The following is a 115,343-nucleotide window of genomic DNA, read 5'->3' on the forward strand; positions in this document are numbered from 1 at the left end:
GCTTGCGCCATGTCTGGACGACCGCCACCGCCGCCACCGCAACGTGTCGCAACTTCTTTAATGAGTTTTCCGGCATGGAAGCCTCGGTCATTCAAGTCTTTCGTCACGCCCGCGACGAGGTTGACTTTGTCTCCGTTCGCAGACCCAAGGATGATCACGGCAGAACCGAGTTTTCCTTTCAAGTCGTCGACCATGCTACGAAGAGCATCCATATCTTGTCCATCGACACGTTTCGCGATCAATTGGACGTCACCGATTGTCTCGATTGCATCTGTTAAAGAAGACGCTTCGATGTTCGCAAGCTTCGCTTTGAGTGACTCTGAAGCGCGCTCTACTTCTTTGATTTCAGCCTGAAGTGCCTGAACACGTACCGGAACCTCGAGAGGTTTCGTCTTCAATAGTTTCGCTGCCGCTTCAAGCGTCTCGATTTGCAGGTTCATCACTTCGTATGCGCCAGCACCTGTGACCGCTTCGATTCGACGTGTCCCAGCGCCAATCCCTGACTCAGACAAGATTTTAAAGAGTCCGATTTCAGCCGTATTGGATACGTGGCAACCACCACAAAGTTCAACCGAGTAGTCACCTGCTGATACGACGCGAACGACATCGCCATATTTCTCACCAAAGAGTGCCATCGCTCCTTTTGCTTTCGCATCAGCGATGTTCATCTCTTCGATGTCGACACCGATCGATGCCCAAATCTTCTCGTTTACTTGACGCTCAATCGATTGAAGCTCGTCGGGTGTCACTTGACCGAAGTGAGAGAAGTCAAAACGAAGGCGATCTGGTGTCACGAGTGATCCAGCCTGGTTGACGTGCTCGCCGAGCGTGTCTTTTAGCGCGCGGTGAAGAAGATGCGTCGCCGTATGGTTTTTCACGATCGCTTGACGTGATGCTTGGTCGACCGTTGCCGTGACTGCCGCTTCCGCTTTTGCCACACCTGATTCGACCGTGACCGTGTGTAAGTTTTGACCGTTCGGTGCTTTTGACACATCTTTGACACGAAGAACGAAATCTTCTCCGACGATTTGTCCTTTGTCACCGATTTGACCACCGCTTTCTGCGTAGAATGGTGTCTGATCGAGCATCACTTGTGCTTCTTCCCCGGCAGCGACGACATCGACGAGTTCGCCATCGTGAATCAAGCTGACAATTTTTGCATTCGTCTCTAAATTGTTGTAGCCGAGGAACGTCGATGGCATCGTGATGTCCGCGAGCACACCTGACTGAATCTGCATCGATTCAACGTCGGTACGCGCTTGTCGTGCACGTTCACGTTGCTCATTCATCGCTTCTTTGAAGCCGTCTTCATCGACCGTCATCTGATGATCTTCTGCGTATTCGATTGTCAATTCAAGTGGGAAGCCGTATGTGTCATAAAGACGGAACGCATCTTCACCGCTGATCACGTTCGACCCTGCTGCCTTTTGTGCTTTTGCAACTTCGTTCAAGATCGCGAGTCCATCGTTCAATGTTTCATGGAAACGCTCTTCCTCGTTTTTAATGACTTTTTTAATGAAATCTTTCTTCTCAGTCACTTGTGGATAGAAGTCGATCATGATGTCTCCGACAACATCGACGAGTTCATACATGAACGGACGCTCGATGCCAAGCATCTTCGCATAACGCACGGCACGACGGAGGAGGCGACGAAGTACATATCCACGTCCTTCGTTCGACGGAAGTGCCCCATCACCAATCGCGAACGATACGGTACGAATATGGTCCGCGATGACTTTGAACGCGACATCTTTGCTGCTATCTTGGCGGTAAACGTCTCCGCTGATCTTTTCTGTTTCACGAATGATCGGCATGAAGAGATCGGTATCGAAGTTCGTCGGAACATCTTGAAGGACGCTCACCATCCGTTCGAGTCCCATCCCCGTATCAATGTTTTTACGTGGGAGTTCCGTATAATTCCCGTGCCCATCATGGTTATATTGACTGAATACGATGTTCCAGATTTCAAGGTAACGCTCGTTCTCCCCACCTGGATACAGTTCAGGGTCGGTCGGGTCGTCTCCAAACGCTGGTCCTCGGTCGAAGAAAATCTCTGTATTCGGACCAGACGGGCCTTCACCGATTTCCCAGAAGTTATCTTCAAGCGGGATGATGCGGTCAGCCGGCACACCGAGCTTCAACCAGATCTGTTTCGACTCTTCATCGTCCGGGTGAATCGTGACGGACAGGCGCTCCGTGTCGAGACCGTACCATTCGTCACTCGTCAATAGCTCCCAACCCCATGTGATTGCTTCTTCACGGAAGTATTCACCGACTGAGAAGTTTCCGAGCATTTCGAAGAATGTATGGTGACGAGCGGTCTTCCCAACGTTCTCGATATCGTTCGTCCGAATCGATTTTTGAGCGTTGACGATGCGTGGGTTCGCAGGGATGACACGACCATCAAAATATTTTTTGAGTGTCGCTACGCCTGAGTTGATCCACAAAAGAGTCGGGTCTTCGACCGGAACGAGCGAAGCACTCGGCTCAACGCTGTGACCTTTTGATTTAAAGAAATCTAAGTACATTTGGCGAATCTGTGCGCCAGTCAATGATTTGAGCGGTTTCATGAACAATTCCTCCTTAAATTCTGAACGAAACGAAAAAAAGCGATGCCTGCCCCTGTGGAAAGGGACGAAAGCATCGCTTCGTGGTACCACCCTCGTTCGCACGGTAACACCGTGCCTCGAAACATCCGTTAACGTGGATGAGGCGCCCAGGTTGAGTGGGAACTCCAGAATAGCTTCGGTCGGCCTGCCCCCATCTTCTCGCAGCCTAGGAAGATGTCTCTGTAGAGGTGGTGACGACGTACTCATTTCCTTCATCGTCTGTATCGTTTCAGTTGTCTATTCGTCATTATCACACGCGCTTATGAAGACGTCAAGACTTCCCACCTAAGCGCTCGACCAATTTCGTCCGTCGTACTGGTTCCTCTTCTCGCGTGGCCGCCTCGAGTGCCCGTACGTCCCCGAACAGCAGTAAACTTTTCTTCGCCCGGGTCACAGCTGTATAAATCAAGTTACGCGACGACCGGAATCCTCCGTTGAAGAAGACCGGCATGAGCACGATTGGGAACTCCGAACCTTGTGACTTATGAATCGTGATGGCGTAGGCGTGAGTAAACTGATCCCATTCACTACGGTTATATTCGACTTCCGTCTGGTCGAATCGAATATAAATCTTATCGACCTTGTCGACGTTCTCTTTGGCGAAGAAGATGTTCGTGATTTCACCGATGTCTCCGTTATATACGTTTTCTTCAGCATTATTGACGAGTTGTAGCACTTTATCGCCATTTCGGTAAATGCGTATCCCGTGTTTTACTTCACGAGCATTCGATTTAGGATTGAACACATTTTGGAGCGCCTCGTTCAACCCGTCAATCCCGCATACACCACGATACGTCGGAGCGAGTACTTGGATGTCAAACGGTGAATACCCTTTCCGAAGGGCAGCCCCTGCCATCTGACAGATCGCTTGAAGCGCCGTCTCCTGATTCGCCGTATAGAAACGACGGTCCGGGAGAGCCGCCAACAAATCGTCCGGCATTTTCTTGGCGTTCAAAGAATGCGCGAGCCGTAAAATACTCGACTCCGACGCTTGACGATGGACGACGTCAAGTCGAACGACCGGAATCCCGTCCGTCTGCATCAAATCCGCAAGTACTTGCCCCGGTCCGACAGACGGGAGCTGATCGCGGTCTCCGACGAACAAGATTTTCATGCCGTTCGGAACAGCCTTCAGTAAACTCCTAAACAAGAAGATGTCAATCATCGATGCCTCATCGACGATGAGGACTTTCCCGACAAGCGGATTCGTTTCATCCACTTGGAACGAACTTCCGTCGAACTTCAACAGACGGTGAATTGTCGAGGCCGGTAGCCCTGTCGACTCACTGAGGCGTTTCGCCGCTCGACCCGTCGGTGCGGCCAAGACGAATGGGAACGGTTGGTTCGGTACAGGCTCTAACTTCCAATCGAAGACGTCACTGAGTGCATGAATGATGCCTCGAACGACAGTCGTCTTCCCTGTACCCGGCCCTCCGGTGAGTACCATGAGCGGTGATTTAAGTGCGAGCTCAATGGCTTCTCGTTGCTGTGTCGCATATTCGATCGAGAACATCTCCTCAACACGTCCGACCGCATCAAAGATTGTCGTCATGTCCACGTCTTCTGTCGTCGACGTCGCCATGATTCGGGCTAACTCCTCTGCCGCCTTCCGTTCGGCACGGAAGACACGGGGATGATAGACGACCCCGTCTTCGATAACGACTCGTTCCTCTTTCGCAAGTGACTCCAAAGCCGTGACGAGGGCGTCACCTGGGTCCGCTCCGATGATGCGAGGCATCTCGGCCTCGAGTTGGTCTGCGGTTACATATAGATGACCGTTCCCTTGTTCGAGTTCTAATACGTAAAGTACTGCTGCCGCGATGCGTTCAGGATGGATTCCTTGAATCCCAAAATGCGCGGCGATGGCATCGGCCGTTTTGAAGCCGATACCTTGCACATCGTACATGAGCGCGTATGGATTCTTTTCAATCGTTTCCATCGCTCGGCCTTCATATTCTTTATGAATCTTTGAGGCGAGACGTGGCGTCACGTCGAATGGGGCGAGAAATAGTAACAGTTGGTCGACCCCGTATAAGACGTTCAGACGTTCCGTAATCACACGTGCCTGTTTCTCTTTCAACCCGTCGACCTCTGACAGGAGGCTCGGATGTTTCACGATTTGGTCGATACAATCGTCGCCGAGAGCATCCGCAATCTTCTGCGCCGTCTTTTGACCGATTCCAGGGAACGATCCGTTCGTCAAAAAGCGGACGGCTGCCCGTTTCGTCATCGGGACGACACGGCGAATCCAATCGGCCTTCATCTGTTTCCCAAATTTGGGGTGTTCGACGAGACGACCGTGCGCCTTATACGTCTCGCCTTTCTCGATGCCGACACCGACGCCCGCGATGACCATCTCGGTCTCGTCCGTCTCAAAATTCTTTTCTTTTATTCGTACGAGCGCGATCGTGTGCGCTTCTTCTTCTGATTGAAACAGGACTCGAATGACTTTTCCAGTCAACTCATAAGGTGCTGCCATCATATCCGACACCTCCAGCTATTTTTCCATCATCCATTATAGCCCGAGATGAATCGATTGAACAAATGACCTATCCGAACAGATTTAAGATTTGTTCAATCCGATCAAGGTCGACGACTTCTAAAATGCGTATCAACTGTTCGATATCGACCCGGTCCAAAATGCGCTCAACCTGATCAAGGTCCACTTCTTCAATCAGACGCTGAATCCGGTCTAAGTCCCCAGATGCCTGATATGCCTCGAGTTTTGTGAAAAGCTCGGTCTTCTCGATTCGAATCGAATCTTCCAGCATCCCCCTCGCCCCGAATAGGACGAGACCGATGACCGCCAACTGAATCAACCAGTTCGTCACGACTTTCCAAAACGGGACGGTCTGATGGATGAATGGGATGAGCGGAATGAACGTTACCTGAAGGAGTAAAATTCCAACCTGGACATATACGTTCGGAATGAGGAATCCGAGTACTGCAAGAATCAATGGAACGACCCACCCGACACCGACGTGTTCAGATGTATGCTGCCAAGACTTCCGTTCCGAGTACACATAGTGAACAACCCATCCGACAATGAGGAGCGCTACGAACAGCATGAGTAATAACGTCAAGAGCCCTCGTGGTTCAATGACCACTTGATACAAAATCGTATTCGTCCACTTCCCGTCTGCCAGTCGTTCATTCACCGATTCAAATAATTGTGTGAACCACACATACTCGACAATGAAAAACAAAATGACACTGACCATGCTGAATTTTCGCAAGCCACTCGACCTCCTTCTATAAGTTGTCATTCCCCCACTTCAAGACGGGTAGTCGCGTTTTTGATTCAAAGAAACGGGGAACTGTTCGAATGACACAGTGAAGGAGGAGTCATAAATGGGTAAACGAATTCCAGTCAGCGGATTATGCGAACTCGTGTTAGAAGTGACGGATATGGAAGAAGCGGTAGCATTTTGGCATGAAAAATTAGGTCTCCCTGTCGTCGAACAATGGGTCGGAGACGATGCCGAGCCGAGTAAGTCACAAGAACACGCGAACGAGCCGTGGGCAACATGGCTCTATATCGGAGGGAATACGCGACTCGGACTTTGGTTGAAGCGTAACTTCACAGAGGAAGAAAACGCGAACCGCAAACAAGATGTGACCGATTGGGACACACTTTATGACGAAGGTGGCGTCCACGTCCATTGCGCGTTCTTCGTTCCGATAGAGTCGTTTGAAAAAGCACTTGAGATTTTGAATGATACCGATGTCCCGGTCAAACTGCGAACGTGGGATGAAGACGAGACGAAAAATGGGAAAGAGCGGTCTGCTTACTTTAAGGATCCGAGCCATAACATTATCGAACTGTATACGAAAAATATGGACGAGGCTTACGGAGAATTTGCCGGAGAACCCGTCAAAATCACGACGAAACAACTCTAATCGCGTTAACGAAAAAAGTGCCATCGCTCCATTGCGATGGCACTTTCCTATTCAAGAAATCAGTTCCCAAGCAGTGCATCCATCTTCGCGATGGCGTCACGTGCAAGTTCATGATCCGGTTGCATCTCCAAGACGCGTTGAAGTTCGGCATAGGTTTTTTCTTGGTCTCCCAAGAAGGCATATGCGATTGCCAAGTTGTAGCGTGCATCCGTATGGCTCGCATCGAGGTCGAGCGTCTCTTCCAATGCGTCGACCGCTTCTTCCAACTGTTCACTTTGCGCAAGTGCAAGTCCGTATTGGAACGTGATTTCCACGTCTTCCGGCGATTGCTTCTTCGCCTCACGTAGACGTGGCATCGCGCGAACAAAATCACCCATCGCCTTGTACGTCAAGCCGAGCATGAAATGAAGATCGGCATCGTCCATCCCCGAAAGGAGTGCTTGGCGAAGCGAGGTCTCCGCAGACTCCAATTGTTCAAGTTCATAAGCGAGAGCGCCTTTCGCATAGTGCGCGGCACCGAATGAATCATCGAGTTCAATCGCTTTGTCATAGAAGATGGCGGCACGGTCGTAATCGTTGATCGCCTGAAGCAACGTTCCCATGTTGACGAAACCTGTTGGGTCCGTCGGGTTCTCTTCAATCGCCTCATTGAAATGTTTGGCTGCCTGTTCAAATTCACCTTGTTGCATCGCTTGGATGCCTTGTTCGTTTGCGTTCATATTCAATCACCTCATCCGATATAGTCGAGTCGTTTGCCGTTGCGGTATGCTTCGTCGATTGTCGCTCCACCGAGACAGACGTCGCCGTCATAGAAGACCACGGCCTGTCCTGGTGTGATGGCACGTTGCGGCTCATCGAACTTGACGAGGACTTCGCCATTTTCGAGCGGAGCGACCGTGACCGGCACGTCTTGTTGACGATAGCGGAACTTCGCCGTCGCCCGGAACTCATTTGTTGGAGCAACACCCGTCCAAGAGAGTTTTGAAGCAAGGAGCGCGTCCGAATAGAGCGCGTCATGATGGAAGCCTTGTCCGACGAACAAGACGTTGTTCTCCAAATCTTTTCCGACGACGAACCAAGGGTCCCCGTCGCCACCAATCCCGAGACCGTGACGTTGTCCGAGCGTATAATACATCAACCCGTCGTGACGTCCTTTGACGACACCGTCGAGCGTCCGCATCTCACCTGGTTGTGACGGAAGATATTCCGATAAGAACTCTTTGAAATTCCGTTCTCCGATAAAGCAGATCCCAGTCGAGTCTTTCTTCTTCGCTGTCGCGAGTCCTGCTTCTTCTGCGATCGCACGCACATCTTTCTTGTCCATATGACCAATCGGGAACATCGTCCGCGCGAGTTGGTCTTGAGACAATTGGTTCAAGAAATACGTTTGATCTTTGTTGTCGTCTTTTCCTCGTAGCAGACGGTGCTCGCCGTCAACGTAATTCACTTGGGCGTAATGCCCCGTCGCGACAAAATCGGCACCGAGTCGAAGAGCATGGTCAAGAAATGCTTTGAACTTGATTTCTTTGTTACACATGACGTCCGGGTTCGGCGTTCGACCGAGACGATATTCTGCTAAGAAATATTCAAAGACGCGGTCCCAATATTCTTTTTCAAAGTTGACCGCATAGTACGGGATCCCGATTTGGTTGGCCACGGCGATGACGTCTTCATAATCCTCTGTCGCCGTACACACACCGTTCTCATCCGTGTCGTCCCAGTTTTTCATAAAGATTCCGATGACATTGTACCCTTGTTCTTTCAATACGTGGGCCGTCACCGATGAATCGACGCCACCTGACATGCCGACGACGACCGTCGTCTCTTCAGGGGCTTTCGTGCGTAAATTCATCTATCTCACTCCGTTCATAAATGTCGAGACGACTTCTTGTAGTCGCTCCGCGAGCCGTTTCGCGTCCTCGACCGAGTTGCCGTGTCCAAAACTGATTCGAACAGACTGACGCGTCCGTTCTGAATCCCCGTACATCGCCGACAATACATGGGACGGTTCGACCGACCCTGCCGTGCAGGCACTCCCACTCGAAATCGCCATGCCTCGCATATCCATCATGATGAGGAAAGGTTCAAGGTCAATTCCAGGGAGGTATAGGTTCACGATGTGAGGTAAACGGTTTGACCCGTTCACTTCATAAGTTACGCCTAGTTCGTCAAGACGTTGACGCAGCGCCAGATCGAGCGACGCATAGAGTGTCACCCGGTCCTCACGCTCTGCCATGACGAGTTCAGCTGCTTTTTGGAATCCGACGGCACCCGGAACATTTTCCGTGCCGGCTCGACGTTTACGTTCTTGTTGTCCACCAAAAGAACGTGACGCTAATTTTACACCTGTTTTCATGAAAAGAAAACCGATACCTTTTGGCCCATTCACTTTATGCGCGGACGCCGACAATAAATCGACATGGATCTTTTTCACATCGATTTCTTCTGTACCGAGCGCCTGTACCGCGTCGGTATGGAAAATGGCTTGATGGTCTTGTAACAACTCGCCAATCGTTTGAATCGGTTGGCGCGTCCCGACCTCGTTGTTGCCGTACATGATCGACACGAGAATTGTGTCATCTCGTAACGCGGCCCGGAACACATCTACATCGACAGCTCCTGACGCGTCGACATCGAGATACGTGACATCAAACCCCTCTCGTTCGAGCTGTTCCATCGCATGAAGCACGGCATGATGTTCGACTTTCGTCGTGATGATATGTTTGCCTTTTCCTTTGTGGGCATAGACTGCACCGAACAAGGCATAATTATCCGACTCCGTCCCACCTGACGTGAACACGATTTCGTTCGGTGAAGCACCGATCCATTTCGCAAGGACACGACGTGACGAATCGAGCGCCGCTCGGGCATTACGACCAATCCCGTGAATGCTCGACGCGTTCCCATACGTCTCTAAAAAGTAAGGTGTCATCGCTTCGAGGACTTCCGGTCGCATCGGCGTCGTCGCAGCGTGATCAAAATAGTTCATAATAAGGTCACCTCGTTCTTAAATATAAAACATGTAGCCGTCTGACTCTTCTTCTGCGAGGTCAGCGAGTGTCGTCTCATCTAGGACGGTATCGATCGCCTCTTTGATTTTATCCCAAAGCTTTCGTTTCACCGCATCATCTGCTTCAGAGTCCTCGACAACGGCTAAAGGTCCTTCAAGTAAGCGTATAATTTCTCCTGCCGTCACTTCTTCTGCCGGTTTGACGAGTTGATAGCCACCGTATGCACCACGTACGCTCTTGACGAGGCCTCCGTTTCGGAGCGGACCGATCAGTTGCTCTAAATAATGCTCCGGCAACTCGTGACGTGCCGCGATTTTTTTTAAACTGAGCGGTTTGTTGTCTGTCTCTCGTGCCAACGCAATCATAATCGTTAAGCCATAACGGCCCTTTGTAGATATTTTCATCTTCAAGTCTCCTTCTGTTATACTAATCGAACAAACGTTTGTCGAAAGGAATGGTTACGTATGCCTGATTTGTTTCATCAATCGAATGGTGGACCGCTCGCCAACCGGATGCGCCCCGAAACGTTAGATGACGTGATCGGACAGCGACATATCGTCGGCGAGGGCAAGCTCCTTCGCCGTGCCATCGAAGCGGATCGACTCGGTACGATTATTTTATACGGTCCACCGGGTACCGGTAAGACGACACTCGCTCGTGTCATTTCGAATTACACGAAGGCGACGTTCGTCCAATTGAACGCCGTCACCGCCAAGCTCGATGAATTGCGAAGCGTCATTCGTGAAGCGGAGTCCCGGTTTGACTTCGACGATGAGCGAACGATTCTCTTTTTAGATGAGATCCATCGATTCAATAAACTTCAGCAAGACGCGCTTCTCCCTGCCCTTGAGTCCGGAAAGCTCGTCCTCATCGGAGCGACGACCGAAAACCCGAGCTTTGAAGTGAATGCCGCCCTGCTGTCTCGGGCGACGGTGTTCCGACTTGAGCAGCCGGGTGCCGAGGAGTTACGTGCCGTCCTTGAACGGGCGCTCCATGACTCCCGTGGTCTCGGGAACTACCCTGTGAAAATGGATGAAGCTGCTGCTGACCATTATATCAAAATGGCGGACGGTGACTACCGTGTCCTATTAAATGCACTTGAACTCGCCGTCTTAACAACGCCAGAAGTAGACGGGCAGATTCACATCACACTAGAGGTCGCAGAAGAGTCGATTCAACAAAAGTCGATCAAATATGATAAAACGGGCGACCGACACTACGATGTCATCTCGGCCTTCATCAAATCGATTCGTGGTTCGGACCCGGATGCCGCGCTCTACTGGCTCGCCGTCATGATCGAAGCTGGCGAGTCCCCGCGCTTCATCATGCGTCGTCTTTACGTGCATGCCGCAGAAGACATCGGGCTGAGCGATCCGAACGCGCTACTCGTCGTCGATGCGGCAGCACGAGCGAGCGAATACATCGGCTTTCCTGAAGCCCGTATACCGATTGCAGAAGCTGTTCTTTATCTCGCGACCGCCCCAAAATCGAATGCGGTCATCACTGCCATCGACAAGGCGCTCCATCATGTCCGAACAGTCGAAGGTGGACCTGTACCGGTGCATCTCCGCGACGCCCATAGTCCCGGGGCACGTGAACTTGGGAACGGGGTCGGATATAAATATCCTCATGATGAAAAAGACGGGTTCGTTCCTCAAAACTATTGGCCTGAGAATTTGGCCCGAAAACGACCGAACTACTATAAACCGACGCCTCGTGGATTCGAGCAACAAATCCAAAAACGGCTTGAGTATTGGGAAAAACGACGCTGACTCACAACGAGTCGCGTCGTTTTACTTTTGGATTCGATTGATCTCGACTCCTGCTTGTTCGAGCAAGTCGTTAATGACGTAACCGGCAGCTACAAGTCCTGCGACCGATGGGACGAACGCGTTCGAGCTCGGTGGCATCTTTGCTTTCCGGATTGGAGCGTCTTTCTTCCCGACGACCTCGTTCACGTCTTCACGCGTCACAATTGGAGATTCGTCCGAGAAGACGACTGGGACCCCTTTATAAATCTTTTCTTTACGGAGACGTGTCCGAACCATCTTCGCAATCGGGTCATACGATGTATCTTTGATGTCGACGACTTTGATGCGAGTCGGGTCCATCTTGTTTGCCATCCCCATACTCGAGATGACAGGGATACCACGGCGCTTACACTCCACGATTAAATGGATCTTATAAATGATCGTGTCTGAAGCATCAATGACATAGTCGATGTTTTGAGCGAAGAATTCTTCGTACGTCTCTTCTGTATAAAACATCTTCAGTTGGACGAGGTCTAAGTCCGGGTTGATGTCGAGGAGACGCTTGCCCATCGCTTCTACTTTCGGTTGACCGACTGTCGACAACAACGCGTGGATTTGACGATTGACGTTCGTGATGTCGATGTCATCTTTATCGACGAGGACGATGCGTCCGACGCCACTGCGCACAAGTGCCTCGGCTGCGAATGAGCCGACGCCACCGACACCTAAAATCGCGACCGTTTTATTTTTTAAAGCATCGAGGCCTTCTGAACCGATGGCCAATTCATTTCGTGAAAACTGGTGTAACATGTTTCTTCCTCCAACCAATTCTATTTTCTCATACTATTTTACTCGGAATTATATTCAAAAAAAAGACGTCTCTCGACGTGTTCTCAAAAAAATCGATGGGGCCCGGAGTGCCGTGACGATGCCTTGCTTTTGAACCTGCGTATGCAGGTGGGTGACCTAGCGTTTCCTTCACAAGTCCTCCTGCACGTGATGAGGCAGTTGATCCGGTTAGCAGTTCGGTCTCCCGTATTCAAAGTGTTGGCTCAAAATAACGAAGGCGGCTCTCGTACACCTCAGGTATCCCATCTGTTGATTTAACTATAGCGCTTCTATAAAAAGAAGTCAATGAGAAACACCGACTTCTCGTGACAGTTTCGTCACAACCATTTGTTACGAAACGCACGGTCAGGATCGTACGTGAACTGTTGACGCTCGATGTTAAAATGCCGATTTCGTGAGTCGTTTCCAACACCCGCTTGATAAGCCCAATTCGCCCAATTACTAGCGACATCATAATCGATCAGCTTCGATTCAAAGTAGGCTGCTCCGTATCGCCAATCCTGCATTAACTCCTTAGCGAAATAGTTGGCAACGATTTGCCGACCCCGGTTCGACATCCACCCTGTTGCATTTAGCTCGCGCATGAACGCATCGACAAACTCCACTCCGGTATTGCCTCGTCGCCATTTCTCGATGATGTCAGAATCGACCCGCCACTCCTTCGGCTTCGAACGAATCCCCTGCTCCCGAAACAATCGTTTCCCTTGTTCAAGTGCGACCCATTGAAAAAACTCGCGCCACAACAACTCAAGGTAGAGCCAGTACGTCGATTCGTTCACACTATGTGTCCGCTCGTGCGCTTCTAATTCAAAGAAGACTCGACGCGGGGACAACGAGCCATTCGCCAAATACGGGGACAACTTTGTCGAATCGTCGACCCCGAATCCATTCCGTGTCTCTTTATACGTTCGAATCGGCACGGACAAATAATCATTCAACCGACGTTTTGCAGCTAATTCGCCACCTTTGAAGGGGAATGCCGTCCTCGGGTCTTGCTCGACTTCTTGAACTGGGAATGGGAACGTCACTTCGCGTTTAGACGCTGTCGCCTTTCGGGAGATGAGTTCACGTGGTCGTACATCATATTCGACTGCTTTACGGAACTCTGTAAACAGGAACGGCATCTTTTCAAATGGGACATCAACTTCTTCAAATAACGTAAACCCTTCGAACGTTTCGTACTCCCCCTCCCACTCCCCGATTACTTCTTCTTCACGCTTTCGTTCATTGTATCCGATTGCCCTTTGAAACAAGAGACGGTCGGTCGGGTCTAGTGTGTCGAGCGGATGCCCGACATGGACATACAACGGAATCCCAAGAGCATTCAATGAACCTGCCACGTCTTCTAACGTTTCTTTCAAAAAATGAAACCGTTCGTTCCCGAGCGGAATGACACCATATCGATTCTCAACGAGCTGCTTTGGACTGATAAAATAATGCCCTTCTATCGGATCATCATGTCGCAGCGCCTCCTCGAGTGGCAAGTGATCATCGACGCGTAAATCATTTTGGTACCATATAATTGTTTTCATGAAGAGACCTCCTCCATTACTTAGTATGATGGATGACAGTTTAGTACAAAAAGATTAGGATGTGTTTGAAAAATGTTTTCAAAACCAATTTGTGTGGAATATATTCATCTAGAAGAGAAAGGGGTGCTACTATGGCTAAGAAAGGTAAGATGGGATCATTAATCAAAGTCGCGACGGCGGTCGCACCGTTCGTCTACAAATATTATAAAAAGAATAAAGCTAAAAAATCACCGAAGAAATAACAATCTCGTCTCAGCTTTCACGCTGAGACGTTTTTTTCATGTTTTCAAATCGAGTGTGCTAAGATAAATCAATCATTTTATTGAAACGAGGCGATGTTCGTGCACGCAAGGTCTATCCACTTTTTACGTATTCTCTTCAAATGGGGCCTCTTCATGACCGGATTGTTCTTACTCGCACTCGGCTCATCGATCATGATCACGGCAAATCTCGGTGTCTCCACGTGGGACGTCCTTCATATCGGAATCGCTCACCATCTTCCGATTTCAATCGGAACGGTGATTTTATGCGTCGGTCTTTTACTCGTCCTATTTAAATACATACTTGACCGCATTCGTCCTCAGTTCGGGACGCTCGTCAACGCGGTTTTCGTCGGGGTATTCATGAACTTGATTTTAAATGAGCAATGGCTTCCTGTTTTCGAAGGGATGATCATGAATATCGTTTGGCTCACATTCGGCATATTTGTGATGGGTATGGGAGCTGGTCTGTACGTCGCTGTCGGGTATGGTGCCGGTCCCCGCGATGGATTGACGCTTGCCTTAGCAGACCGTTTCCAAATGTCTGTCCGTGCCATGCGGACTTGGATGGAGTTGACTGCTTGTCTTATAGGCTGGGCGCTCGGCGGACCGCTCTTCTTCGGCACCGTCCTATCGATTTTCCTCATCGGTCCGTTCTTCCAGTTTTGGTTAGAACGGTTCCGCCTGTTCATCGCCTACGTCGATCGTCTCAAAGTAAAATTTGCATAAAAAGAGAGGGGGGGCCCTCTCTTTTTATATGTTCGGAATCAAGACAATCTTTCCGAACTTACCCGATTGTTTGAAGTACGTTTGCGCCTCTCGTGCCTCTTCAAGCGGGAACGTCCGATCAATGACCGGTTTTAGCTTCCCTTCAGCAATCGAACGCAACATTTCGGCAAACTCATGACGTGTCCCGAGGACAGACCCGTACATCGCAATATGCTTCAAGTACAGTGTCCGGAAGTCGAGATGGGTCGTCTGTCCGCCGGCAGAACCGGAAATGCAGAATTTCCCACCCTTCTTCAATACTTGAAGGGACATATCAAACAACGCATCCCCGACGACATCAAGCACGGCATCGATCGGACCGTCGTTCGCGGCAATGATATCATCGGCGAGCGTCTCAGAACGATAGGAAAAAACTTCAGTCGCCCCGAACGCTTTCAATTCTTGCTCGTTTTTCAAATCAACGACAATGGCGAACACTTTCGCACCGAAAACGTTCGCAGCAATCTGAACGTTGAGCGAACCGACACCACCGCTCGCACCTGTGACGACAATCGTCTCACCGGAACGAATGTGTAACTGCTCATTCATATGCCACGCTGTGAGTCCGCTCACGGAAAAAACCGCACTTTCGACAAAATCATCGAGTGGCATATCAAAACAAAGGTCGGCCGGCCAGGCAACGTATTCTGCATAACCTCCGTCATATTCTGAGCCAATAAAGGACATATCGTCTGACAAGTGTTCTTTCCGTTCAGGTCCGCTCGAGGTGAACGGAAACAAGACGACATGTCGGCCAATCATCGTTTGATCGACCTCGTCCCCAACCTCGACGACTTCTCCCGTGATGTCTGAACCGGGAATGCGGGGAAAATGGACGCCTTCCGGGCGCCAACCTGACTTTTCGCCAGTTCCATACGCCCCTTCTCGCATCCAAATCTCGGTATTGTTAATGGCACAGGCGCGCACCTTGATCAGTACTTCTCCCGCTTTCGGTGTCGGTTTTTGGATATCGACCACTTGAAGTTGATCGACATCCCCATATCCTACGACTTGCACAGCTTTCATGGTGTATCTGCCTCCTTCTCTTTCGTTCATCCATATGTATTTACCCACGAACCATTCATATCACGCCCAAAAGGTCACCATTCTCAGGTGACCCTCCGTTTAAAGCTGTTGGCGTTGTAATAGATTTGTGAAGACGCCACCTTTTTGGCTGAGCTCTTCATGTGTCCCGTCCTCGACGATTCCTTCGGCCGTCACGACGAGGATCCGATCGGCATTCTTCACCGTCGCCAAGCGGTGAGCGATGATGAGCGTCGTCCGATTCGCCGCCAGTTCATTGAGTGAATCTTGAATGATGGCCTCGGTTTCTGTGTCGAGCGCCGAAGTCGCCTCATCCAAAATCAAGATCGGCGGATTTTTCAAGAACATACGTGCGATAGCGATTCGTTGTTTCTGACCACCGGAGAGCTTGAGTCCTCGTTCCCCGATTTGTGTGTCGAGACCGTGTTCGAGCTCCTCGACAAGCGTCCCGAGATGCGCCTTCTCTACCGCATACATGATATCGGCATCGGTCGCATCAAGCTTCCCATAAGCGATATTCTCACGCAATGTACCCGCAAACAAGAAGACGTCCTGTTGAACGATTCCGATTTGACGACGTAAACTCTCTTTCGTCATATCACGGATGTCCATCCCGTCAATCGAGATAGCACCCTTTGTGACGTCATAAAAACGAGGGATGAGTGAACAGATTGTCGTCTTACCTGCCCCGCTCGTCCCGACCAAGGCCACGGTCGTCCCTTCCTTGATCGACAAGTCAATGTCCGTCAACACTTGGCGATAATCCGAGTATCCGAACGAGACGTCGTCGAAGACGATATCGCCTTTCAACGTCTCAACATCAACCGCTTCGTCGCGATTCTTAATATCCGGTTCTTCGTCTAAAAGTTGCGTGAAGCGTTTAAATCCTGCCATGCCTTTCGGATACATCTCTAAAAGTGCCGTGATCTTCTCGATCGGCTTGATGAGTAAGTTCATGTACAAGATGAATCCGACGAGCTGACCGTAAGACAACTGTCCTTCATACGTCAAATACGCTCCGTAAACGAGGACGAGTAACGTCATGAGACGCGTCGTGATGTAGATTCCGGCGAGTGACTTACTCATGACCCGATACGCTTCAATCTTCGAGCCGCGATAGAAGTTGTTGTCCTTTTGGAAACGTCCGATCTCAAACGTCTCATTCGTGAACGACTGCACGACACGTGCCCCTGACACACTGTCCTCAACGCGTGCGTTCACTTCCCCGATATTCGTGTACATCTTTTGCCATGCTTTGTTCATGTTTTTATTCGCATACGTGATCATGATGATGAGGAATGGTACCGCGACAACGGTGACGAGTGCGAGTTCTGGGTCAATCGAGAACATAATCCCGAACGCACCAAGTAACGTCATGATGGCGATAAAGAAGTCTTCCGGCCCGTGGTGCGCCACTTCCCCGATATCGAACAAGTCGTTCGTGACCCGGCTCATCAAATGCCCGGTCTTATGGTTGTCAAAGAAGCGGAACGACTGTTTATGGATATGCGTGAACAACTCTTCTCGCATGTCTGTCTCGATGTTGATTCCTAGCTTATGTCCCCAATAGTTGACGACATACTGCATCATCATGGCCAATATGTAAAGAATCAACAGACCGATGCTGACAATGATAATCCAGTTCCATTCCCCACCTGGCAACAAGTCATCGATGAACCATTGAACGGCGAGCGGAAACCCGAGTTCAAGCAGTCCGACGAGAATCGCGAATGAAAAGTCGAGGATGAATAACTTCTTATGTGGCCGATAATAACTAAAAAAACGTGCAAACATTCTCTTACCCCCTTCTAAACATTAAGTGTACGCTTTTTTCCGAAAGGTGGAAAACAGGATGCATCCCTTTTTCATTCTTTTTTCAATCGGCGTATAATGAAGGTAAGGAGTGATACACATGCATGTACACATTACAGAACGCGCGCTCGAACGAATCGAGTCGTTGAAAGGCGAACGCGAGGGACAGATGCACCTCTTTTACGAGACGGAAGGTTGCGGCTGTGGAAACAGTGGAATCTTCGAGATTCGATACGTCACAGAGAAGACACCGGAAGACGTCGAGATCGACTCGAACCTCGGTCCAATCTTAATAAAAAACTGGACGAAAGTGTTTTTAGACGAACAGATGAAAATTGATTTCCTTGAAGACCGTCGTACGCTCGTCTTGAAGAGTGACGGGCAAGTGTTCAATTCGAATCTACTCGTCACGGACGGCACCGGTTGTCAGTTGAACGTCCCGAGCCGATGAAACAGACACTGAAACAACATCCGAGACTGTTGGTGCTCTTCTTCTTGAGCTTCGGTCTCGGACTGTTCGGAATCTATCTGGCGTTTACCGACTCGGTTTACACGATGTCTGCTGTCATCGCCTCGCTGTTTGCGTTCGGTTTCGCGTTGCAGCGAACAGCGAAATATATGCAGCGAGAAGAGGATAAACGTTAACAAGAGTATGTGTTCCGATTAAATATCTACCATCTCGTGTTGAATCCAAAATCCGTTTCACACATACAAAAAACGAGGATTGCCATGGCAACCCTCGTTTTTTGTGCTTATTTTTTCTCTTTCACTGCCGTACGAATCGACAACTCTTCAAGTTGCGCGTCCACGACAGGACTCGGTGCTTGCGTGAGCAAGTCGCTTGCCGATGCCGTTTTCGGGAAGGCGATCGTGTCGCGAAGGTTTGAGCGGCCTGCAAGAATCATGACGAGACGGTCGAGACCGAGTGCGATTCCCGCGTGTGGTGGTGTACCGTATTCGAACGCTTCGAGTAAGAAGCCGAACTGTTCAACCGCTTCTTCTTGCGTGAAGCCGAGCAATTTGAACATGCGCTCCTGGATGTCACGCTCATAAATACGCTGTGAGCCGCCACCGAGCTCGTACCCGTTCAAGACAAGGTCATAGGCGATTGCGCGAACGCTTGCCGGATCTGTCTCGAGAAGGTGAAGGTCTTCACGGTTTGGCATCGTGAATGGGTGGTGGTTCGCGTAGAAGCGACCGTCTTCTTCTTCAAACGTCACGAGTGGGAAGTCCGTCACCCATAGGAAGTTGAACTTCGACTCGTCGATGAGACCGAGTTCGTGTCCGAGTTTGACGCGGAGTGCGCCAAGGCTGTCTGCGACGACAGTCGGTTTCGATGCGACAAAGAGAAGAAGGTCACCCGCTTCTGCATTCGTTGCTTCGATCAACTTTTGCGCATACGTTTCATCGAAGAACTTCGCAATTGGCCCGTTCAAGCCTTCCGTTGTCACTTTGAGCCATGCGAGACCTTTCGCACCGTATACCGCTGTGAACTCTTGGAGCTTGTCGATGTCTTTACGTGAGAAATTGTCCGCCTCACCTTTGACGTTGATCGCTTTGACTTGTCCGTTTGATTCGAGTGCCGCGTCGAACACTTTGAAGCCGGCACCTGTCACGGCGTCCGCCACGTCGATGAGTTCAAGACCGAAACGTGTGTCCGGCTTATCTGAACCGAAGCGACGCATCGCTTCAGCATGAGTCATGCGCTCGAACTTCGCCGGTGTGTCCGTACGACCGAGCGTCGATTCCATGACTTGTCCCATCATCGATTCCATCATCGCCATCAAGTCTTCGATGTCCATGAAGCTCGTCTCGATGTCGACTTGTGTGAATTCAGGCTGACGGTCTGCACGAAGGTCCTCGTCACGGAAACAGCGCGCGATTTGGAAGTAACGGTCAAACCCTGCGACCATGAGCAACTGTTTGAAGAGCTGCGGTGATTGTGGGAGTGCGTAAAACTCTCCACCGTGGACACGGCTCGGTACGAGGTAGTCACGTGCGCCTTCAGGTGTCGACTTCGTCAAAATCGGTGTTTCGACTTCAAGGAACTCCTCTTCTGTCAAGAAGTTACGGATCGTGTTCGACGTCTTCGAACGAAGGCGGAACGTCTCTTGAAGCGCCGGACGACGAAGGTCGAGGTAACGATATTTAAGACGAAGGTCTTCTGAAACGTTTTCCGCTTCGTCCCCGATTGGGATTGGTGTCATCTTCGCCGCGTTCAAGATGTTGATCTCAGACGCGATGACTTCGATGTTTCCTGTCGGCATGTTCGGGTTCTTGTTCTCACGCTCGAGCACTGTCCCTTTCACGTCGAGGACGAACTCGCTACGAATCGTCTCTGCGAGTTGGTGGACTGCTTCGTTTTCTGGGCGAACGACGACTTGGACGATCCCTGTGCGGTCACGAAGGTCGATGAATATGAGTCCTCCGAGGTCACGACGTTTTTGTACCCATCCTTTAAGTTGTACTTCTTGGCCGATGAGTGACTCTGTCACCCGGCCGTTCATATGTGTGCGTCCGATCATTGTGCTGCTCCTTCCGATAGTTCACGAATTTTGTCTGCGACGGCCGAGAGTGGCACGTCAACTTGTTCACCAGTCGTCATATCTTTCAAGGCGGCTGCCCCGCGTTCGACTTCATCATCTCCTAAGATGACTGTAAACTTGGCTTTCAGGCGGTCCGCCTGCTTGAACTGTCCTTTGAACTTGCGCCCTTGGTAATCTCGGTCTGCCTTGAACCCTTCCATGCGGAGTAGTTGCAAGAGGCGTGTCGCCGTCAATTCGACTTCTTTCTCACCTTGCGCGACGATGAAGACGTCAAGTCCTGTCTCGAGTTCAGGTAAGACCCCTTCATTCTCCAAGGCGAGGATGAGACGTTCCAACCCGATCCCAAAACCGATTCCCGGCATGTCTGGTCCACCGATGTCTTGCACGAGACCGTTGTAGCGTCCGCCGCCACAAAGTGTCGTGATGGCTCCGAAACCTTCTGCCTCGGACATGATTTCAAACGCCGTGTGCGTGTAGTAATCGAGCCCACGAACGAGCGTCGGGTCAATTTCATAGGTGACACCAAGTGCATCGAGTTGTGCGAGCACTTGGTCGAAATATGCTTTCGACTCTTCATTTAAATATTCAAGGATCGACGGTGCCGTCTTCATCGACGGGTGATCGCGGTCGACTTTACAATCCAAGATGCGAAGCGGATTCTTATACAAACGTGACTGACAGTCTTGGCAAAGTTCACCTGCCACCGGCTCGAAGTGACGGATAAGCGCATCGCGGTGGGCGTTGCGGCTTTCCGCGTCCCCAAGCGAATTGACGACGACTTTGATTTTCTGAAGCCCAAACGACTTGTAGATTGAGTAAGCGAGGCTGATGACCTCCGCGTCAACGGCCGGGTCGCTACTGCCGATCGCTTCGACACCGTATTGGTGAAGCTGACGGAAGCGGCCTTTTTGCGGACGCTCATAGCGGAACATCGGTCCCATGTAGTAGAGCTTCGTCGGTTGGTCCGGATTCCCGAACAATTTGTTCGTCACGAACGCACGCACGACAGAGGCCGTCCCTTCTGGGCGAAGCGTATACTCGTCTTTCCCTTTCTTCACGAGCGTGAACATCTCTTTTTGGACGATGTCCGTCGTCTCCCCGACACTACGTGTAAACAGGTTCGTCGTTTCAAAGATTGGTGTGCGGATCTCTTTATAGTTGTAACGGGCGCTCATGTCGCGAAGTTTTTCCTCGACATATTGCCACGTCTCGACCGTGCCCGGAAGCAGGTCTTGTGTACCGCGTGGTGCTTTCATCATCACATTTCCCTCCTTAAAAATACAAAAAAGGCCCTCGTCCGCAAAGGGACGAGAGCCTGTGTAAGTTTCCCGTGGTACCACCCTCGTTGCAGAGCCATCACTTGAAACTCTGCCACTCGAAATCGGTTAACGCCCGATGAGACGGCTCCCCCTACTCGCTTTCAAAGGAGCACCTCCAAAGTGTCGTTCGGGTCATCATCCAGTCGATGCTTTCAGCCAAGGCATCGCTCTCTTTGCTGGTGGGTTGACCGTACTCTTCTTTATCGTAGGTGTTTGACTATATGCTTCATGATGCCGAATCAAGCCGGTATCTGTCAAGCGTTTTTTTCGAGCATGAGTGTGACCGGTCCGTCATTGACAAGTGCGACGTCCATCATCTCACCGAAGCGTCCCGTCTCGACGACGAGTCCATTTGACCGAAGTCGCTCGTTGAACTTTTCATAGAGCGTCTCGGCCATGTCCGGTTTCGCTGCCTTTGTGAAAGCAGGTCGCCGCCCCTTCATCGTATCTCCATATAGTGTGAACTGGGAAACAGACAAAATTTGACCGGACACATCTTGAATCGATAAGTTCATCTTTTCTTGATCGTCTTCGAAGACGCGAAGTCCCGTCACCTTGTCGGCGAGCCAGTTGACTTCTTCTTCAGTATCTTCATGTGTCACGCCGATGAGAAGCAAGTACCCGGCATTGATTGCCCCGACGACTTCTTCCTCGACTGTGACCGATGCTTTTTTCACTCGTTGCAATAATACACGCACGTTTCTCTTCCTTTCGTCACGTCATCATGACTCGGCTGACCGAATACACGTCTGAGATTTGTTTGATGCGCTCGACGACTTTCTGCAGGTGATTCACGTTTGGAATCGAGATCGTCATCGAGATGCGGGCTTGTTTGTTTTGGTCGCCCCGACCGCTGACGGCAATGATATTCGTATTCGTCGCCGACACGGCCTGAAGGACATCGTTCAGGAGTCCTGAGCGGTCATATCCAGTGATTTCGATATCGACGTTATAGTTTTTCTCTTTCGCCTGACCAACTTCCCATTCGACATCAAGGAGACGCTCTGGGTGTTGCTCGTTGACGATGTTCAAGCAATCTTTCCGATGAATCGAGACCCCGCGTCCACGGGTGATATACCCGACGATTTCGTCGCCTGGGACCGGGTTACAGCAACGGCTCATCCGAACGAGCATGTTGTCGATCCCTTTGACCGTCACGCCTGCTTCCGTCGTCTTTTTCTTCGGTGACTGACTGACTTTTAACTCGCTGATGGCTTCTGATAGCTCGAGCTTCGGCTCTTTTCGCTGCTTCTCTGTCAACTTATGCGCGACTTGAGCGGCAGTGATCCCTTGATAACCGACAGCGGCATACATCTCTTCTTCATTCCCAAAGTTGAATTTCTCGACGACGATACTGAGTGCCGGCTCGTCGATTACTTCTTTCGGTTCGAATCCAAGCTTTTTGATTTCCGCCTCGACGAGATCTTTCCCTTTCTCGACATTCTCTTCACGCTGTTGGCGTTTGAACCATTGGCGAATCTTATTCTTCGCCTGACTCGAAACGGCGAGCTTCAACCAGTCCTTACTCGGACCGTAACTGTGCTTCGACGTGATGATTTCAATGATGTCGCCCGTCTCGAGCTTATAGTCGAGCGGGACCATCCGTCCGTTCACTTTTGCCCCCGTCATCCGGTGCCCGATCTCCGTATGGATTCGGTAAGCATAGTCAATCGGAACAGAGCCTTTTGGTAACTCGAACACGTCCCCTTTTGGCGTGAACACGTAAAGCATGTCACTAAAGAAGTCGACCTTGAGGGACTCCATGAATTCTTCTGCATCCGTCGTGTCTTTTTGAAGCTCAAGAATCTCACGAAGGTGCGCGATTTTCTCGTCGAATCCGTTCGTCGAGACATTCTTCCCTTCTTTATACGCCCAGTGTGCCGCAATCCCGAACTCGGCGATGAAATGCATATCCTTCGTTCGAATCTGGACTTCGAGCGGTTCACCCTTAGGACCGATCACCGTCGTATGGAGCGACTGGTACATGTTCGGTTTCGGCATGGCAATATAATCTTTGAATCGTCCTGGCATCGGTTTGTATTGCGTGTGGATGATTCCGAGCACCGCATAACAATCACGAATCGAGTCAACGATAATCCGGACCGCCATCAAATCATAAATTTCATTAAATTCTTTTTTGTGCTTGAACATTTTATTGTAGATGGAATAGATATGTTTCGGCCGACCGTTTACATCGGCATCGATGTGCACTTCTTCAAGAACTCCGTTCACTTCTGTGATGACAGAAGTGACGAGCGCTTCTCGTTCCGTCCGTTTTTGTTTCATCATCGAGACGATCTTGTAGTATTGCTGCGGGTTGATATATCGTAACGAAATATCTTCGAGCTCCCACTTGATCGTCGAGATCCCCATCCGGTGTGCGAGCGGTGCAAAGATTTCAAGCGTTTCTTCTGCCTTTTGGACTTGTTTCTCTTTCGGCATATGCTGAAGTGTACGCATGTTATGGAGACGGTCCGCAAGTTTGATCAAGATGACGCGCACATCTTCGGCCATCGCGATAATCATCTTCCGGTGGTTCTCTGCGAGTTCTTCTTTTTTCGATTTATATTTGATTTTACCAAGTTTCGTGACCCCATCTACAAGCATGGCCACATCCGGACCGAAATCATCCGTCAATTGCTGTAACGAAATATCCGTGTCTTCGACAACATCATGCAAGAGCGCTCCGATGATCGTCGTGGCATCTAAGCCGATATCAACGAGAATGCCGGCCACTTGGACCGGATGGAGGATATAGGGCTCGCCCGAACGTCGGAACTGACCGGTATGATGAAGTTTTGCGTATTCGTAAGCGCGTTTCACTTCGGCAATATCGTCGTCACCCATATACTCCCCGAGCGCGTCGAGAAGATCCTCAATACTTACGATTTGTTTTTTGGTCATAACATTCGACACCCTTTTTCTTACCGCTCCAATCGACTCAGATTCGTCGCAGCATGGTAGTAGTTTATGTTCAAGATTCTCTAATTTTTATAACCATTATCGAAAAAATCTGACGACCTGTCAAAGGTTGTCGGTTATTTTCCTCAAAAACTATTCAAAAACGGGAAGCATCTGCTTCCCGTTCAAAAAAAATCAGTCTTCGTATCGGATGAGTGAGAAGATGTCGTATCCTTCAAGACGCTCTCGTCCACCGAGTCCGTCGAGTTCGATCAAGAACCCGATTCCTGCCACAACTCCACCGAGCTGCTCAATCATTTTGATTGTCGCTTCAATCGTTCCACCTGTTGCGAGCAAATCATCAAGAATGACAACTTGTTGTCCAGGTTTGATTGAATCTTTGTGCATCGTTAAGATGTCCGTTCCGTACTCGAGACCGTATGATACACGAACTGTCTCACGCGGTAACTTTCCTTCTTTACGTACTGGTACAAACCCGAGTTCGAGCGCATAGGCTGCCGGGCAACCGACGACAAACCCGCGCGCTTCCGGTCCAGCAATCAACTCTGCTCCACGCTCACGTGCATAAGCGACGAGCTCATCTACTGATTTCTTGTAGACTTCGCCATCTTGCATGAGTGACGTGATATCTTTGAAGCTGATTCCTTCCTTCGGATAATCTGCTACTTCTTTAATATGCTGTTTGAAATCCATTTTATGTGTATGCCTCCTGCATCTTGTTCGATCGTAACGATTGTAACCGCTCTTTGAGCTCCGCCAATGACGCGTATACGAAACGCTCTTCGAGTTGTTGGCGTCCAATCCGGCGTTGATAGCACGGCGCCTCGGTCAAATCGCGTTTCGGTGCTTCTGGATTGACTCCAGGCAGTCCGTCTTCCATTGTAACAAGAAATTCGAGTTCAGAGAATACTTGATGCATAAATTGAATCGTATTTTTTGACCATTTTCGCTCTTTTGACAAACGAATCAGGTTTTCACGTAGATTTTTCCGTTCGCAAGTCGCCATATGCACATAATACGTTCGGAAATCCTCACGCGACGGAAGACGTTCAAAGAACGAGTCCCCTTGTCCGAACGCACAATAGATTCGTTCGACACCTTCATGAAGTTTTTCTGCGAGAACCGTTTCATCGTCAGGAAGATCGAGCAGGACAACGAAACGATTGAGTGGTTCATCGTCTTCATGAAGCGGAAAATCCTCTGATGTTCCTTGGAATGACAGGAACGACGTATGTTCTTTCGGCAGGTCCTTCAACTCTTGCACCGACTTTTTCTTCCCACGGTAGTCAAATACTTGGAAGTCATCGACACGTAAATCTTGAATCATGAGCTGAGGCTTTCGCATCCCGTTCCATTCGTTCACCTGAAGACTCCCCATCACCGAGACATGAGCCATCTGCGAGATTTCCGAGACGACGTGTCCGAACCCGAACCCGATACCATCGAGCTCACGCTTGTCTCCGGCGAGCTGTACTTTCAAATGTGTTGCATCACGTCCGATTTGACGAATGTCACGTAGTTTCGCATCTGCCACGACAACACGTGGTGATGGGTTACCCATTCCAAATGGCGCGAGTTTGCCGATTTCTGTAATCAAATCGAGCGAGACGTCGTTGACCGTCAGTTTCAAATCGACATTGACCCTTGGCACGAACACGTCACCGGGAATCGATTCCGCTTGATGGTTCAGTCGTTCCCGTAGCTCAGCGACGTTTTCAGACTGTAACGTCATCCCTGCTGCGGCTGGGTGTCCCCCGAAGTGTGGCAAGATGTCTTCATTTTTAGAGAGTTCTTTGAACAGGTCAAACCCGTCAATCGATCGCCCCGAACCCTTCGCCTTGCCCGTTTCCGGGTCGTGACAGAGGAGGATGACCGGACGATAGTACGCTTCGACGAGACGAGAAGCGACGATTCCGACAACTCCAGGGTTCCATTTCTCACTCGCGACGACAAGCACACGGTCCTCTGTCATCGATGCTTCGACGAGCTCTTTCGCTTCAGCGGTGATCGTCTTGACGATATCTTGACGCTCTTTATTTTGCTTATCGAGTTGTTTCGCGAGCTCAAGTGCTTCCTCGACATGCTCGGCGAGGAGCATTTGAAGCGCCGGCATCGCCGAGTCGAGGCGACCCGCAGCATTGATACGAGGTCCGAACGCAAAACCGACCGACTCCTCATTCAATACACTGTCACCGAGACCACACACTTCTCGTAATGCTAAAATACCTGGTCGCTTCGAAGCTTCGAGTGCCGCGATCCCTTTTTTCGCTAGCAGTCGATTCTCTCCGTCTAGTGGAACGAGGTCGGCAATCGTGCCGAGAACGGCCAAATCAAGGAGTTCCTCCGGCATTCTTCCTAAAACCGCATGCGCCACTTTAAGGGCGACCCCCGCACCGGCAAGCTTATCGTATGGATATCTCGGGTCGATGTGCGGATGGATAACCGCATAGGCGTCCGGGAGTGTCTCTTTCGGCTCGTGGTGATCCGTGATGATCAAATCGACACCAAGGTCTTTCAACAACGCCGCTTCTTCAATCCCAGAAATCCCACAATCCACCGTGATGACCAATGTGAACCCTTCATCGGCCGCCCACTGGAACGCTTCTTTGTTCGGTCCATAACCTTCTGTGAAACGGTTCGGGATATAGCACTCGGCCATGACACCAATTTCAGTCAGGGCGTGCCACATGACAGAAGAGGCACTGACACCATCGACGTCATAGTCTCCATAGATGAGTACCATCTCACCTTCGTCCACCGATCGCTTGATTCGTGACACGACTTTCTCCATCTGTTCGAATAAGTACGGATCATGAAAGACGAGCTCTTCCTCGGCATACAAAAATGCCTTGGCCGCCTCTACGTCCTGATGACCACGCTGAACGAGTAACGTCGCGAGTTGTGCTGATATATTTAATTCGCTTTGTAAACGTGTGACGTCGTCCGGGTTCGTTTCCGGGTAGAGCCACTGTTTCTTCGAATGATACATGTCCTTCACTCCAATCAATTGTAGATTATAGCAGACCGCGTGAAAGATGTGCCGTCTTGACATTTGAAAAGGTCTCCCTTCGGAAGGGAGACCCAGTCGTTACGCCTCTGTGACCGGCGTATCTTTTTTCTTGTTGATGGTTGTACGTTTGATGAGGAGCCATAAGTAAGATGCGATGAAGATGGATGAATACATCCCCATGAAGAGTCCGACCAACAATGCGAGTGAGAACCCACGGATCGACTCAGCACCGAACACATACAAGGCAAGAGCTGTCACGAGGACCGTGATGACGGTGTTGACCGAACGCACAATCGTCTCTTGAATCGAGCGATTGATGATCGACTCATACACGTCCATAGATCGAATTTTTCGTTCTTTTTCATACGACGTGATATTCTCCCGGACCCGGTCGAACGTAACGATCGTATCGTTGACGGAATAACCGATAATCGTCAGAATCGCTGCGATGAAGTACAAGTTCACCTCGACCCCAAACAGCGAGAACGCAACGATCATGAAGAACGCATCGTGTAACATCGCCACCACGGTCGCGACCGCATAAGAGAATTGGAAGCGGACCGTGATATAGAGAATGATCCCGATCGAAGCGACGGCTACCGCATACAAGGCATTTTTCGCCAAGTCACGACCGACTTGAGCCGACACGGTGCTGATGTTCGGATCGTTGCCGAACTGTTCTGTGAACGCCGTCTTGACGCTCGCAACTTCTTCTTGTCCTAATTGTCCGACGAACGTGACATATGCCAAGCGACCTTCATCTGCATATTGGACGCTTGAAATCTCTTGGTCGACACCTGCGTCATTAAACGCCTGTGTGAACTCTTCTTGTGAGACCCGCTCTTCCGTTTGTACCTCGACACGTGTTCCTGAGGCGAAGTCGATTCCAAGGTTCAATCCCCGGAAGAACAAGAGACCGATTCCAAGAATGACGATTGCCGACGAAATCAAGAACATCGTGCGCATATGTTTGACGTAATTCCATTCAGTAAGCTTAAAGTTCACGGATTTCACTCTCCTTCACACCAAACCATCCTTTACGTTTGTCGAACAGGCGACTTGAGACAAGGAGGTGCATCAAATAACGTGAGATGAACACGTTTGAGATGAACGTCATCGCAATTGAAATCATGAGCATAATCGCAAATCCTTTGACTGAACTCTGTCCGAAATAGAACAAAACAGCAGCCGAGATGAGCGTCGTCAAGTTGGCATCGATGATTGTACTGAGCGAACGACGGTTACCCGCACGGAACGCCGATAAGACCGACTTACCAGAGCGGAGTTCGTCTTTAATTCGTTCCGCTGTAATAATGTTCGCATCGACCGCCATCCCGACACCGAGGACGAGTGCCGCGATCCCTGGGAGCGTCAAGACCGCATTGATTCCATTGAAGAACAACATGATCAAATTAATGTATAGAACGAGTGTAATAATCGACACGAGTCCTGGTAGACGATAGAAGAACAACATGAAGAAGAATACAGCGATAATCCCGATTGTTGCGGCAAATACCGTTTCTTCAAGTGCATCTTGACCGAACTGGGCCGATACCGATGTCGAATAAATCTCATCAAGCTTGACCGGAAGTGCACCTGCGTTCAAGATGTCAGCGAGGCGTTGACCGCTATCTGCGTCAATCCCACCACCTGAAATGATGGCTTTATCCGACAAGATTGGCCCGTTGACGGAAGCATCTGACACAATTTTCGAGTTCTCTTTTTGAATTTCTTCCTCGTATGTGTCACCTTCTTCGTAATCGAGCCAAATGACGAGACGATTCTCCGGAGCAGGACGTTGTGAGATTTCTGACGTCACTTCACCGAATTTGTCAGCGGATTGAAGCGTCAACTCAACGACCGGTTGCCCTTGTTGGTTGTAGCTGAGTGCAGCACCACGGGGCGCCAAGTCTTTCCCGTCGAGCAAGACGTTGTCATTTACGTCACGGAACGTCAATTGTGCCGTTGACGAGATGACTTCGCGCGCTTCATTTTGGTTCGACACGCCCGCGAGTTGGACACGGATTCGATTGTTTTCTTCGATTCGAACGTCCGGTTCGGATACCCCGAGGACGTTGATTCGGTTGTTGATGGCGCGAACGGTTGCATTCATCGCCGATTCGTCGATGACATCACCGTCTTCGAGCGGTTGCACTTCATACAAAACTTCGAATCCACCTTTTAGGTCGAGTCCGAGATTCGTGTTCTTGACGACCCATGGTGTCGTGAACACAGCGAGCAGGATTGTCGCAATCATGAGGATCGCGAAAATCACAATGTTGCCTTTTTTGTACATACGACTATTTCCTTTCTAGACCACTGTTCTTGATAAAAACTTCTCTTGTTAACATTACAAATTTTCTAAACATTTATCAATCATTTTCCTAAAATTGTAACGGCTGATCACAGATTATCTGTCCTAATTTGCGTATAAGACTAAATGTTGCGCATAGGCAAAACTTCATGTATGATAAATCTAACCATTACGAAATTAAAGGAGTCTTCCCTCATGGATAGTACGATTATTTATGCGTTCCTCCTCACCTTGTTTGCAGGACTTGCGACAGGGATTGGGAGTATGATCGCATTCTTTGCGAAACGAACAAACACAGCTTTCTTATCGATATCACTCGGTTTTTCCGGAGGTGTCATGATTTATGTATCATTCATCGAGATTTTCCCGAAAGCGCTTGAAGAGCTTGTTGGCGCACACGGAGAATCCACAGGTACGATTTATACAGTCCTTGCGTTCTTCGGTGGTATGTTCTTGATTGGCTTGATTGATAAATTCATCCCAAAAATGGAGAACCCGCACGAGGTCAAATTCGTTGAATCGATGCAAAATGATCCGTCTACTCAAGAATTGGCGACGACCGCAACAAATGAATCGACCAACATCACTCATCCGGAAACACAAAACCGCCTAAGAAAAATGGGGATTTTCATGGCACTCGCTATCGGAATTCATAACTTTCCTGAAGGGTTGGCGACGTTCATCTCGGCACTTGATGATCCTGCCGTCGGTCTTGCCATCGCGATTGCCATCGCCCTGCATAACATTCCGGAAGGGATTGCCGTCTCGGTTCCAATCTATTATGCGACGGGTTCACGGAAGAAGGCGTTCAAACTTTCGATGTTATCTGGACTTGCCGAACCGGCCGGAGCTGCCATCGGATTTTTGATTCTCATGCCGTTCTTGAGCGACACGGTATTCGGACTATTATTCGCGGCAGTCGGTGGAATCATGGTATTCATCTCACTTGACGAATTGCTACCTGCCGCCCGCGAATATGGGCGTGCCCATCACTCAATGTATGGAATGGTCGCCGGGATGATTGTTATGGCGACAAGTCTGATTCTATTGATGTAACAAACAATGCCCTGACGAAGCCGTCAGGGCATTGTTTTAGTTTGTTTTAAATACATGGACAACATCTTTTAATTCGGACGACATATGGCTCATCGTCTCGGCAATCCCATTGATTTCCTGAATAGCCGCAAGTTGTTCTTCGACGTTCGCACCCGCTTCTTCGACACTGCGCTGTGTCGAGACAGCGTTCGTAGACATATCTTCAACCGATACCGCGACCTCTGTCGTATTGGCACTTACCTCTTCCGTCGCTGCAGCAATCTCACTCATTTGACGCGAAGTTTCTTCGATGACCGATACGATCTCCCGGAACGCTTCGGCCACTTCACCCATTTGCGATACCCCGTTCTCTACGTGCACACTCGACTCCTCAAACGCTGATTCGACTTGTTCTGTGTCCCGCTGAATGTCGCGGACGACGGTTTGAATTTGAATCGCGGACTGCTTTGATTCTTCGGCAAGCTTTCGAACCTCCGCAGCGACAACCGCGAATCCTTTACCATGCTCACCGGCACGTGCCGCTTCTATGGCCGCATTCAAGGCAAGCAAGTTCGTCTGTTCCGTAATGGCTGTAATGGAACGGGTGATCTTTTCAATCTCTAGCGACTGGTTCGACAGACGACTCACCATTTGATTGGTCATTTCATTTGCCCGACGGATTTCTTGCATTCGCTTCTCGGCCAATTGAACCGTATCTAGTCCACCGTTCGCCGCCTCGAGTGTATGAATCGTCTGTTCATTCACTCCTTGTGAAGCGGCAGCAATTTGATTCAAGCCATCGACCGCTTGATTGACACCGATCGTTCCTTCCTCCGCGCGCTTGGATGACCCTTGGGCAGCTATATTCATGTCTTCGAATAATCGTGAGACACCTTGTGTCGTCGTTGCCACATGATCTGTGCTTGCGTAAAGTTCCTCTGAATAGGCTGTGACTTTATCTGAAGCTTCTCCCACGCGACGAATCAAACCGACAAGGTTATGTTTCATCTCGTTAAACGCCGTCACAAGGTCTCCAAGTTCATCGTTTGATGCGACTTCGATATCTTCTCCCGTCAAATCACCTTCCGCCATGATTCGGGCTTGACGACCGAGTCGGTTGATCGGTTTTAGGAATAGGCGTTGTAGTGCTAAGAGAGATAGAATTCCAATTACGACACCGACAACACTGATGACAATCATCCAAAAAATCGAACTTTCTGCATCCTTTTGAACCATCTCTGTCTCAGACTCAAGGAGGCCTCCTTTATACTCGACAAGATCTGTCACCGTCATGCGGACACGGTCCGTCGTAGGCGTCACACTCGTATTGAGTACAGTCTTATATCCAATCTCGTCTTGTTGCTGGCGAAGTTCGATCGCACGATTCATTTCGCGGTCCAACAGTTCGTTAAACTTTTCCAAGTCTTCTAGCCAAGATAAGATTTTCTCATCTGAAGACGATGCGTTGAGTTTTTTCATCAACTCATCACGATTCTCTTGAACCCCCTGTAAACTAATGAGTGTCTTTGGATTGGCGACAAGCATATAATAATTCAAATATCGTTCAGCATCCGTTACTGCCAATGACAAATTTTCTGCGAGGAGCATCTCCTGCATCCCTTCACTGAGAACCCGATCGTAAGCAGCTGTCGATTGTCTCAACTGATATGACCCGAGTGCTCCAACAATGACGAGGGCGATAATCGTCGGAACTAGTGCGATCGCCATACGTCTTTTAAGTGAAGAACGTCTATTTTGTTTCACACCGCTTCGTTTCCGTGTCCACCCTTTCCAATTTTTGAACGGTCTTACAAATCGTTTCACATCCATATCATTCGTTCTCCTTCATCTCGGATTTCTTCTCACCTTGACATTAATGCAAACGTTTTCACTATTCAAATCGATTTTTCGAAATAAGGTGGATGAATTTGAAACTAATTCATTTTGACAAAAATAAGTCATCTTTTGTATACTTTAAATCGTAATAATTACGTTTTGTGAGGTGTTCAAATGAATGTTGAAAACACATCGGTATTCATTATTGGTGGTGGTGTCCACGGAATGACACTCGCCATCTCTATATCACATTTTCGTTCGACTCGTGCTCTTCACTCGAATCGTTTATTGACCATGCCCTGATGATATGGAGCTCTGGTCTCAAATGGTCACCTCGAGTGACAAGAGGCAGCCCGAAGAATTCTCCCTCAACTCCTCTCGACACAAAAAAGCGTCCGACCGTAACGGTCAGACGCTTACTTGCTTATTCCTCAAATGAGGCATTCGCTTTTTTCACGACTTCTGCCACTGCACTTCGGTTGAAGCGAAGAAGCGACTGGTCGCATTTCAAAACGACATGTGTGTCTTCGATTTGATGAACGACGCCGTGTAAACCGCCGATTGTGACAACGCTGTCGCCACGCTCGAGGGCGTTTTGCATCGATTGTACTTCTTTTTGGCGTTTCGTCTGTGGACGAATCAAAAGGAAGTAAAATACGACGAAAATCAAGATCATTGGTAATAACGCAACGAGTGTTTCCATGTGTAACATTCACCCTTTCCTTCAATATCAGGTTCATTATACCGTGAAACTGAAACAATGTCACATAATGTCCGACACGATTTCTTAGAAATTCTTCGCGTTCGGCTTGTTGTAACCGTATTCTTCGAAGAACTCTTCTTTGAAATCGAGCAAACGGTCTTCACGAATCGCTTGACGAACCTGCTCCATCAACTTCACGAGGAAGTGAAGGTTATGTGTCGTACACAAGTGGAGTCCGAACATCTCTTCCGCACGAATCAAGTGATAGACATACGCACGCGAATAATTTTTACACGTGTTACAGTCACACTTCTCATCGATTGGACCGAAGTCTGTCTTATATTTTGCTTGTTTAATCGTGACACGACCTTTTGATGTCATGAGCGTCCCGTTACGTGCGATTCGTGTCGGAAGGACGCAATCGAACATGTCGATTCCACGAATCGATCCTTCAATCAATGCATCTGGCGAGCCGACACCCATCAAATAGCGTGGTTTGTTTTCAGGCATGAGAGGTGTCGTGAATTCAAGGGCACGATACATAACGTCTTTCGGTTCACCGACCGAGAGACCTCCTACCGCATATCCTGGAAAATCGAGTGAGACAAGGTCTTGCGCGCTTTGACGACGAAGATCTTCATATTCTCCACCTTGAATAATACCGAAGAGCGCTTGGTCTTCTGGACGTTCGTGTGCCTCGAGGCAACGTTCTGCCCAACGGCTCGTGCGTTCGACCGATTTCTTCATGTATTCATGTGTCGCTGGATATGGCGGGCACTCATCAAATGCCATCATAATATCCGACCCGAGCGCGTTTTGAATCTCCATCGCTTTCTCAGGTGACAAGAACAACTTGTCTCCGTTCAAGTGATTGCGGAAATGGACACCTTCTTCTTGAATGTTTCGAAGATCAGCGAGAGAGAACACTTGAAAGCCGCCCGAGTCCGTTAGAATCGCGCCATCCCAGTTCATGAATTTATGAAGACCACCGGCTTGTTTGATGACGTCATGGCCCGGACGTACCCATAGATGGTACGTGTTCGACAAGATGATGTTCGCGCCCATCGCCTTGACTTGTTCTGGTGCCATCGTTTTAACGCTCGCTTGCGTTCCGACCGGCATGAAGACCGGTGTCTCGAATGAGCCATGCGGCGTATGGACGATCCCGTGCCGCGCTCCGGTCTGTTTACATGTGTGAATGTGTTCGTAAGTGACTGCATGTTTTGTCATTTTGTTACTTCCTTCCTCGTGATGAGCATCGCATCTCCAAAGCTGAAGAAGCGGTATCGTTCTGCGACCGCAGTTCGATAAGCATGTAAGATGATGTCGCGCGTCGCGAACGCCGAGACGAGCATGACGAGTGTCGATTTTGGAAGATGGAAGTTCGTGATCAATCCATCGATTGCCTTCAACTCGACACCAGGGTAAATAAAGATATCCGTCCAGCCCGATGACTCGACGAAGTCCCCATGGTCTCGCATGATTGTCTCGAGCGTCCGCGTCGACGTCGTCCCAACCGCAAAGATGCGACCACCTTGAGCTCGAACATCTTGGAGCGCTGTTGCGGACTCTGCTGACAACTCAAAATATTCGCTATGCATCGTATGTTCTTCAATCGAATCAGCCGTCACTGGACGGAACGTACCGAGACCCACGTGCAGTGTGAGTGGAATCAACCGAACGCCTTTCCTTTTGGCTGCCTCAAGTAATTCTTCTGTGAAATGAAGACCCGCTGTCGGTGCCGCTGCACTACCACGTTCTCGTGCGTAGACCGTTTGGTATCGGTCCTGGTCGTCGAGTTGTTCGCGAATATACGGCGGGAGCGGCATTGTACCGAGCTCGTCTAAAATTTCATAGAAGATCCCGTCGTAGTCAAACTTGAAACGACGTCCTCCTTCCGGGAGCTCCTCGACGCATTCTGCGCGGAGAAGTCCGTCGCCGAACTCGACAATGGCACCGATGCGTACTTTTTTTGCAGGTTTGACGAGTGCTTCCCACACATCGTCTTCCGTCTGCTTCAACAAGAGCAGTTCGACTTTCCCACCCGTCTCTTGTTTCGCACCGAAAAGACGTGCCGGTAAGACGCGTGAATCGTTGACGACGAGCGCATCTCCCGCGTGCAAGTAATCGAGCACGTCACGGAAATGACGATGCTCGATGTCCCCCGTCTCGCGGTCTAACACGAGCAGTCGTGAGCTTGTTCGATCGAGTAACGGGACTTGTGCGATCAACTCTTCCGGTAATTCAAAATCATAATCGTTTACGTTTAATTGAATATCTTGCATACCTTACTCCTCTTCCTCAACATAACCAAAATGCGACTTGGCAAACTGTGTAATCATGCGTCCTCGCGGCGTGCGCTGCAAGAATCCTTGTTGTAATAAATAGGGCTCATAGACGTCTTCAATCGTCTGAGCATCCTCACCGATCGTAGCGGCGAGCGTCTCGAGTCCGACCGGTCCACCTCCGAACCGTTCGACCATGGACCGAAGTAACCGGTGATCGACTTCATCGAGACCGAGCGCATCGACGTGAAGACGGTCGAGCGCGTCGGATGCGAGCACGGGGTCGATTTCTTTCGTTCCAGCCACTTGTGCGAAGTCACGAACACGTCGCAATAGCCGGTTCGCGATTCGTGGCGTCCCGCGAGATCGTTCCGCAATCGCTCCGCTCGCCTCAGGTGAAATCGAGAGACGGAACAACTGTGCCGTCCGACTGACAATGGCCGCTAATTCATGCGGTTCATAATATTCAAGCTTCAGTGTGACGCCGAAACGGTCACGAAGTGGTGCCGACAACATCCCAGCCCGCGTGGTGGCTCCGACGAGCGTGAACGGTGGCAGGTCGATGCGCACACTTCGTGCCATCTCGCCTTGCCCGTAGACGATGTCGAGACAGTAGTCCTCCATCGCTGGATAGAGAATCTCTTCGATTGTCCGGCTCAACCGGTGAATCTCGTCGATGAATAAGACGTCTCCCGGTTCAAGTGTCGAGAGGATTGCCGCCAAATCACCTGGTCGTTCGATCGCAGGGCCAGCGGTCGTCTTGATCCCGACGCCCATCTCGTTGGCGATGATTTGGGCAAGTGTCGTCTTTCCAAGTCCAGGTGGTCCGTATAACAATACGTGGTCGAGCGTCTCACTGCGAAGTTTGGCGGCTTGAATGAAGACCGACAAATTGCCTTTCGCTTTTTCTTGCCCGATATATTGCTCGAAGCGCTGCGGACGTAAGCTCCACTCTTCAGAGTCTTCATATTGCTGATGAGATTGTGACAACAATCGTTCGTCCATAGCTTCCTCCTTATTTCAATAACAGCTGTAGCGCGCGTTTTATGTACGCGTCGGTCGTCAAGATTTCCCCGCTCAATGCTTTGCGTACTTTCGCAATCTCTCGTTCAGAATATCCGAGTGCGACGAGCGCTTCACACGCCTCGTCTAGTTCTGATGCACCTTGTGCGAACAATCCTTCGTTCGGCACATAATCCGGTGCGAGTTCGGATAGCTTCCCTTTTAGGTCGAGGGCCATCTGTTTAGCCGTCTTCTTCCCGACTCCCGGGAACTTCGTCAAATACTTCTCATTCTCGGTTTCAATTGCGTCAATCAACGCATCGATATCGCCAGATGCGACGATGGCGAGCGCTCCTTTTGGTCCAATCCCGCTGACGCTAAGAAGCTTATTGAAGAGCTCCCGCTCCCGGCGTGACCGGAAACCGTATAGCGTCTGTTGGTCTTCACGCACGTAATGATGCGTAAATACGATTACATGTTCGTCTTGTTCACGATAAAAAAACGGGTTAGGCACATGTACTTTGTAGCCGACGCCCGAAACATCTAACGTTATATATTCCGCACACACATAGGCGACGGGTCCTTTTACGAATTCAATCACGGTGTACTCTCCTTTTCGGTCGGAAAAACTGCATTTATTGTACCATAACGGACGACACGAAAAAAGGACAGGCGTTTACCTGTCCTGAAGCGATTACCGTGCCAGCATCCGTTCAAGCGCACGTTTCGATAATTCTGTCGTGTCAGCATCGACACGAATCACATTCACTGGATCGGTCTCGAGTGATTCAAGCGACCAAAGTAGATGTTGCAAGTCGATTCGATTCATCGTGAGGCACGGACACATGAACGGGTTCAATGAGACGATATCAAGATGTGGGTACGTGGCCGCCAAACGGTTGACGAGGTTCATCTCCGTTCCGACCGCCCATTTCGTCCCCGGCGCACTCGCATCAATCTTGTCGATGATATACGATGTCGATCCCGCCTCATCCGCTGCCTGAACGACGTCAAATGTACATTCCGGATGAACGATGATGCGGCGGTCCGGTTCGCGTTCACGAAACGTCTGAATTTGCGAGACGGTGAACTTCTCATGGACGGAACAGTGTCCTTTCCAAAGGATGACCCGAATTTGTTCGAGCTCGCCTTCCGCAACCAATTCTTCGTGAAGTGGGTCCCAGACGGCCATCGCATCGAGCGGGACCCCGAGGTCATACGCCGTGTTCCGACCAAGGTGTTGATCCGGAAGAAATAAAATTCGTTCGCCGGCCTCAAGTGCCCATTTGACAATTTCATGAGCGTTTGACGAAGTGACGGTCGCCCCACCGTGACGACCGACGAACGCTTTGATGGCCGCTGTTGAATTGACGTATGTTATCGGGATGATTCCTTCTCCAAATCGTTCCGTCAGTTCTTCCCAGGCAATCTCCGTCTGATCGATATCGGCCATGTCTGCCATCGAACAACCGGCGCGCATATCGGGCAAGACGACAATCTGGTCGTCCCGCGTCAACATATCAGCCGTCTCTGCCATGAAGTGGACACCACAAAAGACGATGAATTCCGCCTCGCTCATCTGTTCCGCGAGTCGCGCGAGCTGGAGCGAATCTCCTGTCGCGTCTGCGAACTGGACGACTTCGTCTTTTTGATAATGATGTGCCGGCAAGAACAGTCGCTTCCCGAGTCGGTCTTTGACTGCCTGAATCCGCGTCTCCATTTCTTCCACCGAAAGGTTAGCGTACGTTGGTGGAAGTGTTCCGAGTAGTTGCATATTTCATTCCTCCTTGTAAATTCATACTGCAGTCAAGCGCGCACACTGAATGGGTCAATTGCCCGAGGGAGATCACATCGATGCGAATTCCTTTGTATGCGGCAATCGAATCGAGCGTGATGCCCCCTGACACTTCGGTTTTGATATGACGTGGGATATACCGGACCCATTCTCTCAATTCATCCGGTGTACAATTATCAAGCATCACAATATCTGGATTCGCCGGAATCGCCTCTAAGAGCTGTGTGAACGTCTCGACCTCGACTTCAATCGGGGTCGTATGCCCCACTTTAGCGCGTGCGGCATGAATGGCCTCTGTCACACCACCGAGTGCGACGATATGGTTATCTTTGATCATGACGGCATCGTCGAGTCGGAGTCGATGGTTATAGCCGCCGCCGACACGAACCGCATACTTCTCAAGCATACGAAGGCCCGGGGTCGTCTTCCGTGTATCGGTCACGTGAATGGATTCGTCATTGAGAGAATCAACGCACTGACGTGTCATGGTCGCAACACCACTCACGTGTTGAATCACATTCAATAGGACGCGCTCCGTCTCTAAAAGGACACGTGTCTTTCCTTTCAAGACGATCAGTTCGTCGCCGATCGCGATTTGATGACCGTCTTCTTGGCAGAACAAGACATCAAACTGCTGAATCGTAGCAAGTTCTTGAACGATTGGTTTTCCGCAAAAGATCCCTTCTTCTTTCGCAACGATTGTTGCGACCGATTCATCATCCGGGTCAATCAACGCACTCGATAAATCGCCAAATCCGATGTCTTCAATCAAAAAGTTCTGCAGCTGTTCGCGTAGATAAATCGTGTTCATCATACCTCTCCATTTCAAGGATGCTTTGCGCGAGGAGACGCGCTGCATCGAGTTGTAAAGTTTGTTCACTTAATTGTCTTGTCACGTGTTTCGTCAAGGTCAATGATTGGGTATTTTGTAAGAAACATTTCATTTCTTCAAGACTTGGTGAGATTGTCAACCATTTACCGATTTGATGACGTAACGTTCGGAAGTCATCCGGTTTGATGTCGTAAGCCATCGTCTCACTTGACGTAAAGGATGAGTCATGTAACTGAAGCGCTCGCGCGACCCGTTTCCCGAACACCCAACATTCAAGAAGCGAGTTCGAAGCCAACCGATTCCTCCCATGGACTCCTGTATCCGCGACTTCACCGACTGCGTATAATCCATCAACGCCGGTTCTTCCCATGTCATCCACTTCGATTCCACCCATATGAAAATGAAGACCTGGACGTACCGGAATCCGGTGACGATCAATCCCAAGCTTGTCGCATGTCAAAGCGAGTTTCGGGAAGCGGTCTCGTAGTCGTTTCACTGTCGTCGTATCTAGATAAACAGGTCCCGCTTGTTCATTCAGGACCCGAGCCACCTCATCTCGAGGAGCGAGACTGCCAAGCGGATGATGCGCCATCACATGGTTTCCTTCCTCATCAACGAGTGTCGCCCCGGCTCCTCGGAGCGCCTCGGTCACGAGGTGAGGCTCATCGGTCGCCAGTAATGTGGGGTGAAATTGAATCCGCTGTAAGTGTGTCAGCTTAGCACAACATCGATTTGCCAGAACGAGACCATCGCCGGTCACGGTATGCGCGTTTGAAGTCCAATCGATCAGTCCACCAATGCCACCTGTCGCCAACACGACAGCACCGGCTTCAATGTGTAGGACTTCTTCTTTATGAAACGCCATCGCACCGACGACTCGTCCTTCTTTCATCACCAGGTCATGTACGAGGACGTGTTCGAGTATTTTCACGTTGTCTGACAACGACTGACGTAATTGTCGCATGACATGGCGACCCGTCTCGTCGCCACCGGCATGAAAAATTCGATGCGCTCGATGTGCGCCTTCTCGTCCGAGGGCATACTCGCCCTCTTCAAGATCAAATCGGACACCAAATCGCTCCATCTCTTCAATCGATTGACGACCTTCTTCGACGAGAATGTCTACTCGTGCTGAGCACGATGTCATGTTTGAAGCGAACATCGTGTCTTCTTTATGTGCCTCACTCGTCTCCTCAAGATACGAACTCGCAATTCCTCCTTGTGCCAAATCTGAGTTACTCTCCGTCACCCCGCCTTTTGAAACGAGGAGAACAGATAAAGAACCCGGCACATGCAAGGCCGTTGTGACGGCGGCAAGTCCAGTACCAATAATCAAAATGTCAGTTCTCTCTTTGTGTAAAGACACCTGTATATCACCTGTATTCCATATGTAATATTGACTTGTAAACTAGTTTCGCATAATTTTGTGTAGAAGACAACATGAGAAAAGGGGAGTCCATGATGAACCGCTACTTCGACTACGCCGCTACACATCCAATGACACATGCTGCATTAGACCATTACGTTGCTATGGCCCAAAACGTTTATGGGAACCCATCATCACTCCACACACAAGGATATATGGCTGAAGATTATTTAACTGAGGCACGACGTCTATTCAAACAAGCGCTCGGAATTGACGTCTTACGCGGAAAATTATTGTTTACCGGAAGTGGATCTGAGAGTAACTACATCGCGCTCACAAGTTTACGGAAACGTATGAAAGGCAAAGAAGTGATTACGTCTTGGCATGAACATGATTCGGTCTCCCTTCCACTTGAAGAATGGGAACGGGAAGGTGTGATTGTACATCGTTTGAAGTTAAAAGATGGAAAGTTTGATTTGGATCAGTTTACGCACCTACTTGACCGTGACATCGGACTCGTCACGCTCCAACACGTCAATTCCGACACAGGATGGGTGTTACCGCTTCATCACATTCAATGTTTACTGAAGTACAGAAAAATCCTCTTCCATGTGGATGGGGTGCAGGCACTCGGGAAAATCCCAATCTCTGTCGAAGGCATCGACGCCTACTCGTTCAGCGCCCATAAGGTCGGGGGACCAAAAGGCGTGGGGGCGCTTTATATGGAACGATTGATTCCACCGCCATACTATCCAGGTCATCATCAATATGGGATTCGTCCCGGTACGATTGACGTACCCGGAATCAGCTCTTTCGTGAAAGCACTCGGGGAACGACAGGAGCAATTGACGCGTTTTCAGAGAAATTTCATGGCGTTTCGTGCTATCTTGAAAGAGAAGACTTCAAGATATGTTAATTGGCTCGAGTTTGACGAACAAAGTCCCGCTATCTTTTCCTTCGTGTCACATCAACGCGATGGGCAATGGTGGATGACTGAGCTCGATGATCTCGGGTTCCAAGTATCGGCCGGTTCGGCATGTCGTGCCGGCCAGAATGGACCGAACCGCATGCTCGAAGCACTCGGATATGAAACGAGTGCCTGCCATGGACTCGTCCGTATTTCCTTCGGCGCACAAACGACCGTCGAAGACACATCGGCCCTCGCCGATGCCATCGTCACTTTAGCAAGGAGAGTCGAACATCATGAACAAACGTTTAGCCGGTGAAGAACGCCGTCGCACTTTACTTCAGCTGATTGAATCGAGCGCTGAACCAATCACAGGATCCGAACTCGCAAGGCACGTATCTGTTAGTCGTCAAGTCATCGTCCAAGACTTGTCGCTCTTAAAAGCGAAAGGTCATCAAATCATCGCCACAGCCCGTGGTTATGTCTATTTGCACGGGGACTTTACTCCGTCTACTTATTCGAAAAAGGTAGCTTGTCGTCACACTGCAAACGAGATGGAGGCAGAAATGAACGCCATCGTTGATGAAGGAGTCACGATCAAAGACGTCGTCATCGATCACCCAGTTTACGGTTCTATCACCGGTCAACTTATGGTGAAGAGTCGACGCGACGTTCGCGCATTTCTCGAACGTGTCAAAACACATGGGGCCTCCCCGCTCTCACAACTGACCGGGGGCTTACACATCCATACGCTCGAAGCAGATCATAAAGAGGCAATCGATGCTGCGGTGAAAGAACTCGACCGCCTCGGCATCCTCGTATCCGAATTAGATTGAAGGGACGTCACGAATATGTGACATCTCTTCTTTTTCTTTTGGTTCATGTCCGTTATACTGATGGATGGAACATCTTTCCTGAAACTTTTGAAAGGAGGACTTGTCATGAACGTTCTCGAGCATTTGCTTGCCGCATGCGGTGTCTTCAGCATCCCCATCGGTATCTTGATTCAATTCATCCCGAACGAACTCGTCCTCGCATACGGCGGCTTTCTCGTTGACTCACATGATGCGCCTTTCTTTCTTATGTTCCTACTGGCGTGGTTTTCATTCACGCTCAGTCAAATCGCTCTCTATTGGATTGGTCGGTACGGCGGTCGTCCCGTCGCCTTAAAACTGTATCGCTATTTTCGAATTCGGTCGGACAAGCAACTTCGGGCCGAACGATGGTTTGAGAAGTACGGGGCTTGGATCGTCTGTCTCAGTCTCTTTTGGCGACAGTTGTTCGCAGTGAGTGCCGGTGTGATGCGTCTGTCATTCCGTAAATTCTTGACAGTGACGACATTGATTTTTGCGGCCTGGTCCTTCGTGTTTATTCATGTAGGGATGATGCTCGGCAATAACTGGCGGATGATCGGTCACTTCATGGACAATGTTCTCCCATTCCTAGCATTTGGAATCGGCACGACCCTCGTCATTCGTCATTTTCGCCACCAACCAAAACGTTTGAAAGAATCCGCCTAAACGTGACGGATTCTTTTTTTGTTGGAAAGGGAAACGATGGAATCTGTCGAATAAGAACTATGTAAGCGAATTGCGGTCATACATTCAGGATACCGCACAACGAAAAAGGAGGAATCACCATGTTCCATCGTCGCAAAACGTATACGATTCGACCTGAACGCCTGCAAGAATTCACCGACTTTTTTCATACATACATCTACCCGATCCAAGCGTCCCATGGCGCTCGTCTTGTCGGACGCTGGGTGACGGAAGACAAATCTGAGGTCATGGCCTTATGGGAATACCGGGACCGTGAACATTATGAGCAAGTCGAACGGGATTACCGAGGCAGTGCGTTACGGCGAGAAGCGATGAAAAAACGAGCCCGTCTCGGAAAAGACTTGTATATCAAATCGAGCGAAGAGTTCATGATGCCGACGGGACATTATACGCCACCTCGTACCATCGTCTCTGTGACGGCCCATATCACGAACGAAGCGGGCGAGGTCCTACTCGTCAAAAACATGCATCGGAACGACTCGTTCGAAATGCCGGGTGGACAGGTCGAAGAACATGAGTCACTCGTTGACGCCATCCATCGCGAAGTGCGAGAAGAGACTGGTGCAGAAATAGAAGTGGAAGGCATCACCGGGATTTATCAAAACGTCTCATCCCGCGTCCTCTGTGTCACCTTCCGCGCGAAATATGTATCAGGTGAGCTCAGGTCGCAAGCAGGCGAGACGCAAGAAGTCGGGTTCTATCCGATTGATGCGGGTAACGTCGGCGACTATATCAAGCGGGAACATTTCCAAATGCGCTTCCTCGATGCAATCGACCCGATTTATATGCCTTACGCGATTTATAAAGTACGTCCATATGAATTGATTGAACGGATCGAACGCCAATCGGTATAACAAAAAAAGAGATGATTCGCTCATAGCGAATCATCTCTTTTGCTTATGCTTCTTGCATGTCTTCTTGCTTCGATTGGCCGGTCTCCACTAATAGCTTACGGACACGACGTTTTTCCACGTGGAGGACGGTGAACGTCATGTCTTCATACATGACTTGCGCACCTTTCTCCGGGATGTCACCGAGCAATTCAACGAACCATCCACCCATCGTGTTTGAATCGATGTCTGGGTCTTTGATTCCCATCTCTTCTGCGAACTCATCAACATCCATATCGGCCATACACTCATACACACCTTCACGAAGACGTCTGAGATAGACGACGGATTCGTCGTGCTCATCCCAAATATCACCGACAAGTTCCTCGAGCATGTCTTCTAGAGTGATCAAACCTGCTGTCCCCCCGAATTCATCGAGGACGACAGCCATGTGAGACTGTTTCTGTTGGAGAATCGGAAGCAGTTCAATCAGTTTTGTCTGCGGTGACACGAACGTGACTGGTCGAATGAGCGAACGGACATCGGTCACTTCATCTCTCATCATCGAACGCAAGAAGTCTCGCTCCGACAAGACTCCGATGACGTTGTCAATCGAGTCTTTATAGACCGGTAACCGTGAATGACCACCACTGAAAATCGTATCTTTGATCTCATCGAGCGTATCATCGATGTCGACGGCCAAAATATCAATACGCGGTGTCAGGACGTCATCTACGGAAATGTCGTTAAAGGCAAATGCGCTGTGCACAAGCTCAGCTTCCGTCTCGCCGAGAACACCTTCTTCTTCACCCATATCGACGAGCACTTTCAACTCTTCTTCTGTGACTGACGGCTCTTTATCTTTCATCCCGATGAGACGTAATGTCACATTTTTGAGACCTGTGAACACAATAGTGACCGGTTTAAGGATTTTGACAAGAAAGACAAGAATCCCGCTGATTGCGAGCGAGTACTTCTCTGCGAATTCTTTCGCGAGAGACTTCGGTAAAATCTCACCAAAAATCAAGATGAGAATCGTCGTTACGAATGTCGCAACAAGGAGTCCCGTCCCTCCGGTAAAGATCGTAGTCGCAATCGTAGTCGAGACCGTCGCCGAACCGATGTTGACGATGTTATTCCCGACGAGGATTGTCGAGAGCGTATCATCGAAATTGTCGACAAGGCTGAGGACGCGCTTGGCGCCTTTATCCCCATCCTCTGACATTCGAATCATCCGCACTCGGTTCACACTCGATAAGGCGGTCTCAGATGACGAGAAGAACGCTGACAATAGAATCAAAACTGCATATAGAATTAAACTTGACGAGGGCACAGGGTCCACGTTAGCTTCACACTCCGTTTCTTCTTAACAAATAATTTTTTACTCCACAAATTCGAATTCGAAATCGAGGATTGCGACGACGCTACCGTCTTCGGCACCCAATTTACGAAGATCGTCATCGACGCCCATCTGACGCATTTGACGAGCAAATCGCTTGATTGACTCATCATGGTCGAAGTTCGTCATCTTGAAGAGCTTCTCGATACGTGGTCCCGTGATGACGAAGCGTTCGTATTCATCGATGTGGATTTGATAACCTTTTTCTTCCTTCTCATAACGATACACGACACGAGGCGTCGCTGTCTTCTCTTCAAGCTCATCGAGTGGGAATTCAGGCGTCGTATCGACGAAGTTCGCCACTTCAATCAACAAGTTGCGAAGACCATCTTGAGCGAGTGCAGAGATTGGGAAGACTTTGACATCGTCCCCTACCTTCTTCTTGAACTCTTCGAGATGTTCCTCTGCGTCCGGCATATCCATTTTGTTCGCCACGACGACTTGTGGACGCTCGAGGAGGCGTAAGTTATACGACTCGAGCTCACGGTTGATTGTCGTGTAGTCCTCGAACGGGTCGCGTCCTTCCATTCCGCTCATATCAATCATATGAACGATGACTTTCGTCCGCTCGATATGACGCAGGAATTGGTGACCGAGACCGACACCTTGACTCGCTCCTTCAATGAGACCAGGAAGGTCGGCCATGACGAAGCTACGATCGTCCGCTGTCTTGACGACGCCGAGATTCGGTGTGATCGTCGTGAAGTGGTACGCCCCAATTTTAGGACGTGCAGATGAAACGACCGAGAGTAGCGTAGACTTTCCGACAGACGGGAAGCCGACGAGTCCGACATCAGCGAGTAATTTCAACTCGAGACGTAACTCGCGCTCTTGACCTGGTTCTCCGTTCTCTGCAATTTCAGGAGCCGGGTTGGCTGGTGTCGCGAAACGACAGTTCCCCCGTCCACCACGTCCACCTTTGGCAATCGTTGCTTGTTGTCCGTGCTCTGTCAAATCGGCGATGACCGTATCCGTTTGTGCATCGAACACGATGGTACCAGGTGGAACTTTGACGATGAGCGGCTTCGCTTTACGTCCGTGCATCCCTTTTGACATCCCTTTTTCGCCATCATAGGCGATAAACTTCTTCGAATAACGGAAATCAACGAGTGTACGTAACCCTTCTTCTACTTCAAAGACGACATCTCCACCGTGACCACCGTCACCACCTGCAGGTCCACCATCTGGGACATACTTCTCGCGGCGGAAGGCAACCATACCTTTTCCGCCGTCTCCAGCTTTTACAAAAATATTAACCTGATCGACAAACATTTATTTCCCCTCCTTTATGTGAAACGTAGTACTATCTACGTTCTGTTCGTACACATCGGCTGATGGGTTCACACCTGCCGGGACAGTGCCCGTGACGCGAACCATCAGTCCGTCCGTGAACGTCACATGAATCGGCCCGTCCGTGTCTTCTAGTAAACGGACAAGCATCTCTGCCACTCGCGCGTCATCGATGGCAAGTTGGTCGGTCGAAATCGTATACGTCATCCGTCCTTCCCAATTCGCTTGAATCACGACAAGGCTCGTCTGCGGCACGTTCAGACGAACGAGCGCACTCTCCTCGTCAGCCTGTTTCCGATAGCGTTCGTAAAGTTCCTCGAGCTTAGTCGGATCGAGTGCCGCATAGAGTGAGATCAATTGAAGCCGATTCATCCATTCGTGACGGACGGTCGATAAGAGCTCGAGTGTCTGTTCTGAATCCATTTGATCCTCTCCTAGAAAAAAAGACTCTAACCAAAAAAGTGGCTAGAGTCTTCTGCGTCGTTCAACTTACGCGCCTGGGTAAACGCTCACTTGTTTCTTGTCGCGACCAAGACGCTCATAGCGTACTACGCCGTCAACTTTCGCAAACAAAGTGTCGTCGCCACCACGGCCAACGTTTTCACCTGGGTGAATCTTTGTACCGCGTTGGCGGTAAAGGATTGATCCAGCTGAAACTGTTTGTCCGTCAGCGCGTTTTGCACCGAGACGTTTCGAAATTGAGTCACGACCGTTTTTAGTCGAACCAACTCCCTTTTTCGAAGCGAAGAACTGAAGGTTCAATTGTAACATGAGGTCCACCTCCTATTGTTCAATTTGGATATATTCACCGTAGCTTTGGGCGATCGTGTCTAACTGCACGAGCATCCCTTCTAATAACAGTTGGGTGCGTTCCATATCCTGCGGTGATAAGTCAGGATACGTCTCGACATAAAAGTAACCACCCTCTGTTTGATCTGCCATTTCTACAAGAAGCGATTGACCCGCAAGCGTTTCGACGGCGTTATAGGCACCAAATATGATGGCTGAAACACCGGCGCACACCAAGTCAGAACCAGGTTCTGCAAAGTTGGCATGACCAGTCACTTCGACAGAGCGAATCAAATTCGCTTCGTCTCGTCTTACCTTGACCCGAATCATAGCTTACGCTTCGATTTTCTCGATGCGAACTTTCGTGTAAGGCTGACGGTGACCTTGCTTACGACGGTAGTTTTTCTTAGCTTTCATTTTGAAGACAGTGATCTTCTTAGCGCGGCCGTGTTTTACCACAGTACCGACAACTTTAGCTCCTTCTACGAGTGGAGCGCCGACTTTAACATCGTCACCACCAACAAAAAGAACCTCACCGAATTCTACAGAACCTTCGACATCAGCATCGAGTTTTTCGATGTAGATCTCTTGACCTGCTTCAACTTTGATTTGCTTACCACCAGTTTTGATGATTGCGTACATATACGTGCACCTCCTTGTTAAACTCAGACTCGCCATCCTGGGCAGGGCAAAAACCTTTAAAAACCCGTTCTGTGCGGTTGTAGCCATTTGGGTGCTTCCAAACGAACTAACGTTATAGATAATACCATTCTCAATTATTCATTGTCAACGACGAGATAAGAAATTCTGACATTCTGCGGACGTTCCATAAAACGCGAACTCTGGATTCCCTTCAACGAGGTGCACCTCGATGTCACATTCGTGCCAAGAAGCATCGTGCCACTTTTTTGGTAGCGAGAGTACGACCGCTTCATATTGATCGTTCAAATCAAGTAGTGCACGTTCGAACTGTGAGAAGATGGCCAGTTTCGAAGGCTTGCCGGCATACGACATTCGATCTTGAATCGAGCGTCCCGTCCGTTCTCTCGACAATTCGAACAAGCCCATTCGTGTGAATCCATACACCTCGACACGTCGCGGATCACGCGCCCCAAGTTCTTTCATCTTTTTTAGAAGACGGGTCTGACCTTCTTTCGAACCGCGCAAGAAATCAATACTGATCATGCCTCCGATGTTACGCAAGCGCAACTGCTCCATGATTGTGTAGAGGGCGGCCTCGTTAATCGTGTCGGCTGCTCGTCCTTTGTCTTTGACGGCAACGTTCTTTCCGCTATTCACATCGATGACGGTCATCGTCTCGACTTGTTCGATTAGGACGAATGCCCCTCCGTCTAGCCAGACGACACGACTCTCGAGCTTCTCGATTGCGCCGTCGAGACGTTTCGCCTCAGGCATTCGTCCTTTCCCGATGTGACGTTTCACGGGGACGTCCAATCGTTCGATTCGTGTTTGTCCTTCTTTGTCATTCAGGAGGACCGATTCGACCACATGGCGTCGTACGAAGTGTTCACATAGTAACTCATCTTGTCCATAACGCTGATCAATCACAACAGTCGAACGTTCACGAAGAAGGTTCAGTTCTTCCTGTAAAGCATCAGGTGCCACTTGCCCGGCTTCCGTCCGAAACAGGACCCCTTCCTCTTCTGAAAGCTCGAGCACCTTCGAGAGACGATCCTGCGTGACGAGGTCAAGCTTCCGACTAAACAATTTCCGCCGACCAAACGGGAAGTAGACGAGATAGCGTCCGCCGAAACGAATATTTTCTGTCACTTTATGATGCTTACCGTTGATTCCTTCTTTCGTCACTTGGACGAGTCGCTTTTCCCCGACGATAGCAGCCTGACCGATTGCCGGCACCTCTGGGTAAGAGGCGAGCGCACGGAGCGTCTCTGCGATCGGCAGGAAGAACGTCGTCTCACCGTCCGTCAAAAAGGCTGCACCGAGCGACGGATGAATCCGTTCGATTGCAGCTTCGACGATCGTACCGACCGACAGTTGGTCGACAAACCGTTCCTCGACTTCAAGTAAACGTTCTCCGTCCACGAGCATCGCCCGCTCAACCGAAGGGGTGCGTTCATAGATTAACTTCATGTGCATCACTCCTTTCGACAGAAAAAGGCAACTTTCGTTGCCTTTACACTTTTTTCATTCCAAACTTCATCATCAGTTTTGCCCAGAAGCCGACCGGTGCCGCGTCCGTCTGAATCGACATGAGCGGGACCGATTCGCCGAGGATACGGCGTGTGATGTTCCGGTACGCCTGTCCGGCATAGTTATCTGGGTTCATCGTGACCGGGACCCCGCGGTTTGCAGCAGCAATCACTTCCTCATCGTCAATCACGACGCCGAGCAGGTCAATCGAAAGAATCCGCATGATGTCATCGATGTCAAGCATATCACCTGACTCGACGAGGTGATTCTTGACTCGGTTGACAACCAGCTTTGGTGCATCGATATGCTCCGCTTGTTCAAGCATCCCGATAATCCGGTCTGCATCCTGAACAGCTGCCTTCTCAGGTGTCGTGACGACAATCGCCTCATCCGCTCCAGCAATCGCGTTCATGAATCCTTGCTCAATTCCTGCAGGACAATCAATCAAGACGAAATCATATTCCGTCTTCAACTGGTCGACAATCTCCTTCACTTGCTCGGGATTGACCGATGTCTTATCTTTTGACTGTGCTGCCGGGAGTAGGTACATCTCCTCGAACCGTTTGTCACGAACGAGCGCCTGGTTCAATTTACACTGCCCTGTGATGACGTCGACGAGGTTATAAATGCTCCGGTTGTCGAGTCCGAGAATGATATCGAGGTTACGTAATCCGATATCCGTGTCGACGAGACAGACCGAGTGACCAGACAAGGCGAGCCCCGTCCCGATGTTCGCGGTCGTCGTTGTCTTACCGACGCCCCCTTTTCCTGATGTCACGACGATGGCTCTGCCGTTTTTCACTTCTTTTTCTGTATGTACAGGCTCCACTACTTGCTCCATTCCACTCACCCTCTCTGTAATTCCATTGCATATGCGTCTTTCAGACCGGTCATGACGTGCCGGAGACGTGTCATCTCAATCCCGTCACTCGACTGATACGCACAACCCATCTCGATTTCAGGAAGTTCCTCCTCGTCGTCGGAGGTGAGAACATGTTCGCCGATTGCTAAAAATTTCGGATGGAGCAGGCTCGCGGTAATCACCGCTTCTTCCCATCCTTCGACACCCGCACGTACATTTCCTCGTATCGTTCCTAAACAATAGATACTTCCTGTCGCCCGGACTTCTGACCCGGGATTGATATCCCCAATCACGAGCACAGAACCATCAAACGTCAGGACTTGCCCGCTACGAATCGTCCCACTGTGATAGTGGAACGTCTTTCTGCCGTACGTCGCTTTCGCTTCTTCCGTCAACATGACATCGCTCGACAAGTCTTCAATATAAAAAACGCCATGACGAGCGACGACCTCACGAATTTGACGTGACAGCTCCTCGTCAAGATAACGAGTACCCGCATGCAACTTCAGGGCAATCTTCCCGGACGGCGGCTCCATTTCTTGCAATGTCGCTTCTAAGTCCGTAAGCACCTCGTCGATGCCACTCTTCGGATTGAAGTGAATGGCAATGCCGTTGCGATGTCCTTTAATCGTAATGTGTCGTTTACGCTCCATCATGGCTACCCTCTTTTCACAACAGGTCGTGTCGTCACGTATCGCGTCATCGGATAATAAAGAATCACGATGGCGATGGCATTGACAAACATCGTCCCTGGAATCTGTTCAACCAATAGTGTTTGAATTGTCATCAACGTCCCACCAATCGCCGCCATGATCCCGTAAATCGAAACGGTGAAAACAAGAATCATAAACGTAAATGTGATGGTGACGGAGAAAAAGTTCTCACCTATATATTTTAACACGAAGCTGGCTAAGAGAGGAATGAGTGAAAAAGTAAATACGTAAATTCCGAGCAAGTCGGTGTAGACGATGTCATACAGCAATCCGAATACAAGACCAAACCCGAGCGCCGTTTCCCATCGACCGTACAGACTGACAAACATCAGTCCGATGAGCGTCAATAAGAGAAACGGCGTCGCATAGTGCCAAGAGAAAATCGATGCCCATGTTCCTTCAATAAGAAAAAGGAGGAACAGGGCGATGAACACTTTCATGTTACTCACCCGCTGCTCCTCCTTCCTCGGGACCCGTTAGAAACGGTTCGTCTAGTGTCCGATTAATCACGTACATTTGTGAGAACTCATTGAAGTCGGCCTCCGGTTTAATTCGGGCGACTTGTGAGACCCCGTATTCGTCCGTCTCAATCGACTCGATTGTACCAATGACGAGTCCGGCCGGGTAGCGTCCCCCGAGTCCAGAAGTCGATACGAGTTCTCCTTCTTTCAACTTGACGCTATTCGATACTTTCGTGAAGAACAATTCGTTCGTTTCGGTATCGAATCCGTCAATCGTTCCATATGTCGCTTTTCCATCCGCATCTTTGACGACAGCCGAAACGTTATTCGTCCGATTGTTGTCGCTGAGCAACTGAACTTGTGACGTATAGGCACTCGTCTGGATGACACGACCGACCATCCCACTTGCCGCGGTTACGGCCATGCCTTTCTCAACGCCTCGTTCTGAACCGACGTTGATAGTGACGTAGCGTTGCCAATCGTTCGGTGTACGACCGATGACTTCCGCGGGAATGAGGTCGAAGTCACGTAACGACTTGTCTTTCGCTTCGACCATCTTTCGAAGTTCCTCATTCTCACGACGCAAATCATCCGCTTCAACCGATACCTCGGCGTACTTCGCCAAATGTTCTTTCAGCTGGCGGTTCTCTTCGTAGATATCGCGGACGTCTGAGATGGAAGAGACCGTCGAGTCCATCCATCCGATTGGTACCGCGAACACTCGCTGGAACGTGCCGACCACATCACGCGTGACGTCTTGGTACCAGGCTGATTCCGATCGTCCTCGAATCGAAACCCCTAAAATGACAAAAAACAAGATCAGTACAACTAGCGTGATGATGAGCTTTTTATTACGTACGAATCGGCTCATCGTGTCTCACCTCTCATCGCCGTGACGAGATGCCTGATTTCGAACGGAGGACGTCCATCATTTCAAGAGATTTCCCTGTACCAATCGCAACGCAGTCGAGTGGTTCATCCGCAACGAGTGTCGGGATGTGTGTCTCGTCTGAAATCACGTCGTCCAAGTTTTTAAGGAGCGCGCCGCCACCAGTCAAGACGATTCCGCGGTCCATCACGTCAGCTGCGAGTTCAGGAGGTGTTTGTTCGAGCGTCTGCTTGACACCTGCTAAAATCGCTTCGACCGTATCCGAAAGTGCTTCACACACTTCTGTAGATGTGACTTCGATTTGTTTCGGAAGTCCTGTCACGAGGTCGCGACCACGGATTTCCATCTTTTCCGCTTCGTTCGATGCATCGATGCGCGCCGAACCGACTTCCATTTTGAGCGTCTCGGCCGTACGTTCCCCGATCATGAGGTTGTACTTGTTTTTGATGTAACGAATAATGGCATCATCCATTTCGTCACCACCGACACGAATCGATTGGCTTGTCACGATGCCGCCGAGTGAGATCACTGCGACTTCGGTCGTTCCGCCACCGATATCGACGACCATCGAGCCAGTCGGTTCCCAAACCGGGAGGCCTGCACCGATTGCTGCCGCGAACGGTTCTTCGATCGTATATGCTTCACGAGCTCCTGCTTGTTTAGCTGCGTCTTCGACGGCACGTTTTTCAACAGACGTGATACCGCTCGGGACACAAATCATGACGTTCGTCTTCGATGCGAACAAACCGCCTTTTGATTTTTGAGCTTGTTCCATGAAGTATTTAATCATCGTTGCAGTCGTTTCAAAGTCAGCGATGACGCCGTCTTTCATAGGACGACGTGCAGAGACGTTCCCTGGAGTACGTCCAATCATATCTTTGGCCTGGTTACCAACGGCCTCAATTCTTCCTGTATCAGTGCGGAACGCCACGACGGACGGTTCACGTACAACAATTCCTTGACCTTTTACATAAACGAGCGTGTTAGCCGTTCCAAGGTCGATTCCGATTTCTCGGTTAAAACTACGAAACATAGGTGTTGCTCCTCTCTTCGTTACACTATTTTTTATTATAACGGAAAAATCATGTTTGAAAACGTTCATTCGATTACAGGTTATTTACAATAACCGCATCTCAGTCCTGTCTCACCGTCTTTTAGTTTGCCTTCTTTTCGGTAAAAAGGCAAATCAAAAAAGCAGACGCGAGTAAGCGTCTGCCTAAGAAGAGAACGGTTACAATCCTGGTTGGAGCGGGATGAGTAACATCGCCCCGTAGAAGAAGACCGAGAAAATCAATACTGGTCGAAAGAAGCGGGACGGTTTCAGGCGTGTCGCTCCCGCCAAAAAGCTCGATGTCGTCACGACGAAAAGGTAGATGCCGACGTACATGAGCATGAGGCGGACGAGTACCGTCCACATGCCGAGTTGGTCGATTTCGTTAAAAGAGAGCACAATTAGACCAATATAAGCGATGAGCGATAGAGCACCGACCCCGATGCCGACGAGCGGTGAGACACGGTCGAGCCAATGGTCCTCGTCGAACCGAAGGAAGAGCACCGTACTTACAAATAAAAACAAGATAAACAAGACAATCGAGAAAAGTGTCGGTTCTAAGTGTATGTAGCTGACGAATAGTGACATCCCGATCATCAAAACCCAAATGATTTTTTCCATGTTGAACACCTCATTTATCATTTTACCAAAGTCACTTTCCCGAATGGAGAAAACTGTATATTCTTTTTGAGGTTGTCATACCTTTTAATCTTTAGTCGAATGACAGTTTAGAGGTCCCTGTTCATTCAGGCCTTCCATTCGAATGTTGTGATGTTTCTTCTTCACCAGAATAAATCATCCACAAACTCAACATCAAACAAATCAATCCGCCTAGCCCAGTCGTGATCAAGGACAATTGCTCACCAAAAAATGATTTACTGACTGATAAGAAAATGAGAAACACCCAACCGATCACATTCCATACCGTAATACGCGACATTCGGTAACCCCCTATGAACAAACTCATACATCATCATTCCTACTCTATTCAAATTCTACATCTCCATTTATCATTTTCCAACTATATCCAAAATTTAATGAGGTTATACGCATTATCCGAAATCGGTACAATTGAATAATGAGTGAAGATAATATGTTTTTAATCTATTTGAAACTTAACTGTAGATGAGTAACCCTAAGCGAATTAGGAATCGTTAATAATGTGGTTCAACAATTTTTACAAAGGAGGATTTATAGTGAAAAAGAAAATTTACACGTCTTTATCCATAAGTGTCATCATAATCATTGGAGGATGGTTTCTCTATATTGATTCGAAGAAGGAACAATTAGAAGAAATGGTGTACGAACATTTAGTGGAAGATAAACAAGTCCCTAAAGATGAAATCATGAGTATTACCGCGTTTAATGCAAACCTTCCAAATGAAAAAAATTACTTAGTGAGTGTCAAAATAATAAATGATCCAAATACCTATTACTATTATCGAGCGTCGAACGGCTCCATAGCTCTTGAATCTTACACGGACGAGAACAATGTAGAACATGTATCTCCTTAGTCCATAAGAGTTTTTGACTCGTTATATTCTAGACTTCTATGAAAATGTGAATGAAATCAATCAAAAAAGCAGACATCACGATGCCTGCTCTACTCCTCATCCATTCATATATCCCCGCTGCTTCATACTGACATAATGGTCCTCCCCGATGATGACATGGTCGAGACAGGCGATGCCGACGATATTGCCCGCTTCGACCAAACGTTCAGACACCTCGATGTCTTCCCGACTCGGGGTCGCGTCCCCGCTCGGATGATTGTGAACGGCGATAAAGCACGCCGCCGACAACTTGAGCGCTTCGCGGAACACATCGCGCGGGTGGACGATGGACGAGTTGAGCCCTCCGACGAACAACGTCTTCCTCGCGATGAGCTGATTTTTTGTGTTGAGATACAGACAGACGAAATGTTCTTGATTCAACAGTCTCAATTCATCCCGCAACAACTCATACGCGTCTTGCGGTGAACGAATCGTCGGCATACTCACTTTCGGTTCCTCGACGTACCGAATCCCAATCGTAAACGCGGCCAGGAGTTGCTCTGCTTTCTTCTTCGTCATCCCTTCGATTTTGCACAAATCGTGGACGGACGCTTGCGATAACGCCCGTAACGTCGGGTACACGTCTGAGATGCGGCGTGCCGTCTCCATCGGATCAGGTCCCCGTCCCCCGATTTGAAGCAATCTGGCGATGGCGGTCTCTACACTACGGTCAAGCACCATGGTCATTCCTTCACCTACTTTCAAGTTCACAGGAAGCGAGGCGTCACCCCATGCCGTTCGAGCGTCTTGACGAGCGGATGGATCGGTAATCCGACGACATTATAAAAATCCCCTTCGATTCCTTCGACGAAGAGACCACCCGACCCTTGGATGCCATACGCGCCAGCCTTATCGTAGGGCTCTGTCGAATCCAAATAATCCTCTAGCCATGTTTCAGGAATCTCGGCGAACGTCACATGCGTCGTCGTGACGAATAAATCTTGAGTCGCACCGATGATACTCACACCCGTCAGCACTTCATGGGTCGAACCGGATAATCGTTCAAGCATCCGTTTCGCATCCTCCCGGTCTGTCGGTTTCTCCAAAATGACGCCGTTCAAAACGACGACCGTATCCGCACCGATGACGATGGCATCCCGGTGATGCCTTGCCACATCCATCGCTTTCTCTCGAGCGAGACGAGCTACATAATCATTCGGTGTCTCCCGACCGTCCGTCCCTTCCGTCACGGTTGATGGGATGACCTCATGTTCGATTCCTGCTTTCGTCAATAGCTCGGTGCGTCGTGGTGACATCGACGCGAGAATGACACGCTTCTGTGTTGAATTCATTGTATCGACTCCTTCTCTTATTCTAAAACGGGGTTCCTTTCCGTTTCATTCTTCTCTGTTGATTGTAGGCAACGTGCCTCTTGAACACAATCATCCGTGGCGAAAAAAACGTCCCCTCAATTGAGAAGGGACGTGTCGACTCATGGTGTCGTATAGTCGTATACCGGGATATCCTTTTGTTCGAAAGCTGGTTCCGGAATGTAGCGATCTGGAACGAGCTGATCGAGGTCCGGGCGATAGAAGGCATCGAGCTCCACTGTAAACTCGAGCGACTGCACTTCTTCAATCGTATTCGGTCCCGTCTCAGCGGGTCCGGTGAATTGGACCGTCCGCAACACGTGAATCCGATTCATCGACTCGATTGACTCGAGGAACGAGACGAGCGCTTCATACGTCTCTGCTTGCAGGTTGACCGTCGAACGGACCGTAGATGCGTTGACCGGGGCAACATCCGTCGGTTCAGCCGGTTCGTTCGTCGCACTCACATCAGCCGGATTGAACGGCTCGACCGTTTCTGGTACTTCTGACTCGGCTACCACGCCATCCGCGAATGCGATGCTCGTCACGTTGACACCCGCAAGAAGACTTGCCTGTGACAACGCTTCGACGACCGTGTCGAGGGCAGGCATCGTCGGAACGCGTGTCTGAAGCGTCTGAGAGTCCGCTACGTCAACAGCCTTCCCTTCTTGACGCAACAACTCCAGTTTTGTCTGCTCGAGCGAGAGGTCGCGTTCAAGCGCTTCGACCTCACCTTGTTTGACGTAATACGTATATCCGAAGTAAGCCGGTGCGATGATTGCGACGAGGAGGCAAATCGCAAATAACGCATAGATTGTCGAACGTTTCATTGACTCACCACCTCCTCATTCGTGTCCTCTTCTTCCGTCAATTCTTCCTCTACGTCCTCGAACATGAACGTGAACTCGCCGATGTAGCGTGGGAGCGGATCCTCTTCGCGCGAGTTCGGTTCTTCTACATCTACATCCGCTTTCAACTCCGTCGTCACACCGAGGAGTTTGACGTCGAGGAAGCGCTCGTCGGTCATGAGCGAGCGTTGGAATTCATTTAAATCCTCTAACGTCTCGAACTGAGTCCGTACGCTCATGATGGAACCGTCTGCGTAGTTATACGTCAAGACGTAACCCGTCGGCGGCAATTGTTCGGTCAACGCGCGCAGTGCCGGCACCGCGTCCTTCTCCATGTTGGTCAACGCCGTCACGGTTTGGTCGAGCGAGACCACTTGCTGCGCTTTCGAATTCACCTGTTCGGTTTGATAAATTTGAACGAGCTGTAACTCTTCTTCGATTCGCATCTGTTCTGCTTCCAATTGGTCGACCTCATAGTACAAGTATCCGGCCGCCCCACCTCCGATAAGAAGCGCGAAGAGACCCGTCACGATCGGCCAGCGAAGCGTCACATCGGTCGAGTTGATGAAGTTCGTATCCCGATCTCGTTGAAGCGTCGCCATACCAAGGAGTGGAAGCATTTGATGCGATAACGGTGTCGCATGCGCGATGGCGAGCGGTTGCTCGATACGCGTCACTGAGACGAGTGACTCTGACTGAATCATACGGACGAGGTCATCGACTTCCGGGACAGTTCCCGAAACGTATAACTCATCGATGGCCCGTCCATCTGTCCGTAGCGAATAACGATAGAAGTCGAGGAAACGGGCGAGTTCGTTCAGCCAGTCATCCAGTTGATTCGCCTTCATCTCGCCTGTACCATCATATGTATACGTCACGACCCCGTCTTTCGTCCCTACCTGATACGGAAGATCCAATTCAATGGAACGAATGAAACGAATTTGTCCTTCTTCGAGCACAAGCAACTGATGCGAAAATGGTGTGATATGCCAAAGAAGCGTCGACTGGAACGGGTCGATCTCCGACAAGCGCATGACCCCGTTGGCGACCGCGACGGAACGTGGTGTGATCTTCTTCAAGGCGAGACCACGTTTTTTCATATAAGAACGGAGCGACTTCGTCAATTCAATAGAAACGGCATGTAACATGACGTCCGTCTTGACCCCATCTTCTCCTAACACTTCATAGTCGAACGACACGTCATCGAACGGCAAGATGATCGAGCTCCCGATTTCCATGAAGAGATAGCCGCGAATCTCGTCCTTCGGAATCGAGGAAGGAATCTCGACTTTCCGTGACAACACCTCGGTCTCGTCTAACGCGACCGCACACGTCATCCCACGACGGACTTTCAACTTGCGACAGAGCTCATCGAAAGCGAGCGTAAACGCCGTCTCATCAAGAATCTTACCTTCTCCGTATGTATCTTTTGCTAACTGAACCGAGGCGCTTCGTTTGAACACCCCTTGTTTGATGACGGCCCCGTGGATGCTGAGTGCATCAAACGAAAAATACGCGACCGTCCCTTTCTCTATCCCACGACTCATGATCGTTTCCCCCTACATCAACTCAAAATACCAATCAAAAAAGCTTTCACTAAACCAAAACGTCAACATCGTCCCGAGCGCGATGGATGGCACGAACGGAATCGGCTGTTTTCGTCCAATTTTCTTTGTCATCATCAACCCAATGCCGACGACCGCACCAATCAAGCTCGATAGAAATAAGGCGACGAGCACGTCACGCGGACCGAGCACAAGACCGATCATAGTAAACAATTTGACGTCGCCTGCCCCAAGTCCCCCTTTTGACAAGAAAAATACGGTCGCCAGGAGCGAAAATCCGAGGAGTGCTCCCGCAAGTGGTGTCCACCAGGATGCTCCAGTAATGTATGTAAGGACGAGTAGCACCGGTGCCGTAATGCGCAAGATGACGTTCGGCACGAGCATTGTCGATAAATCAGACATCGCCAGCGCCAGGAGCGTCGACAAGAAGGCGAACGCGAGAAGCGTCGTCACACTGAAGCCATAAAGTGAAAAGCTATAGCCATATCCGATGGCACCGAGCAGCTCAAATATTGGATACGTCGGCGCGATCCGCTCGCCACATCCGCGACATCTGCCTCTTAAAGCAAGATAGCCGAAAATCGGGATGAGTTCCCACGGTGACAATTCGTGACCGCAAGACGGACAATGTGACCGCGGCGTCACGATTGATTGCTGGCGTGGCACGCGGAGCCCGACGACGTTCGTGAACGACGTGATGACCGCCCCAAGGACGATGCTATATAGGAATCCAATCAATTCAATCAAGGAAGGATCCTCCTTTTGTCAGTATATGCCAAAAATAGAAAACCGGCTAGGCTGAGCGAGTGCCCAGCGCCAGCCGGAGTGATGTTTTGCTTTATAGGTTATTTAACATCTTCTTTATCTAAATCACCACTTGCAATCGTTCCAGCTGCTGTAGCGGCAGTTCCAATATCTTCTGCTCCATCTAGCCATACCTGGTACTTGTATTTATTATTTGTACCTTTAGAAACATAAACAACACCATTTGTATAATTTGTGCCAAATGGGTCTTTCATCGTATCAATCATATTCGAACCATCTACCTCTGTAGCACCTTGAGTTCCAACAAAACGAATTACCGTTCCGTCAGCAACATCATTCGAAGCGACGTACAACTTCGCCGCACTGACCATCTGCTTCGCATCGGCTACCATTGCATCCTTTTTCGAGTTCTCAATGATCCCACCAATCGCAACGACTGCGATGGCTGCGATAATCCCTAAAATAACGACGACGACGAGTAACTCGACGAGTGTGAGTCCGCGCTCATCTTTTAACTGTTTAGCATCTTGCCAAATCATTTTCAACTTTTCTACCATGATTCATTCTCCCCTTTTGTGTAAAGTACTGTGATTAAACTAGATGAATTACTAAAGACCTAATATAGAAGTAGAACAATTTTACTATACCTTCAAAATATAGTATTGAAAAGGTATATTTTCAAAAGCCTGCATATTCTTTCTACTGATTCTGAATATCCCCATAAATTTGGAACATCGGGACGACAATCGAGATGACGATGACTCCGACTACGCTCGCAAGTACAACGATGAGAAGAGGCTCGATGATCGACTTCAATCGGTCGGTCGTCGTCTCGACCTCGGTCTCATAAAACTCCGCCACTTCGTTCAACATCGAATCTAAATCCCCACTCTCTTCCCCGACCGCAATCATCTGGGTCATAAGTGCCGGAAAGTTCGAGTTACGCATAAGCGGTTCATGGAGCGGCACCCCTTGCGCCATCATGTCACGAGCCTCCATCAGTCCTTTTCGGATGACGCGGTTTGATACGATGCGCTCGGTGATTTCAATCGCCGTCAAAATTGGGACGGCCGCCTGTAAGAGAACGGCTAAACTTCGTGTCAATAACGCAATTTGAGACTTCATCACGATCGTCCCGAAAATTGGCATCTTTAGTAGCAACCCATCGATAACGAACCGCTCCCGATCCCGCTTCAACATCCAAGTGAAGGTGAGGACTCCGAGAATCGCGAGTCCGAGCAACAGCCACCAGTAGGCAGCGATGAAGTCAGAGACCGCGACGACGATTTTTGTGATAAGCGGTAGCTCACCACCGAGTTGACCGAAGATACTCGCGAACGTTGGAACGACGTTCACCATTAAAAAGGCGACCACACCGATGGCGACAATCGAGACGACCAACGGATAGGTGAGAGCGGAGATGACTTTCCGCTTTATATCATATTGCTTTTGGAGTTGAAGCCCGATTTGGTCGAGCGCTTCCTCTAAGTTACCGCTCGTCTCCCCGGCGAGTGCCATCGAACTAAAGAAGTTTGAGAAGACGCGCAGATGTTTTTGAATCGCGACGGAATAGGCAATCCCTTCTTTTAAATCATCCTCGATCTGACTAAGTGCTTTCTTCAACACTTTCGATTCAGTCTGTACCCGTAAAATCGAGGTCGCCCGAACGATTGGGACACCTGCCCGGATGAGCGTCGCAAACTGTCGAACGTACATGATCAGGTGTTCAATCTTCACACGTTCCGGAAGTAAATTCACTTCCATATTCAGTCCGGTCGACTCGAGCTCGGATAGGTCTGTCACGAGAATCGATTCTTGACGCAATTTATCTTTCGCCTCCCGAAGTGAGACGGCCGTGATGCGCCCTTTCTTGCGTTTCCCGTTCAATAGTTTCCCTTCATACTGGAATATCGCCATCACTCATCACCTCATCTCTTCTGTCGGGACGGCGTTTGGATTGATGATTCCTTGCCGTACCAATTGCTCGATGGCAGCATCCATCGATTGCATCCCATTTTGGCGACTCGTCTGGATGACGGTCGGCAATTGGAATTCTTTTTCATTTCGAATCAAATTGGCGACAGCCGGATTCCCTAACATGATTTCCATGGCGGCGACACGGCCTTTAGGCACATCGATCCGAGGAAATAACCGCTGACTGACGACCCCGAGAAGGACGTTGGCGAGTTGCGTCCGGATTTGGTCTTGTTGCTCAGCTGGGAACGCATCGATGATTCGGCTCACGGTCGACATCGCACTCGATGTATGGAGCGTCGCCATGACGAGGTGACCCGTCTCTGCCGCCGTCATCGCCGTCGAGATCGTCTCTAAGTCACGCATCTCCCCGAGCAAAATGACGTCCGGATCTTGACGTAAAGCAGCCCGCAACCCGCTCACGAACTTCATGACATCGGAGCCGATCTCCCGTTGGTCGACGATGCTTTGGTCATGGGAATGCAAATATTCGATTGGATCTTCTAACGTGATGATCCGTTTTCGCTGTGTCCGGTTGATCTCATGAATCATCGCCGCAAGCGTCGTTGATTTTCCTGAACCGGTCGGACCCGTCACAAGGATGAGACCGTGCGGCTTTTCAATCAAGCGCTTCAACACCGTCGGAAGGTTCAGCTCATTCAATGTCGGGATTTCCCCGGAAATGGAACGGAATGCGATGGCAATCGTACCCCGTTGATAGTAAGCATTGACTCGAAAACGCGAAACGCGTGGAACACCGAACGAGAAGTCAAGATCCCGGTCACTCTCTAAACGTTCCCGCATGTCCTCCGTCATAATTTCTTTTAAATATCCTTCGAGATGATGAGGCAATACCTTTTCCTCGCCCATCGTGATGAGACTCCCATCTACTCGAATGATCGGAGGTGAGCCTGCCGTCAGATGAATGTCTGAGGCACGTTTCTCGACCGCATTCGTCAAGATGACTTCAATCGATTGATTAATCATAAGCATTCTCCGTAATGACCGTTCGTAATATTTCTTCTGTCGTCGTCAAACCGGCGGCGACTTTTTCTAACCCATCGGCAAGCAGGAACGTTGCGCCTTGCGACTTGGCGTAATCGACCATCTCGGACTCGGTCGCTTGGTTCATAATCATCCGACGCAAACCCTCATCAATCGGAATGACTTCATGAATGGCAAGACGACCCCGATAACCCGTGAAGTTACATGAGGTGCATCCTTTTCCACGAACGACTTGTTCGATGTGAACCCTTTCCGCTTCAAACAGACTCTGTTCACTTTTCGAGACTGGTTCGGCATGCCCACAGTCACGACAGACGCGTCGAACGAGACGTTGCGCGACGAGCCCGGTCGTCGAAGCGGCGACAAGAAATGGCTCGACGCCCATATCGACGAGACGCGTGATGGAACTGATTGCTGAATTCGTATGTAGAGTTGACAGGACGAGGTGACCGGTGAGCGAGGCACGAATGGCAATCTCAGCCGTCTCGGTGTCACGTATCTCCCCGACCATGACGATGTTCGGGTCTTGTCGCAAAATTGAGCGAAGACCTGACGCAAACGTCAACCCGACTTTTGAATTGACCTGGACCTGGTTGATGCCATCAAGTTGGTATTCGACCGGGTCTTCAACCGTGATGATGTTCTTCGTCTCATCATTCAATTCTTTCAACGATGCGTATAGTGTCGAGGACTTCCCTGAACCGGTCGGACCGGTAATCAGGATAATGCCATTCGGACGTTTCAGCATGTCGCGGTACGACTGTTCGTTTCGTTCACCGAATCCGAGTTTCGTCAAATCGGTCAGTCCTTGTGATGAATCAAGGACCCGAATAACAATCTTTTCCCCATACATCGTCGGGAGCGTCGACACCCGGAAGTCATAGGCCCGGTTGCGCAGCGTATACTTGATCCGACCATCTTGCGGCAGACGACTCTCCGTAATGTCAAGGTTACTCATGACTTTGAGACGCGTCAGCATGACGCTTTGAATTTTCTTCGGGTAGACCGTTTCTGTCCGTAAGTCCCCGTCGATCCGAAAACGCACATGAAGTTGTTTCTCGTGCGGATCAAAATGAATATCCGATGCACGTTGGTCAATTGCACTTAAGAACAGTTGGTTCACGAGTCGGATAATCGGGGCATCATCTCGACTAGCAGTCTCTTGACGCTCAATCTCTGGAGCATCCTCTTTCAAAATTTCGATGAGCGAATGGTCCATCTCGTAGTAGCGACTGATCGTCTTTCGAATTTGCTCTCTCGTCGCGATTCCGAGTTCAATATTCATACCCGTCTGTAAACGAATGTCGTCAATCGCAATCAAATCGAGCGGGTCAGCCGTCGCAATATGGAGCGTATTCCCGTTCAACTCAAATGGCATGATGTCGTGTTTTTGCGCCAACGCTTTCGGCACGAGTTTCGTGACCGTTACATTAATGTCATGGGAATACAATGCAATGATTGGAACTTGCAACTGTTCATGAATCATTTGAATCAACTGCGTCTCCGTAATATGGTTCAGTCGGATCAGCGCATCACCAAGTTTTTCTCCGGAACGCTTTTGTTCGAGTGCCTCATCGAGTTGACTTGTCGTAATGAGTCCTGCTTCGATGAGCATCTCACCTAATCTTCGTTTCGTTCGTCTCACGTCACTTCACCATCCTTTGAGGAGCCTCCTCCTGCTTAGCTTTGTTTTCACGTTCTTCAACAAAGACACTCGCAGCCACCCCTCCAATCAATGCAACAACAAGAATGAGCCATGCCCACCACGTTTGTACGAGCGCTTCTTGTACCATCAGATAGATGCCACCAGACATGAGGGCCGTCCATAGACTGATGACGAGCTTCGTTTCACGCTTGCGCATCATCGGGACGGACAAGGCGAACAACGTCAGTGTGGCGAGTACCCAAAATCCAAGTAAAATCAAATAGCCAATCATCCGACAGCTTCCTCCTCTGTAGGGACCTCTTCCAATACGGGTGGTTCTGCCTCAAACGGATTTCCGTTCGAATCCTCTGTGAACGGATCTTCTTCATTCTCATCCGGGAATGTCGGAATCACCGGTTCGACCGGGTCAGGTAGCGGGAGTGGAACTGAGCTCTTCGTCACGATTTCCGGTGTCGGGGCATAAAAGTCAAACCCGAGCAATTCCATTTTTTCCCCTTCTTCTGTCACTGTGACACGGTAGAGCTTACCTGATTGTCCATCTTGACCAGACTGCGTGACAGATGAACTGCCAGACGGGAGCGACGATGAGAAACGGACGACTTTTTGATGCGGGACCGTCTTCACTTCCTCCACCCTTGCCTCAAAGGCAGCTTCAAACGGCTGACCTAATAACTGAACTGTCACCGTGCCTCCTTCATTTAAGACTAGGATTGCGTAAGATGAATCCTCACGATTTTGGACTGCAAAGTTCGAACGATCGTCCACTTTCGTGTCATAACCTAGCTCCACACCAGGCGGAAGCGTTTCATGCGGGACCCGTTCAAGAATCGCAAACGGTGTCGCGGCGAACATTCGATAGAGCGAAGAGCCGAGCGTCGTGAGGGCTTCATAGTCTTCCCCGAACGCTTTGAGACTAAAGATATCCCCAGCGGCCATCTCAAATCCGTTCATCCGATCGAGTGCCGACTGCATCGCCGGTGTCGGGCTCACAGTGAATGAGGCGACGACTTCACTTTCAGCCGCGACTTGCTCGAACGTCACAGTTGATTCAAGCATAGATGCAGCTTCCATCAATGTCGGTACAATCATCGTCATCGTCACAGGTTGCCCTTCAAGATAAGGTTCGACCTTTACTTCGTCAACAGACGTTAAAAGTGGATAAGCGCCCGTGTCCTCGATGGAGTCAAGCGTATTCGATACATCGAACGTCACGATTTCTTTCCCAATCTCCATGATCGTTCCATCCACCAAATTGACCGAAAATGGCAACGTATTAAAATCTTTGATTGCATTGTCGAGACGAACGTTCGCTTCTTCCTTCGTCATCCCTGACACGTCGATGCCTGCGACCGTCGTCTCGATATATGTAGCACTCGACTCAGCAGACGCGTCTAAATAATTGACGAGTCCGATCGTCGGTAATGTCACGAGTACGACGAGTCCAATCAAAATGACTAGATGCATCCCATACCGCTTCATATAAAATTCCCCCCGTGTCTGATCCGACTTCTATTCTATGTATCCGTTTAGCGTATAACTTTAGTATAATATGTATTGTACAAAAAATAACATTTAATTCAGTATTTCATACGTTATTTACCGAATGTTTTACTTTTTTTGAATAGGAGGTCAATGTCTTGTCGCATTCCGAAAAAGGTTTTACGCTCGTAGAAGTACTCGTCTCCATCGTCGTTCTATCAATTGTCTCATTTTCTCTACTTACCATTTTTAGTCAAAGCTTGAAGACGACCCACGATAGTCTCAATCAAACGATTGCGAACCAAGTGGCGCAAAACACACTACATACGTTGAATCGGCGGGCGGCTTCCGTCGATCAACCGCTCGAGCTACGTCAATTATTGAATCGGGACGGCATCAGCCTCACATGCGACTTCTGCGAAGATACGCGGATTCATGGGGATACGTACGTCGCAACGATTCAATCGTTATCCACCGCACCCGGACACACGATCGAGGTCGAAATCTCGGTGACGACCGACCGATTACAAACACCCGTCACCTTGAAAGGAGTCATATCGAATGCGACATTGCGCGAACCGTTCCCTGAAACGGCTGTGCCGACAACTGACTGAGATGAAAAAACGAGAAGACGGCTTCACACTCGTCGAGTTGCTCGTCACCGTCGTCGTCGCTTCGATTTTGAGCGGAGTCATCATTACGGCTTTCATCACGGGCACGCTCGGTTTTCAAATGACGAACGAAACGAGCGAACTCCGCAGTGAGGCGGATTATTTGATCGCCTCGGTCCTCTCCGACGTGAACCGGACCGAATTCGATGCGGTGACGGAAGTGGGCGGCACGTTCCAATTTTATCGGTTATCTGCACCAGGCATCTCAGAGGCCGGAATGATTTACCGGGAGGCGGGATACGTTCCGACCGATTTGGTGCTCTCAGAGGAATCGTTCACCCCATCCAATCCGCAAATCACAGTTGAACGGTTGACGATTCAATTGAAAGATCCGGTATTCGATCCCCGACGCCCCACATATATGACGGGAGGTCTGATTGAAATCGAAATGGATTTGACCCAGACGAACGATTCTGATTCAGTGACCACATTTGAAAGCTCAATCCCATTTTAAGAAAGGAGGCATCCCGATGCGAAAACGTGAAGACGGATATGTCCTCGTGCTCGTCCTCGTGACGATGGCGGCTCTCGCCGTCTTGTCGCTCGCTGCTATGCAAGTGAATTTATCGACGAACAAACTGACAGTCATCCGGACGGAAGATACCCAATTGAATGAAGATGCGAAAAGCGCGCTCCGTCTCATCGCCGACGAGGTCCGGACCCAGTTCCCGCTCCACGGTGAAGCGGAAGTCCCTATCCATATGGAGTCCGAAACTGCATTCAATAACAAGATACAGTCTCTCATTATCAATGACGAACCGTTTACAGCTTTGACGACAGATAGCGAGGTCCGCTACTCGATCGAACTGAAGAAAGATGCGACGGATACCACCATTCAGACGGCTCCGTTCACGACGATTCTTCAAGTGAATGTCACGGCATCGCGTCAAGTGAACCCGGAACAGCCCGTGCTCGCGGTCGAATACACGCAAGATCTGTATTTGACGGCGCTCCCGTCCTTTTTATACTACGTCCTCGGGTCCGACCAACAGTTAAACGTGAATGGTATGCCGACGGTTCAAGGAAATATCTATTCAGGCGGTCCGCTTTCCTTCATGCGTAAGGCTAACTTTCAATTAGATGGCGTGCCCAAGCAAATCGATAATGTGGATACAAGCCGACTTCATTTAGACGGTCGAATTGATTTGTTGCAGTTGAACGACTGCTTAAGTTGTCAACAAGAAAACTATTTCACGGCAGGTACGGAACAGGCTGGTGAAAAAGCGGACTTTGGGGTGTCCCCAAGTCGCTTCTCCCCGTTCCAATATGACTATTCGATCATTGAATTTTTGAATCGTCGACTCGACACACCCCTCACCTTCACGAACAACGTCAACTCGAAAATCTTTGATGAAGGGCTGATTGCCTCGACGAATCGAGTATTCGAGCTCGAACGGGTATTGTCGGAAGACGGCTCTTCAATCATCGAACGACCGACTTCATATTTACGGGCGGATGCCTATAACGCTTTAACGGATCCGACCATTTTGACATTGCCTACTACCATTTCTGATCGTGCCATGTACGTCACCGAGTCCATTACCGAATCGAACGCCCCGCTCCTATTCGATGGAGATGTCGTGATTGAATCACTTAACAAACTGACGATTGCGCGCCCATTAATCGTGCGGGGAAATTTGACCATTAAAGGCAATGTGTCATTCAGTTCAACTGTCTACACGCTCGGCGACACCTTCATCGACCGTGCCAATATCCTTCCAATCGATGCAGAGAAAGGGAACTCCCTCATCCTCTTGTCAAAAGGAAAGATCTTATTGAACCGAATCAACGAATTCGATGATACACCGACGACGCTTCAGGCGTTCATGTATAGTGATTCGAACGAACCAACTTACGTCTATGCGGTCGGATCAATCCTAGAAGTCAACGGAGGACTTTACAGTAAGGGCCCACTTGAGGTGAACGTCTTCCGCGGAACGTTCGGAGGTGGGAACGGCTTAAGCCCAGCTGAGAACTTCAACCTCCAAGTTCCGGCTCATGCGCCAGATCAGTCCCGCTTAAAACTGACATATAACGATTCCGTGTTTAATCAACTCGAAACATTACCGGTCACGAATCAACTCCAGTTTTTCGTCAGCCATCCTGTTCAATTAAAATAAGCTCAAAAAAATCGGCTTCCTCTCGATATGAGAAGAAGCCGATTTTTTAGTTCCCCATCTTTAAGATGAGGTCTGAATTGTAGTCTTTGGCCGTCTGTTCCATGGCATTGGTCCACTTCGCACCGTTGTCGAGCAGCAGTCGAGTCAACTCGACCTGGTTATGACGGACCGGCTGCAATAACACCGATTCGTCATCTTGAATCGGATAGCCCTGATCGAGGAGATGTTTGACTGCCTCAAGATTCAACGAGTCGACAGCAATCCTGAGAAGTCGCTCATCCTCGACATAACGTATGGCGAGCTCCCATTGCTCGGGACTGCCGTTCGCGCTGAACAAAGGCGTGATGATCGGCATCCCTTCCACTTCTTCAAACGGGTCGAGCCCTTGCTCGAAATACGCTTCAATCACGTCCATCGGTGCAGTAGTCACCGCCGTCGCAAACTGCTCGGATGTCGGAAGGATTTTTTTATCCTTCAGAATGAGTCGGACGGCCTCCCATTCCTCCCGTGTTTGTAAATCAGTCAACTCTTCTTTTGAAACTGAAGAACGTTGGTTTACTTCTTTTATTAAAGCATCACCAGACAATTGTGAGAGCTCCGGTTGGGATTGGCTCCAATAAAGAAGTCCTCCCAATCCACAAGCGAGAAGCAATCCGGTGATTCCAATCATCATTCGCTTGCGATTCATCATTCGCCAACTTTCTGCCATTCACTTAATAACGGTCATCATCCTGTCCTGAGGCATTCGTTTGGATGATGCGTACATAAAAGGTATCTTTCACCGCTTCAAACGGTTTTCCTGCCGGGAGAGTTGTATACACTTCCACTTTGGCCACACCCGGTTTCACTGGAATCAACTCTTTTCCTGACGCACTGACTTGAACAAATTCTGCACCAGACACAATCTCCATCCGATAATCACGCCAAGTCGAGGTCGTCGGCCAGTACTCGAGGAGCGGTGGCCGTGGTGCCGTCCCTTCACCGATATTAATCGTCATGTCTTTTGACATCAATTGGTTCGGATATTCGTTGACACGGACGATTGAAATGTTTGAACGAATGTTCCGTAAGGCATTGTCATTAAATGTTGTCTGAATCGGAATGTCCGTAACGATCCCGTTTTTTCCATATCCATGATTGGCACGTAATTGGTATCCGGTCGCACTTTCGGTGACCGTCAAAGCCGACGGGGTGGTCCCGATTCGTTCAAGCGGGATGGTTACACTTGGTGATGAGGTCACTTGAATCGTCGCGACTTCATTCACTCGTTTTTCTTCGTCCACACTATCCCATACCCACAAGTCGAGTTGGCTCGGTGTTTGGCTCAAGGATGGTGCCGTGACATTGATTGTAAAGACAGTACTAGGTGCAGCGATATTTAACCCACTGAAAAAGTCACCGACGTCAACAGTCGCCTTGAATTGAGTCATCCCTGGTTTTAATCCAACGATTTTCAGGTTGTTCCCGTCCTGTTCGAAGCGGACACTGTCACCGGATTCAACGACATAACGAACCGACTTGTACTGTGCCGTTTCCGGCATGACTTTTGGTGTCACGGTAGTCGCTTGACCGACATACAGTTCTTTTGACTGAACGGTAAGCTGTTCAGGCGGGCTGATGACCTTTACGTTCGACTCCGCTACGACACGTGGTTTCCCATCACCTGGATCAATCGTCAACCGTAACGTGGCAGTTCCTGTCTTCAGTCCGGTCACAATCGCATTGTTTCCTTGTGAAACAAGTTTGGCGACACCGTTCGCATCGATGATTTCCCATTTCAAGCTTTTCCATTTCGGGTTTGAATAAGGATCCCCTTTTGCATCGGTGATGGTCGGACTGACAATCTGTTGTGCACCAATTTGCAGTGTGACGTTCGGGATCTTCGCACCGTACGCATACGGTGCCCCAATATTGATCAATAAATCAGGGAACGAAGAGTGAACGATCTGCTCCTTATCCCAGTCGTTGTGCTTATCTAAATTATGACCTTGCTTCTTCGCATACTCAATCAATGTCGTCAATTGGTTATCCGCTTTTTTCAGTTGAATGAGCGAGGAAGAAGACTCGATGGCACGGACAACTACTTCAAACGTCACAGTCCGGTCACCACTCTCGTTCGGGAGAAATACGTTCGAGTTCCCGTGTCGCTCGTAATACAGATTCGGTTTTAACTCTAGATTGATTTCATTTAGATTCGTGACCGGATAGTCTGTTCCATTTCCATCACGAATCGCAACGATTTCAAGTTGTTTTGGCAACTTCTCTGTGAAGGTCGTCGAATCAATCCGCAGGAACTTGTCACCCTTTTGGTCTTTCGATCGATCAAATTGTTCTGGATATTGAACTTGGTATCGAATCGTTCCCGTCTCAAACAAGTTGATGGTCGAAGGATCAATCGAACGGGACACTTGAATCAAGTCCGATACATTCTCCGCACGTTTTACGTTAATCGTGAACGTATCAATCACTTTAGCATTCCGTTGATCGGACGTCTCGATTTTCACTTCAATCGGTCGGTTTGCGACAACGTCCGCTGCAGGAATCGTGAACTCTTTGACTTCATAGTTTCGCAATTCTTCAAATGCTACCGACTTTCCGTTGTATGTGATTGTTGAATTCAAAAATAAGTCTTGGAAGTCATAGTCACTCGGACGCCACATCAACTTGACATCTTTGCCAGCAGTCACTTCAACTACTCCAGCTTCTATGTCGGAAGAAGTGTATGAGTTCGTAGAATCGCTAACTGATTCGATCACATTATAAGGTTTGTGGTTCGCCCCGATAAAAGCGCGATACATCGTGTTGATAAAGATTTTTTTCTCGTCTTGAACTGAAAACTGATTCGTGTGACCCGCGCCCGAATAGGTGAAGTTATTTTTCGTGTACGTGTAGTAATGGTTACTCGCATCTCCATATGACCGTTCCTTACTAGAATTATCCGAAGACAAGTTGTACCAAGGTGTAACTTCAGGGTCATTCAAATCAAGCGTGAAATATTGGTTGTGCGTTTTTGAGATCTTTTTAGGCTCATCATTCAAAGCATATGGATATGAAGTGAAAATTCCATCCTGTACTTTTTCAATCACCTGAGTAACTTGCGGTGCACCATAACCCATATTCGTATAGATTTTTTGTCCTGAAATATTCTTTGTGGAGTCTGAATTGACAAACTGACGTTCCCACTCTGAAGTGGCAGAGTTCCCACCACCGGAACGGAAAATTGTATCATGGGTCAACATGACTCCTTGTCCCGTTTCTGAGAACGTCTTTACTTTGGAAGTAGCCGCAACGTTCATGCTACCTTGTGTGTTATAAGAATCCTGAAAACCAAAAATCAACATATCATACGTATTATTATTCAAACCTTGATCGAACTTACCTAGTTGAAAATCACTGGTTGTTCCATTATTTAACGTGAATTGATATTGACCGTTACTGTCTGTCAGCATATTTGACAAGTAGTCAGAAATTTTTCCTTTACTCGCTGTTCCTGCAGTTAGTTGTAAGATGTTTGCTTCTACTTTTTGATCGATATAGAGGAACGTCCCCTTTTTATAATCTTTACGCCCGGTTACTGTATCTTTAGCAACAATCATCCAATTCTTCGGCCCGGTATACGTAGGTCGAGATAATAGAAACTCGAGTTGATTCGTTGAATTTGCGACTACTTCTCTCACCTTATCTTCAGCATCAAAGCGATCGTTGTGATTAAAATCAATGTATAATTCTACAATCGTGCTTGAAGTTGGTGGGTTTACAAATTGATAGTTGAACTGAAACGGCTTTCGATCATTGTTTTTGATTTGTACCGTTTGATTCACAAGCGGTTGTTGATTATACGTCACGTCAACATCCGACAACAAGGGACGAATGCTCGATTGATTGACTAATTGATTGATCAGCGCCCCGTCCGTATCAAACTGTTTGACGTTGGCATACTCTTTGAATGCGGCTATTTTTTTTACATTTTCTCCACCGAGTAACAAATCTTTATGAAGGTATACGGGTAACCCTGTTTTTACGTAAAATTCTGTAATCTCATCGAACTTTAAATCTGTTAAATCATTTAAAATCGTCGTCGTATTATGTTCAGTATTACGATTCGATGTACTTTTTATTTTATTCACTTTATTAAGTGCTTCTTGATACTTTTCATTTTCACCAAGTGGGCTACTTGCCAATACAATCGCATCGTAAGCTCCATCCATCGGGAAACGAGTCGCATTGAATTGTTTAACCGTTAAAAAATCGATCTCTAACTTATTCAATGTATTCAAATCGTTTACTAATGTCTTTTTATACGAGTCAATCGCCGTTTCTAAAGCATCTTGAGTCAATACATTGCTTGCTGTATACGCATCTCTTAAATATAGTACTTTATATTTCGGTAATTCCTGCGCCTCTACAAACTTGCTTTGAGGGACGAACGAAAGTAGTAAAATGAAGATTATGGCAACATGCATGAGTTTACGCAATGTATAGTCCTCCCTATTTTTAGTCTTCACTACTAATTATCCCACCCACTTGAAAAAATATACATCTATTTCTTTGACATCAGGTAAATGTTTTCGCTTAAGAAGCGTCTCACTTCACTGATGAAATAAAGAGACCCGGTCACAATCAGCGTCTCGCTTGTCGGCGTCTCGATCCAATCGTGAAGCCACTGTTGCCATTCGATAAAGCGCGCCCCATCTTTCTCTAGTTGCGCTTTCGTTCTAGCACGCGGAAAGTCGAACGTCGTCTCATACACATCACCGATTTGCTGAAGGGAACGAACCATCGTGTCGCGGTCTTTATCCTCTAAAATGGCGGTCAGCACGGTCACGTCTGTCTCTTGTTTAGCTTGTAAAACTAATGCCTCGATGCCTTCCTGATTATGTGCCCCATCTAAAATAATACGCGGTCGTTTTGATACGAGCTCATATCGTCCCGGGTGTTGCGCTCGCTCGAGACCCGATTGAATGGCTTCTTCCTTCCAACCGAGGTGACGTGCCACCGCCACGGCGCACGCCCCGTTATAGGTCTGATGATGCCCTGTCAATCCGAGCACGACAGGTGGCATGGCTTGATATGTCACGACTGTCTCTGCCCCGTCTTCAATCTTAGTCACGAGCGCACGTGCGTCATGAATTTGTGCATCTAAGGCCTCCCCTTTTTGATGCAACAACTCAATCAACTGATCCTTCTCGATACTATGGAACATCGGCACACCACGTTTCATAATGCCGTACTTCTCCATCGCAATCTCTTCAAGCGTATCGCCGAGAATGCCTTGATGATCATGTCCAATCGACGTCACGACGGTCGCAAGTGGATGTGTCAACACATTGGTCGAATCGAGTCGTCCCCCAAGACCGACTTCCCAAATGATCACATCAGGACGTGTGTCATCAAAATAGCACCATGCCATCATCGTCAATAGCTCGAATTCCGTCAACGTCTCTGGCGCCTCGTTCGCACAGGCTTTGACACGGTTCGCCACGTCGACGAGCGCGTCTTCCGGAATCGGTTCCCCGTTCAACATGATCCGCTCCTCGAACTGAATGATATAAGGGGACGTAAATGTGCCGACGGATAAGCCGTTCTCCATCGCCATCGCCCGTAAAAACGCGACGGTCGACCCTTTTCCATTCGTCCCGGCCACATGGATGGATGGGCGTTCTTCTAACCCTAACTGCTCAATCATCCAGCTCATCCGTTCAAGACCTGGTTTGATCCCGAAGCGAAGCTGTCCACTCAACCAATCGAATACGTCTTGTCTCGTCTCCATCTTTCACACTCCTACTATTTACACTTCTGTTTCATCTTATCAAAATTTACGACAGCCGTTATGGAAAACAGTCTGTGCTATACTCGAAGCGAAGAAGGAGGCATGCGCCATGACAACTGACTGGAACTTCGAGGCGACGTACCTCGAACTACGTGACATCTTTTACGACCGTGGTCCCATCCATCCGGTCGACAACCCAACACTCGTCTTGTTTAACGATCCATTAGCCGCTTCACTCGGGCTTGATGCGCATACAGTCAAACAAGATATCGACTTACTCGCCGGCAACCGTCAAACCGAGACGTCGTTCTCTCAAGCATACGCCGGACACCAGTTCGGGAACTTGACGATGCTCGGGGACGGAAGGGCCCTCATGCTCGGCGAACACGTGACTCCGAACGGGAAGCGTGTCGATGTGCAATTGAAGGGCTCAGGACCGACGGAGTACTCTAGAGGTGGCGACGGACGGGCCGCACTCGGTCCAATGGTACGAGAGTTCATCATCAGCGAGGCGATGCATGCGCTCGGCATTCCGACGAACCGGGCGCTCGCCGTCGTTCAGACAGGAGAAGCCCTCATGCGACAAGGTCCAAAACACGGAGCCATCCTGACCCGGGTCGCCTCGAGTCACTTGCGTGTCGGGACGTTCCAATTCGCGGCAGGTGCCGGCTCCATTGATGACGTTATTTCACTAGCGGAGTTTGCAATCAAACGACACGACCCAGACTTGATGGATGCACCCGATCGCTACGAACAGTTTCTCGGACGCGTCGTCGAAAGACAGGCGAGACTGATCGCCAACTGGCAACTCGTCGGGTTCATTCATGGGGTGATGAATACGGACAATATGTTCATCAGTGGTGAGGGTCTCGATTACGGACCATGCGCATTCATGGATACGTACCACCCGGAGACGGTCTTCAGTTCGATTGACCGAGACGGACGGTACGCTTATGCGAATCAACCGTACATCGGGTCTTGGAACCTCGCCCGACTCGCGGAGACATTGCTGCCGCTCCTCGGGGAAACGAAAGAAGAAGCGGTCGATGTGGCGAACAAACAGCTCACCCGTTATACCGAGTTGTATAAAGAAGCGTACTTTACCGGACTCGCGCATAAGATTGGCCTATTCGTCCGAAAAGACGGTGACGATGCGCTAACGGATGAACTACTTCGGTTGATGGTAGAGACGGAGTCAGATTATACGAATACGTTCCGCTCGTTGACGCTCGGTGAGAGTGAATCGCTCTCATTCGCAACTCTTGAAGACGGGAAGGCGTGGATTGATGCTTGGCAGAAACGTTTGAGTGAACAAGGTCTCCCGGACGAGGACGTCAGTCGAATCATGCGCCAATATAATCCGGCCATCATTCCCCGAAATCATCATGTTGAAAAAGCGATTCAAGCAGCAGAACGAGGTAACTTCGGTCCGACCGAGTCGCTACTCACGATTTTGCGTGACCCGTATAACTACGACCATCCGTCTGAATATGTGTCGGCAGGTCCCCCACGGACGTATCCGTATCAGACGTTTTGTGGTACATGAACCATCTCGCTTTTGTGAGATGGTTTTTTGAAACCAATTTTTCATTCATACGTAATATGGAGTGTTCTTATTTGAAAGGAAATGATGATGATGAATGAAATGACACTTGCCTATTGGAATGAATATTGGAAAGAAATTGGATTTCATCCACCGATCGACGTTGAAGCGTTTCAGTTTGGCGATGATGCAAATGCATTGGCAGCACTAGTCGTCTCTGGAAAGAAAACCGCAACATGTTCCGCCCATATACTTTATGAGATAGAGAAGGAACTGCTTCCCTACGTCGGTCAGTACGCCATCGTTCTTGATGCAGCGGAACGACCGGTTGCCATCATTCAAACGACTGACGTCACAATTCAGCCGATGAATGAGGTATCCGAAGAGTTCGCCTTGGCTGAAGGGGAAGGGACGTATGCAGACTGGTGGGACATCCATGAGCGATTCTTTATCGAATTACTCGGTTCGTATCAATTATCTTTTTCGCCAAGTATGAAGCTTGTCTGTGAACGCTTTATTGTCGTGGACCGATTCAATGAAAAAGAGTGATCGAACGGGAAGATGACCTCGAGTGAAGAATAAATTTTTGATAAAGACCCGAACGTCACTCTTGACGCTCGGGCTGCTCTTTATTTCGAATTATGGAACGGGAATGATTCGGACGAAGGATCCGGTAGAGAGTCAACGAGTGTCAACAACTCTTCTTCCGAGACATTTCCCGTCACAAGAATCAGTTTGTCTTGGCTGATGTAGTATAATCCATTCCCACTTGGTTGGTTCAATCGATACCGCTCCGCCCCATCGGCATTCTGATTGATCGGCTCCCCATCCCCTACACTGAATGCGTCGGTCATCAAAATGGTGACCAGTTGCGTCTCATCATACAAAGTCCACAGTTTTACAGGTCGTTCACTATCATCAATTTCACTATCGATTATGTACATCGAATCTTGTGGGAGCGCCAAACCATGTTGTGTTTTTTCAGAAACTCCAACTATTCCAAAGTGCTTCATTCCACGCATGATCCATTCCCCGTCACGTGAATAGTGATATACCCCAAAGGAAGGCATTTGGTTCGGATGACCAATCGCGATCAATCCGATGTCTCCAACTTTTGCCTCATAGATGACATCCTTTGTTGCAAGGCGTCTTTCTGATCCATCCTTATATTGCAGCGTGATTTGATGTACCACCGCATCTGACAATGATTCGGTCCCTTTTGGTACGTCTTCAACTAGCGTCCCTATCCATTCACTCGTTTCAATTTCCTCTCCACCTGTCTCGACAAACTCCATCTTTTCTGGTGACGTACATCCAGTCAGCCCCAATACAAGAACACCTATTATCCCGATCCGTCTCATCTCATATCCCCTTTTCTATATCCACCTCTCCAAATTCTACCAAAACACAAAAAAACCTTCTTCAGAGAATTAATCTCCAAAGAAGGTCCATATCTTACTTACGCAACTCTTCCAAACGGGCGCGGACCGCGTCACGCTTGTCGAGGTAATCTTTTTCTTTTGCTTTTTCTTCGTCGATGACGTGAGCCGGTGCCTTGGCGATGAAGCCTTGGTTTCCGAGTTTCTTCTGCACGCGCTCCACTTCTTTCTCATACTTCGCCACTTCTTTTTCAAGACGGGCGATTTCTTCTTCGAAGTTGATCAAGTCTGCGAGCGGGATGAAGAGCTCCGCTCCTGTCATGATCGCTGACATCGACTTATCCGGAGCCGTGAGGCCACGTCCGATTTCAAGCTCTGTCGCGTTCGTGAACTTGCCGATCGTCATTTCGTTCGCGCTCAAGTAACCTTGTGTCGTATCGTCGCTCGTCGAGATGAAGAGCTGGATCGTTTTCGACATCGGTGCGTTCACTTCGGCACGGATGTTACGAACCGAACGGATGACGTTCATCACCGCTTCAAACGCTGGAACCGAATCCGCAAAGTGAAGGTCGTCACGACGTGTCGGGTAGCTTGCACGAACGATTGAATCGCCTTCGTGCGGCAAGTGCTGCCAGATTTCCTCTGTGAGGAACGGCATGAACGGGTGCATGAGACGCATGATCGAATCGAGCGTATGCGCGAGGACCGAACGTGTCGTGTGCTTCGCTGCTTCGTCCTCACCATAGAGCGTGAGTTTCGCCATCTCGATGTACCAGTTACAGAACTCTTCCCAGATGAAGTTGTACAAGTAACGACCGGCTTCACCAAACTCGTATTTGTCGACGAGACGAGTCACTTGATCGATCGTGTCGTTCAAACGAGTCAAAATCCACTTGTCAGCAAGCGTCTTCTCACCCGTGAGGTCGATCTCTTCCACTTTGAGTCCGTCCATGTTCATGAGGGCGAAACGGCTCGCGTTCCAAATCTTGTTCGAGAAGTTCCACGTCGACTCGATTTTCTCCCAATAGAAACGAAGGTCGTTCCCTGGTGTCGATCCTGTGAGGAGGAACCAGCGAAGTGAATCCGCTCCGTATTGGTCGATGACTTCCATCGGGTCAACGCCGTTACCGAGTGATTTCGACATCTTGCGCCCTTCCGAGTCACGGATGAGACCGTGGATGAGCACATCGTTGAACGGTTGCTTCCCTGTGAACTCGAGTGATTGGAAGATCATGCGTGATACCCAGAAGAAGATGATGTCGTATCCTGTGACGAGTGCGCTCGTCGGGAAGTAACGGTTGAAGTCCGGTGCGTCCGTATCCGGCCAACCCATCGTTGAGAACGGCCAGAGTGCTGACGAGAACCATGTGTCGAGGACGTCCTCGTCTTGTGTCCAGTTCTCACTGTCCGCTGGCGCTTCTTTCCCTACATACACTTCTCCTGTCTCGTTATGGTACCAAGCCGGGATGCGGTGGCCCCACCAAAGTTGACGGCTGATACACCAGTCGCGGATGTTCTCCATCCAACGAAGGTATGTGCCTTCGAAGCGTTCTGGGACGAAGTTGACTTTCGTATCGTCGTTTCCTTGTGCTTCGAGTGCTGCTTTTGAGAGTGGCTCCATATCCACGAACCATTGTTTCGAAAGGTATGGCTCGATGACTGCGCCAGAACGCTCTGAGTGACCGACCGAGTGCGTGTGTGGCTCAATCTTCACGAGTGTGCCGTCTGCCTCTAGGTCTTTGACGAGTTGCTTACGGCATTCGAAGCGGTCGAGCCCTTCGTAAATGCCTGCGTTCTCGTTCATCTTCCCGCCTTCGTCCATGACGAGGATGCGTGGAAGTTCATGTCGATTCCCGATTTCAAAGTCGTTCGGGTCGTGGGCTGGTGTGATTTTCACGCAACCTGTACCGAACTCCATGTCGACGTAGTCGTCCGCAACGATTGGAATCTCACGGTTCATGACGGGAAGCATGATTGTCTTACCGATGAGGTGTGTGTAACGCTCATCTTTCGGGTTGACGGCAACCGCTGTATCCCCGAGCATCGTCTCAGGACGTGTCGTCGCGATCTCGATATGACCAGATCCGTCAGCGAGTGGATACTTCATGTGATAGAACGCACCCTCGACTTCTTGGTAAATAACTTCGATATCCGAAACGGCCGTCTTTTGAGCCGGATCCCAGTTGACGATATATTCGCCACGGTAGATCAAACCTTTTTCATAAAGACGGACGAATACTTCTTGAACGGCCTTTGAGAGCCCTTCGTCGAGTGTGAAACGTTCACGTGAGTAGTCGAGGCCGAGTCCAAGTTTTGACCATTGGTCGCGAATCGTCTTCGCGTACTCGTCTTTCCACTCCCACGTCTTCTCGAGGAACTTTTCACGTCCGAGGTCGTAACGCATGACGCCTTCTTCACGGAGCTTTTGCTCGACTTTCGCTTGTGTGGCGATCCCGGCATGATCCATCCCTGGGAGCCAGAGCACGTCATAACCTTGCATACGCTTGAGGCGCGTCAACAAGTCTTGAAGCGTCGTGTCCCAAGCGTGACCGAGGTGAAGTTTCCCCGTAACGTTCGGTGGCGGGATGACGATCGTGTACGGTTGTTTCGAATCGTCCTCATCTGCTTTAAATACATCGTTCTCTAACCAGTAATCGTACCATTTCGACTCCGTCGCACTTGGGTCGTACTTCGTCGGCATGGTGATTTCATTTGTCTCATGGGCCATGTGTAGCGCCTCCTCTATCTTATTGGTGAACACAAAAAACGGCTTCTCTCGTCCTATACGCTAAGGACGAAAGAAGCCGAATCTTCCGCGGTACCACCTTAGTTCGCCAACAAAGTGGCGCACTCAAAATCGAATAACGGTCGATAGACCGAACTTTCCTACTCCATTCAGAAAGTCAGCTCCGAGGCGACTTCCGCGTCCATCCCTCGCAACCTTTCACCAAGCGGTCACGTCTCTAAAAGGAATGAATGATGCGTACTACTCCTCATCAAAGCAATTCATCGTATCTGTTAAATAATTGTAGCGACAGAAACGTCAGCAGTCAAGATTAGAGTGAAAACTCTTCTTGAAGCTCCTTGAATGTCGCTTCGACCGCTGCGATCGTCTTCTCGATATCCTCATCCGTATGAGCAGTCGAGAGGAATAAGCCCTCGAACTGTGACGGTGGCAAGAATACGCCACGTGCTGCCATCTTCTGATAGTACGAGCGGAACATCTCAAGATTCGCCGATTTCGCTTTTTCGAAGTTCGTCACTTTCTCGTTCGTGAAGAAGAAACCAAACATTGAGCCGGCACGGTTCGTATCGTGCGGGATGTTGTATGTTTCACCGGCCTGCGTGAATCCTTCGGCGAGACGGTCTGCCTTACGCTCGAACTCGGCGTAATGCTCCGGTTTAAGTTGCGAGAGTGTCGTGTAACCGGCAATCATCGCGAGTGGGTTACCCGAGAGTGTACCCGCTTGATAGATCGGACCTTGTGGTGCGATCTGTTCCATGATTTCACGTTTCCCGCCATAAGCGCCGACCGGAAGTCCACCGCCGATGACTTTCCCGAGACATGTGAGGTCCGGGGTGACACCGAAGTACCCTTGTGCACAGTTGTACCCGACACGGAATCCCGTCATGACCTCATCAAAGATGAGGAGCGCGCCGTTTTGTTCCGTGATCTCGCGGAGTCCTTCGAGGAATCCTGGTTGTGGTGGTACGAAGCCCATGTTTCCTGCGGCCGGTTCGACGATGACGCCAGCAAGGTCGTCTCCGTATTTCTCAAAGGCGACGCGGACTGCGTCCAAATCATTGTAAGGAACCGTGAGCGTATGGCTCGCGAGCTCTTTCGGTACACCTGGTGAGTCCGGGAGACCGAGCGTCGCGACACCAGATCCGGCTTTGATGAGCAGCGAGTCACCGTGTCCATGGTAGCATCCCTCGAACTTCAAAATTTTCGTCTTCCCGGTGTAGCCACGTGCGAGGCGAAGTGCCGCCATCGTCGCTTCCGTACCCGAGTTGACCATGCGGACCATCTCGATTGATGGAACGCGGTCGATGACAACTTCTGCCATTTTCGTCTCAAGCTCGGTCGGCGTCCCGAACGTCCATCCTTTTTCAGCTTGTTCTTGGATCGCTTTCGTGACGACAGGGTGACGGTGACCGAGGATGAGTGGTCCCCATGAGAGGACGTAATCGATATATTCGTTGCCGTCGATGTCATAGACACGTGAGCCTTCACCGCGTTCGGCGAAGATTGGCGTCATGCCGACCGATTTGTAGGCACGGACCGGGCTATTGACACCGCCTGGCATGAGCGGGCGGGCTTGTTCGAACGCTTCTTGTGAGCGCGTTTGGTTATATGTCATGCGTAGTCTCCTTCCAAGTAGCGACAGACGTCTTTTGCGAAATACGTGACGATGAGGTCGGCACCGGCACGTTTGAATCCGACCATTGTCTCCATGACGATGCGTTCTTCGTCGACCCAGTCGTTCAGTGATGCAGCTTTAATCATCGCATACTCTCCACTCACGTTATACGCCACGATTGGCATATCGAGTGAGTCGCGCATGTCACGGATGATATCCATGAACGCGAGAGCCGGTTTGACGATCATGAAGTCGGCACCTTGCTCCACGTCCGATTGCGACTCGCGGAACGCCTCGCGACGGTTCGCCGGGTCCATCTGATAGCCTTTACGATCGCCTTCACCTGGAGCCGATTGGGCTGCGTCACGGAACGGTCCGTAATACGCAGACGCATATTTGACGCCATAGCTCATGATCGGGATATGGCTGAATCCGTTTTGGTCGAGACCTTCACGGATGGCTGCAACGAATCCGTCCATCATCGAACTTGGTGCGATGATATCGGCACCCGCCTGCGCTTGTGTGATTGCTGTCTGGACGTGAAGTGGAAGTGACGCGTCGTTATCGACGTCCCCGTCCTTCACGAGGCCACAGTGACCTGTCGACGTGTACTCACAGAGGCACGTATCGGCGATGACCGTGAGCTGTGGCGCCCACTCTTTCACTTTACGGATTGCTTCTTGGACGATGCCGTGGTCGTGATACGCTTCACTGCCTTCCGGGTCTTTATGTTCTGGTACACCGAACAAGAGCACGGATTGAAGACCGAGGTCGACGATTTCTTTAATTTCTTCTTCGAGTCGGTCAAGTGAATAATTGAAGACGCCAGGCATCGAGCTGACTTCACGTTTAATGTTAGTCCCTTCAATGATGAAGAGCGGGTAAATCAAATCTTCTTTTCGAACATGATTTTCACGTACGAGGGCACGCATCGACTTCGATGAGCGAAGACGACGGTGACGGTCAAACTGGTTCATGAAAAATCCTCCCCTACACACTGTATTAATGCATCCATAGTATAACATTCTGGCACTCGGACCGGTAATGTCGACACTTGTCGTACGGCACGCTCGGTCACTTCGCCAATGGCGTACCATGTCCCGTTAAAGTGGGACAGATGTGGCGTGAGCGCATCGACGGCCGACGGGCTCAAGACGAGCAGCGCCTTCACCGTCTCGAGTTGATGTTGTTGCACCGGTTTCAGTTGGACAGGGATTGTCTCGTAGACGACCCAGTCATATACATGAGGCAACATTGTCATATGGGACGTATTCGCCAAATTGCCGCGCGCGAACAAAACGATGTCATCCTTTGAGGCGACGTCACGCAACTGCTGAAAGAGTGCCTCACCGGTAAATGTTTCCGGCATGAGCGTGACAGTATAGCCTTCTGCTTCAAGTGCTCGTTTCGTCTTCTCTCCTACAGCGGCGACTTTCACGTCCCGCGTCAAATCTCGAAGTGCAGGTACCGCGTTTTGACTCGTGACGACGAGCCAGTCGAATCGTTCTAAGGGTGGTGGTACATGCGTTTCTCTCGTTTGAATAAGCGGGACATGATGAACGGAAAGACCGCTCGCCTCGAGCAGCGCCCGTTGCGAAGCGGTCATTCGTTTCGTTCCCGTGTACCAGAGGTCACTCATTGACCGAGGCGAGGATTTCGCGTCCGCCACGTTCAAGCAATTCTTCTGCGACGTCCATTCCGAGTGCAATCCCGTCCGTTGATGTTTTTGTCGTACGAAGCACTTCTTTTCCGTCCACTGATGCGATGAGACCTGTGAGCGTGACTTCGTCGCCATTGACTGTTGCAAAGCCACCGACCGGTACGTGACAACTTCCTTCAATCGCTTTCAAGAAAGTACGTTCCGCTGTCGCAGCTTTCGCCGTCACATCATCATGCAAGAGTTGAAGCACTGCCGTCACTTCTGCATCGTCCTTACGGCTCTCGATGGCAAGCACACCTTGTCCTACTGCAGGTACCATCAAATCTGGGTCGAGCGCTTCAAAGTCGACACGATCCATCCATCCCATCCGTTCAAGCCCTGCTTTCGCGAGCAGGATGGCGTTATAGTTCTCCGAATCCAATTTTTTCAGACGAGTATCGATGTTTCCTCGAATCCATTGAATTTCAAGGTCCGGACGTGCCGCCAAAATCTGTGCCCCACGACGGAGAGAGCTCGTTCCGACGATTGCTCCTTTCGGAAGTGTCTCGAACGTATAGCCATTCTCACAGATGAGAACGTCACGAGCGTCAACACGTTTCGGCATACAGCTGATATAGAGTTCTTCCGGAAGCTCAGCCGGAACATCTTTCATACTGTGTACGGCGAAATCGATGTCCCCATCAATCATCTGTTGTTGAATCTCTTTGACGAACAGACCTTTCCCACCGACTTTCGAAAGTTGGACGTCGACGATTTGGTCTCCTTTCGTCACAATTTCTTTAATTTCAAATTCGTTTTTTGCTCCAGCTTGCTTCAATTGCTCGATGACCCATTTCGTTTGGGTCATGGCGAGTTGGGAACGGCGTGAGCCGACAATAATTTTCCGCATGTTGAGTCTCTCCTTCATAGAAAAAGGCGACACATGTCGCCTTTTTGTCTTGTTAGCGCATCAATGCGCGAAGTGGTGCTTTGGCAGAAGTAGCATCTGTTTCTTCCACTTCTTCTATTGATTGCTTTGGTAACTCGACATCGAGGTCGAATGTTTCGACAAACTGGGCAATCCGAACGTTTGCATCCGGCTGAGCCGCAGCGTCTTTAATATAGTCGATCGGGTCACGAAGCATTTGGTTAATGATTGACTTCATATGCTTCCCGATGACTTTTTTGTCTCGCGCAGACAAGTGGTCGAGCTTACGCTCTAGACTTGTCATCGTGTCTTCTTGAATATCAAGGGCGCGGGCACGTAACTCGTTCATGATCGGCACGACTCCAAGTGTGACGAGCCATGTTTGGAACTCTTGAATCGCTTCATCAATTTTCATCTCAATTTTCTCAGCTTCGATGAGACGTGCCTCAAGATTTTTGTTGACGATTCCATTCAAATCATCGACATCAAACAAATGAACACCCGGAAGTGTCGCGACCGCTGGATCGATATCTCGCGGCACAGCGATGTCAATGAGAAGAAGTGGACGTTCACGGCGTAACAGTTGTGCCGCCGCCACATCGTCATATCCAATGACGGCATCTTTCGCTCCGGTCGAACTGATTAAAATATCGGCATCAAGTAATCCACACGCGATTTCACGAATGGAATGCGCACGACCTTTAAATTTGTCTGCGACGGCTTTCGCCTTACTCTCTGTTCGGTTGAAGACGGCGATTTGTTTGGCACCCGCTTCGAACAAGTTGAGTGTCGTGAGTTCACCCGTTTCTCCGGCTCCGACAACGACAACTTGCTTATCCTCGAGCTGTTGGTACATCTCTTGTGCGAGCGTCACGGCAGCTGAGCTGACCGATACAGACATTTCCCCAATTTGTGTGTCCGTATGGGCGCGCTTGGCGAGTGTGACCGCTTCTTTAAACAATTTGTTGAAGACGGTTCCCGTCGTTCCATACTCTTGGGCACGGAAGAAACTTGTCTTCACCTGACCTAAAATTTGTGTTTCCCCGATGATCATCGAGTCTAGGCCCGATGTGACACGGAACAGGTGACGAATCGCCTCTTCCCCTTCTCGAATCGACAAGTAAGGTGTGAACTGCTCCATCTCTAAATTGAACCAGTTCGCCAAGAAACGTTTCGTGTAATAACGTCCCGTATGGAGTTGATCTGTCACGACGTACAACTCCGTCCGGTTACACGTAGACAAAATAACTGACTCGAAAATGCTCTTCTCTTCGCGAAGTGCAATCATCGCATCCACGATTTCTTGCTCCCCAAACGAGAACTGCTCTCGAATCGCGACAGGGGCTGTCTTGTTATTTAGTCCAACGACGACAATATGCATGTATCTCTTCCCCTCATCTAAAATCCACCGACGGTTGTCTCTTCTTTTTCAATCTCTACGGTACATTATAGCAATTTTTATCTAGGAACTATAATCTTCTGTTTGATTTTCCTGAAATAAAATAAGAACTTTTTGTGACAAAAAGAAGTAGAAATGGAGAAACTCCATTTCTACACTCTTTCTTATGAATTTGGCGCGTTTGGCTCCGTAATTATCGTACTTTCCGTCTCTTCACTTTCTAAGTATTGTTCGCGTTCCCTCAATTTATAGATGCGAACGATATTCTGAACAACTGTTTTAGCAACCGCATAAAACGGTACAGCAATGAGCATCCCGATAATACCTGCCAAATTCCCGGCCACAAGCAAGACGATGATAATCGTCAGTGGGTGCACTTTCAAGGACTTCCCTTGAATGAGTGGCGAGATGACGTTTGACTCTATTTGCTGAACGATGATAATGACGACGATGACCCAAAGAACTTTAATCGGATCTTGAATGAACGCCACAATGACCGCCGGAACGGCACCTAAAAACGGTCCGAGATACGGGATGATGTTCGTCACCATCATGAAAAGTGCAAGTAAGATGGCGTAATCTACGTCGATAATCAAAAGACCGATGAACGAGGTGATCCCGACGAAGAACGCGACGAGTAATTGTGCATTCACATAGTTTCGGACCGTTTCGTGCATATCGTGCAAGATATGGCGTGTTTCTTTTTCATAATTCGACGGGAGCAGTTTGACAATCGCATCGGGCAGACGTTTACCGTCAAGCAACATATAGAGAAGCATGAACGGGATGACGACGATTGTGATGACGGCTGACGTCACAAACCCAACCACTTGACCGAGTGACGATGCGATATTTCCGAACAAATCTCCTAAGTACGAGGTAATGTTTGTCGTCAGGTTGCGGAACACCTCATCGTTTTGCGCCATGAAGCGCGATAAGAATTCGTTTTGCATCAATGTATCACGAACAGCGAAAGCCTGTTGCTGAAGTTCTTTTGCGATGCTTGGCATTGCATTGACTAAAGATGTGATCTGTTCCCCTAATACAGGACCTAAACTACTAAAGACGATCGTAAAGATGAGGACGAGACCGATCAATGTAATCGCGACCGCTAATGGTCGTTTTCCTTTTAAACGCTTCTCTAAAAAATCGACGATGCCGACCAAGAAATAAAAGAAGAGTCCTGCCACAATGAGCGGTACGGTAACTAGTGCCAAAATAACTTGGACCGGCTCAAACACAAATGAAATCTGTGTTCCGACCCAAATAACTAAAAAGATGGTCAGCGTCCAAAAGAGGGCGCGGTACCATTTGCTTTCAAACATGCGTTGCATCTCTCCACCTCATTTGCAATTATGACTATGTACTAACTATGATTATACGATAATTACCCGCTTGGGGGATTAGAAAAACAAAAAGACGAAGGAATCCCTTCGCCCTTTCTCTTATTCACCATCTGTGATGAGTGCATAAATCGCTTTCCACGCCTCGTCTTTCCCTTCCGCCGTTTCAGCTGAAAAGGCGACAAAACGATCTGATGGGTCAAATTGAAGCTTGCGTTTCACTGCCGCTTCGTGTTTTTGACGTTGACCCTTCTTGATTTTATCAAGCTTCGTCGCAACGACGATGACCGGAATCTCATAGTGTTTCAAGAAGTTGTACATCGTCACATCATCACCGGTCGGCTCATGACGGATATCGACGAGTAGGACAACGCCACGAAGCGCCTCTTGGCTCGTCAAATATTGTTCCATCATAACGCCCCACTTCTCTCGCTCCGTCTTTGATACTTTCGCGTATCCGTAACCTGGAACGTCAACGAACATGATTTCATCATTGATGTTGAAGAAGTTGAGTGTTTGTGTCTTTCCTGGTTTCGAAGACGTGCGCGCAAGCGCCTTTCGTTGACAAATCTTATTGATGAACGACGACTTCCCGACGTTCGACCGGCCGGCAAGTGCCACTTCCGGCAATTCATGGACCGGATAATGGTCTGGCGCGACGGCACTCGTCACAAACTCTGCTTTGTTGATTTTCATTTAATTTCCTCCAAATGCTACATCTAGTACTTCATCGAGTGTCGTCACTGGAACGAACGTCAATTTCTCACGTACCGTCTCTTGAATGTCATCGATGTCTCGCTCATTATCTTTCGGAATGACGATTGTCGTCAATCCGGCCCGATGAGCGGCGAGCGCTTTTTCTTTTAACCCACCAATCGGCAAGACGCGTCCACGGAGCGTGATTTCGCCTGTCATACCGACGTCGCGATGAACTTTTTTACCGGTCAGTGCGGAAATCAGTGCCGTCGCGATTGTAATCCCGGCCGACGGTCCATCTTTCGGCACGGCGCCTTCAGGGACGTGAATGTGGATATCTTGTCGCTCATAGAACGTCGGATCAATCTCGAACCGTTCTGCATTTGCACGGACATAGCTATACGCTGTCTGCGCTGACTCCTGCATGACGTCGCCGAGTTTACCGGTCAACTGGAGCTTACCTTTCCCTGGGGCGAGCGCCACTTCGATGGTGAGCGTGTCTCCACCGAAGGCAGTATACGCAAGACCCGTCACTGCACCAATCGAATCCTCTGTCTCACCTTTTCCGTAACGATACTTCGGTTTTCCGAGATACGTGATGATTGCTTTTTTCGAAATCGTGACGCGTTTTTTCTCACCGATAGCGATTTGTTTCGCCGCTTTTCGGCAGAGTGATCCGATGACGCGTTCCAAGTTACGCACACCAGCTTCACGTGTGTATCGGCGCACGGCCTCATAAAGCGCATCTTCTTTGATGGTCAGTTGACTTTTCTTCAACCCATGTTCTTTCAGCTGTTTCGGCACGAGATGGCGTTTCGCAATTTCCACTTTTTCGTGCTCTGTGTAGCCTCCGATTTGGATGAGCTCCATCCGGTCAAGGAGCGGTGCCGGAATTTGTGAAACATCATTCGCCGTCGCGATGAAAAGGACGTTCGATAAGTCAAACGGTTCTTCGATATAATGGTCCGAGAACGAGACGTTCTGTTCCGGGTCGAGCACTTCGAGCATCGCTGACGCCGGGTCGCCTCTAAAGTCAGAAGCCATCTTGTCGATCTCATCAAGCAAGAAGACCGGGTTCTTACTTTCCGCTTGCTTTAACCCACGAATGACCCGCCCTGGCATCGCGCCGATATACGTACGACGATGTCCTCGAATTTCCGCTTCATCGCGTACTCCACCAAGGGAGACGCGAACGAAGTGACGTTCAAGAGCTGATGCAATCGAGCGGGCAAGCGACGTCTTCCCGACTCCCGGAGGCCCCGCGAGACAGAGGATTGGTCCTCGGAGCGAATTCGTCAATTGTCGGACGGCCAAGTACTCGAGGATTCGGTCTTTTACCGACTCCAAGCCATAATGGTCGTCATCGAGAACATCCGCCGCGTGTTTCACGTCAAGCTTATCTTCCGTCTCAATGCCCCACGGTAGTGACACGAACCAGTCGAGATAGTTACGAATGACCGCGTACTCTGGAGATGTTTGCGGTACGACGTTCAATCGTTCCGCTTCACGCATGACATTCTTCCATGTCGTTTCTGGCAAGTCGAGCGCCTCTAACTTCTCCCGAAGCCGATTCGGCTCAGACTCTTGCGTTTGGTCGCCGAGCTCTTGTTGAATCGTCTTCATTTGTTCTCGTAAGTAATATTCGCGCTGCGCCTGCTCAATCGACTTCTTCGTCCGCTCACGCATCTCTTGCTCAAGTTCGATCACTTCGACTTCATGGGCAATGATTTCAAGTAGTTCGAGTCCGCGCTTGACCGCATCCGCTTCTTCGAGCATCGCCTGGCGAAGTTCGACATCGACATCGAGTTTTGACGTGATATAGTCCGTGAGTGATTCGAGCCGTTCATACATTTCAAAGCGACGACGCTCATCGGGTGACATTCCTTTAATGTTCGCAACTAGTTTTCCGAACTGTTCTTTTAGCAGACGGACAAGTGCCGTTCGTTCGACCTCTTCCCCTTCTGTAAGTTCAACAGGTTCAATGTTGGCAAACCAACCTTCATCCGTCGATTCGATTGAATCGACGCGAACGCGCTCTTTCCCGACGATGCGCACCCGAAGTGTCTCATTCGACAATTCGCTCATCTTCGCGATATGGACACGCGTTCCAATTGCATATAGGTCCTCCGGTTCTGGGGACTCGTTCCCTGTTTCTTTTTGGGTAACGACAATTAAATCTGTCTCATGCTCCTTTGCGGCAAGGAGCGCCCGAAGCGATAACGGGCGTCCGACATCAATGGTCACACCGATGAGCGGATATACGACGACTCCTCGCAAAGGAAGGATTGGTAATTTTTCCATCTACTACGCCTCCTGTGCAAAAAGGCCCAAAACTCGGATATGCCGAGTGTTTGAGCCTTCTTTCTTAAAAGAATTATGCTGTCTCTTTGTTATCCCCTGTCTGTTCGACAGTACCATCACGAAGGACGTATTTCGGACCGGCAAGACCCGTAATCGTTTCATCCGTGATGACGACTTTCTCGATATCGTCACGCGATGGGACGGTAAACATCACATCGAGCATCATTTCTTCGATAATCGAGCGGAGACCGCGAGCACCAGTCTTACGTTTGATCGCAAGTTTGGCAATCTCAATCAACGCCTCGTCTGTGAACGAAAGTTCGACATCGTCAAGTTCTAGCATCTTCACGTACTGACGAACGAGTGCATTTTTCGGTTTCGTCAAGATTTCGACGAGTGCTTCCTCATCGAGTGTCGTGAGCGTAGCCATAACTGGCAGACGACCGATGAACTCTGGAATCAAACCGAATTTTTGAAGGTCTTCAGGGAGTGCGCGGGCGAGCAAGTCTTCTTGTGTCAACTCGCGGTTTTCTTGATCATTCCCAAACCCGATCACTTTTTTCCCGACACGTCGTTTAACGACCGATTCAATACCGGCGAATGCACCGCCGACGATGAAGAGAATATTCGTTGTATCGATTTGGATGAATTCTTGATGCGGATGCTTACGTCCACCTTGTGGCGGAACGCTTGCTGTCGTACCTTCAAGAATTTTAAGAAGTGCTTGCTGAACCCCTTCTCCGGATACGTCACGCGTAATCGATGGGTTTTCAGACTTACGGGCAATCTTATCAATCTCATCGATATAGATGATTCCTTTTTCGGCTTTCTCGACATCATAGTCAGCTGCTTGAATCAACTTGAGCAAGATGTTCTCGACGTCTTCACCGACGTAACCCGCTTCTGTCAAACTCGTCGCATCCGCGATTGCGAACGGGACGTTCAAGATGCGTGCCATCGTTTGGGCGAGGAGCGTCTTCCCGCTACCTGTTGGTCCAATCATGACGATGTTCGACTTCGCAAGTTCGACGTCATCTGCACGTCCACCTGCATTGATGCGTTTATAGTGGTTATAGACAGCGACGGCGAGTGAACGTTTCGCACGATCTTGTCCAATGACATATTCATCTAGCACATTGCGGATTTCTTGTGGTTTCGGAATGTCTTTGAATTCGACTTCTTCCTCGACACCGAGCTCTTCCTCAACGATTTCATTGCAAAGTTCGATACATTCATCGCAAATGTATACGCCAGGACCGGCGACTAGTTTACGGACTTGTTCTTGCGATTTCCCGCAAAACGAGCACTTGAGTTGCCCCTTTTCCTCGTTAAATTTAAACATTCGATACACCCCTTCTGTGGTGAAAATGGATGTAAGTGCGATAAATCGCGATTTGTATTTTCTGGTGCGATGCACCGCGAAAAGACATTTTACATCTCTGCGTTGAAATAATTGTAGCATGAACATATTCCGACTTCAAAGAATTACACATGCAATGTGTTGTGACAGAAAAAAGGACGACCGCTAGGCAGTCGTCCCTTCGAATATCAACTTACTTTGCTTTACCGTTTTCAACGAGGATGTCAATCGCTTTACGGAATTTGAGGTCACCTTTAAGTGTCTCAAGACCGCCTTGTGGAGCGAGCATCGTACGGAGTTGGTCTGGTGCGATGTTGTAAAGTTTAGACATTTCTTCAAGTTCTTTCTCAGCATCTTCGTCAGATACTTCGATTTCTTCTTTGTCAGCAATTGCTTTCAAGACGAGACGAGCTTTAACACGCTCTTCAGCTTGCTCTTTCATCTCTTCACGCATTGCTTCTTCAGAAGTACCAGTGAGTTCGAAGTACATGTTAAGGTCGATTCCTTGTGAAGATACACGTGAACCGAACTCTTGTACCATGCGGTCTACTTCTTGGTCAACGAGAACTTGTGGTACGTCGATTGTCGCGTTCGCAGTTGCCTGCTCGACGAGTTGATCGCGCATCGTACCTTCAGCTTCTTGTTTCTTGCCAGCTTCTAAACGCTCACGGATGCTTGCTTTCAACTCGTCGAGTGTAGAAACAGACTCGTCGATGTCTTTTGCAAACTCGTCGTCGAGTTCAGGAACTTGTTTTGCTTTTACTTCATGAAGTTTGACTTTGAATGTCGCTGGTTTACCCGCTAAGTTTTCAGCGTGGTACTCTTCAGGGAATGTTACTTCAACGTCTTTTTCTTCACCAGCAGTCAAGCCGATCATTTGCTCTTCGAATCCTGGGATGAATTGACCAGAACCGATTTCGAGTGTGTAGTTCTCAGCTGTGCCGCCTTCGAACTGCTCACCGTCAGCGAAACCTGCGAAATCAAAGACAGCTGTATCGCCGTTTTCGATTGCACCTTCTTTAACAGCGAGTTCTGCGCCTTGCTGTTGAAGTGCTTCAAGTTCTGCTGTCACTTCGTCTTCTGTTACTTCTGTAGCAACAGCTTCGTACTCAAGACCTTTGTATTCGCCAAGCTCAGCTTCTGGCTCAACCACGAATGTCACTTTGAACGCGACTGGTTTGCCTTTCTCGAGCGTGCCGTCTACATCGATGTTTTCGAGCGCGATTGGTTCGAAACCAGCTTCTTCAACCGCACCTTGGATTGTATCGCGGTAGAGAATGTCGAGTGCATCTTGATAGAGTGCTTCTTCTCCATACATTTTGTTGAACATTGGGCGTGGCAATTTACCTTTACGGAAGCCAGGCACGTTCAAGTCTTTGACGACTGTTTTAAATGCGGCGTCAACTGCTTTATCAAAAGCTTCTGCAGGAGCTTCGTACGTGAGTACGCCTTGGCTACCTGATGTTTTTTCCCATTTTGCTGTCATGCTAAGTCCCTCCAACAATTCGTTTATACCGTACAAAAATGTACAACAATCCGTATTATAGCATAAATCCTCTATGTGCACACAAGGATTTAGTCTAATAACGCCTGTGTGAAGCGCAGATCCGCCTCTAAAATCGCAGCTGCCAAACCATCGACCGCCTTGTCATGCAAAATCGCTTGTTTCGCTTGTGCGAGTGACTCTTCGATATCCTCTGTTGGAACCGGCACATACGGATAATGCGTGTACATGTAATTCATCAACAACTGGGTTCCGATCTCATCACCTTCCACTGATTTTTGAAGTGACAATACAGTCTTCTCCCACTTCTCAATGTGCGCCGTCGCCTCTACTTGCGACATCTCGTTCATCGATTCTCCATCCGTCCATTTGATGTTCGCAAGCTCGGTAAACGCTTTTTCTAATACAATCAGTTTGATGAGCTTTGGTCGCTCCGACTCGAGCAATTCGTGAAGCACATTGTCGAGCGCCGAATCGATATTAAAATGGACATGTTGTAACGCTTCAATTTGCTCCCCTGTACTCCCTCGCGTCAACGTCCGTTTCAACTTGGCAATCGCCGCCGGAAACTCAGTCATCTTTAAAACTTGAAGTACCTGATGCGCCTGTGTGTTGACCGTATCTTTATCTTTTTGCCATTCAAGATACTGGTTAATCCAATGCGCCGCTTCAAACGGTTGGTCACGCATAATGTAATACTGCGCAATCTGAAGCCCACCAGAGGCCGGTTCCTCTGCTTCCGTCATCTGAATCGCGACAAGTTCCTGTAGTTTTTCGAGTGTTTCCGGATCATCCGGTCGTTCCATCGCACATTGGAAGATTTCCATGAAAATAAATGGGTCACCCGGAATCACCTGATACCAATCCCATAAAATCGGTTCGATCCGCTGTCGTTCCCCAGAAGCATCCGCCTCTTGAATCATCTTATGCAGACGCGACCAATTCCCAGGGAACGGATAGTCTTGGTCCTTTTCCTTCTCCATCTTCCCTCACCCTCTCTTCCATACTCTTTCATCTTCCTTTAGGACGCAATTCCTTGTCAATCGATTTCCCGGAAAATGAAAAAAGAGATGATCTCCGTAGAGACCATCTCTATTTTAAATGGAAGCGTCCCAAGAGGGATTCGAACCCCCGACCGACGGCTTAGCTTACCACCATGACTTTCGTCACCAACATTGCGTTGTTTGTAGTCTGGACTATATCTTCACCATTTCAGGTGCGACACGTGTAGTCTCTACGGAACCTCACGAGCATGATGCCCCTCCATTGATTCTACCTCTACGTTCGTAGTCATTCGAATCAACTCGACCCGATTATACGGGAATGAGTTTCCTCGGTATTACCATCAGCATCATCTGTTAAGGCTTCACCGATATAGTGTCGTCCACTTTATAGGTTTCTGTTTCCCTATAAAGGCTCCTATTTGTCTTGAAGGCCGTTGCTCTATCCTGCTGAGCTATTGGGACATTGACATGAAAACTATAATAGAAAAATGGTTTCCTGTCAATCGATTTCCTATATGAAACTCATAGTTTTCCTACGATGTCTAAATCTTCGACGTGCGAACCGTCCTCCGAGCGATAGAAACGCACTGCAGCTTCCCCTTTTTCTAGGTCAAGTAACGCATACGTTTTGTCCGTTCTTCCTCGCGGCATTCGTATCGAACCCGGGTTGATGTAGATGACACCATCCTCGATCAAAGCACCCGCCACATGCGAGTGACCGAACAAGACGACGTTCGCGCCGACTTCTTCAGCCCGATATCGCAAACGATTCAAATCGAATTTGACGTCGTGATGGTGCCCATGGACGATCAGAATCGTACCGGCATCTGTCGTCTCGATTCGCTCGAGTGGAAGGTCTCCCCCAAAATCACAATTCCCACGGACTGTCCGATACGGTAACAAATGTTCATCGACCAAAGCGAGTTGTGAGTCCCCACAATGAAACGCATCATCGATTTCTGCTTCATGTCGTTCAAAAATCGTTGTCAGTTCTTCGGTCAGACCATGACTATCACTCACTATTAGAAAACGCATAAGCTTCATCCTTTCATGAATGGTGTGATTTCTGCCTCCAACTTCCGTAGTGCTTGTCCACGATGGCTGACAACCGCCTTCTCTTCGCGTTCAAGTTCTGCCGCTGTCTTATGGAGCGATGGGACGATAAAGAGCGGGTCGTATCCGAAACCATTCTCGCCTCGTGGCGAGTAGCCGATTGTCCCTTCAATCGTTCCGCGAACGGTCAACGTTTCTCCAGTCGGTTTCGCCAGACAGAGCGCACAAACAAAACGGGCCGTACGATTCGTTTCCCCGTTCAATTTTTCAAGAAGAAGGGCATTGTTCGCCTCATCCGACTTTTCTGGGCCGGCGAAGCGGGCCGAGTACACACCTGGCGCCCCGTCGAGCGCATCGACTTCAAGACCTGAGTCGTCCGCGAGTACGGCGTGTCCGAAATAAGTAGCCGCCTCTGTCGCTTTTAATGCAGCATTTTCTTCGAATGTCGTACCAGTCTCATCAGTTTCCGGTGCATTCGGATAGTCGAGTAATGACTCGACCTCGAACCCGAGCGGGGTCAACATCCCTTCGAGTTCCTTCACTTTTCCCGGATTGTGTGTCGCAATAATCAACTTCATAAAGTCTCCTCCGAACGTTCTCCGACGTACCACCACGAAGCACCGAGTGCTTCTTCAGCCGCCTTGAATAATGATTCGATTCCTCGCTCGGCGAGACCGAGCATCTCGCTCATCTCTTGAAGCGTAAACGTCGCCTCTTCTCCAGTACCCTGTACTTCGACGAAACGACCACTCGCAGTCATGACGACGTTCATATCAACCTCTGCCGCAGCGTCTTCCAAATAATTTAAATCGAGCACGAGTTCGTCTGTCCGTCCGACAGAGATTGCGGCTACACCTTCTTTAATTGGTGTGTCCTCGAGTTTCCCTTGACGTATCAACCGATCGACAGCCAAGACGAGCGCACAGAATCCACCAGTGATGGATGCCGTACGTGTACCGCCATCTGCTTGAATGACATCGCAGTCAATCCAGATTGTTCGTTCTCCAAGCCGTTCTAAATCAACGACCGACCGAAGTGAACGAGCAATCAAACGTTGAATCTCCATCGTTCGTCCCGACTGTTTCCCGCGTACCGATTCCCGGACTGTCCGGTCCCCGGTTGCTCGTGGTAGCATCGCGTACTCGGCATTGATCCAGCCTTGTCGCTTCCCACGTAGGAAGTTTGGGACACGTTCTTCGACAGTCGCTGTACAAATCACTTTCGTATCGCCAATTGAAATAAGGACAGACCCTTCCGCATGTTTATTTACATGAGGCACGATTTCAACCGTGCGCAGTTCGTCATATCGTCTAGTGTCACGCAATGCCCGTCACCTCCACTTTCTCCGCATGGACCGGACGACCGAGCCATTCGCTCGCAAGTCGGTCAAACAGTTCAATGTCGCCGGTCGCATAAAAAGCATGCGTCGGGACTGTATCTAATCCATTCTCGAGTTCTTGATAATCAAGGATTGCCGCAACCTCAAGCGCAGTCTCGTCACCAGATGAGATGAGGTGGACGCTCGGTCCGACCACGTCTTGGATGACGGGAGCGAGAATCGGATAATGCGTGCAACCGAGGATGAGCGTGTCCATCTCGGAAGTTTGGAGCGGACGTAGTGTCTCTTCCACTACTTGATAGACACGGTCCCCATACACTTCCCCTGCCTCTACGAGCGGAACAAACGGCGGACAGGCGAGCGAGTACACGTCTACCTCACCAGCGACGTGACGGAGCGCCTTCTCATACGAGCCGCTCTCGATTGTCATCTTCGTACCGATGACACCGATATGTTTGTTGCGCGTCCCTTTGACGGCCGCGCGGGCACCCGGGTCGATGACTCCAATGACCGGGATATCAAGACGTTTCCTCGCCTCTTTCAAAACGACGGCCGTCGCCGTGTTACAGGCGATGACAATCATTTTGACATCTCTCTTTAATAAAAACTCAATGAGTTCCCATGTGTATGCTTCAATCTCATCGTGCGGACGCGGCCCGTACGGACAGCGTTCCGTATCCCCGATATAGATGATTTCCTCTTTAGGGAGTTGACGCATCAATTCTTTGACTACTGTCAATCCGCCGACTCCTGAATCGAGGACTCCAATCGCTCGTTTCATTTGTATCACTTCCATTCTCACCTATCTTATCAAAAAACATCGGACGGAAAAAGAAACGTTCCCATGACAAAAAAAGACGAGGTCGCCAATGGCGCCTCGTCCCTTACCCAAATTACTGAGCAAGACCTTCGCTAGTGAGCATGTCAGAAAGCGTTTTGATCGCTTCTCCTGCATCTTCACCTTCAGCAGTGATCTTGATTGTAGAATCTTTTGCGATTCCGAGTGAAAGTACACCCATGATTGATTTCAAGTTAACTGTTTTGCCATTGTACTCGAGGTTGATGTCTGATTGGAACTTAGATGCTGTGTTAACAAGCTGAGTAGCTGGACGAGCGTGAATTCCTGAATCAGCAACGACTGTGAACGTTTTTTCCATGAGATGATGGTCTCCCTTCAAAATTCAATTCTACAGGCGAACCGGCAGAATATTTTTTGTTTGTGAACTCATTATCAAATGATAGCGGATTCGCAAAAATTCTGCAAGCGATTTTTATATTCCGGAGCCCATTCCATAGGACGACCTTCTTTCGACAAATGAACAAGGCTTGTCCGTCCTGCGAATAAAAGTCGGTCTCCGTCATACGCCCCGTAATGAATATCACATGAAGTATTTCCGACCGTCAAGATATTGGCATGCACGGTCAGCTGTTGACGTGGCATGACTTGTCGAACATAGTCACATTGCGCATCGGCGACGACGACAAATCCATCCTTCAAGGAGAAACCTGTCGCCTCTAACAACTCGATTCTCGCATCTTCAAAATAGATGAACGGAATTGTGTTATTCATGTGACCATATGGATCGCATTCAGAAAATCGAACTTTCACATCGAGCGCGATCCCTGCTTTGACACTTGTTTCCCAACCCGGCTCTCGAAAGTACTTGGTCATCGGCTCGCTTATGCCTCGACCGCAGAACCGGTGCGACCTTTGTCACTACCGAAGAACTGTTTGAACGAGTGAAGCGTCGTTTGACGGTTCATCGAAGCGATCGACGTCGTGAGCGGGATGCCTTTTGGACAAACTTCGACACAGTTTTGTGCGTTTCCGCACTGCATGATGCCTCCGTCTTCCATGAGTGCCTCGAGGCGATCTTCCGCGTGGAAGGCACCTGTTGGGTGTGAGTTGAAGAGTCGAACTTGCGAAATAGCCGCTGGACCGATGAAGTCCGATTTGTCGTTCACGTTCGGACACGCTTCAAGACAAACCCCACAAGTCATACATTTCGATAGTTCATACGCCCATTGTCGTTTGTTCTCCGGCATACGCGGTCCTGGACCGAGGTCGTATGTGCCATCGATTGGGACCCATGCCTTCACTTTTTTCAACGCGTCGAACATACGTTGACGGTCGACTTGAAGGTCACGGATGACCGGGAACGTCTTCATCGGCGCAAGACGGATCGGTTGCTCAAGTTTATCGACGAGTGCCGTACACGATTGGCGCGGCTTCCCGTTGATGATCATCGAACAGGCCCCACACACTTCCTCGAGACAGTTCATATCCCAGTTGATCGGTGTCGTCTTGTCCCCGTTCGCGTTGACCGGGTTACGGCGGATTTCCATCAATGCCGAGATGACGTTCATGTTCGGACGGTACGGAACCGTGAATTCTTCAGTATACGTCGCTTGGTCCGGTCCATCTTGGCGTTCGATGATGAAACGGATGTCTTTTTGTTCAGATTGCATTGGCGTCGTCATTTCGTCTTCGCCCCTTTCTTCGAGTAATCCCGCTTACGTGGCGGGATTAACGAAACGTCGATTTCTTCATAAGAGATATCGACTTCCCCATCTTTGTAACGTGCCATCGTCGTCTTCATGAACTGCTCATCATTACGTTCCGGGAATTCCGGCTTGTAATGAGCACCACGACTCTCGTCTCGCTTGAGGGCGCCGAGTGTGATGACGCGTGCGAGGTCGAGCATGTGGTCGAGTTGTCGAATGAACGATGCCCCTTGGTTGCTCCAACGTGCCGTATCCGTAGCCGAGATGTTATGGAAACGTTCACGCAATTCTTGGATTTTCTTGTCGGTCGCTTCAAGCTTGTCATTGTAGCGAACAACCGTGACGTTGTCCGTCATGAGTTCACCGAGTTCACGGTGGATTTGATACGCATTCTCTGTACCATCCATCGCGAGGATCTCGTTGAAACGCTCGATTTCTTCACGTTCGTTGAAGTTAAAGAGTGCGTCCGAGACGCTTTCTGTCGCTTGATCAAGACCACGCATATAGTTGACCGCCGCAGGACCGGCCTCCATTCCACCGTGAACGGCTGAAAGAAGAGAGTTTGCGCCGAGACGGTTCGCACCGTGCATCGAATAGTCACATTCACCGGCTGCGAAGAGTCCTGGTATATTTGTCATTTGGTCGTAGTCGACCCATAGTCCGCCCATTGAGTAGTGAACGGCAGGGAAAATCTTCATCGGTACTTTACGTGGGTCATCTCCTACGAACTTCTCGTAAATCTCGAGAATCCCACCAAGTTTGATATCGAGCTCTTTCGAGTCTTTATGAGACAAGTCGAGGTAAACCATGTTCTCACCGTTGACTCCGAGTTTTTGATTGACACAAACGTCGAAGATTTCACGCGTCGCGATGTCACGCGGTACGAGGTTTCCGTAAGCAGGATATTTTTCTTCGAGGAAGTACCATGGCTTCCCGTCTTTGTATGTCCAGACACGTCCACCTTCCCCACGAGCCGATTCACTCATGAGACGAAGCTTGTCATCACCAGGAATCGCTGTCGGGTGAATTTGAATAAACTCCCCGTTCGCATAGACCGCGCCTTGGCGGTAAACCGCTGCCGCTGCTTGTCCTGTGTTGATGACCGAGTTTGTCGACTTCCCGAAGATGACCCCTGGACCACCTGTCGCCAAGATGACCGCGTCTGATGGGAACGCTTTAATTTCCATCGAGCGCAAATCCTGACAGACCGCACCGCGGCAGATTCCTTCTTCATCCACGATTGCACGAAGGAATTCCCAACCTTCATATTTCTCGACAAGACCTTGTGCCTCGTATCGGCGAACCTGCTCATCAAGCGCGTAGAGAAGTTGTTGCCCTGTTGTTGCTCCTGCATAGGCCGTACGGTGGTGAAGTGTTCCTCCGAAACGTCGGAAGTCTAAGAGCCCCTCAGGCGTACGGTTGAACATAACACCCATCCGGTCGAACATGTGAATGATTTTCGGAGCATTGTCCGCCATCTTTTGAACTGGCGGTTGGTTGGCGAGGAAGTCGCCTCCGTAAACCGTGTCGTCAAAATGTTGCCAAGGAGAATCGCCTTCTCCTTTCGTATTGACGGCTCCGTTGATGCCACCTTGGGCACAGACTGAATGTGAACGCTTGACCGGTACAAGCGAGAATAGTTTTACCGGAACACCCATCTCTGCCGACTTGATTGTCGCCATGAGTCCAGCTAGACCGCCTCCGATGACGATCAAACTTTGATTTGCCATGTAAAATTCCCCCTAATTACAAGATGCCTGCAAACGTCAAAATTGAACGGATGCCGACAAAAGATAGTGCCAAGAACACGACACCTGATACGTAGCTCATGAGACGTTGCGAACGAGGTGACTGTGTGATTCCCCATGTGATCGAGAACGACCAAAGACCGTTTGCGAAGTGGAACGTAGCCGAAAGGATTCCGACTATGTAAAAAATGAGCATGAGCGGGTTGTCGACGATGTTTTGCATCATCTCCGCATTGACTTCAACACCACGTAACTTCGCAAGGCGCGTTTCCCAAACGTGCCATGAGATGAAGATCACGAGGAAGACTCCTGTGAAGCGTTGTAAGATGTACATCCAGTTGCGTGCGTATGAATAGCGGTTCGAGTTGATCGATCCAAGAAACGCATAATACACGCCGTACACTCCATGGAAAATCATCGGCAATGCGATAATCGTCACTTCAAGGAAGTACAGATACGGTAAGTTCTCCATAAATTTTGCTGCTTTGTTGAATGACTCCACTCCATCGACGATGTAGTAGTTGACCGACAAGTGAACGATCAAAAACAAACCGATTGGAATGACCCCAAGTAGCGAATGGACTTTACGACTAAAATAGTCACGATGCGCTGCCATTCTAGTTCCCCCTTTTCACGAGCATTGGCTCGTTTTGTCAATAAAAGCGTTTTCAAATGCAGATATAGCTTTCTGTCTTTTATTCTACTCTTGTGAAATTTGTATGACAAGACAACCTAGCCGATTTGTGCCACATTCTTTTCAAAAATTCAGGATGACCAAATTCCGATTGGTCGTTATAATAATATAGAGAGATTGGAGTGATGGGATATAATGGAAACGATGAGCCAACCGATTTTCGCGATTGAACTTCTTCGCGACTATGTGTTGACGGACTTGCTAGGTGAAGATTACGCCCAAGTCATCTATTGGTCAGGGAAACGGGTCGCCCGTAAATTCCCGACGATGTCTGACGATGAACTGATTGCTTTCTTCGCAGAGGCAGGTTGGGGCGAGTTAACACTCAAGAAGGAACGAGGGAGTAAATTCACATATGAATTGACCCCACCACCTGCGACTCAAGCTAAAGCGACAGGCTACTATCAACTAGAAGCCGGATTTTTAGCCGAACAGATTGCAGGTCGTTTCCAGTGTGTTGCAGAAGGCTACGCCGATCCCGCTCGAAAAGCCGTCCAAATCACCGTCCAACTAGACCGGAAAGACGATTACAAATAAGAGTCGGTGCCCTCCGCATCGACTCTTATTTTTGTTTCTGCTGAAGTTGTCGACGTATATATCGACGAAATTCATCAAGTTCTTGTGGATGAAACGTCACGACCTCTCCTTCATATCCTTGAGTCGCCTTACGTATGACATCGACGATATTTTCTGGGAAATGTCCGTTCTCTAACAACCAACCGAGCGTTTCCTGTTTTGAAAGAAGGACATGTTCTCGTTCATAAGCCAGGCCGCGTATCAAGTTCAACACGCTATAGATTGGATTTTTTTCAATCGTTTTGAGGCAATCGAGTGCATCTATTCGAATCGAATCAGAAAAATGAGCTGAATCAAATCCGCAGAGCAATTCATGAAGCGGTTGCCCTCGCCAAGTTATACCTCGCTCTAAAATCACTAGTACGTGAGCCGCCAAATCAGGATCGGTAAATCCTCGTTGCAACTCGGTACGCTCTTCCCTACTTGTCTCTTCGAAACGCGAGCGCCACCCTTCACTATAATGAAACTCGAAAGGACTCGGATGACACCAGTCTTCTAGCTGCGCCGTTGTCAGTATACTCAGTTCGAGCGGATATGGTTCATTCGAGTATAGAAGACAGCAGTCAATCAGCTTTTGCCGTTCCTCACGAGTCAACGCGTCAGCCACAACAAGCAATAAATCTACATCACTTTGTTTTGGATGAAAGCCACCCATCGCTAGTGACCCATGGATGTATACATGATGAATAGTTGGCAGGAATTCATCAATCGCCTCTAAAAAGGAAGAAATCTTTGTTTCCACATCCTTTGGAAATTTCCTCATTCATCCGTCTCCTCATGTACATATTGAAGCACGGTCTCCGCTAATTTTTCAGGCAATCCTGCTTCCTTCAGTTGTTCAAGCGATGCCAGACGGATTTGCTTCATCGAACCGAAATGTCGGATGAGCTGTTGACGACGTTTCGGACCGACACCCGGAATCTCGTCTAGTATCGATTTCGTCATCTTCTTCGTCCGCAAGCTACGGTGGAAGGTGATGGCGAAACGGTGGACCTCATCTTGCATCCGCTGCAACAGATAAAACGCACTCGACCGTGGATGGAGCTCGACGACAGCACCACTTTCTCCGAACAACAGTTGGCTCGTCCGATGTCGGTCATCCTTTTTGAGCGAGCCGACCGGTAAGTCGAGCCCGAACTCGTTTTGGATGACGTCGAGCGCCGCATTCAATTGCCCGATCCCCCCGTCGATCAACAGAAGATCTGGCAGTCGCTTCTCTTCCGTCAACAAGCGGCGGAACCGTCGACGGACGACTTCACGCATCGTCTCGTAGTCATCCGGCCCTTGGACGGTTCGAATCTTATACTTCCGATATTCTTTCTTAAGTGGCTTCCCGTCCTCGAAGACGACGAGTGCTGACACGGCGTCCGCCCCTTGAATGTTCGCGTTATCGATGATATCTACGCGTGACAAGTTCGGTATGCCGATGGCTTCTCCGAGTTCTCGCATCGCGAGTAACGTGCGCTCTTCGTCACGGGCAAGTAACTCGAACTTCTCGTTCAACGCAATCGTCGCATTCTTCGTCGCCAAATCAAGCAACTGTTTCTTTGCCCCACGTTTCGGTTGCATCACTTTCGTACCAAGCGCTTCGTTTAGAAGATCGAGCCGAACCGTCTCCGGAACAAGAATCTCTTTCGGGACGACGTTTTGTTCATAAAACTGCACGATGAAACTTTCGAGTTCTTCCGAAGGTTCTCCGTGCATCGGGAAGAGCGAGACATCTCGCTCAATCATCTTGCCGCCACGCATATAGAACACTTGGACGCACATCCAGCCTCGGTCGAGCGTATAGCCGAAGACGTCACGCGCTGTCGGGTCGGCCGTAATCATATTCTGTTTGTTCATGATCGATTCGACCGCTCGAATCTGGTCGCGCAGTTCAGCTGCCCGCTCGAATTGCATCTCTTCAGCGGCATGTCCCATCTCGACGTTCAGCTTCTTGAGCGTCTCACTCGTCTCGCCGTTCAAGAAGCGCCGGATTTCACTGACGATCTCTTTTTGCGAATCCGTGTCAATCGCTAGTTCACATGGTCCTAGGCATTGGCCGATGTGATAATACAGACAGAGTTTCTTTGGCATCGGCTGACACTTCCGGAGCGGATACAGTTTATCGAGGAGACGTTTCGTTTCATTCGCCGCATAGGCGTTCGGATACGGTCCAAAATAATGTCCGCCGTCTTTCTTCAAGTTCCGTGTCGTCAAGAGCCGCGGATACGGTTCATTCGTGATCTTGATATACGGGTACGTTTTATCATCTTTCAAACGGATATTGTACTTCGGGTCGTGCTTTTTGATGAGTGTCATCTCAAGCAGGAGGGCCTCGAGCTCGCTCGCCGTCACGATGTATTCAAAGTCACGAATCTCGGCGACGAGGCGCATCGTCTTGATGTCGTGGGCGCCCGTGAAATAAGAGCGGACCCGATTCTTCAAGTTTTTCGCTTTACCGACATAAATGACCTCGCCGTATTCATTTTTATGCAGATAGCATCCCGGTTCATCCGGAAGTAGCGCTAATTTATGTTTTATGTGGTCGCTATGACTCAATTCCATTCACCTCAGTTTAGCTTCCTCCTAGACGGGAAAAAGAGTGTGATATCTCGTCAGAGGAGGATTTTATATTATGAAACGATACGATGTCATTATTATTGGGAGCGGGTCTGCCGCGAGCCAAGCCGCCACGATTTTACGCGATGCCGGTAAAGAGATCGCCATTATTGAAAATTGGACGTTCGGAGGAACGTGTCCTCAACGCGGGTGTGACCCGAAAAAAATGCTTGCCGAAGGGGCCGAACTACTCGCCCGTGCCGAGCGTATGCGCGAACTTGGCGTAGAAGGCAGCCTCTCACTCGATTGGTCATCCTTCAAAAAGCGGATTGATGAATACCGCTTCTCGATTCCTACGTCTAAGACGCAACATTGGAACGAGATGAACATCGATTTATATCAAGGAGAACCTCACTTTATCGATAAAGACTCAATCGTCATCGATGGTCACGAACTTTCTGCCCCTCAATTTTTGATTGCGACAGGTCAAACGCCCCGTCCTCTTGATATCCCAGGGGGCGAACATGCCATCACGAGTGATGATGTGTTCGACCTCGAATCGTTACCAAAATCGATTCACATTGTCGGGGCCGGTTATATCGCCTTTGAATTCGCTCATATTTTCCGACGTTTCGGAAGCGAAGTGACACTCCTCATACGTTCACGTGCATTGAAAGCATTCGACCCGAACGTCGTCCACCGACTCGTCGAGGAATCGAAGCATATCGGCATTACCGTCCGACATGACGTTGAGCCAACTAGAATCGATGGGAACATCTTAACGTTATCAGATGACTCTACCCTTGAAGGAGTGGTCCTTAACGCCACCGGACGAATCCCGAGCATCGAGCGACTCCACCTCGATACGGCTGGAGTCGAAACAGACCACGACGGTGTACATGTGAACGGTTATCTTCAGACGAGCAATCCAAATATTTATGCAGCTGGCGACGTCGCCAGCAGTCCGAACCCGGCGCTCACACCGTTTGCTGGTCAGGAAGGACGCCTCGCCGCATTGAATATGCTTCATGGGAATACACGGGCACTCCCGGAACGTCCGGCACCGACAATCGTCTTTACAACGCCACCAATTGCCAAGGTCGGACTGACCGTTGAGGAAGCGGAAGCTGAGGGGATTGACTTTGAGGTGAAAGAGACTGATATGTCGCACTTCCTCACCTACTCGCGCATCAATGACGCGACCGCCTATACGAAAGTATTATTGAGTGCAGACGATTACGTAATCGGGGCACATGTAATCGGACACCATGCGCCGGAACTCATCAATCTGTTCTCTTTCATTATACAGAACAAACTGTCGCATCAACACGTCAAACACTTAGAGGTCGCCTATCCGACCGCCGCTTCCGACCTCACCTATCTCATCTAAACAAAAGACGGGACTCGCCTCGTGGCGAATCCCGTCTTTTTCTCATTCGATTCCTTTATCTTTATCTTCTTTCAGTGCGTCTTGTAACGACTTCTCCCAAAGCGGGACGCCTTTCGCGTGCGCCGCACGCGAAATGAGGTGCCCGCCAACGGGAGCCGTCAAGAGGACGAAGAAGAGACCGAGCAAGAGTCTTGCGTCAAATACCCGTTCATCGACATATACGTGAAGGACGGCCGCAAAGAGGACGAACATGACACCGAGTGTCGCACTCTTTGAGGCAGCGTGTGTTCTCGAATAAATATCTGGGAGACGGATGAGACCGATCGCGGCGACGACAGTGAAGAAGACGCCGATGATTGTGAAGATGCCGGTAATGAGATCAAAGATCATTGTCGCGGTCATGTTGAATAATCTCTCCCCTCTCTAAGAATTTCGAGAACGCCACCGTTCCGATGAAAGCTAGAATACTGAGTAGCAAGATGACTTCAAAATAAAGGGTCGTATCGAGCAGGATCGACAGCAGGGCAACGACCGAGATGAGCGCAATCCCGATGGAATCGAGCGCGATGACTCGGTCCGCTGTCGTCGGTCCCTTGACGACGCGATACAACATCATCAACATCGCAAGCAAGAGAATGGCGAGCGAGATGTAGATGAGAATGTCTAGTAAATCCATCACTCTGTCGCCTCCTTAATGCTTGATTCAAAGTTATCATAAATGTCTTTTCGTAACGCTTCTTTATCCGGCATATTGAGTGCGTGGATATAGAGCACAGAATTGTCTTTTGACACTTGAACGACGAGCGTCCCTGGTGTGAGTGTGATCAGCATCGACAGCAAGCTGATTTTCCATCCCTTGTCGAGTGACGTCTCATAGCGGAAGATTCCTGGTTGAATCTTCAGTTTTGGACTGAGGACGAGACGTAACACCTCGAAGTTCGCAAGGAACAGTTCACGGATGAAAATCAAGAGTAGTTTAAATAACCGCCAAACACGCGCAAAATAGAAACTACCTCCACCCGATTTGAAGAATCGGCGCATCATGAACAAGATGAGTAACCCGAGTATATACCCGATAAAGAATCCGCTCGATGTGAACGATCCCGTGAGGAACATCCAGATGAACGCCAAGAAAAAGTTAATCAATAGTTGATATGCCATCTGTATTTCACTCCTTTATCACGGCATCGATATAGATTTCTGGATTGACGAGCGGCTCGATTGCTTGCGTGATGTACGGATGGATGGCTTCTGCCCCGAATCCGTAACCGACCGCAATGACGAGCAGCAAGAAGGCAGGGACAATTAAACGTTTCGTATATGGGACGAGCGGTCCATCATACTCACGCTTCGCCTCTCCCCAAAATCCGTTCAAGAAGATCTTCATGACCGAATAGAGGACAAAGAGACTCGATAAGAGGACGAGCAACGGACCGAACAACTGCCCTTCATCCATACCACCTGACACAATTAATAGTTTCCCGAAGAATCCACTGAGTGGCGGGATTCCCGCGAGCGAGAGAGCTGCGACGAAGAACGTCCATCCGAACAGCGGGAAACGGGTGATGAGCCCTCCCATATCACGGAGTTGACCAGATTTGGTGATGCCAATCATCATCCCGACGAGCATGAAGAGAACCGCCTTGATGATCATATCGTGAATCAAATAGTAAAGCGACCCTTCAAGAGACGTTTGCGTATTGACCGAGATTCCGTACAAAATGACCCCGACCGCGATCATAATGTTGTAGATGATGATCAACTTCACATCGTTATAGGCGATTGCGCCTGTCATCCCGATGAAGATCGTGAGGACAGCGAGCACCATAAGGAACGTCTGTAAAAACTCACCGTTCCCATCAAAGAGTAACGTATACGTCCGTAAAATCGAGTACACCCCTACTTTCGTCAAGAGCGCACCGAACATCGCGAGAATCGGGGTCGGTGCGACCACATATGCTCCCGGGAGCCAGTAATGAAGTGGGACAAGTGCCCCTTTCATCCCGAAGACGATGACGAAGAGTACACCGATGACGGTGATGACATCCGGATTATCGACGAGCGGGATCTTCATCGCCAAGTCCGCCAAGTTGAGCGTGCCCGTCACGCCATAAAGCAAGGCGACCGACATGACGAAGAGCGCCGAGGCGATGATGTTCACGAGCAAGTACTTGATTGACTCCCGTAACTGGACACCACGTCCACCGAGTACGATCAACACGTATGAAGACATCAAGAAGACTTCAAAGAAGACGAACAAGTTAAAAATATCACCCGTTGTAAAGGCACCGTTCACCCCGACGAGCAAGAACAACATCGCGATGTACAAGTAGTTCCCTTCATACGAATCTGAAAAGTAATGGACGGCGAACCATACGACAAATAGTGTGAGTAGTGTCGACGTCGTCACGAGTAGGGCTGACAGCATATCCGATACGAGACTGATCCCGAAAGGTGCTTGCCAGTTCCCGAGGTTGAGGGTTTGAATTCCCTCAACGGAGACCGTGTGTACGAGAAAGAGTGACACGATCGAAGTAATGACTAAAGCTCCAAGAGCCATCCCGCGCTGCAGTTGGACCCGTTTTGGCATGAACATCATAATGATGGCCGCAAGCGCAGGAATGACGATTGGAAAGACCGGTAAGTTAATCATACGATTCTGTTCCTTTCATTTCTTCCATATTGTCCGTGCTGAGCTCCTGGTATGTGCGGTATGCAAGTACGAGGAAGAACGCCGTTACACCGAAACTGATAACAATCGCCGTCAAGACGAGCGCTTGTGGTAACGGATCCGTAAATTCAGTCACGCCGTCCACAAGGACAGGGGCATCCCCTGTCTTCAAACCTGCCGTCGTCAAGACGAGCAAGTGTGCCGCGTGGCTAAATAGTGCCGTGCCGATGATGATGCGCAACAAACTTCTTGAGAGAACAAGATAGACCGCACACATCGTCAGAACACCGATGATGATGCTAACGAAGATTTCCATTATTCACTCTCTCCAATCGTTTGAATGATCGTCATGGTGACACCGATGACAACGAGATAGACCCCTAAATCGAACGCAATCGCCGTATGGAGTGTCTGCTCACCGAGAAGTGGCAAATCAAACTTTCCGTAGGCGTGGGTTAAGAACGGACGATCAAAGAAAATTGAGTGAAGACCTGTCGCGAGCGCAATCAATAACCCCGTCGCTGTCATGAGACGATAGTCGATTGGGAGCACGTTCGCGAGCGTCTTCGAATCAAATGCAAGTAGCAGTAAGACGAGTGCCGCGGATGTCATCAACCCACCGATGAAGCCTCCACCTGGTGAATAGTGACCGGCAAAGAACAAATCGATTGAGAAGATGACGATGATGAAGAAGATGATAATCGCAGCCGTCTGCAAAATGACATCATTGACGGGTTTGCTGTTTTGCTTCATGTGCACCTTCTCCTTTCGTACGTCGTGATGTTCTAAATTTAATCATCGTGTAAATCCCGAGTGCCGCAAGTCCGAGAACGACGATTTCAAACAAGGTATCAAATCCACGGAAGTCGACGAGGACGACGTTAACCATGTTCTTCCCTGCTGCGAGCTCATATACGTTCTCTTTATAAAATTCCGAGATCGACGTGAGCGATTTATTCGTGAGCGCCATGAAACTGAGAAGCGTCACGGTCGTTCCTACAAGAATGGCCACGATGGCATTCCCTACTTTGAAGCGCATGCGTACTTCCTTCTTGCTGATCTCTGGCATGTGATAGAAGACGAGCAAGAACAGTGCCACAGAGACCGTCTCGATGACGAGCTGGGTGAGCGCCAAGTCAGGTGCACCGAAGAAGACGAAGAAAAGGGCTACGCCGTAACCAACGACTCCAAGTAAGATGATGGACGGGAGACGCGACTTCATGAATAGAATCGCGAGCGCACCGAGCATGACAACAGCTCCGAGAACATATTCATACGGCGCAATCTCAGCCAAGTTCTCGAATGAGAACTTGTACATGTCGAACCACCAAATGCTAAAGAGCATCATTCCTGAAAGGAAGACGAAAATATAAATCAAATACGACCGGATGAAACCAGTCATATAGTTGTCTTTAAAGCGATACGCTGCCTTATTCGACCAAACGAGCGTACCATCGTACACTCCGTTAAGCGTCAAACGGTGTGGGATGCGATTGTAAATCCCCATCCATTTGCCCATCTGCCAAAACAGTAAGGAACCGAGGAGGACGACCCCGATAGTCATATATAGTTCAGGCGTGAGTCCGTGCCAGAAGTAGATGTGGACATCGACTTCCTGGCCTTGTGCGACGAGTGTCGGATAAATCGACTCGACGGCTGGCTTAACGAGCGAGTTCGACAACACGTTCGGGAAGAACCCGAGACCGACAACGAGAAGCGCTAGGATGACCGGCGAAATCAACATGCCGATTGGTGCCTCATGCGGTTGTTTCGGTAACTGATCGAACTTCGCTTTGCCCATGAACGTCCGTGCGAACAGCATGATGCTGTAAATGAACGTAAACACACTACCGATGAAGGCAATGACCGGGAGTAAAATCCCGATCGTATCGAGCGCAAAGAAGTCGGCTGAGAAGACTTTCGTCGTCGCCTTCAAGAACATCTCTTTACTCAAGAAACCGTTAAATGGCGGAAGACCTGCCATCGACAACGAACCGATGATGGCAATCGTGAACGTGATCGGCATGACGGTCATCAGACCACCGAGTTTTCGAATATCACGCGTGCCCGTCTCATGGTCGACAATCCCAGCCATCATGAAGAGAGAACCTTTGAACGTCGCGTGGTTAATCAAATGGAAGATAGCGGCGATTGTCGCTACCATAAAGATATTGTCATCCATTCCGTCATAATGAAGGGCAGCTGCCCCGAGACCAAGAAGTGACATGATCAATCCAAGCTGACTGACCGTAGAGAACGCCAAGATCCCCTTCAGGTCGGTCTGCTTAACAGCGTTGAACGACCCCCAGAACATCGTGAACATCCCGACTCCGGCAATCGTCCATAGCCATACCGATGACTCTTGGAAAACCGGGCTCATACGGGCCACGAGGTAGAGACCCGCCTTAACCATCGTTGCTGAGTGGAGGTACGCACTGACCGGAGTCGGTGCCTCCATCGCATCAGGTAACCAAATGTGGAACGGGAACTGCGCAGATTTCGTGAAGGCCCCGAGCAAGATGAGAATCATCGCAACAAGGAAGAACGGACTCTCGGCGATGACACCTGAGTTCGCGACCATGTCACGAATGCTGTACGAGCCGATCATCGACTCGAGTAAGACAATCCCCCCGAGCATCGATAATCCACCGAATACAGTGAGAAGCATTGATTTTTGAGCACCGTAACGAGAACGCTCTTTTTCATACCAGTATCCGATCAACAGAAACGATGAAATCGATGTGAGTTCCCAGAACATATACATGACAATCATGTTGTCCGAAAGAACGACCCCGAGCATGGCGCTCATGAACATCAAGAGATACACATAAAAATGTCCTAACGATTCCTTATCCTTATTCAAATAATAAATCGAATAGAGGACGACGAGCGCCCCGATCCCCGTAATGAGGAGGGCGAATAACAGACTGAGTCCGTCGACGTATGCCGTGAAGTTAATCCCGAGAGACGGCATCCACGAAATCGTCGCTGTCACGACGTCCCCTGCACTCGTAATCGGAATGAATCCGGCGAAGTAGGTGACGAGGACGACCGGAACGATCAGGACGAACCAACCTGTATGAATTTGCTTCATCCCCCGAAACAAAAACGGGATGAACGGTGCCGCGAGGAGCGGCAACAAAATAGCTAAATGTAACACCGACAAGAAAATTCCTCCTTCGAACAGAGTCGTACACTTAATAGAGCCGTAAAGTAAGGTCACTTGACTCCATCATGTCTTCCTCATGAGTATAGCGTAAATTTTCAGTCTGTTTCCATGATAAAAGCTTCCAGTTCAAACGCTTCCTAGTTATTTTTTTCTGTCTGTTAAATATGAAGGAAGCCGACGGAAATCTTATAAAAAAAATTAGAAATCAGACGTTATGTATCGGAAAATGACCCGAGTGATACCCTACGGAATAACTCATTCTATTCCCTACTTGCCTGTTCTTTTCCTTCTTTTACAGTCGACAAAACAAAAAAGCAGCCGATAAACCATCGGCTGCTACGCAATTATTGTGCTGTCGCGATAAACTCTTTCAATGCTTCTTTCGGTTGGAAGCCCATTGTTTTAGAAACAGGCTGACCGTCTTTAAACATCATGAGTGTTGGAATGCTTTGAATTTGGAAAGCACCCGCGACTTCAGGATTTTCGTCTACGTCGAGTTTCACGATTTGGACTTGGTCACTCATTTCTTGATCAAGTTCTTCAAGAACTGGCGCGATCATGCGACATGGTCCACACCAAGTTGCCCAAAAATCAACGAGGACTACGCCCTCTTTAACATCTTGTTCAAACGATTGAGTCGTTGCGTGTTTAATAGCCATTTATAAAAACCTCCCCAATAAGATGAGAGAGTCCTGATTTAGAACTCTCATGCAATTCATGTTCAGAGTATACCACGGAGGGTAACAACCCCAAAACGTTTTGCTTATTAGCTATTGACGAGGTGCTTGCGGAATTCTTCCGTCAACATCGGGACGACATCGAACAAGTCACCGACGATTCCATAATCCGCTACGCTGAAGATGTTCGCTTCTGGGTCTTTGTTGATGGCGACGATCACTTTCGCGTTACTCATCCCTGCCAAGTGTTGAATCGCTCCAGAGATCCCGCATGCGATATAAAGATCCGGTGTGACGACTTTACCCGTCTGTCCGATTTGAAGCGCGTAATCGCAGTAGTCGGCGTCACATGCTCCACGTGAAGCACCGACAGCTCCTCCGAGCAGTTCGGCCAACTCTTCAAGCGGTTTGAATCCATCTTCGCTCTTCACACCACGTCCGCCTGCGACGATGACTTTTGCTTCCGCCAAGTCGACTTTTCCTGTCGCCTTACGAACGACTTCTTTGACGATCATCGCGAGGTCTTTCAATTCAACTGCTGGCGTTTCAACGGAGACGCTTGCGCCTGCTTGACGAGGAAGCGCATCGATGTTGTTTGGGCGGATTGTGAAGAACATGACCGAATCTTTGAACTTCACTTTCTCGAACGCCTTCCCTGAGTAGATTGGGCGAACGAATTCTGCATCGCGGCCTGTTCCTTCAATGGAAACAACGTCACTGATGAGTCCGGCATCGAGACGTGCCGCAAGTTTCGGTGCAATGTCTTTTCCGAGTGCCGTATGGCCGAGGACAATCATTTCCGGTTTTTCTTGCTCGATCAACTGACGGAGCACCTGTCCATAACCGTCTGGCGTATAGTGTTTGAGACGCTCGTCTTCGACGACGAGGACGCGGCTTGCGCCATGTTCTCCGAGTTCTTGGGCGAGTGATTGCACGTGATCCCCAATCACGACTGCCGTCACATCGTCTGTTAATTGTTTCGCCGCAGCGATGGCTTCAAATGATACGTTACGTAACGCGCCTTCACGCGCTTCTGCGAGTACTAAAGCTTTCATCTATGATCTCCCCCTTAAATGACTTTCGCTTCCGTGCGAAGAAGTTGTACGAGCTCATTCACTTGTGTCGACATATCGCCTTCAAGGATACGCCCGGCTTTCTTCTCCTCTGGTAAGAATCGTTCGATCGTCTCGATTTTCGCCTCGATTTCATCCTCATCGAGTTCGATGTCCATGAGTTCGAGTTCTTCGAGCGGCTTTTTCTTCGCCTTCATGATTCCTGGCAAGCTCGGGTAACGTGGCTCGTTCAATCCTTGTTGTGCCGTCACGAGGAGTGGGAGTGCGACTTCGATGACTTCCGTGTCCCCTTCCACATCGCGTGTGACCGTTGCCGTCGTGCCATCGATTTCAAGACCGGTAATCGTCGTCACGTAGTTCATGTCGAGAAGTTCAGCAACACGCGGTGCGACTTGTCCGCTACCACCGTCGATTGCGACATTTCCTGCGAAGATGAGGTCTGCGTCTTGTTCTTTCAAATACGTCGCAATGACTTTTGAAATCGTGACGTGGTCCGCATCTTCGACATCGTCTTCGATTGAGATGCGAACGGCTTTGTCCGCTCCCATCGCGAGCGCTGTACGAAGTTCCTTATCTGCATCTTCTGGTCCTACCGTGATGACCGTGACCTCTCCCCCGAGTGCGTCACGTTTTTGAATCGCTTCTTCGACTGCATATTCGTCATACGGGTTGATGATGAACTCAGCACCGTCTTCTTGAATTTCCCCATTCTCGAGCTGAATCGCTTCCTCTGTATCAAACGTACGTTTCAGCAAAACAAAAATATTCATGGTTGATCCCCCTTTAGTCAATTCTTCCCATCATTCATGAATCAGCATTCATTTTTTGAGCTAGTGATAGGGCTCACTGTTAAGTAAGCCCCTTTTTTAACATATGGTGCACGTTCGGAAGTGTCGACAAAAGATCATACTTGAAGCCACTCGCCATCCAGCTCGTCACAACCTCATCGATTGTGCCGAAAATCATTTGACGGGCGAGTCGATAGTCTAAATCGGTGTCGAACTCTCCTGTCTCGATTCCATGTTTGACGACAGAATCAATTAAATTCAAGTACGGTTTGAGCACTTCTCCAATTTTTTGGCGAAGTACCAGGTTCGATTGTCTCAGTTCGATTTGTGTCACGACAGCGAGGTCGTAATCGGCCGACAGTTGCTTTAAATGAGATTCTATCAACTGATATAGCTTATTACTAGCTGTCGCCTCATTCTCGATTTGTTGCTTCGAGTAGTCGATGAACAGCCCCATCTTCGTTTGGAACAACTCGATCAAGAGATGCTCCTTGTTTTTGAAGTACAAGTAGATTGTACCGTCCGCGACACCCGCCTCTTTGGCGATGGCTGTCACCTTTGCACCGTGATAGCCATGATTTGCAATCACTTTGACCGCCGCATCAATGATTCGGTCACTTTTTGAAATGTTATTTGTCATAAACCCCAAGCTCCTTACCGCTGCAGAAAAAATGAATGATGGTTCATTCATTTATTATTCTATCATGCATACGCTTGGTGTCAACTGCTTTGTTTCACTTGCTTCGCCTTCTCTTCGTCGACGAGAACGCGACGTAAAATTTTACCGACGAACGTCTTCGGCAACTCATCACGGAACTCATACAACTTCGGTACTTTATAGGCTGCTAGCTTTTCACGACAATGTTTGTCGAACTCTTCTTCCGTCACGTTTGTGTTGTCACGGAGGACGATGAACGCCTTGACGGTCTCACCGCGATACGGGTCAGGGACACCGATACAGACCGCTTCCTTGACGGCTGGGTGTTCATAGAGTACTTCTTCGATTTCACGCGGATAGACGTTGAAACCACCTGCGATAATCATGTCCTTCTTCCGATCGACGATATAGAAGAACCCGTCCTCACCCATATATCCGAGGTCTCCGGTCGCGAGCCAGCCATCCTTCAAAACGGCTGCTGTCTCCTCCGGCTTCTGCCAGTATCCTTTCATGACCTGCGGACCACTCAGCATGATCTCTCCAATCTCACCAATGTCCGCCTCGGTCTCTCCGTCCGCTTTTACTATTTTAGCAGAAGTATCTGATAGCGGGGCACCGATTGAGCCGACGATGCGTTTATCCCATAAGAAGTTCGCATGTGTGACTGGAGACGTCTCAGACAAACCGTATCCTTCAACAATACGACCTCCTGTGATTTTCTCAAACTCTTCTTGCACCTCAATCGGAAGTGGTGCCGAGCCAGAGATACATGCTTCGATCGAAGACAAGTCGTACTTCTTCAATTTCGGGTCGTTCAGAATCCCAACATACATCGTCGGCGCACCTGGGAAG

At 49.3% G+C, this 115,343-nt stretch carries 108 protein-coding genes, 1 other RNA gene, 1 pseudogene and 3 other annotated features (2 of these 113 cut by a window edge); of the genes and pseudogenes, 18 read left to right on the forward strand and 92 right to left on the reverse strand.

The window, feature by feature from the left end; all coding sequences use genetic code 11:
* The 3 genes from alaS to KNO96_RS04455 form a co-directional block, all read right to left on the reverse strand.
* A protein-coding gene (gene alaS / locus KNO96_RS04445) for an alanine--tRNA ligase (protein WP_214702345.1) crosses the window boundary here: on the reverse strand, window positions 1-2,570 show its 5' portion. Its footprint begins 73 nt before the window's first position; only the first 2,570 of its 2,643 coding nucleotides appear in the window; its start codon is at window positions 2,568-2,570; the stop codon falls past the left edge of the window.
* Between the two features lie 310 nt (window positions 2,571-2,880).
* On the reverse strand, window positions 2,881-5,088 hold the full coding sequence (gene recD2, locus KNO96_RS04450; RefSeq protein ID WP_251125003.1) for an SF1B family DNA helicase RecD2: 2,208 nt from the start codon (window positions 5,086-5,088) through the stop codon (window positions 2,881-2,883).
* A gap of 70 nt (window positions 5,089-5,158) precedes the next feature.
* A complete protein-coding gene (locus KNO96_RS04455; protein WP_214702349.1) occupies window positions 5,159-5,845 on the reverse strand; it encodes a hypothetical protein in 687 nt (228 codons plus the stop codon).
* A gap of 115 nt (window positions 5,846-5,960) precedes the next feature.
* Between KNO96_RS04455 and KNO96_RS04460 the strand changes: the two genes are divergently transcribed.
* Window positions 5,961-6,509, forward strand: coding sequence for a VOC family protein (locus KNO96_RS04460; protein ID WP_026826431.1), 549 nt, complete (start codon window positions 5,961-5,963; stop codon window positions 6,507-6,509).
* 59 nt (window positions 6,510-6,568) lie between these two features.
* Here KNO96_RS04460 and KNO96_RS04465 read toward each other — a convergent pair whose 3' ends face one another.
* The 4 genes from KNO96_RS04465 to cymR are packed head-to-tail and all read right to left on the reverse strand — an operon-like array spanning window position 6,569 to window position 9,924.
* Window positions 6,569-7,228, reverse strand: a complete 660-nt coding sequence (locus tag KNO96_RS04465; protein WP_026826432.1) for a tetratricopeptide repeat protein — start codon at window positions 7,226-7,228, stop codon at window positions 6,569-6,571.
* A gap of 11 nt (window positions 7,229-7,239) precedes the next feature.
* A complete protein-coding gene (gene mnmA, locus KNO96_RS04470) occupies window positions 7,240-8,361 on the reverse strand; it encodes a tRNA 2-thiouridine(34) synthase MnmA (RefSeq protein WP_214702351.1) in 1,122 nt (373 codons plus the stop codon).
* Entirely contained in the window at window positions 8,362-9,498 is a 1,137-nt protein-coding gene (locus KNO96_RS04475; RefSeq protein ID WP_214700706.1) for a cysteine desulfurase family protein, read from the reverse strand.
* A gap of 18 nt (window positions 9,499-9,516) precedes the next feature.
* A complete protein-coding gene (cymR, locus tag KNO96_RS04480; protein ID WP_026826435.1) occupies window positions 9,517-9,924 on the reverse strand; it encodes a cysteine metabolism transcriptional regulator CymR in 408 nt (135 codons plus the stop codon).
* A 60-nt stretch (window positions 9,925-9,984) separates the two neighbouring features.
* Between cymR and KNO96_RS04485 the strand changes: the two genes are divergently transcribed.
* Window positions 9,985-11,292, forward strand: coding sequence for a replication-associated recombination protein A (locus KNO96_RS04485; protein ID WP_214700705.1), 1,308 nt, complete (start codon window positions 9,985-9,987; stop codon window positions 11,290-11,292).
* Between the two features lie 21 nt (window positions 11,293-11,313).
* On the opposite strand, the gene KNO96_RS04490 is transcribed toward KNO96_RS04485, so the two are convergent.
* From KNO96_RS04490 to KNO96_RS04500, 3 genes are all read right to left on the reverse strand, one after another.
* A complete protein-coding gene (locus tag KNO96_RS04490; RefSeq protein ID WP_026826437.1) occupies window positions 11,314-12,081 on the reverse strand; it encodes a tRNA threonylcarbamoyladenosine dehydratase in 768 nt (255 codons plus the stop codon).
* A 95-nt stretch (window positions 12,082-12,176) separates the two neighbouring features.
* Window positions 12,177-12,363, reverse strand: a non-coding RNA gene (gene ssrS / locus KNO96_RS04495) — 6S RNA.
* A gap of 74 nt (window positions 12,364-12,437) precedes the next feature.
* The gene (locus tag KNO96_RS04500; RefSeq protein WP_214702359.1) at window positions 12,438-13,652 is read right to left on the reverse strand and encodes a DASH family cryptochrome; all 1,215 of its coding nucleotides are present in this window, start codon (window positions 13,650-13,652) and stop codon (window positions 12,438-12,440) included.
* Between the two features lie 335 nt (window positions 13,653-13,987).
* On the opposite strand from KNO96_RS04500, the gene KNO96_RS04505 reads away from it, so the two are divergent.
* The gene (locus KNO96_RS04505) at window positions 13,988-14,641 is read left to right on the forward strand and encodes a DUF6198 family protein (RefSeq protein ID WP_214702361.1); all 654 of its coding nucleotides are present in this window, start codon (window positions 13,988-13,990) and stop codon (window positions 14,639-14,641) included.
* A 24-nt stretch (window positions 14,642-14,665) separates the two neighbouring features.
* Here the strand turns inward: KNO96_RS04505 and KNO96_RS04510 are convergent, their stop codons facing one another.
* Both KNO96_RS04510 and KNO96_RS04515 read right to left on the reverse strand, forming a co-directional pair.
* A complete protein-coding gene (locus KNO96_RS04510) occupies window positions 14,666-15,706 on the reverse strand; it encodes an alcohol dehydrogenase family protein (RefSeq protein WP_214702363.1) in 1,041 nt (346 codons plus the stop codon).
* A 99-nt stretch (window positions 15,707-15,805) separates the two neighbouring features.
* Window positions 15,806-17,518, reverse strand: a complete 1,713-nt coding sequence (locus KNO96_RS04515; RefSeq protein WP_214702365.1) for an ABC transporter ATP-binding protein — start codon at window positions 17,516-17,518, stop codon at window positions 15,806-15,808.
* Between the two features lie 118 nt (window positions 17,519-17,636).
* Between KNO96_RS04515 and KNO96_RS04520 the strand changes: the two genes are divergently transcribed.
* Entirely contained in the window at window positions 17,637-17,987 is a 351-nt protein-coding gene (locus KNO96_RS04520) for an iron-sulfur cluster biosynthesis family protein (RefSeq protein ID WP_214702367.1), read from the forward strand.
* A complete protein-coding gene (locus KNO96_RS04525; RefSeq protein ID WP_214702369.1) occupies window positions 17,960-18,181 on the forward strand; it encodes a hypothetical protein in 222 nt (73 codons plus the stop codon). Before KNO96_RS04520 ends, KNO96_RS04525 begins: the two co-directional genes overlap by 28 nt.
* Window positions 18,182-18,288: 107 nt before the next feature.
* Here KNO96_RS04525 and aspS read toward each other — a convergent pair whose 3' ends face one another.
* From aspS to secD, 7 genes and pseudogenes are all read right to left on the reverse strand, one after another.
* Window positions 18,289-20,061, reverse strand: coding sequence for an aspartate--tRNA ligase (gene aspS, locus KNO96_RS04530; RefSeq protein ID WP_214702371.1), 1,773 nt, complete (start codon window positions 20,059-20,061; stop codon window positions 18,289-18,291).
* Window positions 20,058-21,338: a histidine--tRNA ligase gene (gene hisS / locus KNO96_RS04535; RefSeq protein WP_251125048.1), complete on the reverse strand. Its 1,281-nt coding sequence runs from the start codon at window positions 21,336-21,338 to the stop codon at window positions 20,058-20,060. The genes aspS and hisS overlap by 4 nt, the downstream gene beginning before the upstream one ends.
* A gap of 44 nt (window positions 21,339-21,382) precedes the next feature.
* Window positions 21,383-21,617 (reverse strand) — a binding site (T-box leader).
* A gap of 38 nt (window positions 21,618-21,655) precedes the next feature.
* Window positions 21,656-22,099 carry a D-aminoacyl-tRNA deacylase gene (gene dtd, locus KNO96_RS04540; RefSeq protein WP_214702376.1) on the reverse strand — a complete coding sequence of 148 codons (444 nt, stop codon included), beginning with the start codon at window positions 22,097-22,099 and terminating at the stop codon, window positions 21,656-21,658.
* 16 nt (window positions 22,100-22,115) lie between these two features.
* Window positions 22,116-24,305 (reverse strand): RelA/SpoT family protein, encoded by a 2,190-nt coding sequence (locus KNO96_RS04545; protein ID WP_214702377.1) that lies wholly within the window; start codon window positions 24,303-24,305, stop codon window positions 22,116-22,118.
* Window positions 24,306-24,497: 192 nt separating this feature from the next.
* On the reverse strand, window positions 24,498-25,016 hold the full coding sequence (locus KNO96_RS04550) for an adenine phosphoribosyltransferase (protein ID WP_214702380.1): 519 nt from the start codon (window positions 25,014-25,016) through the stop codon (window positions 24,498-24,500).
* A 1-nt stretch (window position 25,017) separates the two neighbouring features.
* Window positions 25,018-27,375, reverse strand: a complete 2,358-nt coding sequence (gene recJ, locus KNO96_RS04555) for a single-stranded-DNA-specific exonuclease RecJ (RefSeq protein ID WP_251125001.1) — start codon at window positions 27,373-27,375, stop codon at window positions 25,018-25,020.
* 36 nt (window positions 27,376-27,411) lie between these two features.
* A pseudogene (gene secD / locus KNO96_RS14500) lies at window positions 27,412-29,629 on the reverse strand (protein translocase subunit SecD).
* A 213-nt stretch (window positions 29,630-29,842) separates the two neighbouring features.
* On the opposite strand from secD, the gene zupT reads away from it, so the two are divergent.
* A complete protein-coding gene (gene zupT, locus KNO96_RS04570) occupies window positions 29,843-30,703 on the forward strand; it encodes a zinc transporter ZupT (RefSeq protein WP_026826449.1) in 861 nt (286 codons plus the stop codon).
* A 36-nt stretch (window positions 30,704-30,739) separates the two neighbouring features.
* On the opposite strand, the gene KNO96_RS04575 is transcribed toward zupT, so the two are convergent.
* The 9 genes from KNO96_RS04575 to KNO96_RS04615 all read right to left on the reverse strand — a co-directional run bounded on the left by KNO96_RS04575 (window position 30,740) and on the right by KNO96_RS04615 (window position 40,501).
* Window positions 30,740-32,512 carry a methyl-accepting chemotaxis protein gene (locus KNO96_RS04575; protein ID WP_214702386.1) on the reverse strand — a complete coding sequence of 591 codons (1,773 nt, stop codon included), beginning with the start codon at window positions 32,510-32,512 and terminating at the stop codon, window positions 30,740-30,742.
* A 430-nt stretch (window positions 32,513-32,942) separates the two neighbouring features.
* A complete protein-coding gene (yajC, locus tag KNO96_RS04580; RefSeq protein WP_026826452.1) occupies window positions 32,943-33,221 on the reverse strand; it encodes a preprotein translocase subunit YajC in 279 nt (92 codons plus the stop codon).
* Window positions 33,222-33,305: 84 nt separating this feature from the next.
* Complete coding sequence (gene tgt, locus KNO96_RS04585) at window positions 33,306-34,451, reverse strand: tRNA guanosine(34) transglycosylase Tgt (protein ID WP_214702388.1); 1,146 nt, start codon at window positions 34,449-34,451, stop codon at window positions 33,306-33,308.
* Complete coding sequence (queA, locus tag KNO96_RS04590) at window positions 34,448-35,506, reverse strand: tRNA preQ1(34) S-adenosylmethionine ribosyltransferase-isomerase QueA (RefSeq protein WP_214702390.1); 1,059 nt, start codon at window positions 35,504-35,506, stop codon at window positions 34,448-34,450. Before queA ends, tgt begins: the two co-directional genes overlap by 4 nt.
* Before the next feature lie 3 nt (window positions 35,507-35,509).
* Complete coding sequence (gene ruvB, locus KNO96_RS04595) at window positions 35,510-36,511, reverse strand: Holliday junction branch migration DNA helicase RuvB (protein WP_214702392.1); 1,002 nt, start codon at window positions 36,509-36,511, stop codon at window positions 35,510-35,512.
* 10 nt (window positions 36,512-36,521) lie between these two features.
* Window positions 36,522-37,109, reverse strand: a complete 588-nt coding sequence (gene ruvA, locus KNO96_RS04600) for a Holliday junction branch migration protein RuvA (protein ID WP_015881166.1) — start codon at window positions 37,107-37,109, stop codon at window positions 36,522-36,524.
* 93 nt (window positions 37,110-37,202) lie between these two features.
* Window positions 37,203-38,282, reverse strand: a complete 1,080-nt coding sequence (gene nadA / locus KNO96_RS04605) for a quinolinate synthase NadA (RefSeq protein ID WP_214702394.1) — start codon at window positions 38,280-38,282, stop codon at window positions 37,203-37,205.
* A complete protein-coding gene (gene nadC / locus KNO96_RS04610) occupies window positions 38,245-39,114 on the reverse strand; it encodes a carboxylating nicotinate-nucleotide diphosphorylase (RefSeq protein ID WP_214702396.1) in 870 nt (289 codons plus the stop codon). Before nadC ends, nadA begins: the two co-directional genes overlap by 38 nt.
* A complete protein-coding gene (locus KNO96_RS04615; RefSeq protein ID WP_214702398.1) occupies window positions 39,068-40,501 on the reverse strand; it encodes an L-aspartate oxidase in 1,434 nt (477 codons plus the stop codon). Before KNO96_RS04615 ends, nadC begins: the two co-directional genes overlap by 47 nt.
* 95 nt (window positions 40,502-40,596) lie before the next feature.
* On the opposite strand from KNO96_RS04615, the gene KNO96_RS04620 reads away from it, so the two are divergent.
* From KNO96_RS04620 to KNO96_RS04635, 4 genes are all read left to right on the forward strand, one after another.
* A complete protein-coding gene (locus tag KNO96_RS04620) occupies window positions 40,597-41,727 on the forward strand; it encodes a cysteine desulfurase family protein (RefSeq protein ID WP_034771509.1) in 1,131 nt (376 codons plus the stop codon).
* Window positions 41,705-42,244 (forward strand): transcription repressor NadR, encoded by a 540-nt coding sequence (locus KNO96_RS04625; protein WP_214702404.1) that lies wholly within the window; start codon window positions 41,705-41,707, stop codon window positions 42,242-42,244. The genes KNO96_RS04620 and KNO96_RS04625 overlap by 23 nt, the downstream gene beginning before the upstream one ends.
* A 105-nt stretch (window positions 42,245-42,349) precedes the next feature.
* Window positions 42,350-42,928, forward strand: a complete 579-nt coding sequence (locus tag KNO96_RS04630; RefSeq protein WP_214702405.1) for a DedA family protein — start codon at window positions 42,350-42,352, stop codon at window positions 42,926-42,928.
* Window positions 42,929-43,047: 119 nt separating this feature from the next.
* A complete protein-coding gene (locus tag KNO96_RS04635) occupies window positions 43,048-43,821 on the forward strand; it encodes an NUDIX domain-containing protein (protein ID WP_026826461.1) in 774 nt (257 codons plus the stop codon).
* Between the two features lie 43 nt (window positions 43,822-43,864).
* Here KNO96_RS04635 and KNO96_RS04640 read toward each other — a convergent pair whose 3' ends face one another.
* The 14 genes from KNO96_RS04640 to KNO96_RS04705 form a co-directional block, all read right to left on the reverse strand.
* On the reverse strand, window positions 43,865-45,139 hold the full coding sequence (locus tag KNO96_RS04640; RefSeq protein WP_214702407.1) for a hemolysin family protein: 1,275 nt from the start codon (window positions 45,137-45,139) through the stop codon (window positions 43,865-43,867).
* Window positions 45,140-45,178: 39 nt separating this feature from the next.
* The gene (gene obgE, locus KNO96_RS04645) at window positions 45,179-46,468 is read right to left on the reverse strand and encodes a GTPase ObgE (protein ID WP_026826463.1); all 1,290 of its coding nucleotides are present in this window, start codon (window positions 46,466-46,468) and stop codon (window positions 45,179-45,181) included.
* A complete protein-coding gene (locus KNO96_RS04650; protein ID WP_026826464.1) occupies window positions 46,469-46,909 on the reverse strand; it encodes a Spo0B domain-containing protein in 441 nt (146 codons plus the stop codon). It abuts the gene before it with no gap.
* A gap of 66 nt (window positions 46,910-46,975) precedes the next feature.
* Window positions 46,976-47,257 carry a 50S ribosomal protein L27 gene (rpmA, locus tag KNO96_RS04655; RefSeq protein WP_026826465.1) on the reverse strand — a complete coding sequence of 94 codons (282 nt, stop codon included), beginning with the start codon at window positions 47,255-47,257 and terminating at the stop codon, window positions 46,976-46,978.
* A gap of 12 nt (window positions 47,258-47,269) precedes the next feature.
* Window positions 47,270-47,605 (reverse strand): ribosomal-processing cysteine protease Prp, encoded by a 336-nt coding sequence (locus tag KNO96_RS04660; protein ID WP_026826466.1) that lies wholly within the window; start codon window positions 47,603-47,605, stop codon window positions 47,270-47,272.
* Between the two features lie 3 nt (window positions 47,606-47,608).
* Complete coding sequence (rplU, locus tag KNO96_RS04665) at window positions 47,609-47,917, reverse strand: 50S ribosomal protein L21 (RefSeq protein ID WP_026826467.1); 309 nt, start codon at window positions 47,915-47,917, stop codon at window positions 47,609-47,611.
* Window positions 47,918-47,932: 15 nt separating this feature from the next.
* Window positions 47,933-48,006 (reverse strand) — a sequence feature (ribosomal protein L21 leader region).
* A 55-nt stretch (window positions 48,007-48,061) separates the two neighbouring features.
* Window positions 48,062-49,387 (reverse strand): ribonuclease E/G, encoded by a 1,326-nt coding sequence (locus KNO96_RS04670; RefSeq protein ID WP_214702409.1) that lies wholly within the window; start codon window positions 49,385-49,387, stop codon window positions 48,062-48,064.
* A 43-nt stretch (window positions 49,388-49,430) separates the two neighbouring features.
* On the reverse strand, window positions 49,431-50,288 hold the full coding sequence (gene minD / locus KNO96_RS04675; protein ID WP_051545985.1) for a septum site-determining protein MinD: 858 nt from the start codon (window positions 50,286-50,288) through the stop codon (window positions 49,431-49,433).
* 5 nt (window positions 50,289-50,293) lie between these two features.
* A complete protein-coding gene (locus tag KNO96_RS04680) occupies window positions 50,294-50,962 on the reverse strand; it encodes a septum site-determining protein MinC (protein ID WP_251125000.1) in 669 nt (222 codons plus the stop codon).
* A gap of 5 nt (window positions 50,963-50,967) precedes the next feature.
* Window positions 50,968-51,462, reverse strand: a complete 495-nt coding sequence (gene mreD, locus KNO96_RS04685) for a rod shape-determining protein MreD (RefSeq protein WP_051546024.1) — start codon at window positions 51,460-51,462, stop codon at window positions 50,968-50,970.
* Window position 51,463: 1 nt separating this feature from the next.
* On the reverse strand, window positions 51,464-52,354 hold the full coding sequence (mreC, locus tag KNO96_RS04690) for a rod shape-determining protein MreC (RefSeq protein ID WP_026826472.1): 891 nt from the start codon (window positions 52,352-52,354) through the stop codon (window positions 51,464-51,466).
* A 13-nt stretch (window positions 52,355-52,367) separates the two neighbouring features.
* Window positions 52,368-53,405, reverse strand: coding sequence for a rod shape-determining protein (locus KNO96_RS04695; protein ID WP_026826473.1), 1,038 nt, complete (start codon window positions 53,403-53,405; stop codon window positions 52,368-52,370).
* Window positions 53,406-53,603: 198 nt separating this feature from the next.
* Window positions 53,604-54,044, reverse strand: coding sequence for a hypothetical protein (locus tag KNO96_RS04700; RefSeq protein WP_026826474.1), 441 nt, complete (start codon window positions 54,042-54,044; stop codon window positions 53,604-53,606).
* A 121-nt stretch (window positions 54,045-54,165) separates the two neighbouring features.
* A complete protein-coding gene (locus KNO96_RS04705) occupies window positions 54,166-54,363 on the reverse strand; it encodes a hypothetical protein (RefSeq protein WP_214702417.1) in 198 nt (65 codons plus the stop codon).
* Window positions 54,364-54,619: 256 nt separating this feature from the next.
* Here KNO96_RS04705 and KNO96_RS04710 point away from each other — a divergent pair, with 256 nt between their 5' ends.
* A complete protein-coding gene (locus tag KNO96_RS04710) occupies window positions 54,620-54,937 on the forward strand; it encodes a hypothetical protein (protein ID WP_214702418.1) in 318 nt (105 codons plus the stop codon).
* Window positions 54,938-55,033: 96 nt separating this feature from the next.
* Here the strand turns inward: KNO96_RS04710 and radC are convergent, their stop codons facing one another.
* From radC to KNO96_RS04765, 11 genes are all read right to left on the reverse strand, one after another.
* The gene (gene radC / locus KNO96_RS04715) at window positions 55,034-55,663 is read right to left on the reverse strand and encodes a RadC family protein (RefSeq protein ID WP_074037954.1); all 630 of its coding nucleotides are present in this window, start codon (window positions 55,661-55,663) and stop codon (window positions 55,034-55,036) included.
* A 20-nt stretch (window positions 55,664-55,683) separates the two neighbouring features.
* Complete coding sequence (locus KNO96_RS04720) at window positions 55,684-56,268, reverse strand: Maf family protein (RefSeq protein WP_214702419.1); 585 nt, start codon at window positions 56,266-56,268, stop codon at window positions 55,684-55,686.
* 140 nt (window positions 56,269-56,408) lie between these two features.
* Window positions 56,409-57,116 (reverse strand): hypothetical protein, encoded by a 708-nt coding sequence (locus KNO96_RS04725; protein ID WP_026826490.1) that lies wholly within the window; start codon window positions 57,114-57,116, stop codon window positions 56,409-56,411.
* Window positions 57,113-58,681 carry a pilus assembly protein PilM gene (gene pilM, locus KNO96_RS04730; protein ID WP_214702421.1) on the reverse strand — a complete coding sequence of 523 codons (1,569 nt, stop codon included), beginning with the start codon at window positions 58,679-58,681 and terminating at the stop codon, window positions 57,113-57,115. The genes KNO96_RS04725 and pilM overlap by 4 nt, the downstream gene beginning before the upstream one ends.
* A gap of 12 nt (window positions 58,682-58,693) precedes the next feature.
* The gene (locus tag KNO96_RS04735) at window positions 58,694-59,446 is read right to left on the reverse strand and encodes a prepilin peptidase (RefSeq protein WP_214702428.1); all 753 of its coding nucleotides are present in this window, start codon (window positions 59,444-59,446) and stop codon (window positions 58,694-58,696) included.
* A 98-nt stretch (window positions 59,447-59,544) separates the two neighbouring features.
* Window positions 59,545-60,021: a prepilin-type N-terminal cleavage/methylation domain-containing protein gene (locus KNO96_RS04740; RefSeq protein ID WP_214702430.1), complete on the reverse strand. Its 477-nt coding sequence runs from the start codon at window positions 60,019-60,021 to the stop codon at window positions 59,545-59,547.
* Between the two features lie 142 nt (window positions 60,022-60,163).
* Window positions 60,164-61,381 (reverse strand): type II secretion system F family protein, encoded by a 1,218-nt coding sequence (locus KNO96_RS04745; RefSeq protein WP_214702433.1) that lies wholly within the window; start codon window positions 61,379-61,381, stop codon window positions 60,164-60,166.
* A gap of 6 nt (window positions 61,382-61,387) precedes the next feature.
* Window positions 61,388-62,425 (reverse strand): type IV pilus twitching motility protein PilT, encoded by a 1,038-nt coding sequence (locus KNO96_RS04750; RefSeq protein WP_214702434.1) that lies wholly within the window; start codon window positions 62,423-62,425, stop codon window positions 61,388-61,390.
* On the reverse strand, window positions 62,418-64,088 hold the full coding sequence (locus tag KNO96_RS04755; protein ID WP_214702439.1) for a GspE/PulE family protein: 1,671 nt from the start codon (window positions 64,086-64,088) through the stop codon (window positions 62,418-62,420). Before KNO96_RS04755 ends, KNO96_RS04750 begins: the two co-directional genes overlap by 8 nt.
* Window position 64,089: 1 nt before the next feature.
* A complete protein-coding gene (locus KNO96_RS04760) occupies window positions 64,090-64,380 on the reverse strand; it encodes a hypothetical protein (RefSeq protein WP_214702443.1) in 291 nt (96 codons plus the stop codon).
* On the reverse strand, window positions 64,377-65,588 hold the full coding sequence (locus KNO96_RS04765; protein WP_214702444.1) for a G5 domain-containing protein: 1,212 nt from the start codon (window positions 65,586-65,588) through the stop codon (window positions 64,377-64,379). Before KNO96_RS04765 ends, KNO96_RS04760 begins: the two co-directional genes overlap by 4 nt.
* A gap of 158 nt (window positions 65,589-65,746) precedes the next feature.
* Here KNO96_RS04765 and KNO96_RS04770 point away from each other — a divergent pair, with 158 nt between their 5' ends.
* The 3 genes from KNO96_RS04770 to KNO96_RS04780 are packed head-to-tail and all read left to right on the forward strand — an operon-like array spanning window position 65,747 to window position 68,379.
* Window positions 65,747-66,202, forward strand: a complete 456-nt coding sequence (locus tag KNO96_RS04770) for a type IV pilus modification PilV family protein (RefSeq protein ID WP_026826499.1) — start codon at window positions 65,747-65,749, stop codon at window positions 66,200-66,202.
* Entirely contained in the window at window positions 66,150-66,713 is a 564-nt protein-coding gene (locus KNO96_RS04775) for a prepilin-type N-terminal cleavage/methylation domain-containing protein (protein WP_251124999.1), read from the forward strand. The genes KNO96_RS04770 and KNO96_RS04775 overlap by 53 nt, the downstream gene beginning before the upstream one ends.
* A gap of 16 nt (window positions 66,714-66,729) precedes the next feature.
* On the forward strand, window positions 66,730-68,379 hold the full coding sequence (locus KNO96_RS04780) for a hypothetical protein (RefSeq protein WP_214702445.1): 1,650 nt from the start codon (window positions 66,730-66,732) through the stop codon (window positions 68,377-68,379).
* Window positions 68,380-68,425: 46 nt separating this feature from the next.
* Here KNO96_RS04780 and KNO96_RS04785 read toward each other — a convergent pair whose 3' ends face one another.
* The 3 genes from KNO96_RS04785 to KNO96_RS04795 all read right to left on the reverse strand — a co-directional run bounded on the left by KNO96_RS04785 (window position 68,426) and on the right by KNO96_RS04795 (window position 74,149).
* Window positions 68,426-69,067: a hypothetical protein gene (locus KNO96_RS04785; protein WP_215187696.1), complete on the reverse strand. Its 642-nt coding sequence runs from the start codon at window positions 69,065-69,067 to the stop codon at window positions 68,426-68,428.
* A 25-nt stretch (window positions 69,068-69,092) separates the two neighbouring features.
* A complete protein-coding gene (locus tag KNO96_RS04790) occupies window positions 69,093-72,854 on the reverse strand; it encodes a DUF5057 domain-containing protein (RefSeq protein ID WP_214702448.1) in 3,762 nt (1,253 codons plus the stop codon).
* 65 nt (window positions 72,855-72,919) lie between these two features.
* Window positions 72,920-74,149 carry a bifunctional folylpolyglutamate synthase/dihydrofolate synthase gene (locus tag KNO96_RS04795; RefSeq protein ID WP_214702449.1) on the reverse strand — a complete coding sequence of 410 codons (1,230 nt, stop codon included), beginning with the start codon at window positions 74,147-74,149 and terminating at the stop codon, window positions 72,920-72,922.
* A gap of 109 nt (window positions 74,150-74,258) precedes the next feature.
* Between KNO96_RS04795 and KNO96_RS04800 the strand changes: the two genes are divergently transcribed.
* Window positions 74,259-75,695: a protein adenylyltransferase SelO gene (locus KNO96_RS04800; protein WP_214702450.1), complete on the forward strand. Its 1,437-nt coding sequence runs from the start codon at window positions 74,259-74,261 to the stop codon at window positions 75,693-75,695.
* Between the two features lie 90 nt (window positions 75,696-75,785).
* On the forward strand, window positions 75,786-76,241 hold the full coding sequence (locus KNO96_RS04805; RefSeq protein WP_214702451.1) for an ASCH domain-containing protein: 456 nt from the start codon (window positions 75,786-75,788) through the stop codon (window positions 76,239-76,241).
* A gap of 80 nt (window positions 76,242-76,321) precedes the next feature.
* On the opposite strand, the gene KNO96_RS04810 is transcribed toward KNO96_RS04805, so the two are convergent.
* The 22 genes from KNO96_RS04810 to KNO96_RS04915 all read right to left on the reverse strand — a co-directional run bounded on the left by KNO96_RS04810 (window position 76,322) and on the right by KNO96_RS04915 (window position 100,867).
* Window positions 76,322-77,053 carry a hypothetical protein gene (locus KNO96_RS04810; protein ID WP_214702452.1) on the reverse strand — a complete coding sequence of 244 codons (732 nt, stop codon included), beginning with the start codon at window positions 77,051-77,053 and terminating at the stop codon, window positions 76,322-76,324.
* 94 nt (window positions 77,054-77,147) lie between these two features.
* Window positions 77,148-79,799 carry a valine--tRNA ligase gene (locus KNO96_RS04815; RefSeq protein WP_214700639.1) on the reverse strand — a complete coding sequence of 884 codons (2,652 nt, stop codon included), beginning with the start codon at window positions 79,797-79,799 and terminating at the stop codon, window positions 77,148-77,150.
* Between the two features lie 59 nt (window positions 79,800-79,858).
* Window positions 79,859-80,080: a binding site (T-box leader), on the reverse strand.
* A gap of 47 nt (window positions 80,081-80,127) precedes the next feature.
* The gene (gene hemL / locus KNO96_RS04820) at window positions 80,128-81,432 is read right to left on the reverse strand and encodes a glutamate-1-semialdehyde 2,1-aminomutase (RefSeq protein ID WP_214702457.1); all 1,305 of its coding nucleotides are present in this window, start codon (window positions 81,430-81,432) and stop codon (window positions 80,128-80,130) included.
* On the reverse strand, window positions 81,429-82,409 hold the full coding sequence (gene hemB, locus KNO96_RS04825) for a porphobilinogen synthase (RefSeq protein ID WP_015881120.1): 981 nt from the start codon (window positions 82,407-82,409) through the stop codon (window positions 81,429-81,431). Before hemB ends, hemL begins: the two co-directional genes overlap by 4 nt.
* Window positions 82,406-83,038, reverse strand: a complete 633-nt coding sequence (locus KNO96_RS04830; RefSeq protein ID WP_214702459.1) for a uroporphyrinogen-III synthase — start codon at window positions 83,036-83,038, stop codon at window positions 82,406-82,408. Before KNO96_RS04830 ends, hemB begins: the two co-directional genes overlap by 4 nt.
* 25 nt (window positions 83,039-83,063) lie before the next feature.
* Window positions 83,064-83,981: a hydroxymethylbilane synthase gene (gene hemC, locus KNO96_RS04835; RefSeq protein ID WP_214702461.1), complete on the reverse strand. Its 918-nt coding sequence runs from the start codon at window positions 83,979-83,981 to the stop codon at window positions 83,064-83,066.
* Window positions 83,982-84,033: 52 nt separating this feature from the next.
* The gene (gene hemA / locus KNO96_RS04840) at window positions 84,034-85,380 is read right to left on the reverse strand and encodes a glutamyl-tRNA reductase (RefSeq protein WP_026826512.1); all 1,347 of its coding nucleotides are present in this window, start codon (window positions 85,378-85,380) and stop codon (window positions 84,034-84,036) included.
* Between the two features lie 182 nt (window positions 85,381-85,562).
* Entirely contained in the window at window positions 85,563-86,732 is a 1,170-nt protein-coding gene (locus KNO96_RS04845; protein ID WP_214702463.1) for an AI-2E family transporter, read from the reverse strand.
* 111 nt (window positions 86,733-86,843) lie between these two features.
* Complete coding sequence (gene yihA / locus KNO96_RS04850) at window positions 86,844-87,437, reverse strand: ribosome biogenesis GTP-binding protein YihA/YsxC (protein WP_214700635.1); 594 nt, start codon at window positions 87,435-87,437, stop codon at window positions 86,844-86,846.
* On the reverse strand, window positions 87,438-89,738 hold the full coding sequence (gene lon / locus KNO96_RS04855) for an endopeptidase La (RefSeq protein ID WP_214702469.1): 2,301 nt from the start codon (window positions 89,736-89,738) through the stop codon (window positions 87,438-87,440).
* 73 nt (window positions 89,739-89,811) lie between these two features.
* The gene (gene clpX / locus KNO96_RS04860) at window positions 89,812-91,080 is read right to left on the reverse strand and encodes an ATP-dependent protease ATP-binding subunit ClpX (RefSeq protein WP_026826516.1); all 1,269 of its coding nucleotides are present in this window, start codon (window positions 91,078-91,080) and stop codon (window positions 89,812-89,814) included.
* A gap of 211 nt (window positions 91,081-91,291) precedes the next feature.
* Entirely contained in the window at window positions 91,292-92,584 is a 1,293-nt protein-coding gene (gene tig, locus KNO96_RS04865) for a trigger factor (protein ID WP_026826517.1), read from the reverse strand.
* 89 nt (window positions 92,585-92,673) lie between these two features.
* Window positions 92,674-93,585, reverse strand: a complete 912-nt coding sequence (locus KNO96_RS04870) for a hypothetical protein (RefSeq protein ID WP_214702471.1) — start codon at window positions 93,583-93,585, stop codon at window positions 92,674-92,676.
* 543 nt (window positions 93,586-94,128) lie between these two features.
* Window positions 94,129-94,641: a metallophosphoesterase family protein gene (locus KNO96_RS04875; RefSeq protein ID WP_214702472.1), complete on the reverse strand. Its 513-nt coding sequence runs from the start codon at window positions 94,639-94,641 to the stop codon at window positions 94,129-94,131.
* 5 nt (window positions 94,642-94,646) lie between these two features.
* On the reverse strand, window positions 94,647-95,237 hold the full coding sequence (locus KNO96_RS04880) for an XTP/dITP diphosphatase (RefSeq protein WP_026826520.1): 591 nt from the start codon (window positions 95,235-95,237) through the stop codon (window positions 94,647-94,649).
* Complete coding sequence (gene rph / locus KNO96_RS04885) at window positions 95,234-95,983, reverse strand: ribonuclease PH (RefSeq protein ID WP_214702473.1); 750 nt, start codon at window positions 95,981-95,983, stop codon at window positions 95,234-95,236. Before rph ends, KNO96_RS04880 begins: the two co-directional genes overlap by 4 nt.
* Window positions 95,976-96,779, reverse strand: a complete 804-nt coding sequence (gene racE, locus KNO96_RS04890) for a glutamate racemase (RefSeq protein ID WP_026826522.1) — start codon at window positions 96,777-96,779, stop codon at window positions 95,976-95,978. Before racE ends, rph begins: the two co-directional genes overlap by 8 nt.
* 112 nt (window positions 96,780-96,891) lie before the next feature.
* On the reverse strand, window positions 96,892-97,155 hold the full coding sequence (locus KNO96_RS04895) for a phosphocarrier protein HPr (RefSeq protein ID WP_026826523.1): 264 nt from the start codon (window positions 97,153-97,155) through the stop codon (window positions 96,892-96,894).
* Between the two features lie 74 nt (window positions 97,156-97,229).
* Window positions 97,230-97,670 carry an acyl-CoA thioesterase gene (locus KNO96_RS04900; RefSeq protein ID WP_214700626.1) on the reverse strand — a complete coding sequence of 147 codons (441 nt, stop codon included), beginning with the start codon at window positions 97,668-97,670 and terminating at the stop codon, window positions 97,230-97,232.
* A gap of 8 nt (window positions 97,671-97,678) precedes the next feature.
* A complete protein-coding gene (gene sdhB, locus KNO96_RS04905) occupies window positions 97,679-98,467 on the reverse strand; it encodes a succinate dehydrogenase iron-sulfur subunit (RefSeq protein WP_193343274.1) in 789 nt (262 codons plus the stop codon).
* An 8-nt stretch (window positions 98,468-98,475) separates the two neighbouring features.
* Entirely contained in the window at window positions 98,476-100,233 is a 1,758-nt protein-coding gene (gene sdhA / locus KNO96_RS04910; protein ID WP_026826525.1) for a succinate dehydrogenase flavoprotein subunit, read from the reverse strand.
* 16 nt (window positions 100,234-100,249) lie between these two features.
* Window positions 100,250-100,867, reverse strand: coding sequence for a succinate dehydrogenase cytochrome b558 subunit (locus tag KNO96_RS04915; RefSeq protein WP_026826526.1), 618 nt, complete (start codon window positions 100,865-100,867; stop codon window positions 100,250-100,252).
* Between the two features lie 213 nt (window positions 100,868-101,080).
* Between KNO96_RS04915 and KNO96_RS04920 the strand changes: the two genes are divergently transcribed.
* On the forward strand, window positions 101,081-101,482 hold the full coding sequence (locus KNO96_RS04920) for a YslB family protein (RefSeq protein WP_214700624.1): 402 nt from the start codon (window positions 101,081-101,083) through the stop codon (window positions 101,480-101,482).
* 25 nt (window positions 101,483-101,507) lie between these two features.
* Here KNO96_RS04920 and KNO96_RS04925 read toward each other — a convergent pair whose 3' ends face one another.
* Both KNO96_RS04925 and uvrC read right to left on the reverse strand, forming a co-directional pair.
* Window positions 101,508-102,284, reverse strand: coding sequence for an aminoglycoside adenylyltransferase domain-containing protein (locus KNO96_RS04925; protein WP_214702476.1), 777 nt, complete (start codon window positions 102,282-102,284; stop codon window positions 101,508-101,510).
* Window positions 102,281-104,071 (reverse strand): excinuclease ABC subunit UvrC, encoded by a 1,791-nt coding sequence (gene uvrC / locus KNO96_RS04930; protein WP_214702478.1) that lies wholly within the window; start codon window positions 104,069-104,071, stop codon window positions 102,281-102,283. The genes KNO96_RS04925 and uvrC overlap by 4 nt, the downstream gene beginning before the upstream one ends.
* 70 nt (window positions 104,072-104,141) lie before the next feature.
* On the opposite strand from uvrC, the gene KNO96_RS04935 reads away from it, so the two are divergent.
* Window positions 104,142-105,455 carry a dihydrolipoyl dehydrogenase family protein gene (locus KNO96_RS04935; protein WP_214702486.1) on the forward strand — a complete coding sequence of 438 codons (1,314 nt, stop codon included), beginning with the start codon at window positions 104,142-104,144 and terminating at the stop codon, window positions 105,453-105,455.
* Window positions 105,456-105,497: 42 nt separating this feature from the next.
* On the opposite strand, the gene mnhG is transcribed toward KNO96_RS04935, so the two are convergent.
* The 12 genes from mnhG to KNO96_RS04995 form a co-directional block, all read right to left on the reverse strand.
* Window positions 105,498-105,857 carry a monovalent cation/H(+) antiporter subunit G gene (mnhG, locus tag KNO96_RS04940; protein ID WP_015881097.1) on the reverse strand — a complete coding sequence of 120 codons (360 nt, stop codon included), beginning with the start codon at window positions 105,855-105,857 and terminating at the stop codon, window positions 105,498-105,500.
* Window positions 105,835-106,131, reverse strand: coding sequence for a Na(+)/H(+) antiporter subunit F1 (locus KNO96_RS04945; RefSeq protein ID WP_026826530.1), 297 nt, complete (start codon window positions 106,129-106,131; stop codon window positions 105,835-105,837). Before KNO96_RS04945 ends, mnhG begins: the two co-directional genes overlap by 23 nt.
* The gene (locus tag KNO96_RS04950; RefSeq protein WP_026826531.1) at window positions 106,131-106,616 is read right to left on the reverse strand and encodes a Na+/H+ antiporter subunit E; all 486 of its coding nucleotides are present in this window, start codon (window positions 106,614-106,616) and stop codon (window positions 106,131-106,133) included. The genes KNO96_RS04945 and KNO96_RS04950 overlap by 1 nt, the downstream gene beginning before the upstream one ends.
* A 7-nt stretch (window positions 106,617-106,623) precedes the next feature.
* A complete protein-coding gene (locus KNO96_RS04955) occupies window positions 106,624-108,108 on the reverse strand; it encodes a Na+/H+ antiporter subunit D (RefSeq protein WP_026826532.1) in 1,485 nt (494 codons plus the stop codon).
* A complete protein-coding gene (locus tag KNO96_RS04960) occupies window positions 108,101-108,442 on the reverse strand; it encodes a Na(+)/H(+) antiporter subunit C (RefSeq protein ID WP_026826533.1) in 342 nt (113 codons plus the stop codon). Before KNO96_RS04960 ends, KNO96_RS04955 begins: the two co-directional genes overlap by 8 nt.
* Entirely contained in the window at window positions 108,442-108,879 is a 438-nt protein-coding gene (locus tag KNO96_RS04965) for a Na(+)/H(+) antiporter subunit B (RefSeq protein WP_026826534.1), read from the reverse strand. Before KNO96_RS04965 ends, KNO96_RS04960 begins: the two co-directional genes overlap by 1 nt.
* Complete coding sequence (locus KNO96_RS04970) at window positions 108,851-111,292, reverse strand: Na+/H+ antiporter subunit A (RefSeq protein ID WP_214702487.1); 2,442 nt, start codon at window positions 111,290-111,292, stop codon at window positions 108,851-108,853. Before KNO96_RS04970 ends, KNO96_RS04965 begins: the two co-directional genes overlap by 29 nt.
* A 347-nt stretch (window positions 111,293-111,639) precedes the next feature.
* On the reverse strand, window positions 111,640-111,954 hold the full coding sequence (gene trxA, locus KNO96_RS04975) for a thioredoxin (protein ID WP_026826536.1): 315 nt from the start codon (window positions 111,952-111,954) through the stop codon (window positions 111,640-111,642).
* A gap of 107 nt (window positions 111,955-112,061) precedes the next feature.
* The gene (locus KNO96_RS04980; protein ID WP_026826537.1) at window positions 112,062-113,027 is read right to left on the reverse strand and encodes an electron transfer flavoprotein subunit alpha/FixB family protein; all 966 of its coding nucleotides are present in this window, start codon (window positions 113,025-113,027) and stop codon (window positions 112,062-112,064) included.
* A 14-nt stretch (window positions 113,028-113,041) separates the two neighbouring features.
* On the reverse strand, window positions 113,042-113,815 hold the full coding sequence (locus KNO96_RS04985; protein ID WP_214702488.1) for an electron transfer flavoprotein subunit beta/FixA family protein: 774 nt from the start codon (window positions 113,813-113,815) through the stop codon (window positions 113,042-113,044).
* A gap of 79 nt (window positions 113,816-113,894) precedes the next feature.
* Window positions 113,895-114,473, reverse strand: coding sequence for a fatty acid metabolism transcriptional regulator FadR (locus KNO96_RS04990; protein ID WP_026826539.1), 579 nt, complete (start codon window positions 114,471-114,473; stop codon window positions 113,895-113,897).
* Window positions 114,474-114,553: 80 nt separating this feature from the next.
* Window positions 114,554-115,343 carry the end of an AMP-binding protein gene (locus KNO96_RS04995; RefSeq protein ID WP_026826540.1) on the reverse strand. Its footprint extends 884 nt past the window's final position, so the window shows 790 of its 1,674 coding nt (coding positions 885-1,674); its start codon lies beyond the right edge, outside the window; it ends in the stop codon at window positions 114,554-114,556.

Source organism: Exiguobacterium sp. s89 (assembly GCF_018617735.1).
Taxonomy (GTDB): domain Bacteria; phylum Bacillota; class Bacilli; order Exiguobacteriales; family Exiguobacteriaceae; genus Exiguobacterium; species Exiguobacterium marinum.

Excerpts from the sequence above, each read along its gene's own strand:
- KNO96_RS04900 (WP_214700626.1), bottom strand. The coding sequence starts at position 97,670 with ATGACCAAGTACTTTCGAGAGCCGGGTTGGGAAACAAGTGTCAAAGCA.
- zupT (WP_026826449.1), top strand. The coding sequence starts at position 29,843 with ATGGATAGTACGATTATTTATGCGTTCCTCCTCACCTTGTTTGCAGGA.
- KNO96_RS04935 (WP_214702486.1), top strand. The coding sequence starts at position 104,142 with ATGAAACGATACGATGTCATTATTATTGGGAGCGGGTCTGCCGCGAGC.
- KNO96_RS04475 (WP_214700706.1), bottom strand. The coding sequence starts at position 9,498 with ATGAACTATTTTGATCACGCTGCGACGACGCCGATGCGACCGGAAGTC.
- KNO96_RS04925 (WP_214702476.1), bottom strand. The coding sequence starts at position 102,284 with ATGAGGAAATTTCCAAAGGATGTGGAAACAAAGATTTCTTCCTTTTTA.
- KNO96_RS04490 (WP_026826437.1), bottom strand. The coding sequence starts at position 12,081 with ATGTTACACCAGTTTTCACGAAATGAATTGGCCATCGGTTCAGAAGGC.
- KNO96_RS04845 (WP_214702463.1), bottom strand. The coding sequence starts at position 86,732 with ATGCAACGCATGTTTGAAAGCAAATGGTACCGCGCCCTCTTTTGGACG.
- KNO96_RS04880 (WP_026826520.1), bottom strand. The coding sequence starts at position 95,237 with ATGAAGTTGATTATTGCGACACACAATCCGGGAAAAGTGAAGGAACTC.
- KNO96_RS04760 (WP_214702443.1), bottom strand. The coding sequence starts at position 64,380 with ATGATTGGCTATTTGATTTTACTTGGATTTTGGGTACTCGCCACACTG.
- KNO96_RS04950 (WP_026826531.1), bottom strand. The coding sequence starts at position 106,616 with ATGGCATATCAACTATTGATTAACTTTTTCTTGGCGTTCATCTGGATG.
- KNO96_RS04505 (WP_214702361.1), top strand. The coding sequence starts at position 13,988 with ATGTTCGTGCACGCAAGGTCTATCCACTTTTTACGTATTCTCTTCAAA.
- KNO96_RS04960 (WP_026826533.1), bottom strand. The coding sequence starts at position 108,442 with ATGGAAATCTTCGTTAGCATCATCATCGGTGTTCTGACGATGTGTGCG.
- KNO96_RS04875 (WP_214702472.1), bottom strand. The coding sequence starts at position 94,641 with ATGCGTTTTCTAATAGTGAGTGATAGTCATGGTCTGACCGAAGAACTG.
- KNO96_RS04670 (WP_214702409.1), bottom strand. The coding sequence starts at position 49,387 with ATGAAGTTAATCTATGAACGCACCCCTTCGGTTGAGCGGGCGATGCTC.
- KNO96_RS04630 (WP_214702405.1), top strand. The coding sequence starts at position 42,350 with ATGAACGTTCTCGAGCATTTGCTTGCCGCATGCGGTGTCTTCAGCATC.
- KNO96_RS04895 (WP_026826523.1), bottom strand. The coding sequence starts at position 97,155 with ATGGAAAAAACGTTCACAGTCGTTGCTGATTCAGGAATTCACGCTCGT.
- KNO96_RS04795 (WP_214702449.1), bottom strand. The coding sequence starts at position 74,149 with ATGGAGACGAGACAAGACGTATTCGATTGGTTGAGTGGACAGCTTCGC.
- KNO96_RS04945 (WP_026826530.1), bottom strand. The coding sequence starts at position 106,131 with ATGGATTTACTAGACATTCTCATCTACATCTCGCTCGCCATTCTCTTG.
- KNO96_RS04915 (WP_026826526.1), bottom strand. The coding sequence starts at position 100,867 with ATGGCAGCGCATCGTGACTATTTTAGTCGTAAAGTCCATTCGCTACTT.
- radC (WP_074037954.1), bottom strand. The coding sequence starts at position 55,663 with ATGACCATGGTGCTTGACCGTAGTGTAGAGACCGCCATCGCCAGATTG.
- racE (WP_026826522.1), bottom strand. The coding sequence starts at position 96,779 with ATGAAACGAGCGATTGGAGTCCTCGATTCAGGAGTCGGCGGATTGACA.
- nadC (WP_214702396.1), bottom strand. The coding sequence starts at position 39,114 with ATGAACACGATTTATCTACGCGAACAGCTGCAGAACTTTTTGATTGAA.
- KNO96_RS04550 (WP_214702380.1), bottom strand. The coding sequence starts at position 25,016 with ATGGATTTCAAACAGCATATTAAAGAAGTAGCAGATTATCCGAAGGAA.
- KNO96_RS04740 (WP_214702430.1), bottom strand. The coding sequence starts at position 60,021 with ATGGTAGAAAAGTTGAAAATGATTTGGCAAGATGCTAAACAGTTAAAA.
- mnmA (WP_214702351.1), bottom strand. The coding sequence starts at position 8,361 with ATGAATTTACGCACGAAAGCCCCTGAAGAGACGACGGTCGTCGTCGGC.
- KNO96_RS04515 (WP_214702365.1), bottom strand. The coding sequence starts at position 17,518 with ATGTTTGCACGTTTTTTTAGTTATTATCGGCCACATAAGAAGTTATTC.
- recD2 (WP_251125003.1), bottom strand. The coding sequence starts at position 5,088 with ATGGCAGCACCTTATGAGTTGACTGGAAAAGTCATTCGAGTCCTGTTT.
- rpmA (WP_026826465.1), bottom strand. The coding sequence starts at position 47,257 with ATGTTACAATTGAACCTTCAGTTCTTCGCTTCGAAAAAGGGAGTTGGT.
- KNO96_RS04985 (WP_214702488.1), bottom strand. The coding sequence starts at position 113,815 with ATGAATATTTTTGTTTTGCTGAAACGTACGTTTGATACAGAGGAAGCG.
- hisS (WP_251125048.1), bottom strand. The coding sequence starts at position 21,338 with ATGAAAGCACCACGCGGTACACAAGACCTGCTTCCGGGCACGGTCGAG.
- KNO96_RS04625 (WP_214702404.1), top strand. The coding sequence starts at position 41,705 with ATGAACAAACGTTTAGCCGGTGAAGAACGCCGTCGCACTTTACTTCAG.
- KNO96_RS04965 (WP_026826534.1), bottom strand. The coding sequence starts at position 108,879 with ATGAAGCAAAACAGCAAACCCGTCAATGATGTCATTTTGCAGACGGCT.
- ruvB (WP_214702392.1), bottom strand. The coding sequence starts at position 36,511 with ATGGACGAACGATTGTTGTCACAATCTCATCAGCAATATGAAGACTCT.
- trxA (WP_026826536.1), bottom strand. The coding sequence starts at position 111,954 with ATGGCTATTAAACACGCAACGACTCAATCGTTTGAACAAGATGTTAAA.
- recJ (WP_251125001.1), bottom strand. The coding sequence starts at position 27,375 with ATGTCAAGACGGCACATCTTTCACGCGGTCTGCTATAATCTACAATTG.
- KNO96_RS04765 (WP_214702444.1), bottom strand. The coding sequence starts at position 65,588 with ATGAAGCGGTATGGGATGCATCTAGTCATTTTGATTGGACTCGTCGTA.
- KNO96_RS04650 (WP_026826464.1), bottom strand. The coding sequence starts at position 46,909 with ATGGATTCAGAACAGACACTCGAGCTCTTATCGACCGTCCGTCACGAA.
- rplU (WP_026826467.1), bottom strand. The coding sequence starts at position 47,917 with ATGTACGCAATCATCAAAACTGGTGGTAAGCAAATCAAAGTTGAAGCA.
- uvrC (WP_214702478.1), bottom strand. The coding sequence starts at position 104,071 with ATGGAATTGAGTCATAGCGACCACATAAAACATAAATTAGCGCTACTT.
- KNO96_RS04620 (WP_034771509.1), top strand. The coding sequence starts at position 40,597 with ATGAACCGCTACTTCGACTACGCCGCTACACATCCAATGACACATGCT.
- KNO96_RS04805 (WP_214702451.1), top strand. The coding sequence starts at position 75,786 with ATGAATGAAATGACACTTGCCTATTGGAATGAATATTGGAAAGAAATT.
- KNO96_RS04500 (WP_214702359.1), bottom strand. The coding sequence starts at position 13,652 with ATGAAAACAATTATATGGTACCAAAATGATTTACGCGTCGATGATCAC.
- KNO96_RS04775 (WP_251124999.1), top strand. The coding sequence starts at position 66,150 with ATGCGACATTGCGCGAACCGTTCCCTGAAACGGCTGTGCCGACAACTG.
- lon (WP_214702469.1), bottom strand. The coding sequence starts at position 89,738 with ATGGAAAAATTACCAATCCTTCCTTTGCGAGGAGTCGTCGTATATCCG.
- KNO96_RS04955 (WP_026826532.1), bottom strand. The coding sequence starts at position 108,108 with ATGATTAACTTACCGGTCTTTCCAATCGTCATTCCTGCGCTTGCGGCC.
- KNO96_RS04510 (WP_214702363.1), bottom strand. The coding sequence starts at position 15,706 with ATGAAAGCTGTGCAAGTCGTAGGATATGGGGATGTCGATCAACTTCAA.
- KNO96_RS04705 (WP_214702417.1), bottom strand. The coding sequence starts at position 54,363 with ATGTCGCGTATTACGGTATGGAATGTGATCGGTTGGGTGTTTCTCATT.
- KNO96_RS04815 (WP_214700639.1), bottom strand. The coding sequence starts at position 79,799 with ATGGCCCATGAGACAAATGAAATCACCATGCCGACGAAGTACGACCCA.
- minD (WP_051545985.1), bottom strand. The coding sequence starts at position 50,288 with ATGGAGCAAGTAGTGGAGCCTGTACATACAGAAAAAGAAGTGAAAAAC.
- pilM (WP_214702421.1), bottom strand. The coding sequence starts at position 58,681 with ATGAGTCGTGGGATAGAGAAAGGGACGGTCGCGTATTTTTCGTTTGAT.
- KNO96_RS04780 (WP_214702445.1), top strand. The coding sequence starts at position 66,730 with ATGCGAAAACGTGAAGACGGATATGTCCTCGTGCTCGTCCTCGTGACG.
- KNO96_RS04810 (WP_214702452.1), bottom strand. The coding sequence starts at position 77,053 with ATGAGACGGATCGGGATAATAGGTGTTCTTGTATTGGGGCTGACTGGA.
- tgt (WP_214702388.1), bottom strand. The coding sequence starts at position 34,451 with ATGACAAAACATGCAGTCACTTACGAACACATTCACACATGTAAACAG.
- cymR (WP_026826435.1), bottom strand. The coding sequence starts at position 9,924 with ATGAAAATATCTACAAAGGGCCGTTATGGCTTAACGATTATGATTGCG.
- hemC (WP_214702461.1), bottom strand. The coding sequence starts at position 83,981 with ATGCGGAAAATTATTGTCGGCTCACGCCGTTCCCAACTCGCCATGACC.
- KNO96_RS04830 (WP_214702459.1), bottom strand. The coding sequence starts at position 83,038 with ATGACCGCTTCGCAACGGGCGCTGCTCGAGGCGAGCGGTCTTTCCGTT.
- KNO96_RS04870 (WP_214702471.1), bottom strand. The coding sequence starts at position 93,585 with ATGGAGAAGGAAAAGGACCAAGACTATCCGTTCCCTGGGAATTGGTCG.
- KNO96_RS04750 (WP_214702434.1), bottom strand. The coding sequence starts at position 62,425 with ATGATTAATCAATCGATTGAAGTCATCTTGACGAATGCGGTCGAGAAA.
- KNO96_RS04745 (WP_214702433.1), bottom strand. The coding sequence starts at position 61,381 with ATGGCGATATTCCAGTATGAAGGGAAACTATTGAACGGGAAACGCAAG.
- KNO96_RS04990 (WP_026826539.1), bottom strand. The coding sequence starts at position 114,473 with ATGACAAATAACATTTCAAAAAGTGACCGAATCATTGATGCGGCGGTC.
- clpX (WP_026826516.1), bottom strand. The coding sequence starts at position 91,080 with ATGTTTAAATTTAACGAGGAAAAGGGGCAACTCAAGTGCTCGTTTTGC.
- hemL (WP_214702457.1), bottom strand. The coding sequence starts at position 81,432 with ATGACATATAACCAAACGCGCTCACAAGAAGCGTTCGAACAAGCCCGC.
- KNO96_RS04460 (WP_026826431.1), top strand. The coding sequence starts at position 5,961 with ATGGGTAAACGAATTCCAGTCAGCGGATTATGCGAACTCGTGTTAGAA.
- KNO96_RS04680 (WP_251125000.1), bottom strand. The coding sequence starts at position 50,962 with ATGGAGCGTAAACGACACATTACGATTAAAGGACATCGCAACGGCATT.
- aspS (WP_214702371.1), bottom strand. The coding sequence starts at position 20,061 with ATGATCGGACGCACACATATGAACGGCCGGGTGACAGAGTCACTCATC.
- queA (WP_214702390.1), bottom strand. The coding sequence starts at position 35,506 with ATGCAAGATATTCAATTAAACGTAAACGATTATGATTTTGAATTACCG.
- KNO96_RS04980 (WP_026826537.1), bottom strand. The coding sequence starts at position 113,027 with ATGAAAGCTTTAGTACTCGCAGAAGCGCGTGAAGGCGCGTTACGTAAC.
- KNO96_RS04800 (WP_214702450.1), top strand. The coding sequence starts at position 74,259 with ATGACAACTGACTGGAACTTCGAGGCGACGTACCTCGAACTACGTGAC.
- KNO96_RS04545 (WP_214702377.1), bottom strand. The coding sequence starts at position 24,305 with ATGACCAAAAAACAAATCGTAAGTATTGAGGATCTTCTCGACGCGCTC.
- KNO96_RS04695 (WP_026826473.1), bottom strand. The coding sequence starts at position 53,405 with ATGTTTCGTAGTTTTAACCGAGAAATCGGAATCGACCTTGGAACGGCT.
- KNO96_RS04720 (WP_214702419.1), bottom strand. The coding sequence starts at position 56,268 with ATGAATTCAACACAGAAGCGTGTCATTCTCGCGTCGATGTCACCACGA.
- yihA (WP_214700635.1), bottom strand. The coding sequence starts at position 87,437 with ATGAAAATCAACAAAGCAGAGTTTGTGACGAGTGCCGTCGCGCCAGAC.
- obgE (WP_026826463.1), bottom strand. The coding sequence starts at position 46,468 with ATGTTTGTCGATCAGGTTAATATTTTTGTAAAAGCTGGAGACGGCGGA.
- nadA (WP_214702394.1), bottom strand. The coding sequence starts at position 38,282 with ATGCAACTACTCGGAACACTTCCACCAACGTACGCTAACCTTTCGGTG.
- KNO96_RS04700 (WP_026826474.1), bottom strand. The coding sequence starts at position 54,044 with ATGGAAAAAATCATTTGGGTTTTGATGATCGGGATGTCACTATTCGTC.
- hemB (WP_015881120.1), bottom strand. The coding sequence starts at position 82,409 with ATGAACCAGTTTGACCGTCACCGTCGTCTTCGCTCATCGAAGTCGATG.
- KNO96_RS04635 (WP_026826461.1), top strand. The coding sequence starts at position 43,048 with ATGTTCCATCGTCGCAAAACGTATACGATTCGACCTGAACGCCTGCAA.
- KNO96_RS04920 (WP_214700624.1), top strand. The coding sequence starts at position 101,081 with ATGGAAACGATGAGCCAACCGATTTTCGCGATTGAACTTCTTCGCGAC.
- KNO96_RS04485 (WP_214700705.1), top strand. The coding sequence starts at position 9,985 with ATGCCTGATTTGTTTCATCAATCGAATGGTGGACCGCTCGCCAACCGG.
- KNO96_RS04575 (WP_214702386.1), bottom strand. The coding sequence starts at position 32,512 with ATGGATGTGAAACGATTTGTAAGACCGTTCAAAAATTGGAAAGGGTGG.
- KNO96_RS04785 (WP_215187696.1), bottom strand. The coding sequence starts at position 69,067 with ATGAATCGCAAGCGAATGATGATTGGAATCACCGGATTGCTTCTCGCT.
- KNO96_RS04725 (WP_026826490.1), bottom strand. The coding sequence starts at position 57,116 with ATGAAACGTTCGACAATCTATGCGTTATTTGCGATTTGCCTCCTCGTC.
- yajC (WP_026826452.1), bottom strand. The coding sequence starts at position 33,221 with ATGGAAACACTCGTTGCGTTATTACCAATGATCTTGATTTTCGTCGTA.
- KNO96_RS04465 (WP_026826432.1), bottom strand. The coding sequence starts at position 7,228 with ATGAACGCAAACGAACAAGGCATCCAAGCGATGCAACAAGGTGAATTT.
- tig (WP_026826517.1), bottom strand. The coding sequence starts at position 92,584 with ATGACAGCAAAATGGGAAAAAACATCAGGTAGCCAAGGCGTACTCACG.
- sdhA (WP_026826525.1), bottom strand. The coding sequence starts at position 100,233 with ATGGCAAATCAAAGTTTGATCGTCATCGGAGGCGGTCTAGCTGGACTC.
- KNO96_RS04520 (WP_214702367.1), top strand. The coding sequence starts at position 17,637 with ATGCATGTACACATTACAGAACGCGCGCTCGAACGAATCGAGTCGTTG.
- mreC (WP_026826472.1), bottom strand. The coding sequence starts at position 52,354 with ATGAGCCGATTCGTACGTAATAAAAAGCTCATCATCACGCTAGTTGTA.
- mreD (WP_051546024.1), bottom strand. The coding sequence starts at position 51,462 with ATGAAAGTGTTCATCGCCCTGTTCCTCCTTTTTCTTATTGAAGGAACA.
- mnhG (WP_015881097.1), bottom strand. The coding sequence starts at position 105,857 with ATGACCGCGACAATGATCTTTGATCTCATTACCGGCATCTTCACAATC.
- hemA (WP_026826512.1), bottom strand. The coding sequence starts at position 85,380 with ATGCATATTGTCGTCGTTGGACTAAATAACAAGACAGCCCCTGTCGCG.
- KNO96_RS04660 (WP_026826466.1), bottom strand. The coding sequence starts at position 47,605 with ATGATTCGGGTCAAGGTAAGACGAGACGAAGCGAATTTGATTCGCTCT.
- sdhB (WP_193343274.1), bottom strand. The coding sequence starts at position 98,467 with ATGCAATCTGAACAAAAAGACATCCGTTTCATCATCGAACGCCAAGAT.